Annotated in this window: 111 protein-coding genes and 1 riboswitch (1 of these 112 running past the window's edge); of the genes, 22 read left to right on the plus strand and 89 right to left on the minus strand. The window is 33.4% G+C overall.

The features are described 5' to 3' along the window. Window positions 1–163: 163 nt before the first annotated feature. The 6 genes from J2S15_RS00005 to serC all read right to left on the minus strand — a co-directional run bounded on the left by J2S15_RS00005 (window position 164) and on the right by serC (window position 7,873). Window positions 164–1,336, minus strand: a complete 1,173-nt coding sequence (locus J2S15_RS00005) for a SpoIIE family protein phosphatase (protein ID WP_307404245.1) — start codon at window positions 1,334–1,336, stop codon at window positions 164–166. Continuing rightward, window positions 1,329–2,984: a [Fe-Fe] hydrogenase large subunit C-terminal domain-containing protein gene (locus tag J2S15_RS00010; protein WP_307404248.1), complete on the minus strand. Its 1,656-nt coding sequence runs from the start codon at window positions 2,982–2,984 to the stop codon at window positions 1,329–1,331. Before J2S15_RS00010 ends, J2S15_RS00005 begins: the two co-directional genes overlap by 8 nt. Window positions 2,985–3,040: 56 nt before the next feature. Further along, window positions 3,041–4,231, minus strand: coding sequence for an iron-containing alcohol dehydrogenase (locus J2S15_RS00015; RefSeq protein WP_307404250.1), 1,191 nt, complete (start codon window positions 4,229–4,231; stop codon window positions 3,041–3,043). Between the two features lie 346 nt (window positions 4,232–4,577). Next, complete coding sequence (locus J2S15_RS00020) at window positions 4,578–5,507, minus strand: LysR family transcriptional regulator (protein WP_307404252.1); 930 nt, start codon at window positions 5,505–5,507, stop codon at window positions 4,578–4,580. Between the two features lie 132 nt (window positions 5,508–5,639). Next, window positions 5,640–6,797 carry a 3-phosphoglycerate dehydrogenase family protein gene (locus J2S15_RS00025; protein WP_307404254.1) on the minus strand — a complete coding sequence of 386 codons (1,158 nt, stop codon included), beginning with the start codon at window positions 6,795–6,797 and terminating at the stop codon, window positions 5,640–5,642. Then, complete coding sequence (gene serC / locus J2S15_RS00030) at window positions 6,797–7,873, minus strand: 3-phosphoserine/phosphohydroxythreonine transaminase (RefSeq protein ID WP_307404255.1); 1,077 nt, start codon at window positions 7,871–7,873, stop codon at window positions 6,797–6,799. Before serC ends, J2S15_RS00025 begins: the two co-directional genes overlap by 1 nt. A 415-nt stretch (window positions 7,874–8,288) precedes the next feature. Here serC and J2S15_RS00035 point away from each other — a divergent pair, with 415 nt between their 5' ends. Then, a complete protein-coding gene (locus tag J2S15_RS00035; RefSeq protein ID WP_307404257.1) occupies window positions 8,289–9,080 on the plus strand; it encodes a PHP domain-containing protein in 792 nt (263 codons plus the stop codon). A 74-nt stretch (window positions 9,081–9,154) separates the two neighbouring features. Here the strand turns inward: J2S15_RS00035 and J2S15_RS00040 are convergent, their stop codons facing one another. The 5 genes from J2S15_RS00040 to J2S15_RS00060 form a co-directional block, all read right to left on the minus strand. Continuing rightward, a complete protein-coding gene (locus tag J2S15_RS00040; protein ID WP_307404259.1) occupies window positions 9,155–10,855 on the minus strand; it encodes an ABC transporter ATP-binding protein in 1,701 nt (566 codons plus the stop codon). A 123-nt stretch (window positions 10,856–10,978) separates the two neighbouring features. Beyond that, window positions 10,979–11,506: a CDP-alcohol phosphatidyltransferase family protein gene (locus J2S15_RS00045; protein WP_307404261.1), complete on the minus strand. Its 528-nt coding sequence runs from the start codon at window positions 11,504–11,506 to the stop codon at window positions 10,979–10,981. 2 nt (window positions 11,507–11,508) lie between these two features. Beyond that, window positions 11,509–12,078 (minus strand): chromate transporter, encoded by a 570-nt coding sequence (locus J2S15_RS00050; RefSeq protein WP_307404263.1) that lies wholly within the window; start codon window positions 12,076–12,078, stop codon window positions 11,509–11,511. Next, window positions 12,075–12,635: a chromate transporter gene (locus J2S15_RS00055; protein WP_307404265.1), complete on the minus strand. Its 561-nt coding sequence runs from the start codon at window positions 12,633–12,635 to the stop codon at window positions 12,075–12,077. Before J2S15_RS00055 ends, J2S15_RS00050 begins: the two co-directional genes overlap by 4 nt. Window positions 12,636–12,660: 25 nt before the next feature. Next, window positions 12,661–13,359, minus strand: a complete 699-nt coding sequence (locus J2S15_RS00060) for a M48 family metallopeptidase (protein ID WP_307404267.1) — start codon at window positions 13,357–13,359, stop codon at window positions 12,661–12,663. Window positions 13,360–13,413: 54 nt separating this feature from the next. Here J2S15_RS00060 and mnmL point away from each other — a divergent pair, with 54 nt between their 5' ends. Next, window positions 13,414–14,355 (plus strand): tRNA modification radical SAM protein MnmL/YtqA, encoded by a 942-nt coding sequence (gene mnmL / locus J2S15_RS00065; RefSeq protein ID WP_307404269.1) that lies wholly within the window; start codon window positions 13,414–13,416, stop codon window positions 14,353–14,355. A gap of 22 nt (window positions 14,356–14,377) precedes the next feature. Here the strand turns inward: mnmL and J2S15_RS00070 are convergent, their stop codons facing one another. Together J2S15_RS00070 and J2S15_RS00075 are read right to left on the minus strand one after the other, a co-directional pair. Then, a complete protein-coding gene (locus J2S15_RS00070) occupies window positions 14,378–14,890 on the minus strand; it encodes an NUDIX domain-containing protein (protein WP_307404271.1) in 513 nt (170 codons plus the stop codon). Window positions 14,891–15,167: 277 nt separating this feature from the next. After that, a complete protein-coding gene (locus J2S15_RS00075; RefSeq protein ID WP_307404273.1) occupies window positions 15,168–15,929 on the minus strand; it encodes an HAD-IIA family hydrolase in 762 nt (253 codons plus the stop codon). Window positions 15,930–16,028: 99 nt separating this feature from the next. On the opposite strand from J2S15_RS00075, the gene J2S15_RS20285 reads away from it, so the two are divergent. Beyond that, on the plus strand, window positions 16,029–16,385 hold the full coding sequence (locus tag J2S15_RS20285; RefSeq protein ID WP_370872477.1) for a prepilin peptidase: 357 nt from the start codon (window positions 16,029–16,031) through the stop codon (window positions 16,383–16,385). On the opposite strand, the gene J2S15_RS00080 is transcribed toward J2S15_RS20285, so the two are convergent. Genes J2S15_RS00080 through sufC form a run of 6 tightly spaced genes read right to left on the minus strand, consistent with a single transcriptional unit; the run spans window position 16,382 to window position 21,591 of the window. Further along, window positions 16,382–16,912: a 5-formyltetrahydrofolate cyclo-ligase gene (locus J2S15_RS00080; RefSeq protein WP_307404276.1), complete on the minus strand. Its 531-nt coding sequence runs from the start codon at window positions 16,910–16,912 to the stop codon at window positions 16,382–16,384. The genes J2S15_RS20285 and J2S15_RS00080 overlap by 4 nt on opposite strands. A gap of 5 nt (window positions 16,913–16,917) precedes the next feature. Continuing rightward, window positions 16,918–18,318: a Fe-S cluster assembly protein SufB gene (gene sufB / locus J2S15_RS00085; RefSeq protein ID WP_307404280.1), complete on the minus strand. Its 1,401-nt coding sequence runs from the start codon at window positions 18,316–18,318 to the stop codon at window positions 16,918–16,920. A 1-nt stretch (window position 18,319) separates the two neighbouring features. After that, a complete protein-coding gene (gene sufU / locus J2S15_RS00090) occupies window positions 18,320–18,760 on the minus strand; it encodes a Fe-S cluster assembly sulfur transfer protein SufU (RefSeq protein ID WP_307404282.1) in 441 nt (146 codons plus the stop codon). Window positions 18,761–18,771: 11 nt separating this feature from the next. Then, on the minus strand, window positions 18,772–20,001 hold the full coding sequence (locus J2S15_RS00095; RefSeq protein ID WP_307404284.1) for an aminotransferase class V-fold PLP-dependent enzyme: 1,230 nt from the start codon (window positions 19,999–20,001) through the stop codon (window positions 18,772–18,774). Between the two features lies 1 nt (window position 20,002). Next, window positions 20,003–20,788 (minus strand): SufB/SufD family protein, encoded by a 786-nt coding sequence (locus J2S15_RS00100; RefSeq protein WP_307404286.1) that lies wholly within the window; start codon window positions 20,786–20,788, stop codon window positions 20,003–20,005. Beyond that, the gene (gene sufC, locus J2S15_RS00105; protein ID WP_307404288.1) at window positions 20,788–21,591 is read right to left on the minus strand and encodes a Fe-S cluster assembly ATPase SufC; all 804 of its coding nucleotides are present in this window, start codon (window positions 21,589–21,591) and stop codon (window positions 20,788–20,790) included. The genes J2S15_RS00100 and sufC overlap by 1 nt, the downstream gene beginning before the upstream one ends. A gap of 380 nt (window positions 21,592–21,971) precedes the next feature. On the opposite strand from sufC, the gene J2S15_RS00110 reads away from it, so the two are divergent. The 3 genes from J2S15_RS00110 to J2S15_RS00120 are packed head-to-tail and all read left to right on the plus strand — an operon-like array spanning window position 21,972 to window position 24,322. Continuing rightward, entirely contained in the window at window positions 21,972–22,997 is a 1,026-nt protein-coding gene (locus J2S15_RS00110; protein WP_307404291.1) for a peptidylprolyl isomerase, read from the plus strand. A 12-nt stretch (window positions 22,998–23,009) separates the two neighbouring features. Next, on the plus strand, window positions 23,010–23,921 hold the full coding sequence (locus J2S15_RS00115; protein ID WP_307404293.1) for a peptidyl-prolyl cis-trans isomerase: 912 nt from the start codon (window positions 23,010–23,012) through the stop codon (window positions 23,919–23,921). A 5-nt stretch (window positions 23,922–23,926) separates the two neighbouring features. Next, window positions 23,927–24,322 (plus strand): HIT family protein, encoded by a 396-nt coding sequence (locus tag J2S15_RS00120; RefSeq protein ID WP_307404296.1) that lies wholly within the window; start codon window positions 23,927–23,929, stop codon window positions 24,320–24,322. Between the two features lie 20 nt (window positions 24,323–24,342). Here J2S15_RS00120 and J2S15_RS00125 read toward each other — a convergent pair whose 3' ends face one another. The 14 genes from J2S15_RS00125 to J2S15_RS00190 form a co-directional block, all read right to left on the minus strand. Continuing rightward, window positions 24,343–25,062, minus strand: a complete 720-nt coding sequence (locus J2S15_RS00125) for a tyrosine-protein phosphatase (RefSeq protein WP_307404298.1) — start codon at window positions 25,060–25,062, stop codon at window positions 24,343–24,345. Next, window positions 25,055–26,212: a M20 metallopeptidase family protein gene (locus tag J2S15_RS00130; RefSeq protein WP_307404300.1), complete on the minus strand. Its 1,158-nt coding sequence runs from the start codon at window positions 26,210–26,212 to the stop codon at window positions 25,055–25,057. The genes J2S15_RS00125 and J2S15_RS00130 overlap by 8 nt, the downstream gene beginning before the upstream one ends. A 24-nt stretch (window positions 26,213–26,236) precedes the next feature. Next, window positions 26,237–26,701, minus strand: coding sequence for a GNAT family N-acetyltransferase (locus J2S15_RS00135; protein WP_307404302.1), 465 nt, complete (start codon window positions 26,699–26,701; stop codon window positions 26,237–26,239). A 102-nt stretch (window positions 26,702–26,803) separates the two neighbouring features. Further along, complete coding sequence (locus J2S15_RS00140; RefSeq protein ID WP_307404304.1) at window positions 26,804–27,745, minus strand: NmrA family NAD(P)-binding protein; 942 nt, start codon at window positions 27,743–27,745, stop codon at window positions 26,804–26,806. Between the two features lie 87 nt (window positions 27,746–27,832). Then, window positions 27,833–28,720, minus strand: coding sequence for a LysR family transcriptional regulator (locus J2S15_RS00145; protein WP_307404307.1), 888 nt, complete (start codon window positions 28,718–28,720; stop codon window positions 27,833–27,835). Between the two features lie 107 nt (window positions 28,721–28,827). Next, entirely contained in the window at window positions 28,828–29,502 is a 675-nt protein-coding gene (locus J2S15_RS00150; protein ID WP_307404308.1) for an AIM24 family protein, read from the minus strand. Window positions 29,503–29,620: 118 nt separating this feature from the next. Continuing rightward, window positions 29,621–30,154 carry a ribosome hibernation-promoting factor, HPF/YfiA family gene (hpf, locus tag J2S15_RS00155; RefSeq protein WP_307404310.1) on the minus strand — a complete coding sequence of 178 codons (534 nt, stop codon included), beginning with the start codon at window positions 30,152–30,154 and terminating at the stop codon, window positions 29,621–29,623. A 117-nt stretch (window positions 30,155–30,271) separates the two neighbouring features. Beyond that, the gene (locus J2S15_RS00160) at window positions 30,272–31,240 is read right to left on the minus strand and encodes a zinc dependent phospholipase C family protein (RefSeq protein WP_307404312.1); all 969 of its coding nucleotides are present in this window, start codon (window positions 31,238–31,240) and stop codon (window positions 30,272–30,274) included. Between the two features lie 58 nt (window positions 31,241–31,298). After that, window positions 31,299–32,738 carry a DUF2779 domain-containing protein gene (locus J2S15_RS00165; RefSeq protein ID WP_307404314.1) on the minus strand — a complete coding sequence of 480 codons (1,440 nt, stop codon included), beginning with the start codon at window positions 32,736–32,738 and terminating at the stop codon, window positions 31,299–31,301. A gap of 21 nt (window positions 32,739–32,759) precedes the next feature. Beyond that, the gene (locus J2S15_RS00170; RefSeq protein WP_307404316.1) at window positions 32,760–33,704 is read right to left on the minus strand and encodes a helix-turn-helix transcriptional regulator; all 945 of its coding nucleotides are present in this window, start codon (window positions 33,702–33,704) and stop codon (window positions 32,760–32,762) included. Between the two features lie 17 nt (window positions 33,705–33,721). Beyond that, a complete protein-coding gene (locus J2S15_RS00175) occupies window positions 33,722–34,072 on the minus strand; it encodes an ankyrin repeat domain-containing protein (protein ID WP_307404317.1) in 351 nt (116 codons plus the stop codon). Between the two features lie 102 nt (window positions 34,073–34,174). Further along, on the minus strand, window positions 34,175–34,654 hold the full coding sequence (gene coaD / locus J2S15_RS00180) for a pantetheine-phosphate adenylyltransferase (RefSeq protein WP_307404319.1): 480 nt from the start codon (window positions 34,652–34,654) through the stop codon (window positions 34,175–34,177). A gap of 4 nt (window positions 34,655–34,658) precedes the next feature. Next, window positions 34,659–35,204 carry a 16S rRNA (guanine(966)-N(2))-methyltransferase RsmD gene (rsmD, locus tag J2S15_RS00185; protein WP_307404321.1) on the minus strand — a complete coding sequence of 182 codons (546 nt, stop codon included), beginning with the start codon at window positions 35,202–35,204 and terminating at the stop codon, window positions 34,659–34,661. After that, window positions 35,204–36,448: an FtsW/RodA/SpoVE family cell cycle protein gene (locus tag J2S15_RS00190; protein ID WP_307404323.1), complete on the minus strand. Its 1,245-nt coding sequence runs from the start codon at window positions 36,446–36,448 to the stop codon at window positions 35,204–35,206. Before J2S15_RS00190 ends, rsmD begins: the two co-directional genes overlap by 1 nt. Window positions 36,449–36,561: 113 nt before the next feature. Between J2S15_RS00190 and def the strand changes: the two genes are divergently transcribed. Continuing rightward, entirely contained in the window at window positions 36,562–37,134 is a 573-nt protein-coding gene (gene def, locus J2S15_RS00195) for a peptide deformylase (protein ID WP_307404325.1), read from the plus strand. 90 nt (window positions 37,135–37,224) lie between these two features. Next, window positions 37,225–39,030: a ribonuclease J1 gene (gene rnjA, locus J2S15_RS00200; RefSeq protein ID WP_307404327.1), complete on the plus strand. Its 1,806-nt coding sequence runs from the start codon at window positions 37,225–37,227 to the stop codon at window positions 39,028–39,030. Window positions 39,031–39,053: 23 nt separating this feature from the next. Here the strand turns inward: rnjA and dapD are convergent, their stop codons facing one another. Genes dapD through lysA form a run of 5 tightly spaced genes read right to left on the minus strand, consistent with a single transcriptional unit; the run spans window position 39,054 to window position 43,414 of the window. Continuing rightward, on the minus strand, window positions 39,054–39,749 hold the full coding sequence (gene dapD / locus J2S15_RS00205; RefSeq protein WP_307404329.1) for a 2,3,4,5-tetrahydropyridine-2,6-dicarboxylate N-acetyltransferase: 696 nt from the start codon (window positions 39,747–39,749) through the stop codon (window positions 39,054–39,056). 11 nt (window positions 39,750–39,760) lie between these two features. After that, the gene (gene dapB, locus J2S15_RS00210; RefSeq protein WP_307404331.1) at window positions 39,761–40,474 is read right to left on the minus strand and encodes a 4-hydroxy-tetrahydrodipicolinate reductase; all 714 of its coding nucleotides are present in this window, start codon (window positions 40,472–40,474) and stop codon (window positions 39,761–39,763) included. Continuing rightward, window positions 40,471–41,352 carry a 4-hydroxy-tetrahydrodipicolinate synthase gene (gene dapA, locus J2S15_RS00215; protein WP_370872439.1) on the minus strand — a complete coding sequence of 294 codons (882 nt, stop codon included), beginning with the start codon at window positions 41,350–41,352 and terminating at the stop codon, window positions 40,471–40,473. The genes dapB and dapA overlap by 4 nt, the downstream gene beginning before the upstream one ends. Beyond that, window positions 41,346–42,155 (minus strand): diaminopimelate epimerase, encoded by an 810-nt coding sequence (dapF, locus tag J2S15_RS00220; RefSeq protein WP_307404333.1) that lies wholly within the window; start codon window positions 42,153–42,155, stop codon window positions 41,346–41,348. The genes dapA and dapF overlap by 7 nt, the downstream gene beginning before the upstream one ends. Then, window positions 42,152–43,414 (minus strand): diaminopimelate decarboxylase, encoded by a 1,263-nt coding sequence (gene lysA, locus J2S15_RS00225; protein WP_307404334.1) that lies wholly within the window; start codon window positions 43,412–43,414, stop codon window positions 42,152–42,154. The genes dapF and lysA overlap by 4 nt, the downstream gene beginning before the upstream one ends. A gap of 58 nt (window positions 43,415–43,472) precedes the next feature. Beyond that, window positions 43,473–43,641, minus strand: a riboswitch (Lysine riboswitch). 202 nt (window positions 43,642–43,843) lie between these two features. Between lysA and J2S15_RS00230 the strand changes: the two genes are divergently transcribed. Both J2S15_RS00230 and J2S15_RS00235 read left to right on the plus strand, forming a co-directional pair. Continuing rightward, window positions 43,844–44,011 carry an FmdB family zinc ribbon protein gene (locus tag J2S15_RS00230; protein ID WP_307404336.1) on the plus strand — a complete coding sequence of 56 codons (168 nt, stop codon included), beginning with the start codon at window positions 43,844–43,846 and terminating at the stop codon, window positions 44,009–44,011. Window positions 44,012–44,014: 3 nt separating this feature from the next. Further along, window positions 44,015–44,431: a secondary thiamine-phosphate synthase enzyme YjbQ gene (locus J2S15_RS00235; protein ID WP_307404337.1), complete on the plus strand. Its 417-nt coding sequence runs from the start codon at window positions 44,015–44,017 to the stop codon at window positions 44,429–44,431. Between the two features lie 15 nt (window positions 44,432–44,446). Here the strand turns inward: J2S15_RS00235 and J2S15_RS00240 are convergent, their stop codons facing one another. Beyond that, on the minus strand, window positions 44,447–45,772 hold the full coding sequence (locus J2S15_RS00240; RefSeq protein ID WP_307404339.1) for an MATE family efflux transporter: 1,326 nt from the start codon (window positions 45,770–45,772) through the stop codon (window positions 44,447–44,449). Window positions 45,773–45,855: 83 nt separating this feature from the next. On the opposite strand from J2S15_RS00240, the gene J2S15_RS00245 reads away from it, so the two are divergent. Next, entirely contained in the window at window positions 45,856–46,671 is an 816-nt protein-coding gene (locus J2S15_RS00245; RefSeq protein ID WP_307404341.1) for a MerR family transcriptional regulator, read from the plus strand. 3 nt (window positions 46,672–46,674) lie between these two features. Here the strand turns inward: J2S15_RS00245 and J2S15_RS00250 are convergent, their stop codons facing one another. From J2S15_RS00250 to J2S15_RS00295, 10 genes are all read right to left on the minus strand, one after another. Then, a complete protein-coding gene (locus J2S15_RS00250; protein ID WP_307404343.1) occupies window positions 46,675–49,320 on the minus strand; it encodes a DEAD/DEAH box helicase family protein in 2,646 nt (881 codons plus the stop codon). A 73-nt stretch (window positions 49,321–49,393) separates the two neighbouring features. Further along, window positions 49,394–50,650, minus strand: a complete 1,257-nt coding sequence (locus J2S15_RS00255; protein WP_307404345.1) for a zinc-binding dehydrogenase — start codon at window positions 50,648–50,650, stop codon at window positions 49,394–49,396. 10 nt (window positions 50,651–50,660) lie between these two features. Then, window positions 50,661–51,590, minus strand: coding sequence for a 1-phosphofructokinase (gene pfkB / locus J2S15_RS00260; RefSeq protein ID WP_307404347.1), 930 nt, complete (start codon window positions 51,588–51,590; stop codon window positions 50,661–50,663). A 1-nt stretch (window position 51,591) separates the two neighbouring features. After that, on the minus strand, window positions 51,592–52,308 hold the full coding sequence (locus J2S15_RS00265) for a PTS sugar transporter subunit IIA (RefSeq protein ID WP_307404349.1): 717 nt from the start codon (window positions 52,306–52,308) through the stop codon (window positions 51,592–51,594). Beyond that, window positions 52,305–54,398: a BglG family transcription antiterminator gene (locus J2S15_RS00270; protein WP_307404351.1), complete on the minus strand. Its 2,094-nt coding sequence runs from the start codon at window positions 54,396–54,398 to the stop codon at window positions 52,305–52,307. The genes J2S15_RS00265 and J2S15_RS00270 overlap by 4 nt, the downstream gene beginning before the upstream one ends. Window positions 54,399–54,416: 18 nt before the next feature. Then, a complete protein-coding gene (locus J2S15_RS00275; RefSeq protein WP_307404353.1) occupies window positions 54,417–55,802 on the minus strand; it encodes a PTS mannitol transporter subunit IIBC in 1,386 nt (461 codons plus the stop codon). 222 nt (window positions 55,803–56,024) lie between these two features. Continuing rightward, window positions 56,025–56,696, minus strand: a complete 672-nt coding sequence (locus J2S15_RS00280) for an ATP-binding cassette domain-containing protein (protein ID WP_307404355.1) — start codon at window positions 56,694–56,696, stop codon at window positions 56,025–56,027. Window positions 56,697–56,709: 13 nt separating this feature from the next. Beyond that, window positions 56,710–59,355, minus strand: a complete 2,646-nt coding sequence (locus J2S15_RS00285) for an ABC transporter permease family protein (RefSeq protein ID WP_307404357.1) — start codon at window positions 59,353–59,355, stop codon at window positions 56,710–56,712. Between the two features lie 37 nt (window positions 59,356–59,392). Further along, the gene (locus J2S15_RS00290) at window positions 59,393–60,463 is read right to left on the minus strand and encodes a sensor histidine kinase (protein ID WP_307404360.1); all 1,071 of its coding nucleotides are present in this window, start codon (window positions 60,461–60,463) and stop codon (window positions 59,393–59,395) included. Then, complete coding sequence (locus J2S15_RS00295; protein ID WP_307404362.1) at window positions 60,451–61,122, minus strand: response regulator transcription factor; 672 nt, start codon at window positions 61,120–61,122, stop codon at window positions 60,451–60,453. Before J2S15_RS00295 ends, J2S15_RS00290 begins: the two co-directional genes overlap by 13 nt. Before the next feature lie 151 nt (window positions 61,123–61,273). Between J2S15_RS00295 and J2S15_RS00300 the strand changes: the two genes are divergently transcribed. Further along, complete coding sequence (locus tag J2S15_RS00300) at window positions 61,274–62,530, plus strand: peptidoglycan bridge formation glycyltransferase FemA/FemB family protein (RefSeq protein WP_307404364.1); 1,257 nt, start codon at window positions 61,274–61,276, stop codon at window positions 62,528–62,530. A 31-nt stretch (window positions 62,531–62,561) separates the two neighbouring features. On the opposite strand, the gene J2S15_RS00305 is transcribed toward J2S15_RS00300, so the two are convergent. From J2S15_RS00305 to parE, 11 genes are all read right to left on the minus strand, one after another. Continuing rightward, a complete protein-coding gene (locus J2S15_RS00305; protein ID WP_307404365.1) occupies window positions 62,562–63,101 on the minus strand; it encodes a GNAT family N-acetyltransferase in 540 nt (179 codons plus the stop codon). 11 nt (window positions 63,102–63,112) lie between these two features. Continuing rightward, window positions 63,113–65,503, minus strand: a complete 2,391-nt coding sequence (gene pheT, locus J2S15_RS00310; protein WP_307404367.1) for a phenylalanine--tRNA ligase subunit beta — start codon at window positions 65,501–65,503, stop codon at window positions 63,113–63,115. A 10-nt stretch (window positions 65,504–65,513) separates the two neighbouring features. After that, window positions 65,514–66,548, minus strand: coding sequence for a phenylalanine--tRNA ligase subunit alpha (pheS, locus tag J2S15_RS00315; protein ID WP_307404369.1), 1,035 nt, complete (start codon window positions 66,546–66,548; stop codon window positions 65,514–65,516). 336 nt (window positions 66,549–66,884) lie between these two features. Beyond that, the gene (locus J2S15_RS00320) at window positions 66,885–67,754 is read right to left on the minus strand and encodes an AraC family transcriptional regulator (RefSeq protein WP_307404371.1); all 870 of its coding nucleotides are present in this window, start codon (window positions 67,752–67,754) and stop codon (window positions 66,885–66,887) included. Between the two features lie 90 nt (window positions 67,755–67,844). Further along, window positions 67,845–68,456 (minus strand): lactate utilization protein, encoded by a 612-nt coding sequence (locus tag J2S15_RS00325; protein ID WP_307404373.1) that lies wholly within the window; start codon window positions 68,454–68,456, stop codon window positions 67,845–67,847. Beyond that, window positions 68,457–68,885 (minus strand): pyridoxamine 5'-phosphate oxidase family protein, encoded by a 429-nt coding sequence (locus tag J2S15_RS00330; protein ID WP_307404375.1) that lies wholly within the window; start codon window positions 68,883–68,885, stop codon window positions 68,457–68,459. A gap of 24 nt (window positions 68,886–68,909) precedes the next feature. Continuing rightward, window positions 68,910–69,797: a CorA family divalent cation transporter gene (locus tag J2S15_RS00335; protein WP_307404377.1), complete on the minus strand. Its 888-nt coding sequence runs from the start codon at window positions 69,795–69,797 to the stop codon at window positions 68,910–68,912. A gap of 3 nt (window positions 69,798–69,800) precedes the next feature. Further along, the gene (locus tag J2S15_RS00340) at window positions 69,801–70,538 is read right to left on the minus strand and encodes a TrmH family RNA methyltransferase (RefSeq protein ID WP_307404378.1); all 738 of its coding nucleotides are present in this window, start codon (window positions 70,536–70,538) and stop codon (window positions 69,801–69,803) included. Between the two features lie 77 nt (window positions 70,539–70,615). Continuing rightward, window positions 70,616–71,137, minus strand: a complete 522-nt coding sequence (locus tag J2S15_RS00345) for a hypothetical protein (RefSeq protein ID WP_307404380.1) — start codon at window positions 71,135–71,137, stop codon at window positions 70,616–70,618. Window positions 71,138–71,149: 12 nt separating this feature from the next. Then, window positions 71,150–73,618 (minus strand): DNA topoisomerase IV subunit A, encoded by a 2,469-nt coding sequence (parC, locus tag J2S15_RS00350; protein ID WP_307404382.1) that lies wholly within the window; start codon window positions 73,616–73,618, stop codon window positions 71,150–71,152. Next, window positions 73,618–75,540: a DNA topoisomerase IV subunit B gene (gene parE, locus J2S15_RS00355; protein WP_307404383.1), complete on the minus strand. Its 1,923-nt coding sequence runs from the start codon at window positions 75,538–75,540 to the stop codon at window positions 73,618–73,620. The genes parC and parE overlap by 1 nt, the downstream gene beginning before the upstream one ends. Before the next feature lie 377 nt (window positions 75,541–75,917). On the opposite strand from parE, the gene plsY reads away from it, so the two are divergent. After that, on the plus strand, window positions 75,918–76,553 hold the full coding sequence (plsY, locus tag J2S15_RS00360) for a glycerol-3-phosphate 1-O-acyltransferase PlsY (protein ID WP_307404385.1): 636 nt from the start codon (window positions 75,918–75,920) through the stop codon (window positions 76,551–76,553). Window positions 76,554–76,615: 62 nt separating this feature from the next. After that, a complete protein-coding gene (locus tag J2S15_RS00365; protein WP_307404387.1) occupies window positions 76,616–77,113 on the plus strand; it encodes a GNAT family N-acetyltransferase in 498 nt (165 codons plus the stop codon). Window positions 77,114–77,122: 9 nt separating this feature from the next. Here J2S15_RS00365 and J2S15_RS00370 read toward each other — a convergent pair whose 3' ends face one another. The 6 genes from J2S15_RS00370 to J2S15_RS00395 all read right to left on the minus strand — a co-directional run bounded on the left by J2S15_RS00370 (window position 77,123) and on the right by J2S15_RS00395 (window position 84,312). Next, window positions 77,123–77,947, minus strand: a complete 825-nt coding sequence (locus J2S15_RS00370) for a VanW family protein (RefSeq protein ID WP_307404389.1) — start codon at window positions 77,945–77,947, stop codon at window positions 77,123–77,125. A gap of 88 nt (window positions 77,948–78,035) precedes the next feature. Next, window positions 78,036–79,820 carry an ABC transporter ATP-binding protein gene (locus J2S15_RS00375; RefSeq protein WP_307404391.1) on the minus strand — a complete coding sequence of 595 codons (1,785 nt, stop codon included), beginning with the start codon at window positions 79,818–79,820 and terminating at the stop codon, window positions 78,036–78,038. Further along, complete coding sequence (locus tag J2S15_RS00380) at window positions 79,820–81,562, minus strand: ABC transporter ATP-binding protein (protein WP_307404392.1); 1,743 nt, start codon at window positions 81,560–81,562, stop codon at window positions 79,820–79,822. The genes J2S15_RS00375 and J2S15_RS00380 overlap by 1 nt, the downstream gene beginning before the upstream one ends. A 442-nt stretch (window positions 81,563–82,004) precedes the next feature. Beyond that, window positions 82,005–82,679 carry a biosynthetic peptidoglycan transglycosylase gene (locus J2S15_RS00385; RefSeq protein ID WP_307404394.1) on the minus strand — a complete coding sequence of 225 codons (675 nt, stop codon included), beginning with the start codon at window positions 82,677–82,679 and terminating at the stop codon, window positions 82,005–82,007. Window positions 82,680–82,742: 63 nt separating this feature from the next. Further along, window positions 82,743–83,630 (minus strand): sensor histidine kinase, encoded by an 888-nt coding sequence (locus J2S15_RS00390; RefSeq protein WP_307404396.1) that lies wholly within the window; start codon window positions 83,628–83,630, stop codon window positions 82,743–82,745. Beyond that, on the minus strand, window positions 83,620–84,312 hold the full coding sequence (locus J2S15_RS00395) for a response regulator transcription factor (protein WP_307404397.1): 693 nt from the start codon (window positions 84,310–84,312) through the stop codon (window positions 83,620–83,622). The genes J2S15_RS00390 and J2S15_RS00395 overlap by 11 nt, the downstream gene beginning before the upstream one ends. 143 nt (window positions 84,313–84,455) lie before the next feature. On the opposite strand from J2S15_RS00395, the gene J2S15_RS00400 reads away from it, so the two are divergent. Further along, window positions 84,456–86,753, plus strand: coding sequence for an ABC transporter ATP-binding protein/permease (locus J2S15_RS00400; RefSeq protein ID WP_307404399.1), 2,298 nt, complete (start codon window positions 84,456–84,458; stop codon window positions 86,751–86,753). A gap of 70 nt (window positions 86,754–86,823) precedes the next feature. On the opposite strand, the gene J2S15_RS00405 is transcribed toward J2S15_RS00400, so the two are convergent. Next, entirely contained in the window at window positions 86,824–87,039 is a 216-nt protein-coding gene (locus J2S15_RS00405; protein ID WP_307404402.1) for a YneF family protein, read from the minus strand. Window positions 87,040–87,120: 81 nt separating this feature from the next. Then, on the minus strand, window positions 87,121–87,699 hold the full coding sequence (gmk, locus tag J2S15_RS00410) for a guanylate kinase (RefSeq protein ID WP_307404404.1): 579 nt from the start codon (window positions 87,697–87,699) through the stop codon (window positions 87,121–87,123). A gap of 101 nt (window positions 87,700–87,800) precedes the next feature. Between gmk and J2S15_RS00415 the strand changes: the two genes are divergently transcribed. Further along, a complete protein-coding gene (locus J2S15_RS00415) occupies window positions 87,801–89,456 on the plus strand; it encodes an Rqc2 family fibronectin-binding protein (protein WP_307404407.1) in 1,656 nt (551 codons plus the stop codon). Here J2S15_RS00415 and J2S15_RS00420 read toward each other — a convergent pair. From J2S15_RS00420 to J2S15_RS00435, 4 genes are all read right to left on the minus strand, one after another. Then, entirely contained in the window at window positions 89,453–90,865 is a 1,413-nt protein-coding gene (locus tag J2S15_RS00420) for a phospholipase D-like domain-containing protein (protein WP_307404408.1), read from the minus strand. The two genes, J2S15_RS00415 and J2S15_RS00420, sit on opposite strands and share 4 nt — an antisense overlap. A gap of 119 nt (window positions 90,866–90,984) precedes the next feature. Then, on the minus strand, window positions 90,985–92,598 hold the full coding sequence (locus tag J2S15_RS00425; RefSeq protein WP_307404410.1) for a putative manganese-dependent inorganic diphosphatase: 1,614 nt from the start codon (window positions 92,596–92,598) through the stop codon (window positions 90,985–90,987). A gap of 73 nt (window positions 92,599–92,671) precedes the next feature. Further along, on the minus strand, window positions 92,672–93,190 hold the full coding sequence (epsC, locus tag J2S15_RS00430; RefSeq protein ID WP_307404412.1) for a serine O-acetyltransferase EpsC: 519 nt from the start codon (window positions 93,188–93,190) through the stop codon (window positions 92,672–92,674). Window positions 93,191–93,277: 87 nt separating this feature from the next. Beyond that, on the minus strand, window positions 93,278–93,925 hold the full coding sequence (locus J2S15_RS00435; protein ID WP_307404414.1) for a lactate utilization protein: 648 nt from the start codon (window positions 93,923–93,925) through the stop codon (window positions 93,278–93,280). A 244-nt stretch (window positions 93,926–94,169) separates the two neighbouring features. Here J2S15_RS00435 and J2S15_RS00440 point away from each other — a divergent pair, with 244 nt between their 5' ends. Both J2S15_RS00440 and lepB read left to right on the plus strand, forming a co-directional pair. Continuing rightward, window positions 94,170–94,814 (plus strand): bactofilin family protein, encoded by a 645-nt coding sequence (locus J2S15_RS00440; RefSeq protein WP_307404415.1) that lies wholly within the window; start codon window positions 94,170–94,172, stop codon window positions 94,812–94,814. A gap of 163 nt (window positions 94,815–94,977) precedes the next feature. After that, window positions 94,978–95,538 carry a signal peptidase I gene (gene lepB, locus J2S15_RS00445; RefSeq protein WP_307404417.1) on the plus strand — a complete coding sequence of 187 codons (561 nt, stop codon included), beginning with the start codon at window positions 94,978–94,980 and terminating at the stop codon, window positions 95,536–95,538. Window positions 95,539–95,573: 35 nt separating this feature from the next. Here the strand turns inward: lepB and J2S15_RS00450 are convergent, their stop codons facing one another. After that, the gene (locus J2S15_RS00450) at window positions 95,574–98,147 is read right to left on the minus strand and encodes an ATP-dependent Clp protease ATP-binding subunit (protein ID WP_307404419.1); all 2,574 of its coding nucleotides are present in this window, start codon (window positions 98,145–98,147) and stop codon (window positions 95,574–95,576) included. Between the two features lie 144 nt (window positions 98,148–98,291). Between J2S15_RS00450 and J2S15_RS00455 the strand changes: the two genes are divergently transcribed. Both J2S15_RS00455 and yfcE read left to right on the plus strand, forming a co-directional pair. After that, window positions 98,292–99,668: a CCA tRNA nucleotidyltransferase gene (locus J2S15_RS00455; RefSeq protein ID WP_307404421.1), complete on the plus strand. Its 1,377-nt coding sequence runs from the start codon at window positions 98,292–98,294 to the stop codon at window positions 99,666–99,668. Then, a complete protein-coding gene (gene yfcE, locus J2S15_RS00460; protein ID WP_307404422.1) occupies window positions 99,646–100,200 on the plus strand; it encodes a phosphodiesterase in 555 nt (184 codons plus the stop codon). The genes J2S15_RS00455 and yfcE overlap by 23 nt, the downstream gene beginning before the upstream one ends. A gap of 58 nt (window positions 100,201–100,258) precedes the next feature. On the opposite strand, the gene nrdI is transcribed toward yfcE, so the two are convergent. From nrdI to hrcA, 11 genes are all read right to left on the minus strand, one after another. Then, window positions 100,259–100,615: a class Ib ribonucleoside-diphosphate reductase assembly flavoprotein NrdI gene (gene nrdI, locus J2S15_RS00465; RefSeq protein WP_307404424.1), complete on the minus strand. Its 357-nt coding sequence runs from the start codon at window positions 100,613–100,615 to the stop codon at window positions 100,259–100,261. An 84-nt stretch (window positions 100,616–100,699) separates the two neighbouring features. Then, on the minus strand, window positions 100,700–102,337 hold the full coding sequence (locus tag J2S15_RS00470) for an aryl-sulfate sulfotransferase (RefSeq protein WP_307404426.1): 1,638 nt from the start codon (window positions 102,335–102,337) through the stop codon (window positions 100,700–100,702). 113 nt (window positions 102,338–102,450) lie between these two features. Beyond that, a complete protein-coding gene (locus tag J2S15_RS00475) occupies window positions 102,451–102,648 on the minus strand; it encodes a hypothetical protein (RefSeq protein ID WP_307404428.1) in 198 nt (65 codons plus the stop codon). A gap of 57 nt (window positions 102,649–102,705) precedes the next feature. Continuing rightward, entirely contained in the window at window positions 102,706–102,966 is a 261-nt protein-coding gene (locus J2S15_RS00480) for a TfoX/Sxy family protein (RefSeq protein ID WP_307404431.1), read from the minus strand. A gap of 8 nt (window positions 102,967–102,974) precedes the next feature. Beyond that, window positions 102,975–103,295 carry a carboxymuconolactone decarboxylase family protein gene (locus J2S15_RS00485; protein WP_307404433.1) on the minus strand — a complete coding sequence of 107 codons (321 nt, stop codon included), beginning with the start codon at window positions 103,293–103,295 and terminating at the stop codon, window positions 102,975–102,977. Window positions 103,296–103,311: 16 nt separating this feature from the next. Next, window positions 103,312–103,554, minus strand: coding sequence for a zinc ribbon domain-containing protein (locus J2S15_RS00490; RefSeq protein WP_307404434.1), 243 nt, complete (start codon window positions 103,552–103,554; stop codon window positions 103,312–103,314). 12 nt (window positions 103,555–103,566) lie between these two features. Continuing rightward, window positions 103,567–104,133, minus strand: a complete 567-nt coding sequence (locus J2S15_RS00495; RefSeq protein WP_307404435.1) for a TetR/AcrR family transcriptional regulator — start codon at window positions 104,131–104,133, stop codon at window positions 103,567–103,569. 83 nt (window positions 104,134–104,216) lie between these two features. Beyond that, window positions 104,217–105,326 carry a molecular chaperone DnaJ gene (gene dnaJ / locus J2S15_RS00500; RefSeq protein WP_307404436.1) on the minus strand — a complete coding sequence of 370 codons (1,110 nt, stop codon included), beginning with the start codon at window positions 105,324–105,326 and terminating at the stop codon, window positions 104,217–104,219. 86 nt (window positions 105,327–105,412) lie between these two features. Next, window positions 105,413–107,215 carry a molecular chaperone DnaK gene (gene dnaK / locus J2S15_RS00505; RefSeq protein WP_307404437.1) on the minus strand — a complete coding sequence of 601 codons (1,803 nt, stop codon included), beginning with the start codon at window positions 107,213–107,215 and terminating at the stop codon, window positions 105,413–105,415. A 20-nt stretch (window positions 107,216–107,235) separates the two neighbouring features. After that, the gene (gene grpE, locus J2S15_RS00510) at window positions 107,236–107,850 is read right to left on the minus strand and encodes a nucleotide exchange factor GrpE (RefSeq protein WP_307404438.1); all 615 of its coding nucleotides are present in this window, start codon (window positions 107,848–107,850) and stop codon (window positions 107,236–107,238) included. Between the two features lie 9 nt (window positions 107,851–107,859). Then, window positions 107,860–108,873: a heat-inducible transcriptional repressor HrcA gene (gene hrcA, locus J2S15_RS00515; protein ID WP_307404439.1), complete on the minus strand. Its 1,014-nt coding sequence runs from the start codon at window positions 108,871–108,873 to the stop codon at window positions 107,860–107,862. Between the two features lie 216 nt (window positions 108,874–109,089). Between hrcA and J2S15_RS00520 the strand changes: the two genes are divergently transcribed. Both J2S15_RS00520 and pgeF read left to right on the plus strand, forming a co-directional pair. Continuing rightward, entirely contained in the window at window positions 109,090–110,016 is a 927-nt protein-coding gene (locus J2S15_RS00520; RefSeq protein ID WP_307404440.1) for a serine hydrolase, read from the plus strand. A gap of 19 nt (window positions 110,017–110,035) precedes the next feature. Next, on the plus strand, window positions 110,036–110,797 hold the full coding sequence (gene pgeF, locus J2S15_RS00525; RefSeq protein ID WP_307404441.1) for a peptidoglycan editing factor PgeF: 762 nt from the start codon (window positions 110,036–110,038) through the stop codon (window positions 110,795–110,797). Window positions 110,798–110,812: 15 nt separating this feature from the next. Here pgeF and J2S15_RS00530 read toward each other — a convergent pair whose 3' ends face one another. From J2S15_RS00530 to J2S15_RS00550, 5 genes are all read right to left on the minus strand, one after another. Beyond that, the gene (locus J2S15_RS00530; protein WP_307404442.1) at window positions 110,813–111,487 is read right to left on the minus strand and encodes a hypothetical protein; all 675 of its coding nucleotides are present in this window, start codon (window positions 111,485–111,487) and stop codon (window positions 110,813–110,815) included. 94 nt (window positions 111,488–111,581) lie between these two features. Continuing rightward, window positions 111,582–112,523, minus strand: coding sequence for a BsaA family SipW-dependent biofilm matrix protein (locus tag J2S15_RS00535; RefSeq protein WP_307404443.1), 942 nt, complete (start codon window positions 112,521–112,523; stop codon window positions 111,582–111,584). After that, window positions 112,498–113,037 (minus strand): signal peptidase I, encoded by a 540-nt coding sequence (locus J2S15_RS00540; RefSeq protein WP_307406392.1) that lies wholly within the window; start codon window positions 113,035–113,037, stop codon window positions 112,498–112,500. The genes J2S15_RS00535 and J2S15_RS00540 overlap by 26 nt, the downstream gene beginning before the upstream one ends. 26 nt (window positions 113,038–113,063) lie before the next feature. Beyond that, on the minus strand, window positions 113,064–113,729 hold the full coding sequence (locus J2S15_RS00545) for a BsaA family SipW-dependent biofilm matrix protein (protein WP_307404444.1): 666 nt from the start codon (window positions 113,727–113,729) through the stop codon (window positions 113,064–113,066). A gap of 17 nt (window positions 113,730–113,746) precedes the next feature. Then, on the minus strand, window positions 113,747–115,343 hold the 3' portion of the coding sequence (locus J2S15_RS00550) for a VWA domain-containing protein (protein ID WP_307404446.1). It continues 167 nt past the right edge of the window; only the last 1,597 of its 1,764 coding nucleotides appear in the window; its start codon lies off the right edge, out of view; it ends in the stop codon at window positions 113,747–113,749.

Here is a 115,343-nt window from a genome sequence, read left to right on the forward strand (position 1 = left end):
TGTCCAGCTTTTGCTTTTTTAGCGATAAATGGTGCATCTACTACTAATTTTGTTACAGTTGGATTCAATTCTTCTCTTGCTACTATATTAAACATACTATTCTCCTTTCATATGACAATATTTATTCTCTTTATTATAATACGAAGTTACAGAAAGTTAAACACTAAAAGTAATCAACTTTTACTTTTTTACCCATTATTTCCAACTGTTCCTTCAAATTTTCGATTAATTTCATTTTATGTTGAAAGGTAATCTTTTCATCGCTGTATCGATGAGCAGGATTTTCTGCTCTTCCTACAAACAATGTAATGTCACTTGCGTCCTCAAATAAGAGGCGTGCAATTTGTGATGCACCATCTTTTCTATAGGTCCATTCACTGTATAAACTATTCATTTCATTATAGTCTTTTGCATACTCCAGTACCTGCGCAATTGTAATTGTACCTTCACTTACTATATCCACACCTTCTAGTTTGGCAGTTGGTGGGATATTCTCTCCCATGTAAGTATTGTCCATCTGGATTGGTTTCCTTAAATACTCTGATGCTAATTTGGATGTCGTTCCACCACATACAATATGATAACCATCTCTAGAGAAAAAGAAACGCATCATCTTCTCTACATCATCTGGATTTTCAGGAGGTCCAATTAATAAATTTAAGCTTTTACGTTTTCGCATTTTTATTGTACACACGGTTACATCATCTCCAGGATGATTACCATAATGAGAAAGACTTTCATTTAATAGCATTGCACTAATTGTCTTAGCACTAAAATCAACATCCTGTGTTAACTCAAGAAAATGAATGACTTCATCACGATGCCAACCTAGATCCAGAATTTTTCCTTCACTTGCATAAAGTACACCATCACTCATTAACACCATGATATCATTCTCTTTTAATTGTATCTGTGATTTAAAGATTTTTCGATCTTTTATAATTTCAGTTATCTGATTATATTCTACATGTTTTCCATCACGTAATAGAATCAAGTGTGGATTATCATACTGAATAATATCTGCAACCTGATGATCATGTACATGAACAAGTGTAAATGTGGAATAAGCAATTTTTCTTACTTTACAGATTGGCAATGTTTCAATCATTGTATTGACACATTCTTCAATTGACAGATTATTTGCCATCATTGTGGATAAAATCTTTGATGTTAGAATAGATAAAATACTCGCTTTTACACCACTACCCATTCCATCAGCCAATACAATAATCTTAGATCCATCTTCAAGGTTCACTATCTCTACAAAGTCACCACAAAGCTGCTCTCCCTGTTTATTGGCACTACATACGCCAATGTCACAGAACATCTCATTCATTGTGTAATAGCTCCTTAAGCTTTGTCATTGCAACTTTGGTTTCTGCAGTTGTTTCACCTAACAGTGAAGCAATCTCCTGAACCGAACGCATTTGTTTTTCCACAATTTCATCCGTTATTTCAATCGTTGACTGACGAAGCTTATCTCTTTCTTTTCTCACTCTTGTTTCCTGTGTAATATCTCGCATAATACAAATTAAGATATGATAACTACGATCAGAAATTACACTCAGGTTAATATGTTTATCACATTCTGCAAGATATATTTTCTTATCATAGGTATTTTTACCATCCAGATAGGTATCCATAATAATTTTGGGATCCAACACTCGAATCACCTGTTCTCCTACTATTTCATAAGAATTATTTAGATTAAGGATATCACAGGCTGCATCATTCATCTGTTCAATTTCAAATTCTTCATTTAACACAATGATTCCATTTGGTGTGTTACGAATGATGTTATCTGAAAATGATTCTGCACGATCACGTAAGTATGGCATACACATTTCTAAGTTTGCTTTTCCCTGCAATACAGCAATTGCTTTTTCACGACAGGTATTATACCCACAACTCCCACAGTTTAGTTCGTGCTCTTTTGATGTTTTACCAATTTTCTTAAGCACTTCATCAATCATGGCATCACCAATATGAAGTTGTGGTTTTTGTTTTGATTCAAACACTGTATGCAAATCAAGTTGTGGTACATCTACAAGCGTACCAGTCTGCGCTTTATCAAATATTTCAATTGTCCCCTGAAGTCTTGAGAATCCACGTTTTCTCATCACTGGTCCACCAGCACAACTTCCAGTACACAAAGACATTTCAATAAAACAGTTCTTGATATTACCATTACGTATATCTTCTAATGTCTGCATACAGTTTTCCATCCCATCAATTGACAGATAAGTATAGTGATCATTCTTTTTCATTGTCGATAAGATACCACCAGTTGTTGGAAAACGTCTTGTTGGTATTCCTAAACCAATCTCTTTCTCTGATCCATTTGATGTAGTAATTAATTCATCCAGATCATCAAACGTCAATACAACATCAACATTTGATTCACAATCATCAATTTCAGCTTTCTTTGAAATGCAAGGTCCAATAAACACTACTTTCGCATTTGGACTGTTCTGCTTAATTACTCTCGCATGGGCTTCCATTGGTGTTACTACATCAATTAAATTCCTTAATACTTCCGGATAATACTTTTGAATTAACAAGTTTACACTATGACAACAAGATGTAATCATCACATCTTGAGTATTTTCATCACAAAGATGCTCATATTCTGTTTTTACCATTGCCGCGCCAACTGCAGTTTCTTCAACTGCAGAAAACCCTATCGACTTTAACTGTTTTGTCAGTTGTGCATAATTAGTATCCGATAGCGCATGAAAAGAAGGAGCAATACTGGCTACTACTTGTTGATCTTGCTGCAATAGTTGTTTTACTTTATCTACATCACTAACAATTGATTTTACATTCTGTGGGCAAATAAGATAACATTCACCACAGTAAACACAATCATCTTTTAGAATACTAGCTTGGTCATTAGAAAAACAGAGTGATTTTAATGCACAATGACGAATACACTTATAACAGTTTTTACAGTTTGTTCGTTTTGATTTTATATATGCATTCATACTTTCACCTCATTTACAAAATAAATAGTTACCAGTGGCAACTATTTATCTTACTATTAGAAATCTACTTCAGTGTCATAGTAACAACATTTTAATAATTGTTCCATTTGCTTTGGTGTAATACTTCTAGGATTTGATCCTGTACAAGCATCACCTACTGCAAGTTCTGCAACAGTTTCAAGTTTTTCTAAGAATTCATTTTCATCAATAATTCCACCTTCGTAATCTTTGATTGATGAAGGTATATCTAATTGTGCATTCATCTTTTTAATATGTGCAATTAATGCATCAACCAATTCTTCAGTTGTCGTACCTTCTAAACGTAAGAAGTCTGCAATTTGTGCATAACGTTTTGCTGCTTCAGGTTCTTTTGCATTGAATTTGATTACTTTTGGTAAGTACATTGCATTTGCACATCCATGAACAATATGTCCACCACTATATGCTGCACCAGTCTTGTGAGCCATTGAGTGAACGATTCCTAGTAATGCATTAGAGAATGCCATACCAGCAAGACATTGTGCGTTGTGCATTCTTTCTCTTGCTTCACTATCTCCAGCATATGAAGGAATTAAGTATTCGCTTACCATTTTAATTGCATGTAATGCTAATGGATCCGTGTAGTCACTGTTTAATGTAGATACATACGCTTCGATTGCATGCGTCATTGCATCCATTCCTGTGTGTGCTGTTAATTTTTTAGGCATTGTTTCAGCTAATGTTGGATCAATGATTGCGATATCAGGTGTGATATTGAAATCAGCCAATGGGTATTTAATTCCCTTTTCATAATCTGTAATTACTGAGAATGCTGTAACTTCTGTTGCCGTTCCTGATGTTGATGGAATTGCACAGAATTTAGCTTTTGTACGTAATGTTGGGAAATTGAATGGGATACATAAATCTTCAAATGTAGTATCTGGATATTCATAGAATGCCCACATTGCTTTAGCAGCATCAATTGGCGAACCTCCACCGATTGATACAATCCAATCTGGTTGGAACTTACGCATCGCCTGTGCCCCTTTCATTACTGTTTCTACTGATGGATCTGGTTCTACACCTTCGAATAGTTCCACTTCCATTCCTGCATCCTTTAAGTTATTTACTACGGTGTCAAGGAAACCAAAACGTTTCATACTTCCACCACCAACAACTACAATCGCTTTTTCTCCTTTAAGCTCCTTTAATGTTTCCAATGTTCCTTTACCATGGTAAACATCTCTAGGTATTGTAAATCTTGCCATATAATGACCTCCTTTATGTCTCTACCTGTATCATAACAAAGCACTCATATACTTTCTAATATGAAAAAAGGTATAACGTTATATCCAAAAATGAATAACATTACACCTAAAACTACTTGTTGCCACACACAAATATTCTATAGCAACATTTTTAGGTAGATCGCATATTACCTTTACCATTCTTATACTCATATAATTTGCATGCAGCGCTTGGATCGCATTAATTTTATTTGGTTTTTAAATTATTATGAATAAGATTTGTTGCTATGCAACTATGATATCAAAAAATTATACTGTTTAGTCATATGAAAAAAGTATATTGATATTTACATATCAATATACCAATTTACTGAAAATGTTGGAATGACACCTCATTTTTGGATTCATACAACTTATCCACAAACTTTCGATCCAATTCACTAAGATTGTAATCACAATGATAAATCAATACATCCTTATAGCGATTTGCACCTCCACTATAACTTCTTTGTACCAGATGAAAACGATCCAACATACTTTGTGGTATTGGTGACACTAACATATACGAACCTTGAATCATTTCCAAGATTTCAAACTGACTCGCTCTTTCATATACATATATCTTTTTATCATTCTCTTTATAATTAGGTTTCTTTTTATGATGAAGATAAGGAATACTTGTATCTCCATGAACCAACTCTACATACTCGTCTAAATCAGAAATATGTAAGTCTTCTTTTTGTGCCAATGGATGGTCTTTTGAGAAAATCACCAGATTTTCAAATTCCCAGATTGGTTCAAATACCAAATCTTTATCTTTTAAATAATCACGAAAGTAATTTTCAAAGGTAACATCATAACGAATGACTCCCAAATTAAATCGATGTTCTACAATATTTGTAATTGCTTGTACTGAATTTGTTTCCTGTACATTTACATCAATTCCTTTATGAAAATCTAATTGTTCCACAAATCTTACAACACTTGATGCAATGTAACTTCCTCTAGGAATTGAAACATTGAACTGCTGAACTTCACTTTGAAAGTTCTTGGATATACTTTCAATCTTATCTACCTGATTTAAAATGTTTCTTGCGTACGATAAAAACTCTGCTCCTTGCTTGGTTGGTATCGCACCTCTAGGTCCACGTTCAAAAATCGCAAATCCTAACGATTCTTCGAACTCCTTAATTGCTTTACTAAGGTTTGGTTGTGCCATAAACAGGTTCTCTGCAGCCTGTGTAATGGAACGTGTTTTTTCTATCTCTAATGCGTACTTCAAATGTAATGTATTCATGTCAAGTCTCCCCACTTATTATGCTTTTACGATACATAGCTATATTTGATAATATTCACCGCTATTATAGACATAAAATGAACACTAGTCAATGAAGGCGATAGAAAAGCACATGTTTCCATGTGCCTCATTTTATAATTGAGTAACTTTTAAAATATCATCAACTGCATCTAGTTTAGCAATAACAGCATCTAAAGACTTACTGTTTACATCAACCATTGTATATGCATATTCATCTTTTGACTTGTTGATAAGATTTTCAATATTGATTCCTTCTCCGGAAATTGTCTGTGAGATTTGAGCAATCATATTTGGTGTGTTCTTATGGAAACAAGTGATACGTGCTTCTCCACTACGATCAAGTGTTAGGTTTGGCAGGTTGATCGAATTAAGAATATTTCCATTTTCTAAGAAATCTGATAATTGATCCGCTGCCATAATAGCACAGTTATCTTCTGATTCAGGAGTTGAAGCCCCAAGGTGAGGAATACAAATAACACCTTTTTTATGCAGGATATTTCCATTTGGAAAATCACATACATAGTTTTTCATTCTTCCTTCATCCAATGCAGTACAAACAGCATCTTCATCAACTAGACCACCACGAGCAAAGTTTAAGATACATACGTTATCTTTCATTTTTGCGATTGCATCATCATTGATCATATTCTTTGTTTTACCATTCAATGGAACATGAATTGAAATATAATCACATTTCTCATAAAGTTCATCCAGTGTTTTCGCATAATGAACTTTTCTCGATAATTGCCATGCAGCATCGATTGAAATATATGGGTCATATCCATATACTTCCATACCAAAGTGTAATGCTAAGTTAGCAACTTTAATACCAATCGCACCTAAACCAATAATACCGATTTTCTTACCACGAATTTCATTACCAACAAACTTACTTTTTTCTTTTTCAACAAGTGTTGCTACATCTTCATCACCATTTAATGTTTCTACCCAAGACATTGCATCAAATACAGGTCTTGCAGATAATAGCATACCAGCAAATACTAACTCTTTTACAGCATTAGCATTTGCTCCTGGCGTATTGAATACTACAATACCAGCTTCACTGCAGCGATCAATTGGAATATTGTTTACTCCAGCTCCTGCTCTAACAATTGCCTTTAATTCTTTATTAAATTCTATATCATGAAGTTTTGCACTTCTTACTAAAATACCATCAGGATTTTCTACATCCTCACTACATGTGTAAAGACTTTTGTCTAAACGACTTAACCCCTTATTAGAAATCTTATTATATAGTTTTATATTCATTATTTGTTCCTTTCTTCAAAGTCTTTCATAAAACTTACAAGTTTTTCAACACCTTCTACACTCATTGCATTGTAGACAGATGCTCTCATTCCTCCAACACTACGGTGTCCCTTTAAGTTCACCATACCTTGTTCTTTTGCTTCTGCAATAAACTTTTCGTCTAACTCTTTACTAATTGTCACAAATGGAATATTCATTAAAGAACGATCTTCCTTCACAACTGTTCCACGATAAAATTCTGAGTTATCTAGCACATCATAAATCATGTTTGCTTTCTTTTGATTCACTTTCTCTAAGTTTTCTAAAGAACCAAATTCATCTTTAATCCATTCTAATACCAGTCCTAACATATAGATTGCATATGTTGGAGGTGTATTAAACATTGAATCGTTATCTGCTTGTACTTTATATGACAACATTGAAGGTAATGCATCATTTTCTTCAATTAAATCTTCACGAATAATTACAAGTGTAAGACCTGCCATCCCTAAGTTCTTTTGTGCACCAGCAAAGATAACACCATATTTTGATACATCAATTGGTTCACTTAAGATACAACTAGATAAATCCGCTACTAAAGGAATATCACCAGTATCAGGCAATTCATGGTATTTCGTACCATAAATTGTATTGTTTTCACAGATATAGAAATAATCAATATCTTCAGGAACTTTATAGTCTTTTGGAATGTATGAGAATGTATCCTCTTCACTGCTTGCAACTACCTCAGCATCACCAATTTTCTTTAGTTCCTTAATTGCTTTTTTACTCCAAGCACCAGTATTCACAACTGCTGCTTTCTTATTCTTCTTCAATAAATTCATTGGGATCATTGAAAACTGTAATGAAGCTCCACCTTGAAGGAATAACACCTTATAGTTTGATGGAATATTCATAAGTTCAATTAACTTCGAGCGACAGGATTCAAAAACCTCAAGGAATTCCTTGGAACGATGACTCATCTCCATAACTGATTGCCCAGTTCCTTTGTAATTCAATAATTCACTCGCTGCTTTTTCCAGTACCTTTTCACTCATTTGTGATGGTCCTGCACTAAAGTTATAAACTCTGTTCATTTTTCATCTCTCCTTATTTAATATTGTTTTCTATTATAGCACATTTTATGAAACAAACAATCAAAAAATGAAAATTAATGAAAGAATATGTAAACACATATGAAAAGAGTTCCCTTTATTATTGGGAACTCTTTATTTCTGAGTTATCTTTTTTATTTTTATCTTGTTTAACTCTTTTTCAAGATAGTTCTTTAACGAGCGACTCTTCTTTTTTGAGTCTCCCTCACTCCTATGGAGACTTTTTTGTAGGTATCTCTACCTTCACTTATAATATACATAATTTCAGGAGATTCGTAAATACGAGAATATCCAAATTTACAACCAATTTTTCCATTTCCCCTTTTTCAGCAGTCATATACACCTTGTAATGCGAAATGATTGTGCTATAATACTAAAAAATAAGGGGTGATGATATATGATTGATGGACATATGCATTTAGAATATGGACCTTTAGATAAAGAATATGTATTAGAGTTTATTGAAGAAGCCAAACGTAAAGGCTTAAGTGAAATACAAATTTTAGACCATACCCACAGGTTTGTAGAGTTTAAACCAATTTATGAAAACTTACGTAAATATGAAGTTCAGGATAAATGGTTGGATGGAAAATTAAAGTTTTGTAATAGTTTAGACAAGTTTATTTCATTAATGGAAGAGATCAAAAAAATGGATACAGGTATTAGTGTAAAATATGGTTTAGAAGTGTGTTATGTACCAGAGTATGAAAAGTTTCTAAGAGAAACCCTTTCTAAGTACTCATTTGATTTTCTGGTAGGTGCTATTCATTCTGTAGATGGTGTTTTATATGATATGGCATTCTCCAAAGAATTACTTTGGGATAAATATGATGTAAACCATATTTATAAGCGTTATTATGATCTTGTGTTTGATTTAGTGAAAAGTAATTTATTCACGCAACTGGCACATCCAGACACAATCAAGTTATTTAACTACTACCCTACTTACGATTTAAAACCAACCTATCATGAGTTAGCTGAATTATTGAATGAACATCATGTGAAAGCTGAAAACAATACTGGATGCTATTATCGTTATGACCACAAAGATATGGGATTATCTGATGAATTATTAGATATCTTATTAGAACATAAGGTTGAAATGATAACTGCAAGTGATGCTCATAAACCAGAGCATGTTGGTAGTTACATCAAGGAAGTATACAGTAAAACATTTCCAGCACAATAGATATTATTACAATAAGAGGTACATACAGATATAAACCTGTACTACCTCTTTTTATTATGATCATTATTATCTTTCTATACAGTAACAACATTGTATAGTGATTGAAGGTATCCTTTCTTATCCATCAACTCATTGAATGTGCCACTTTCTTTAATTTGACCATTATGGAAGACTAGTACACAGTCATATTGACGAAGTAAATCTTCATTCAATTTATGAGTAATAATTACTTTTGTCAAATCCTGAATTGAAAGAATCGATTGTTCAATCCGAAATGCTGTCTGATTATCTAATGATGAAGTTCCTTCATCCATCAATAAGATTGGTGTGTTTCGAATCAAACTTCTAGCAATAGAAATTCTTTGTTTTTCTCCACCAGATAGTTTCACTCCATTCTCACCACATTTATAATCCGTTCCACGTTCTTTGATTAGTTCATCTAATCCTGATTTTTTAATAGCTGCCTGCAATTCCTTTTCACTAAACTTTTGATACATTGTAATATTATTCATAATTGTATCATCGAAGATAAATACATTTTGCTGTATAATCGATAGATGTCCATACAGACTGTCAACATCAATATCTTTTAATTCCTGATTATCAAAATGAATATTTCCATTGTAGTTCTTATAGAACCCTTGTAGAAGCTGTAAGAATGTAGACTTACCAGACCCACTAGCACCTACAACAGCATAACTCTTTCCTTTTTCAAAGGTAAAATTAATAGAGTCTAATACATTTGTATCGGTATAACCAAATGATACATCTTCAAATGTTATTGTTTTATCAAATGATTCATATGGTACTAATTCAGTTTTATCTGTTGTTTCTTTCGATAATAAATCAGCACATTTCTCAATTAGTTTTTCTGCTGCCTTCTTGCTTGTACGCAATGGATTGATTTCCTGAATTGGTCCAACCAAGTAGTTCAATAACTGAACAAACGCAATAACAATACCTGGAGTAATCATTCCTTCAAAAACAAAGTATCCACCAATTCCAATGATTCCATAAAACGTGATATGACTAGAAACACCTGAAACCATACGAATTACTGTTGCAACATTTCTCTTTTTTCTTTTTATCTTTTCCAAGTTTACATTCTTTTCAGCATAATTATCATAAATTAAGGTTTCTGCCTTAAATCCTTTTACTACTGTAAATCCACTTAGAATATCTTTGAAGAATCCCATAAAACCACTGTTTTGTTTTGATTCTTCCAATTCCATATTAATTAACGTTTTCTTTAAGAAATTAGATGATAATACTAATAGTACACTAATTGCACAAACACATAGAAATAACTTCCAGTTTAATAACAACATTGATACAATTGCACAGATCATTAATAGGTATTGTTTATATAACTTAATTCCTCCCTGCAAATAGTTTAGATCAATTGAATTCACATCATTGGTTAATGCAGATAAGTAATCGCTTGTAAGTTCATTTTGAAATGATGCTATATCCTTTTTTAGAATTCTTTCACAAACAAAGTTCTTATACTGTTTCACTGCACGATAGCAAAACTTATTCATAAAGTAGTTTTCTATTCCTATTCCTGCAAGTATCAGGAATACACTCACAAAACACAACATAAATACATCATAAAATTTTGTAGCATCCTGCGTTAGTAATGCATCAAAGAAATCTTTGATGAAAAATGCAATACTGATGCTATAAGCTACTGTTAGTAGAGAACCAACAATCGCAAGACACAAATTAACTATATTTCCTTTATAAAACTGCTTCCTTAAATCTTTATATTTCATATGTAACATCTCCTTTTAACCACATTATAGGTAATAAAAAAGAGCAAGAAAACCGTATTTATGTAAGTGGTTTCTTTACTCTTTTAAGTGGTGAAAAACAGATTGTAAGATGTATATCACAATTTACTGTTTAATAAAAATAGACTTTCTGTCTTTGTTTAAATTTTCAGATGTGAAATTGATTAATAACTCTTCCACCCCTGAGATTGTAGCTATTTCTGCAATTATTGTAAATGTTATATTTAAGGATGTTAATTCGTAAAAAAATGGAAAACAAAAGATAATAAGTCCAGACAATTTATTTAGATATGTATGTAAGAACGATAATTGATGATAACGAATATAACCAATGATAATTGAAGCGAAGCGAATTACCATGATTCCTACCAACCAGATAATCATCCATGATGCAAAGTCAATAACTGGTAGAAATACAACTAACATAATACATATAAATACAAAGTCAGCAATGCTATCTAGTGTAGCACCTAGTTGAGATGTCATATTGAACTTCCTTGCGATAAAACCATCCAATATATCTGTAAGTCCACAAATACTGTAAACAATCATAAACCATAACTCAAATGGTTGTAGAAACAATAATACAAATGAAAGCAGTATTCTAGATACTGTAATTATATTGGCAATCATAGCTATAACACATAATACATGGCATAGCCAACAACACCAGCAAGTACAGTCAGAAAGATTGGATTAATTTTAAACTTAATATGAGCAATTGCACATACCAGAAATGTAATAATTGAAAAAACTGCAGCTGAATTAAATGTTAACTCTGCGATTTCTCTTAGCGAAGATATATTAAAGAATACTCCTAATGCCAATATAAAAGCAGCACTAGCTATTAAACCAACGGCTGAAGATTTCACAGACATTAAGAAATATTGCATCTTTTCATTATTCTTTAGTTTGTTTTCTACAAAATGATACAGTGATACCAAAATAAATGATGGTATACAAACAGCCACAGTTGCAATAGTGGCACCCGCTACTCCAGATACAATATAACCAACATAGGTAGCTGCATTAATTGCAACTGGCCCTGGAATTAACATATCTAGTGCATTTAAATCAGCAAACTGATGTAGAGTTAAGCCTAACTTTAATGATTCATCCAGAATCATCGTAAGCATTGCATACCCACCACCAAAACCTAAGATACCAATTTTAAAGAAAGCTATAAAAATATCTAATAAAATCATGATGATGCCCCCTTCTTCTTCAACATACTAAAGTAGAAGACACCAAAGATACCTGCACCAATAATTACATAAGGTGCCTGAATGTTTAGAATTGCAATCAACAAGAAACTCACAATCATCAAGATCCATGAATATGCTGATTTTAAATTATGTTGTCCCAGTGTAATTGCGGCTGCAAGAACAATTGCAACTGATGCAGCTCTCACTCCCATGAACGCCATTTGTAATGGCCCTTCTTGAGGAATGAATGCATATAGCATCGTAGCCAATAACATGAACACAAAAGCTGGCAGAACGCTTCCTAGGGCTGCACTAAGCATCCCCATAAACCCATTACACTTCTTCCCTACAAAGCATGCGCAGTTCAGTGCAATGATGCCTGGTAAGGTCTGTGACATAATCGCATCATCTAAAAACTCATCACGTTTCATTAATTTATATTTATCTACAATATCTTTTTCAAGCAGCGGCAACATCGCCAATCCACCAGCAAAGGTGAAGGTACCTGCAATCAGAAATACTTTAAATAAGATCCAATTTATTTTACTTTTACTCATATATCCTCCTATCTACACCACCTTATTATACACCTAATGATAATTTCATACGCTCTTTATAATCAGGCATGTAATAAGAAACAATCTTATAGAATTGTTTCGAATGATTTGGTTGGATGAAATGAACCAATTCATGTAGTACAACATATTCTAAAAATTCATAAGCATAATGAATCATATTAATATTTAAAGTAATCGTATTTTGATTAGTTGCACAACTTCCCCATCTTGATTTCATCTTGCGATATTTAACAATCGGCATTGGCAATTGATAATCACTTAGTAGTGCTACATAACGTTCTACGACTTCAATAAAACGCTGTTCACATAACTGACGCAAATATTTATTAATTGTTTTATTACATTCTTCACGGTCATGCTTATAGTACACAATCATCTCATTCTCATTGATTCGAAGTGAGTTCTGATTGGATTGCACGCATACAATCGATATCATCTGATCAAAGATATAAAACTCCTGTTGTTGCATACAATCAGTAAACACACGACTGTATCGCTTCATCTGTCTGCTTTGTTGTTTTAAAATCCAAGATAATTTTTCTTTAAGAAATGTATCTATTTTTGCTTGAGGTACATATGCATTTGCACTCACCAGAAGTGAGCCATCACTTTCTACCTTCAAGATAATATTTTTTATTTTTTTAATATGCAACTTATAGGCAAATACATACCCATCAATTGCTATTCTTTTTTCTTCTATCATTTTATCACTTACTATAGATTATCATATTCTTCGAAGTATGATAAGATATACAATATGAAAAATCCATTTATTTATAGTAATGACAACAAAAGATATCATACTTGGAACTATTATCTGAAACAGAAATATCATTCCAAGGTTTTTAAAGTACCATTAAATGCCAACTTCAGTTGTCCTAATCGTGATGGAACCTGTGGTGTAGGTGGTTGTACATTCTGTACCAGTTTAGGTAGTGGTGATCAGGTACAAGAAATGTTTGAACCATTAGATATTCAATATGATGCAAACTTAAAGGTGATGAAAAACAAATGGCCTCAAGGAAAAGGGTTTGCCTACTTTCAGGCATATACAAATACGTATTGCTCATTAGAGACATTAAAAGAAACAATTGAACCATTTTTCTATAAAGAAGATGTATTGGGTTTATGTATTGCAACACGTGCAGACTGTTTAGAAGATGAAAAAATTGAATACCTTAATAAACTTGCGCAAGAGAAAGAAATATGGATAGAATTGGGATTACAATCTATTTATGATGAAACAGCAGCACGAATCAATCGAGGCCATACCTATGCAACATTTGTTGATTGTGTAGAACGATTAAAAAACACAGATCTTAAAATCTGTGTTCATCTCATGAACTCACTACCCAATGAAACTAAAGATATGATGATTACTTCCGCTAAAACGATTGGTCAATTACCAATTCACGCAGTAAAGATTCACATGCTTTATTTAATGGAAAACACAGTATTAGCAAAAGAATATCTGGAACATCCATTCCCTTTGCTCAGTAAAGAAGATTATATTGATGTTGTTGTAAGACAACTTGAATATTTACCAAAAGAAATAATTATTCAGCGATTAACTGGAGATGGAGTCAAAGAACAACAGATTGAATCTTTTTGGATGTTGAATAAAACAGTAGTATTAAATGATATAGATAAAGAAATGGTAAAACGTAACACATACCAAGGAAGAATGTTAGAAAAATAAGAGCCAATGCGATTGCATTGGCTTATCTATTTTCAATATAAAATTTTAGTGCCATTAAATCTCTTCGCTGCACTAACTCATTTGCAGTGCGCTTACTGTAAGTATTCAGCTTTTCAATTGCTTCCTCTTCGCTGTAAGCTTCCGTCCCCTGCATCAATGTTTCTTCTTCAACACTGCGATTTTCTCCACCAACATAATCTTTCAATCGAATAACAAAATAAGTAGATATTGTTTCTCTATTTAATACATTATAGTGATCAACAATATATCCTAATTCCCTTTCAATTGTACAGCTATAACCAATTTCTTCACGAACTTCTCTGATAACTGCTTCTTCTAAACTTTCCTCATTCTCAACACCACCACCAATTGTCTCTAGATGATCTCTCATACCTAAAGCATCTGTACCCTTAATTCGCAGAAAAACTAATTCATTGTTTTCGTTATACGCTATGCAACGCACCGTCCAACGTTTTGTGTAAGGTTCTCTTGTTCTCTTCCTAAATACTCGATCCTCTAATATAGCAATTAGCATAAGTGTTTCTCCTTTTCTCGATTAAATTAAAATAAGAGACATTCGCATGCCTCTTAATCGATCTTTCGTAACTAATCTGGGGAGAAACTAATCATTTCTCTATGGGTGGGGAAGAAAAACGACTAGGCGACTAATCACGAGGCATCACTACCTAATAAAATGATACCAAATTTTAAAAATAAGTCAATAAAGCGCTTACATTTTGAGCCTAATTTATGAAATTTTCTTTATTTTTTGTCATTTTATTACGTTTTTTATACTATTTTTATTATATTTTTTATTTGATTTCTATATCATTTAATGACTGAACTGTCTTTGTAGGATGAACATTTAGACGTTCAATGTCTTTTTCAGTGTGTACTCCACTTGTTACAAATATGGTTTCTACACCAAAATCTACACCTAATTTGATTTCAGTTTCTAAGTTATCCCCTACTAGAATAGCATCATCTTTTGAGATATTTGCATATGCCAATACTTCATCCAAGATTGGTTTATGTGGTTTTCCTATCTGCGCACTCTTCTGTCCTGTAGCATATTCAAACAATGCAACAACACTTCCGTTCCCTACATTAAATCCATCATCTTTTGCCAACAAACGATCTCCATTGGTACCAATTAACTTTGCGCCATTTAATAGATGGGTTAACGCTTTGGAATACTTCTCATAAGTTCCTTCTTTATCCAATCCAACAAAGACAAAATCTACATCTTTATCCGTAATAGTAAATCCATTGTTTATAAGAGCTTCTTCTAACCCATCTACTCCGATATAATATGCATTTCGCTTATCACTAGTTTTGGCGATATACGAAGCTGCAGCCATACTAGAAGTGAAGAAATCTTCTTTCTTTAATCCTTTGAATCCAATATTCTCCATATGTTGAACATTTTGGATTCCCGTACGTGTTGCATTGTTCGTTAAAAAGATATAGTTATCACCATTCTTCTTTATACGCTCTAAAAATTCAATTGCACCTTCAATAATCGTGCTTCCTTTATACATTGTTCCATCTAAATCAATTAAATATGTTTTCATATAAGTCTCTCTTTCACTCCAAATAATCATAACATAAAAAGGATTTTCTGTTAACCAAGGTAATGTATAGATATGACAACTTTAAATATTTTAATTTTTATGATTTTACTTTGCGCATCGATACAAGACTTAATCTCCTATATGGTGTATGATTGTTTCTTTGTAGCACTTTATTTGTTACTTCTACTTCACAATGAAATTACATTTGAACTAGTAAGTATTACCTTATTATTTATTCTTTTATTTAGCCTGTTCTACATCAAAAATATGATTGGAGGTGCTGATATTAAACTTTATATCTTTATTCTTTTATTTTATGGTTTCACATTCTTTACGTATACACTAATCCTTTCAAATATTTTGGGCTGTATCTTCTGTATCTTTGCCAAGAAAAAAAGAATCCCATTTGTGCCATTTATAGCACTTGGGATTCTTCTAAGTTATTGTTTAATTTAGCGATGATAAACTTTCTTTTCGCTAATAATGTAATCCAAACGGATATCAAAATCTTCAACTGGAACTTCATCCAATTTCTGAACTTCAAAGGCAACCCCAATTTTAATTGCTTTGGTTTTTGCCAGGTAGCGATCAAAATATCCTCCACCTTGTCCGATTCGATTTAGTTTTTCATCAAACCCTACTAAAGGTACAATGATTACTTCCAAATTCTTTGGTTCTATATGATAATCTGAGGAAGGTTCTAGAATACCGTACTTTCCTTCTTGTACATCATTTAAAGATTCAATTTCATAGAACTCCATATCTTCTTTATTGACTACAACTGGCGCAAAAAAACTACGATCCATCGCTAACAGTGCGGTTACATCAACTTCACCAGACATTGGGATATAGATACCAATGTTCTCATACTTGGAAACTAGTGGAATCAATTTATCAACTACATCATGTGAATAATTCATTAACTCTAACGTTGTTAGATTTTCTCTGCGTTCTTTACATACCTTTCTCAGTTCATTTTTCATATTGTCTACCCTATCGATCCTTCCATATCCATCTTCAGCAACTGGTTTAATTCAACTGCATATTCCATTGGTAATTCTCGAGTAAATGGTTCAAGGAATCCCATAACGATCATTTCTTCAGCGTCTTCTTTGGTAAGTCCTCGACTCATTAAATAAAATAACTGTTCTTCACTGATTTTTGAAACAGTAGCTTCATGTTCAATTGTAGAACTATTATTTTCAACAATATTTGTAGGAATCGTATCTGATCTACTTAATTTGTCTAATATAAGTGTATCACATTCCACTTTACTTTTCGCGTTTTTTGCATTTTTTGTATGCCATACAGTTCCGCGGTAGTTTACTTCCCCACCTTTTTTAGATACTGATTTGGAAACAATACTACTAGAAGTGTTTGGTGCAAGATGAATCATCTTAGCTCCAGCATCCTGAATCTGATTGGAACTGGCAACAGCAATTGAAATTGTTGTTCCTTTTGCATATTCTTCCGCTAAGATACAAGCTGGATACTTCATGGTAATACCAGAACCAATGTTTCCATCAATCCATTCCATCGCACCATTATAAAGCACTTTCGCACGTTTGGTAACAAGATTCAAAATATTACTACTCCAGTTCTGCACTGTTGAGTAACGACATTTTGCATCTTTATGCACAATAATCTCTACAACTGCAGCATGGATACTCTCTTTTGAATAGATTGGTGCAGTACATCCTTCTACATAATGTACTTCAGCACCTTCATCAACAATAATCAAGGTTCTTTCAAACTGTCCCATACGTTCAGAGTTAATTCTGAAATATGATTGTAGTGGTTTATCCAACACTACTCCTTTTGGAATATAGATAAAACTACCACCACTCCAAACCGCACTATTTAATGCAGCAAATTTATTATCTGTATATGGCACAACAGTTCCAAAGAATTTCTTGAATAACTCAGGATGTTCTTTTAGCGCACTATCGGTGTCTAAGAAGATAACTCCTTTGTCTTCCACTTCCTTTAACATATTGTGATACACCGCTTCACTTTCATATTGCGTTGTAACACCTGCCAAGAATTCTTTCTCAGCATCTGGTATTCCTAAACGATCAAATGTATCCTTGATTGTATCAGGTACATCTTCCCAGTTGTTTTCCGTTTTTTCACTAGGACGAATATAATAGGTATAATCTTCAAAATGAAGTTGTTCGAGTGAAGGTCCCCAATTTTGAATTGGTGTCTTTTCAAAGTGTTCAAATGCTTTTAAGCGGTATTCTTTCATCCACTCAGGTTCATTCTTAATCTCTGAAATTTCTTCTACTATCTTTCTTGTAAGACCTTTGTTGGTTTTATATATACTAATATCTTCATCATGAAAACCATATTGATATTCATCATTTAATTCTAAGTCTTTATTATTCATGCTACTTCTCGCTTTCTTCCATTATCTGCTCAATAGCATCCCAGCCGATTGTAGCACAATGAATACGATTTGCCTGTCTTCCAACATTTTGAAAAGCAATTGCTTCTTCAAGTAAATCTTCATCATATGGTTTCTCATCAATCATATCACGATAGTTCTTAACGATTTCTTTTGCTTCGTCAATTGACTTATCATTCAGCAGTTCCGTCATAATTGATGTTGCAGCTGTTGATATTGTACATGCAACTCCATCAAAACGAATATCTTTTAATTTACCATCTTCTATAAGTGCCTGTACTTCAATATCATCAATACAAGAGTCACTTGCCATATGTTTACTCAGATAGCGATCATCTTTTACTAATTCACGATTCCGTGGATATTTGTCATGATCCATAATTATCTGACGTAATACCATTGGGTCTTTCATCATATCATTCATGAGTTTACCTCCTAAAAGAATACATCTAAGAAAGTCTCTGGTGTAATTTGTGAACATACTTCAATAAAGTAATCCACTTCTTCCTTAGTGTTATAAAAATACAAACTTGCACGTAATGTACTAGGTGTATCTAAAAAATCCATTAATAACTTTGCACAGTGTTGTCCACTGCGTAAAGAAATACCTTTATCACTGAAATAAGTTGCAGCATCTTGTGAAAATACATCTTTGATGTTAAATGTCACAATTCCACTGTCGCTCTTTTCATTATATATAATTACATTATCTAATTTCTTCATTTCCGAGATCATATATGCACGTAAATCACTTTCATATGATTGGATATTTTCAATTCCAATCGAAGTGATATATTCAATTGCTGCCTTCAAACCTAATGTAGCTTCAATTGCTGGAGTCCCAGATTCAAATTTATATGGTGGATTCTTCATTAATAAGTTTCCACACATATCATATCTGGCATTACTTCCTCCACCTAACATCAATGGATCCATCTCTTCCAGAAGTTCATATTTTCCATACAATACTCCAGAACCAGTTGGTCCACATAGCTTATGAGCAGAAAATGCAAAGAAATCACAATCCAAATCTCGCATATCTACTTTCATATGAGGTGCTGACTGTGCTCCATCAATCACAACGATAGCTCCATAAGAATGAGCAATCTTGCAGATTTCTTTTACATCAATTGTACATCCCATTACATTGGTAACATGTGCCAGTGATACAATCTTCACTCGATCATGCATAGCTTGCTTAAACTTTTCAATACTAACACAACCATGTTCATCTAGTTCAATAAATTCTAGCTTTGCTTTATTAGTTTCACATGCATGCATCCATGGAAGATAATTAGAAGCATGTTCTGCTTCATCGCTGATGACAACATCACCTTCTTTTAATATCTTCTGTGCATATCCATATGCAATCTGATTAAGTGCCAGACTAGTACCGGATGTAAATACTACTTCTTTACGATCACAATTAATGAAAGAAGCTACGGTATCTCTTACACTCTCATATAAAGTATCTACCTGGTAACTAAGTTCATAATCACCACGGTGGGCATTTACACTATATTTCGTATAGTAGTCAGTTACTGCCTGAATTACAGCATTTGGCTTGAATGTCGTTGCGGCATTATCAAAATAAACCAAGTCAAATCCTTTCTTGGATTTATTCTCAAACATCGGAAAATCTTTACGAATTGCCTCTACGTTCATATTATAACCCCGCTCTGCTACGAATCTTCTGTGTTAACATCTCTTTTGTTTCTTCTCTATCCAAGATTTCTGAAATAGGAAGTAAATAAGATAATGTAAGTAATTCTCTTGCTTGTTCTTCTTTAATCCCTCTACTTTTTAAGTAGTATAAGTAATCATCATCCATTTTCCCCATACTGTTGGCATGGCTTGCTGCAACATCATTCTCATCAATTAATAAGACTGGGATTGCTTCACTTCTCTGATGATCGCTTGTTGTGAGGATTCTGCTCATTTGGTGTGACTGACTTTGGTAAGCACCTTTTTCAATCGTTCCACATGCACGAATCTTATAATCTGCATTCTCATTACTGATTTCAAAATTCTTCATTTCACTATGCGTATGTGGTGCATGATGAATGCATTCAATATCATAACGCTTTTTTGCATTTGTAATTGAACTCTTCACAAGAGTTACACTTGCACCTTCTTCATCCAAATGAGATTGAATATTGATCATTGAAGTATTTTCATTCAATTCATAAAATCCAGCTTGTATATTTGAATCTCTTTTCTGATGAATTTCTAAATCCATTTGAAGATCATCACATTCGTTCATAAACAAAACATTACAACGACTTCCTTCATCTAGTGTAATCTGACCTTTTATCTTAAGGTTTCCTTTTTCATTAAGCAACAATTCAATCTGCTTATTCTTTTCAACCATAATATGAAAGTCAGAAGTTACCTCTAGTTCATGATAGCCATCCAGTTCAAATGTAACGTCATTCACTAGTTGTGTGCTCATTAACGTTTCGCTCCACAATTTTCCAGAGAAACAACTGGTTTCGCAGCTGGACGATCCACACCATATTTCTCATATACCCATTCATATCCTTCACTATCAATTTTCGATACTAAATCATATCCACCAGTTTCAACGATTTTACCATCCAATAATATATGAGCATGTGTTGGTTTTAACAAATCTAAGAAACGTTCATAGTGAGATACAATTAATAAGGACATCTCTTTATCTTCGTATAATTCAGATACTGCATCAGCAACTACTTTTAAAGCATCCACATCCAGTCCTGAATCAATTTCATCTAACATTGCAAGTTGTGGTTTCAATAACTTCATCTGAATAATTTCATTACGTTTCTTTTCACCACCTGAAAAACCTTCATTTAAGTTACGGTGTGCCATCTCACTCTTCATTCCAAGATCTTTGACCGCACCTTCCATCTCTTCAATGAACTTAAATAAAGCAATTGGTTTATCCAAACGTGCATTGATTGCAGCACGTAGGAAATCTGAATTGTTTACACCAGGAATCTCAGCAGGATATTGCATCCCCAAGAAAACACCAGCACGACTACGTTCATCAACTTCCATTGATAAAACATCTTTCCCATCTAAATATATTTCACCTGAATCAACATGAAACTTTGGATCTCCCATAATCGTTGATAACAGAGTACTTTTCCCCTGCCCGTTTGGACCCATTAATGCATGAATTTCATGAGCATTAATTTCCAAATTAATTCCTTTTAAAATTTGTACATCATTGATACTGACATATAAATCTTTTATAACAAGTTGTTTCATAATAAGTTTTTCATCCTCTCATTAGTTAATTTTATCTAAGGTTGCTAGTCTCTGCAATGCTTATGACTACATTTATCAAATACTACTCTTACAACACTAACAATAAAACCATTTCTTTATTATACAACAAAATAGAAAAAGTGTGTTATGAATATGCCATCATTTCACTATTTTCTTCAATAATATTCATAATATTATGTGAATATTTCCACCTTCACGTAAAATTCACATGGCTATTATAGCATAGTTATGGTTATTGAGAATTATCATAAATTGTTTCTGATTACGGTTTTTTCAAGAATACTAGCATTTATGAGCATTTTCAATTATAATATATAGGCGCATATTAAGTGCAGACAAAAGATATTTAGGAGGAAAACATGAGTTACAATATTAAAGATATCTTAAAGAAATTCTGGTTTGTAATATTGGTTGGGGCTATTTTTGTCAGCTTCGCAATCTTCTTTGCTTGGGATACAAACAAAGATACTATTGGAGCCAAGAGTTCAAAAGGAAAAGATGTTATCTTTACACTTGCTAACAAAAACTATACAGCAGACGCATACTATACTGACTTATTTGAGACGATGGCTAGCGATGGAACTGCAACAAGCGGTGTTCAGTTAGCATATACATTGCTGGAACGTAGTGTAGTTGATCAAAGTGTAAAAGCAACTGATGAGATGGAGAAAAGTGCAAAAGATACTTTCGAATCAGTAGAAGCATCTTACAAACAAGCATATGGTGATGAGTACGAAGCTACAATTACACCACAACTTCAACAATTAGGTTACGATGGAATCGATGACTTCGAACAATTTTTCTTAGATCAAGAAAAGAGTTCAAAATTAGTTAGTGATTACATTGAAGAACATAAAGAGTTATTTGATGAAGTTTATGAAGAAAAATCACCTAGAGTTATTTCTCACATCCTAGTGTCAATGAGTGATCCTGACAATCCTAGTGATACTGAAAAAGCTCGTATGGAAGAAATTGATAAAGCACTGAAAGATGAAAGTTTCGGTAAAGTAGCAAAACAATATTCTGATGATACTGGTTCAGCAGAAGAAAATGGTAGTTTAGGAATTCAATTAAAAGATGGAAGTCTTGTTGAAGAATTTGAAGATGCTGCCTGGAAATTAAAAGATGGTGAAGTTAGTGGTTGGGTAAAAACTAGTTATGGTTACCATTTAATTAAAGTAAATACTACTTCTAAAGAAAAAATGTTAGAAGATGAAAAATACAAAGATTCATTATCAACAGTAATTCAAAGTTACTATCCAAACTTAAAGAAACAAATCGTTTGGGGTAAAGCTGAAGAACTAGGTGTAAAAATTAAAGATGAAGATTTAAAAACAGATTTAATGAAATACATCGGTGTTGATGAAGAAAAGACAGAAGAATAGGAGGATACAAAAATGAAGAAGAAATTAATGGCAATATTTTGTGGATCCCTATTAGTCCTAAGTGGATGTAGTGATGCTACAACAACTGTTCAAAATGATGATAAAGTATTAATTACAGTTGGTGATGATGAAATTACCAAAGGTGATATGTATACAGGTTTGGTTGCTGCAGGTAATATTACTCCTGTATCTACTAAAATGAGTGAAATATTAGTAGATAAGGTTGTTCCAGTTACTGATGAAATTGAAGAAAGTGCAAAAGAAACTTTAGCAAGTTATAAAGAATCTTATGGTGATGACTGGGAAAAGACTTATCAAGGTTATGGATATGACACAGAAGAAGATTTCTATAATGATGTAATATTATTAAATGCAAGAGTTACAAAATTAACGGAAGCATATGTAAAAGATAACTTTACTGAATTAGCAAAACGTTTCAAACCACGTAAAGCTGAAATTATTGAAATCACTGATGCTGATAAAGCTGAAGAAGCTTTAAAAGAAGCGAAAAAAGATGATGCAGACTTCGCAAAGATTGCAGATACTTATGGTGATAAAACTACTTACAATGGTAGTGAAGCAGTTTATAATACACACAGTGGATTAGCTGATGTATTATGGAACAATATTTCTAGCGTAGAAAAGAATAACACTGTAGTTGATAAAGTATTACAAGATACTACAAGTGGAACTTACTATATCGTAAGAGTAACAAATGTAAGTCCTAAGAAATTTAAGGAAGAAGCAATTGAATCAATGAAAGATATTACTATTGATACTTCAACAACTGATGAAGATGGAAATACTGAATTATCTCTTGCTGATCAAGCATTCCAATACTACTTACAAAAGTATGATTATTCAATTCATGACATTAATGTTTATGAAGCGTTATTATCATCAAGTAAAAAATACGAGAGATAAGCACTATGTGTATATTCTGTAAAATTGTAAATAATGAGATTCCTTCTTATAAGATATATGAAGATGATCACGTTTTAGCTTTCCTGGATTTATCACAGGTTACAAAAGGTCATACCTTAGTAATTCCTAAAAAACATTATGGTAATTACTTGGAATGTGACAAAGAAGATTTATGCAGAGTAAATGAAGTTGCACAGAAAATCGGAAATGATTTAATGAAAAAATTAAATTGTTCTGGTATGAATATTCTAAGCAACATCAACGAGGTAGCAGGACAAAGTGTATTTCACTTTCACATGCATGTGATTCCCCGCTACTCTGAAACTGATGACTGCGTGATTGAATTCAAAGAAAGTCCAAAACAGGATTTAGATAAACTTCATGAATTATTGACAAAGTAAAAGCCGAAATTTCGGCTTTTTTATTTTTTTATTATTTTTTTAGGATTGATATTAATATAAAGGTCTGCTCTTTCTTTGCCATAATGTTTACTCACATAATCATACACATCGCTCAGAACAGGATTACGTGTTGGTGTAGCTCGATGAGCATCACTACCTATTATATCTACTAAATCATCCTCTAAGAGCTTTAACGCAAAGATGTTGGCTTGTTTCATCTTATCCAATTGAAGAATACTCGTACGATTCACCTGCATTAAACATCCCATCTTGCGCCATGTACGAATAATATCATAATCATCATGCACCCATTCATAACGCTCAGGATGAGCAACAACTGGTGTAATTCCTTTTGCGATTACTTGTCTAAGATATTCAGTAGGATTATCCATAGAATTTTTAGTCCAAGAAAATTCAACTAACATATACTTATTGGCATTGTTATAAGTTACAAACTGATTTTTTTCTAATAACTCAATTGTTCGATGGTTAAAGAAATTCTCTGCACCAATTACAACAGTAATTGGTAAATCATAATCTTTAATCAACTGATGTAACTTATCCAGTGCAATACTTAATGTCTCTAGTGTATTCGGATATAGCGGATGTTTGATATGACTAGTAGCAACAATTGTCTCTACTCCATCTTTCACTGCTGCTCTTAGCATATCCAAAGACTGTGAAGCAGTAGCAGAAGCATCATCAACTCCCCATAAGATATGACAGTGAGAATCAATCATGATAAGTACCCATTGTTTCAAGAATACGTAAGTTTGTTTCAATTACATTCAACAATACTTTTTCATCAAAATTATAAGTAGCGTTGTGAAGATGCTGATCAAATTTTTTGCTTCTTGTTCCAATAAAATAAAACAATCCTGGCACTTCTTTTTGGTAGAATGAAAAATCTTCTGCAGCCATTTTTGGATCTACTACATACAACTCTTCACCTACTGCTTTTTCCATTACATCAAATAAGTCATTATCATTTTCAACAACCAGATAATAATCAATTACCTCAATATCTGCTTTTACACCAAAGGAAACTTCCATTCCTTTTCCAATTTCATAAATCCGTTGTTTGATTAATTCATATGTTTCATCATCAAAAGAACGCATAGTTCCTTCCATCACTACCTCTTCAGCAATAATGTTTTCAGCAGTTCCTCCATTAAAGGAACCTATCGTAACAACACCACTCTTAAGTGGACTGACATTTCTCGCAACGATTGACTGCAGCTGTGTCACAAACCATGAACCTGCCACAATAGCATCATTTCCTAATTGAGGCGTAGCTCCATGGGTTCCTTTACCAGTAATGTGTACACGAATTTCTCCATTACGTGCCATTAGTGGGCCAGGACGAGTCGCAATAACCCCTTCATCTACTTCACCCATTACATGAGTTCCAAAGATTGCCCGCATTGGATACTTCTTAAACAGTCCATTCTTAATTAGTATTTCAGCTCCTCCAGGACCTTCCTCAGCTGGCTGAAATACAAAGGTAACTGTTTCACTAAGTTTCTCTTTATTCTTAGCCAAAACCTTTGCAAGCCCCAGTAACGCTGCCATATGGCCATCATGACCACATGCATGCATATATTCATTCTTTGACTTGAAATCAATGTCATTTAATTCAATAACTGACAATGCATCCATATCAGCACGAAACCCAACACTTGATGCACTATTTTCAACTCTTAATTGTGCAATTATTGCATTTTCCATTAACTCTACATCTAAATCTTCAAAACCAAAAGATGTTAACTGTTCCACAATATAGTCTCTTGTCATTGGAACTTCTAAACGAATTTCTGGATATTGATGCAGATGACGTCGATATCCCTTTACATCTTCTTCTAATGCTTTTACTTCCTCACGTATGTCCATTGTATTACCTCTTTTCTCTCTATCCTATATATTCAAATATTTAACTAATAATAAACATGGATTTGCTTCATCCCATAACGTAGGAAATGTTTCTAATGGAACAAACCCTACACCTTCATAAAACTTTCTGGTTTTCGCATAACTTTCATCTGATGAAATCTCTGATAATGTTTTTACCTGCAAATAGCAGATATGATGCTCTACACACCACTTCTCACATTCACTCACAAGCTTTCTGCCAATTCCATGACGATGATAATCACTCTTTACACCCATTACAGTTAGTTCAGCACTTTGCTTGTAGTGCTGTTTGATGGCAATAAACCCTACTGGAGTATCTTTATCAAAATAAGCAAACATAAACGTATCTTTACTTTGATCTACATACTCTTGTTTGGATTCTTCAATTCCAAACCATGCTGGTAATGCATCTAAAATCTGTTGTGTAATTGTTCTCTTTTCATCATTACTATCAATAAACCTTATCATATAAATCTCCATATTAACTCTATTAGTATAGCACAAATCCTGTACTTATATAAAGTTAGCCAACCAAAACTTTTACACAAAAGAAAAAAGGTGTTTCCACCCTTAATCATCTGTTGAATTTCTTTGTCCTACTTGGAAGTCATCACTATTGGCAAACATCTGTGCTAAGCTAATTGGTTTTGAACCAGTAAGTTTTTCAAAGTCGTTTGAATGTTCAGACATTTTATCTAAACGAATTGCTCTGGCAAAGGTTACCATTCCATCACTTGAATATGGCGCTGGTGAATCATCCTCAAAGTTTCCATCGGTTGTTCTAGGAACTCCAATTGCATCAAAAGCAGCATATACATCTTCTTCTGATACATCTTTTACTTGAATGTTAAGTCCTGTCTCTTTGTTTCCAATTGCTACAAATTCATGTAACGTAAGTGACTCCAATCCATTGATATTTAAAGTTGCTTTATGTAATGACTCATCAGCAAGTGCATACATAGCAGCCTTTGCACAATCTTTTCTGGAGATATAAGACATTTTACCATCACCTTGACAACTCATCATCATATTACCTGTATCAGTTGCACTGAAATAGCTGGTAATCATTGCTTCAGCATATTGTGAGTTTCTTAAGAATACATAATCAACACCTGTACTCTTTACATACTCTTCAGTAAATGCGTGGTCAATCTTTTCAATACTTGGGTTTTCTGGATCTGTAGCATTTACTAGAGAAGTATACACAACTTTTGATACTCCCGCTTTGATTGCTGCATCTACTGCATTCTTATGTGCATTCTGACGCTTTATACCAACAAATGGTGATGAGATAACTAAGATTACATCTCCACCCTTAAAAGCCTCTGCTAAGCTCTCTGGATGATTGAAGTTTGCAACTCTTGTATCAAATCCTAATTCTTTATATTTCTTTAATCCTGCTTCAAAAGGACATGTGTAAATTAAATCTTCTTTTTTCACTAGTTCTGTTATGTGATCAGCAACAAAACCACCAAAATTACCATCTACTCCTGTAACTATTATTTTAGCCATAAACTACCTCCTGTTTTATAATTTAATAATACCAGTTACAGATAAGAAAAAAAGAAGTCAACTTCTTATCAACACTATAAGTATTTCTTATAATGATGAGAAATAAGTAATAACTTCTTTTAATAGCATATTTACTTTATCATTTATATTTTCTTTATGAATTCCAACACAGAAATCGGCGTGATGATGACTATTCTTGATTGGTATTTTTACTAGTTCACTTGTCTCTATTACTTCTTCAGCCACAAACGCAATTCCTTCATTCAACTGAACTGCAAGTAACAGTTCATCTAATTCATCAAATTCTTTGATAATATTTGGTAATACTCCATCCAACTTAAAGGAATAAATAAAATCATCATAGAAATGATTCCCAATATTCTTTGACAACGATACAATTGGATAATCACTGATATCCTCCGGTGTAACTTCTTTAAGGTTTGCCAATGGATGATGTTTTGCGCAAACCATACATACATGCATTGGAATTAATTTGTGATAAGAAATATTATTTCTTCCTTTAAAATCATTCTCAATACCAAAGGCAATATCCAACTTCTTATCTTCTAATAAATCAATACAGGTAATAAAATTATATTTCTTAACATTTACATCAATACTCTCCAAAGACTTTTTAGCACGTTCGATAATCAAAGGTAAATGCTTTTTCTCATATGGTCCTGTAATTCCTATTTCTATTTGATTCTTAGAAATGGAAGCAATTTTCTTCGATTGTTGTTCAATGTTTTGATACAGCGATAGTAAGTTCTTGCAACTTTCATAATAGTATCTTCCAGCATCGGTTAATGTTGGTCGATAAGTTTTTCGATCAAATAAAAGAAATCCTAGTTCTTCTTCCAGTTTATCAATTTGTTGGGATACTGCTGACTGTGAAACATAATGTTTCTTTGCAGCACCAGTAAAACTTCCCTCTTCTACTACGGACATAAATATCATAATTGAATGTTGAACCATATGATCACCTCGCTATAATAATATCACAAATTAAACAACTCTATCTATGTTCACCAAATGAAAAGCTGGTCATCTCTAACCAACTTTCTAGTTATATTAATATAAAACTATTTCGCACTTGGCAAGAATGGTGCTAATGTAGCTGCTAATCCATTCATTGTCATTGTTTGAACCGTTACTTTACCTGGACCATATACCACTGTATCAAATAAACCTTCTCCACCAAGAACTTTATTCTTAAGTCCTTTTACGGATTCAATTTCCATTCGACATGTTTCATCCATCAATGCAACAACTCCTGTATCACATACTAGTTTTTCGTTATCTGCTAATTCATATTCTTTTGCATATCCATCAATTTCAACAAACGCCACTCCTGGACCTGTAATCTTCTGCATGATGAATCCTTCTCCACCAAACAAACCAGCTCCAAATTTCTTCTGAAAGAAAACCGATAGTTCAACACCTGCGCTAGCTGCTAAGAATCCTCGTTTTTGCACAACAATACTTTCACCAGCTCCTAGTTCTAAAGCACGAATGGAACCAGGAAATGATGCTGAAAAAGCAACCTGTGATGCTGTATTAGCTGTATAGTGACTTAAGAATAAGCTTTCTCCACTAAACATACGCCCAAGCATTTTACCTGCTCCTCCACCTTTGGTTTCGGTTGTGATATCACCTTTCACCCATGATCTTCCACCATTTTCACTAATCATCCCTTCACCAGCTTCTAAATCACATAAGACAACTGATAATGGTTCTCCTTCGATTGTATACTTCATATTTGCTCCTCCCAACTCTTTTTATATTGAGTTACTGGTTTCATCATATCATAAAATTATCTATTTTAATTCATATATTTTCCAAAAAAAAGACACTCAGTGAGTGCCTCTTAATCTGCTATTCTGTTTCGATACAACCGTATCCACCGTTGTCACGTTTGTAAACTACTGCAACATCTTTTGTTTCGTTATCTGTATAAATGAAGAATGAATGTCCTAACATTTCCATTCTCATAATTGCTTCATCTACATCCATAAAATCCGGAGCAATTGTTTTTGTACGAACTACTTCTTCATCATCTGCACTTTCATCTTCAGGAATATCTTCATCGATGAATGCCATTGCTAACTTGTCTTTACCTTTACGTGATAATCTTGTTTTTTGTCTTCTGATTTGGTCTTCTAATTTATCGATGACTAAGTCAATCGCAGCATATAAATCTTCATGCGTTACCTCTGCTCTCAATACTGCAAACTTAGTTGGAATTGTTACCTCAATCTTTTGCCCTAACGGATAAACTCGAACCACTACATGTGCTGTAACATCATCATCTATGATGAAGTACTTTTCAAGAAAATTAAGTTTTGTTTCAACTTTCTCAGCGATTGCTGGTGTTACTGTAATGTTCTTTCCATAAATTTGTACTTTCATAATAAGTACCTCCTTCTTCTTTGATTATATTATAACCAATCTACCCTGAAAGAATAGTCTTTATTTCATGGTAAATTATGGTATAATGTAGGTGCTAAGGGGCATTCACTGCCCTTTTTATTTTTCATAGATATCATCCATGTATAAACGCTTCATTTTCCCTTTTACTCCATTTGAATAAGAACGATCATCGATAAAATCCAATAGCGGTTTTATCGGTTTTTTTTCTAATGCATCAAAGAGTAATGGCAGTCCAATGCTTGCATTATGCATTGCCTTTTGAAACAGTTCATCTTCACTTTCGTTTGATACCTCTCCAGTACAAGGGTGTTTCCATTCCCTTTTCTCAATGTTCATTACATCGTATTGCGTATCAATATCAGGAGTTACAACATTTCCACTTAACCCTGGTTTTCTGGTAATAAACTCAACAACTTTTAATAAACGATATTTAATCTTTTTAGGATCATATAAATACTTTTGAGCTTTTTCCCAATCTTTTAATGCCTGTTTAATATCTTCTTTGCTTACATCAATATCCAAACAGTCCTTTACTGCATTTACATACACTTCACCAATTGCCTTTGAAGAATATCTACTTCTTCGGCAGATTCGAAATGTTTCATATGTTTTAATCGTTTCATTACGATAGTTTTTTAAATTAATTGTATCCATCATTGATTCAAAACGATGATGATGCATCTTACTGTTGGTTTCACCAAATCCAGTAAAATATACAACATAGGGATGCATAACACTGTCTAACTGCCAATGTAAGTAGTGGCCAATGATATAAGTTGCCATTGCATCTTTGTATGGTCCTGCTTTTTGTTTGTGATAGGTTTCTACTGCACTTTTATAAAATGCATTGATTTTCTTTCGGTGCAGTTCACTACCAATATCGGATATACGCATATCTTGTTTTTTATAAATAGGAAACGCTCCATGGAAAAAAAGAAAATCTGGGCCATTCGTTCCGATAAGATATTCCTTTTTGTGTTCATTGATTATTTCTCTATATTTTTCATCTTTTATATCTTTATAAACTTCTTCACAGAAGATTGCATGTGTAATAATATTTGGCATCTTTCACCTCACTGATATTATAGCATAGCTAATTTAAAATCACCTTAGAAAGGCATGACTAATACTGCTTTAAAATCCAATGATAAACCAGATACATAGCATAGGTATCCATGGCACAATACTTAAGTAAACTTTCAATAACTGCTGGATCTGCATCATTTTCTAAATTGATATAACTTCTTACTGCTTCCATCCCGTGTGAAATTTCTAAATCATCATAAGAATAGTCAGTAAAAATAGAAACTAACTTCTTAAGTGAATACATTCCTGCCATGCGATTATCATAGATCAAACCAGAACTGAATGGAATTGCTAAGTCTATCATTCTCTCCCATATCTGTTGGAGTTGTTCTTTGTATTGAGGAAACTGTTCTGCTAATTGCTTTAAACGCAGTTTCTCAGCACCTTCTACGTTATAGCACATCACACTTCCCTCTTTTGGTAAATGTTCTATCAGATGCTGTATAAATGTCTCACGACAATCATTCTTACCTAAAAATTCTTCATGGCGTAAATTACCATCTTTATCTTCTATATGAAGTGAGTATTGGAAGGTAAGTACATCATAAGGATGCATCAAATCATATGGAGGAAAAGCAAAGGTTTCCCATTCAAAGTCCAAATAAGAAATTGGATATTGAATATCCTTAAAAAAGCCTTCCACTGCCATCTTATCAAAGAACAACTTGCCACTCTTTGCCGCCATATACTGTGCAAACTGATGACGTGTTCCTTCAATTTCACTAAAGTCCAATTGATTAATCGTATGAATTCCCTGATCATATAAATCAAATTTCTTTGAGGAAGATACCAAATGATAAATACTTGTATCACCTTTTACTCCAAAACATGAATCAAAATAATCACATTTATTACGACGTGTACATATATTCGTACGTTCCTTTTCAATATGCTCCATCTGTAATGTTTCGTCCATCTTTTTTAGAATTGGCGAAAGATTACGTTTACGATGTTTAATCAAAGAACTGATTTTATTGTTTGGTCGATTACGGTCATTGTATAAGAAATCATCAATTTGAAGCAATTCATTTAAATCTAGTTCACCTTTACGACAATAATTTGCATTTAAATGCGATACTTTACGACCAACAACCTTAATACCTAACTTATTCAATACCCATTCATTATCTGCCATTGTCTGAGCTTCACTCTCTTTAGGAAAACAACTGGCATAAGTATAATACAAAAAGTAACCATCACTCTTTTTTACCATGATTGGTATTTTTACGCGTAAGTCTTCATATTCAAAACGAGTACTTACAAATACATCATACTTATCTTCGTTATCAAAGAATACATCATTGGTATTGTTTGGTTGACCTTTTAGGTAATTATCAATTCCTAAGCGCTTTAGTGTCAGTTCTAGAATATTTTCATTGAACGTCACATATGCTTGAAAAGGCTGAGGGGCTCTTTTTGTCCACCACAGCAGTTTTTCACAACGTTCAAATTTTTTTATGTCTGAAATATGTTTCATGTATAACCTCAACGAAGAATATTATACCATATATTGTTTTAAAGATTTCGATAAAATATCAATCACTTCATCTTTTAAGGAATCTGGACTTAATATTTTACAGGAATCACCTAAGGAAAGTACAAATTCTAAAATCTTCATTTTATTCTCCATCGTGAACTTTAAGTACAGTTGATTCCCTCTTTGTTTCTTCTCACAAAGGATACCAATTTCCTTCTCATACAACAAAGTTGCCTGCTGTCCACTGATTAGAAGCTCCACCTCATATGTTTCTTTTAAAATATTCTGTTTCCCTATATAATTATGAATATTAAAGTCCGTATCACGCGAAAACACTTGTGTCGTCTTTACTACATCTTTCATTCTTAGTGATGAAATCTTAAACGTTTTATACAAGTGTGATTTATTGGCAGTTATATCATAACCTAATACATAGTTTCCATCATCGCTGTATACAAGCTCATAAGGCTGTATACGGCGTGTTTCATAAATATTAGCTCCCAGTTTACGATAACTGAATTCAACACAGAGATTGTGCTCTTTCGCGTCCATAAACAGTTTTGAATATCCTTGTTCTTCGTGATTAAAGGAAGTATGAAATAAATAATGAATATCTTGTGAACCTTTAGGGTCTCTTAAGTTATTCTTTATCTTCATAAGTGCATGATCAAACTGCGCTACCTGATGAAAGTTAGCAGTATGTAGATATCTGGAAGCATCATTAAGTGCCATGATTTCCGCTTCATCCAAGGCAATTGTTGGAATCAGTGAATTTTCATCCAAACGATATCCACCATATTTTCCGCTCACACTCTCAATCATATATCCTGCGGTTTCCAATTCTTTTTTGAATTCAGAAACATTGCGAATATTAGTTTCAAGATATTCTGCTAATTCTTCTCTTGAAACCAGATCCTTTGCTTTCAGATAATTCAACATTTTAATCGTAAGTGCACTTCGATTCATTTCATACCTCCTATTGTTTAGTGTTGATAGGCTACAGAACTCGGTGCAAATCTTGAAGGAAATTCTCCAAATGTTTCATTTGGAACAAACTCCTTAGGAACTACTCCCTGAAATACTAATGGCCAAACCATGTTTCCTAGCCCATACTCAAGAGCAAATCCTAATGCTTCTGATTGTTGAGAAGCTCCATGTGATATTAATAAATCAACGATATCAAGATTTTGGTTATATACTGCATGAACCAGAATTGGATATCCATTAAAAATCCAGTTTGGATCCGCTCCATTGATAATGGCATTCTTTACCATACCAGTATCACCTTCCCATACACCATTTAATAAGTCCTTTGCTAATAATGTTTCTTTCATGTCGTCATCTCCTTTTGTATGACTACAGTATAAACACTATTGTTACATTATTCATGTTACAATCTGAAGTTATCTTTGTAAAGAAAAACAGTCCTAAGACTGTTACTTTTGATACTTTAATTTTAATTTTTCAATTACATATGCATCCGCAAACCCTGATACATCTTCACCAAAGGATGCGATTTCCTTTACCGTACTACTTGATAAAAATGAGTATTCCGGTTTCGCCATAAAGAAGCAAGTCTCAATATCATCATTGATCCACATATTCGCTGTTGCATTACGCAACTCATACTCATAATCCAGTACCGCACGAATTCCACGAATCATTACTTTTGCATCTTTCTCTTTTGCATAATGAATACTTAATCCTTCACCAATATCACATGTTACATTATCAAGTCCTTTACAGCACTCTTTTAACATATCCAAACGTTCTTCTTCACTAAACAGATAGTTTTTATCCGGATTGCGCATCAATACAACAATCACTTCATCAAATACACTGGCAGAACGTTTAATGATATCTAAATGTCCTTTGGTAACTGGATCAAAACTTCCAGGATAAATTGCTCGTTTCATAATCTTACTCTCCCTTGAAATAGGTAATCTTTGTTGACCTATAATCCTTTTCCTTCGTTTTCTTTAAACTTCCATACTGATCTTTCAACGCTAAATCACTCTTGCTTTCACAAATAAGAATACAGTTAACATTCAACATCTCTTCATTTACTAAAAACTCAATGATTTCATCATAGACATCCATCGCATATGGAGGATCTAAATAAACAAGATCAAACTTCATATCTGACAATCTTTTTAACACACTACTATAATGTCCCTTTATGACTTCGACATTCTTTTCTTCCTTTAATGCTGCTACATTTTTCTTGATCACTTGAATTGCTGCAAAGTTATTATCAATCACATAGGCTTTGTTCATTCCTCTTGAGATTGCCTCTAAGGCTATTGCCCCACTTCCACCAAATACATCCAGCATACTACCACCCTCAAAAAATGGTCCTATACTTGAAAATACAGCTTCTTTAATTTTATCGCTGGTAGGTCTTGTTACATCGCCATTCAGGCTTTCTAAGAAGCGTGAACGATGTTTACCTGCAGTAATCCTCATCAAAACGGACTCCGTTTCTCAACGGCTCGTTTGACCTGATTCTTAGTCATTGCAATAATGGACTGACAAACTCCAAGCATCATGGATATTGCAAGTAAGGAACTACCACCTGAAGAAATAAATAATAATGGTACTCCAGTCAATGGTAACAACGCACTAACTCCACCTACATTTAAGATAAAGTGCAGTGAGAGATATAAGGCACATCCAACCAAGATTAGCCGGTAACCATCACTCTTTGTCTTCTTGGCATAATAGAATAAGCGATATAAGATAAGGGCATATCCAAGTACAATAACTAACAATCCAAACAATCCTAGTTCTTCAATTGTAACTGACAATATAAAGTCAGTATCAGCTTCTGGTAAGTAACCATACTTCAGTTCACTACTACCAATACCTAATCCACTCATACCTCCATTGGCAATCGCATACAAACTATAAACCAAGTTATATCCAGTATCATAAATATCTTCAAATGGATTTGCGGCATTGATAAAACGTTTCACCTTATACCCATCACCTAAGACAGAAGTTAATATTTTCATCCCAAAATCTGTCATAACTAAAATCATTGCAATGATTACGATAAATAAACCAATCTTTACCAGTTTCTGAGCAGGTGCTAAGTTCCCATGAGAAGGAATAATAAAACAAGTAAAGAATAATAAGAATAAGATAATTGCAGTCCCCATATCGGGTTGAATAATAATAATCGCTAAGAACGCTAAAAAGAATAACGTTGGTCGCTTCATATACGTTATTAAGTCAACTTTTGCAGCACCAAAATGATTTACAGTTAATCCCATCAGGATAACTAAATACACTTTCGCAAACTCACTTGGCTGAATCGTTCCTAATCCCAATGGCAATTGAATCCACGCTTTCGCTCCATTAACCGCCGGGAATGCAAGTGTAGCTGCCAACAAAATAACTACAAATACACCGACCATAGTAAATAACTGATTAAAGTTCTTTTTTCGTTTCCACTTAAAAAAATTAACAGCCAGCTTTACCATCATGAAATATGACAAGATAACAAAGAGCAGCTGCTTAATTATTGTTCGAATTACCACATCCGATTGAATCACCTGTTCTCCACCAACCGTAATGACACTTTGTCCAACACTGGTAGAAACAACCATGATGCTTCCAAACAACATTAATAATATTACACAGGCATGAATTGCTTTGTCATATCCGCCTGGCATTTTTAATTGAAAAAATTGTATAATTCTCTTCACATAATCACCTAAGTAATATTTTACCTCATTTTTCATGTTTTTGAAATATTTATATTCTATTTACTTCCATTCTTGTAAAATTTTTTATAGAATAGTATCAAGTAGGTGAAAATATGAGATTATCAATGAATGATGTTATTAAGGACACAGATCCTTTAATAAGAGAAAAATCGGAAGAAGTAAAACTTCCACTAAGCAAAGAAGACGCTGAGTTACTGAGCGCAATGCACCAGTTTGTGGCAGACTCTACAGATGATGAAAAGGTTGAAAAGTATAACCTTCGTCCTGCAGTTGGTCTTGCAGCAGTTCAACTTGGTGTTTTAAAAAGAATGCTGGCAGTCGTAATCCGCGAGTATGATGAAGAAGATAATGAAATTGATGTACAGGAATATGCACTAGCTAACCCTAAAATCATTTCACATTCTGTTCAAAAGTCATACCTTGCCAATGGTGAAGGCTGTCTGTCAGTAGATGATGTGCATGAAGGTATTGTACCTCGGCATGCAAGAATTACAGTAAAAGGTTACGACCTTCTTACAAAAAAAGATGTTCAGATTCGTGCGAAAGGCTATATCGCAATTGTCTTGCAACACGAAATAGATCATCTGAATGGTGTCTTATACTATGATCATATTGATGAAATAACTGATCCAGCAGTATTAGAGGACGCAATTGTAATTGAATAGAAGACTCTTTATGCAAAGAGTTTTTTATTTGGATAATTTTTAAAGTATGATATAATACTTACAGTACATGGTGTTTGAAAGGAGAAATGAATGAAAGAAGTAAACAAAACACCGAAAACGCAATCTAAAAATTCAAACCAAACTCATAATAGGTTTAAAATCAGAAATGATGACACCTTGGTCTATGCCTTAGGTGGTTTAGGCGAGGTCGGTAAAAATATGTATTGTCTTGAACAAGGCAACGAAATTTTAATAGTCGACGCAGGGGTGCGTTTTCCGGATGATGAATTACTAGGAGTAGATGCGGTAATACCAGAATTTACTCATCTAGTACAAAACAACAAAAAGAAAAAAACATTAGTGATTACCCATGGTCATGAAGACCATATTGGAGGTATTCCCTATTTATTACAAACAGTGCAGATTGATGCGATTTACGCACCACAATTTGCATGTGCATTAATTATGAAGAAATTAGAGGAACGAAAAATAAAAGGTGTAAAGATTCGTCAGATTGACTGTAATTCAAAAGTTAAGATGAAGAACTTCACTTGTGGGTTCTTTGATACTACTCACTCAATTCCTGACACTTTAGGAATTATTATCAATACGCCAAATGGTAGAGTTGTACATACTGGAGACTTTAAGTTCGACTTAACACCAGTAGGAACAAACTCGGAATACCAAAAGATGGCTTATATTGGTCAAATCGGAGTAGATTTATTATTGAGTGATTCTACCAATGCAGGAGTTGAAGGATTCTCAATCAGCGAAAAGAAAGTAGCTGCATCTATTTTAGATGTATTTAAGAAAACTGATGGAAGAATTATTGTTGCAACGTTTGCATCAAATGTATATCGTCTGTCACAAATCTTAGACGCTGCAGTAAAATGTGGTAGAAAAGTTGCTGTCTTCGGACGTAGTATGGAAAATGTTTTAGATGTTGGTAGAAGACAAGGTAAAATCAAAATTAAAGATTCGAACTTGTTATCACCAGATCAGTTAAACAAGTATCCACCAGAAAAGACATGTATCGTATGTACGGGATCGCAAGGTGAGCCATTAGCTGCCCTATCAAGGATTGCTGCTGGAACTCACAGACAGATCAAATTAAAACCGAACGATACAATTGTATTCTCATCAAGTCCAATCCCTGGAAATGGTGATAGTGTAAACCAGGTTATTAACAAATTATATCGTGGTGGCGCAAATGTATTAACCAATTCTATTTTGAATAACTTGCATACAACAGGACATGCTTCACAAGATGAACAAAAACTGATGTTACAGTTAATGAAACCAAAATACTTTATGCCAATTCATGGTGAATATAAAATGTTGAAACAACATGCTGCCAGTGGTGAAGAAACTGGTGTTCCAAAAGATCACATCTTCACATTAGCAAATGGAGACTGTTTGGTAATGCGTAAAGGAAATATCTTCCTGAGCCCAGAACGGTTCCCTGCTGAAGATATTTATGTTGATGGAAATGATATCTCTGGTATCTCTACTGCTGTCTTAAAAGACCGTAAAGTACTTGCTGATAATGGATTGGTTTCTGTTATCATACCAATTGATTCTCGTAAGAGTCAGGTATTGAGCAAACCAGTTATTGTTACTAGAGGATTTGTATTTATTAAGGATTCACAATCATTAATAAAAGAAGCTGAGCAAGTTGTATTTGAAGCATTAAAAGAAAGAATGCAGACAAAAACAACATTTGGTGAAATTAAGAATACGGTTCGTAGCACATTAGAACCATTCTTATATAAGAAAACCCATCGAAATCCAATTGTTATTCCTGTAATCTTAAATTCAAAGGAAGCAATTGAAGAGATGCAGCAACGTAACAAAGCAAGAAAGAAACCAACAAAAAAAGCAACTGCCACTGCATAAGTGTGTAGTTGCTTTTCTTTTGCTTATAATTTTCTAAGTGCTTCTTCCAGGCCTGTTTTACTTGCTGTTTTGTCATCTACATTTTTGATGACACGTGCTGGACAACCCGCAACCATTACTCCTGGCTCTACATCAGATAAAACAATCGACCCAGCAGCTACTACACTTCCTGTGCCAATTTTTACACCTTCAATAACAACCGCATTCGCACCTATGACAACATCATCTTCAACGATTACTGGAGTTGCACTTGCTGGCTCTACAACCCCTGCAAGTACCGTTCCTGCACCGATATGACAATTCTTGCCAACGATTGCTCTTCCTCCAAGAACACATCCCATATCAATCATTGTGTTATCACCAATAACCGCACCGATATTAATGATAGCACCCATCATAATGACTGCATTATTACCAATTTCTACCTGATCACGAATAATTGCACCTGGTTCAATCCTTGCGTTGATTTCTTTGATATCCAGTAATGGAATTGCAGAATTTCTAGCATTATTCTCAACATAATAATCAGTAATTAAATCTTTATATTTAGTTAATTGTGGCTCAATCATCTCCCACTCACCAATCAGAATTGGACTTTTACTGCAACCAAATGATTGACAATCGCTAAACTCTAGTTTTTCTTTTGCTTTCACAAACACTTTTACTGGTGTTTGTTTTTTTGAATCTCTAATAAAATTTATAATATCTTGTGCTTCCATATAGTCTCCCCTTATTTTGAAAATAATACGTCATTCATTGTATAGACACCAGGTTCTTGACCCACCAAAAACTCTGCTGCTTTAATAGCTCCATTTGCAAAAATATTCTTTGAGTGTGCCTCATGCTTAATTTCAAGCACTTCATCTTCACCTGCAAAGATTACACTATGTTCACCAACAATTGTACCACCCCGTACTGCATGAACACCGATTTCTTTACCTCGTTTTGCTACACCTTCGCGACCAAATACTTCTTCAAACTCACCATCTTGATTCATTGCTGATACTAACATCTTTGCTGTGCCACTTGGTGCATCTATCTTTTTATTATGATGTTTTTCAATTACTTCAATATCAAATGTATCTTTTAATATTGGAGTTACCATTTTCAACACTTCCTCAAACACTGTAACCCCCAGAGAGAAGTTAGCAGTATATACAATAGGTGCTAATTTTGATGCATCATAAATCGACTTAATTTGATCTTCACTAAATCCAGTAGTTGCTATTACTAATGGTTTTTTATTTTTGGTTGCATAATCAAGCAACATTGATAAGTTAGCTGGATTAGAGAAATCAATCATTACATCAAAGTCGTCTTTCACTTCATTGATATCCTTTAATTGATCCAAACTTACAATCCCTGCAACAGTATGACCCTTTTCTAGTAGCCTTTGTTCAATGAACTTCCCCATTGCACCATATCCAATCAAAGCTACTTTCATACATTCTTTCCTAGTACTTTCATTTCTTTGATTAAGACATTACGGTTTACTTCACTCATATACGTTAATGGTAAACGATATCCTCCAACACCCATTCCAGCTAAATTCATTGCTTCTTTAACTGGGATTGGATTTGTTTCTATAAATAAAGCATTAATGAAATCCAAGTAATTCAATTGAATATCAAGCGCTTCTTTTGTCTTGCCATCTAAATAATATCGAACCATATTATGCATTTCTTCAGGGATAATGTTAGCTGCAACCGAAATCACTCCGCATCCCCCTAGTGATAATGCAGGAACAACCATATCATCATTACCAGAATAAATTTGGAAATCATCACTTGCCAGTTTAGCAATTGTTGCAAGATAAGAAATATTTCCACTTGCCTCTTTAATTGCAGCAACATTTGGATGTGTTGCCAAACGTTTTACTACTGAATAAGGAATTGAGCATCCTGTTCTTCCTGGTACATTATATAAAATTAATGGTGTTTTAATAACATCTGCAACCGTTTTAAAATGAAGATACATTCCTTCTTCATTTGCCTTGTTGTAGTATGGTGAGATAACTAGCAGCGCATCTGCCCCCATTTCTTCATACTTCTTACAATAGGTTACCTGTGTATCCGTATTATTTGATCCAGCTCCTACGTAAACTGGAATTCTCTTATTTACTTTTTCAATTGTATATTTCACTACCGAGTCATCTTCTTCATGTGATAATGTAGGTGTTTCACCTGTTGTTCCTAACACAAGTAGTGCATCCGTTTTCTTTTCAATATGAAATTCAATCAATTCTCCTAATTTGTTGAAGTTGATACTTCCATTATCATTAAACGGTGTAATCAGTGCAACAATACTTCCTTCTACTAACATAATCTTACCTCCTTTATGTCTAGTGTTCCCTCTGCAATAAAAGTTGCAGGGCCTTTCATCATAATATAATCATCTTGATAACGAATGTGCAGATCACCTAATTCCAGATGAACAATTACCTCATCATCAACCAATCCTTTTTTATTCGCATATACAAAACTTGCACAACATCCAGTACCACAAGCTTTGGTAATTCCAACTCCACGCTCATAAGTGATAACATTCATATTCTTTCGATCACTTATCTCAACAAAATTTACATTTGTCTTTTCTTTAAATGTATCATCATTACAGATTGCCATACCAACTACTTCCGCATCCATATCGCTGAATGAATCAACAAATAGTACCGTATGAACAGTTCCCATAAAGACACTACATAACTTAAATCCATGCAATTCAAACTCTTCAATATTAACATCACTTTCAATATGAAGTAATTCCTTATCAAACAATGGTTTTCCCATGTTTACTTCAAATAAATCATGTTCACAGTTTACTGATAAAATACCAGAACCAGTAATTACATCAAATATTGTTGTATCTACAAGTTTCTTATCCATTACATATTTAGAAAAACAACGAATTCCATTACCACACATTGGAGCCATTGTCCCATCCTGATTATAGAACAGCATCTCTAATGGTTTTTGTTTTACCACAATACAACCATCAGCACCAATACCAGTATCATTACTGCAGACATGAATCGCTAAATCACTTAATACATATTGTTTTACTTGCTCATAATCTACAATAACAAAACTATTTCCACATCCATGATATTTGGAAAAAGAAATCATAGTTGAAGCTCCTTCTCCTCATTTAATGCTAATTGATCTTCATAAGTTTCACGACGAACTACCTGTCTGGCTTTTCCATCTTTCACAAACACAACTGCTGGTTTATTCAAACAGTTATAATTACTTGCCATTGAATATCCATAAGCACCAGTTGTATAAACAACTAAAATATCATTTGTTTCTACTTTAGGTAATTTTGCATCATGAATAATAATATCTCCACTCTCGCAACATTTTCCTGCAACTTCATATGTATAGTCTTTTGCCTGATCCATTTTATTTGCTATATCACAAGCATATTTCGCATCATATAGTGCCGGACGAATATTATCAGCCATTCCTCCATCAATAAAGATAAACTCTTTATTTTGAGTTTTTTTAGTAAAACCAACTTCATATAATGTATAACCTGCTTCACCAACAATACTTCTACCAGGTTCCATACACACTTTATCCAGTTGAACATCATGTGTATGTAAACTTTGATTGATGGCTTCAATCAGTTTGATACATAAGTCTTTTGTTGGAATTGGTGTATCTTCATCCGTATATCTGACTCCAAATCCACCACCAATATTCAAGACTGATGTTGGTTCTCCCATCTCTTTTATAAAAGCAATCATTTTATCAATTGCTGCAACAAACGCATGTTCTTCAAATATCTGAGATCCTATATGTGAATGAAACCCATCAAACACAACATACTCACTATCATTTACTTTTGCGATCATTTCTTTGATATCATCTTTTTGATCAATACTGATACCAAATTTTGAATCACTTGTTGCTGTCATAATAAATTCATGTGTATGAGCCTCTACTTTAGGATTCACACGAATTAACACATGAACCTCTTTCTTTAGCTTTTCTGCCAAGTGAATTACCTGATCCACCTCATACATATTATCCATAATAATCGTTTTCACTCCATACTCAAGAGCCATGATTATTTCATCATTTAATTTGTTGTTCCCGTGAAAATAAATATTTTCAGAAGGAAAATTTGCTTTTTTAGCTATCGATAATTCTCCACCACTTACCACATCAATACTGCATCCATAAGCATTCAGCTTTTCTAATAAAGCTACACAAGTAAATGCTTTTGATGCATATACTATTTCGGTATCGAAATTTTCACTCTTAAAATATGTTTGGTAATCTTCTACCTTTTTTTCTATTTGTGTTTCATCATAAACATATAATGGACTACCACATGCTTTTAATAATTCATCACAACGAACTTTTCCAATTTGTAACATCGCTTTATCCTCCACAAAAAAAGTCAATAAGGTATACTCTTATTGACTAAAATTACATCACTAAGATAGCACACCTACTCACGTAGACAGTCTTACAGTTCTTCACCATAAGCCCATACAATACATCTGCCAATCTATTGTATTCGGCGATTGCCCCTCCCATTATATGTCAACTGAATGCCTTCATCCACATAATCGTCTTAGCTAACCGCGCCTCTATCATCTATTAAGATTTGTATATAGTATATCATAATTTTCTCATTCCACAACCCCTATTATTTTGATAACAGAAATACTGATCAATATTTTTCATCTATTCTCCTATTTCTTTTCCAATAGTTTTACATCATTAAATGGATAAAATCGTTCACTATTGAACAAGTTTATATGATTTATGGTATATTATAGTCAAGTCTAAAGGAGAAACTTATGGAAACAACAAACGACAAAGAACTTTTTGAAGCAAACACCAGTGTAAAAGAAGGACGTTATCGCTGTAGCGAGTGTGATCATATTGCACTTATCTTTCGCGATGGAGATGATTTGCCAATCTGTCCCCAGTGTGGATGTTTCTATTGGTATAAAATAGAGGAATAATATATGAAATCATATCGAAAAGAATTATCCTTTCATCTTCCTACAAGAAGAGGACTTGTGAATATCACAAATGATGTTCAACAGGCAATTGATGAAAGTGGTATAAAAGAAGGACTAGTGTTAATCAACGCAATGAATATTACTGCAAGTGTCTTTATCAATGATGATGAAGGTGGTTTGCATAATGACTATGAGAAGTGGTTAGAAGGATTGGCTCCCGAAAAACCATACAGTCAATATCAGCATAATGGATATGAAGATAACGCTGATGCACATTTAAAACGTACCATCATGGGGCGCGAAACAACGTGTGCAATCACAAACGGTGAGTTGGACTTTGGAACCTGGGAACAAATTTTCTATTTTGAATTCGATGGAAAACGCACAAAACGAGTATTAATAAAAATCATAGGCGAATAATATCACCTATGATTTTTAATACCCATATTTTTTTCGTTGTGTCAGCAAGAAGAACATTGAGACAAAGAATGCTAAGAACTCAGCAACGGGTATACTCAGCCACAATCCATCAATTCCCATATATTCTGGTAACAGCAATGCGAAGAATACAATAAAAACTAAATTCTTTAAAAATGAAATCGCTGCTGATATTGGTCCATTTGATAATGCAGTAAAAAATCCTGATGAAAATATATTAAATCCATTAAAGATAAATGAGAATGAAAATAAATATAACCCATGAACTGCTAACTCATATGCAGCTCCCTTCTCTCCCATAAATACTTCAATCAAGAAATCACCAAAAACCAAAGACAATATAAAGATAGCAATTGAAAATATCCAAATAAAGATATTGGCATATCGAAACAATCGTTTCAGTTGTGCTCTATTTTCACTACCATAGGAATACCCAATTACTGGAGCTACTCCATTGGAAAAACCAATAAATACAGCAAGTAATAAATATTGAATATAGAAAATGATAGAAATGGCTGCAACTCCATCTTCACCAGCAAAGCGCATCATCCCTAAGTTGAAGATAACCGTTGTAATCGCGAATGATAATTGTGATACCATTTCACTTGAACCGTTAATCATTGCTTCAATAATCATTGAGAATTTCTTCTTAATCTTTGTGAAGTGAATTGAACTCTCTGGATTAACAAAGAAACGAAGCGCAATTAGAACAGAAACGATTTGTCCTAAAACCGTAGCAATTGCAGCTCCAAACACTCCCATATGAAAAATAGCAATAAATATATAATCGAATACAATATTTACGACACCTCCAACAATTGAAGTTCTTAGTGCAAGTTTTGGATGACCTGCAGTAACTAACAATTGATCATAAACATTCTTTAGTACCAAAACAGGTGCAAACAAGATAAATAGGATTCCATAATCAATACAGTAATCCATTAATACATCACTTGCTCCCAACACTTGGAATAATGGTTCCATGAACAGATAACCAGCAACAAGGAAAACAACCCCTACCGCAAAGCAGAACACATTGATAAACGTAAAGTCTTCATGTGCTTCCCCTTCTTTACCTTCTCCAAGTTTTTTTGATATAACCGCATTCCCTCCAGTAGCAAACATAATACCTATACTACTTATTAAATTAAATACAGGCATGACAATATTAATTGCAGCTACTCCATTACTTCCCACAAAACGGGCAACGAAAATACCATCCACAATCGTATATAGTGACATAAACACTAACATCATGACTGTTGGAAAGGCAAATTTTAAAAGTGATTTAAAATCAAACTCTCTAGCTATAGAATTTTGCATATTGACCTCCTTTATTTATAGAAAAAAGTGTGAACAAATGATATCATAAACTATATGGTAACCATATAGTCAAGGAGAAATTTATGCATTCAAAAATATTTTTAACTACAGGCGAATTTGCGAAACTATGCAATACAACAAAAAATACATTATTTCACTACGATACAATTGATCTATTAAAACCAGTTCATATAAATGAAAATGGTTATCGATTTTATTCAATTGATCAATTTTCAACCTTTGATATGATTTCAGTGCTTCAGGATAGTGGAAGTTCTTTAAAAGAAATCAAAGAGTTTATTAAGCATCAGAATGCAGATAACTTCCTTACAATACTGGCAGATAAGAAAAAAACGATTAAGCAACAACAACAGCATCTAAAACAGTTAAATATGTCAATTGATTATATAATTCAAAACACCAAGAAAGCAATGGATGTTACCTACTTCGAGCCAATCATAGAATTAGTAGAGGAAGAACATATTGTCTGTACCCCTTTTCTTGAAGCACATCACAACGAACAGGATTACTATGAATCTATTAGTAGTCATATTGCATATTGTCAAAAATACGAAATCAATGATGATTTATCTTATGGAGTTATTTATAAGAAAGAGGATATCTTTAGAGGATATTATAGAGAATCTTACTATTATTCTTATCTTTCAAAAAAACGTAATATTCCGAACATGAAGACAAAAGAAAAAGGAACCTATGCATTTATTTATCACAAAGGTTCCTATGATGAGTTGAAAAATACGTATCAGATTCTTTTATCTTACATAACCAATAATAACTTAAAAGTAATCAGCGATTTTTATGAATATGAATTATTGAATCACTTACAAACGGATGACCCTAATAATTACAGTATTGAAATATCAGTAATGGTAAAATAATTATTACTCCAGATTCCCCAGTACTTGTTTCTTATCTTCTAACATTGCCTGGTTACGATAACCAAAACATTTCGCTCGTGCTTTTAAGAGTACTTTTCTGCCACTTCCATTCCTTGTATAAACAAGTTCATGTCTACCCATCAGTCGTTTTATATGCTCTTCAAACAGTTGAGCATCTTTTTTATTTTTAGAGAATATCTCTGGAACCGCAAAGTATTTATTAATGCTGTTCATTCTTCCCTTTCGCACTATCATATAACGTTGGTTTTCAATCATTGCAAAGAATTCTTTGAGACAAGTAGTAAATAGATTTTTATCCTTTGCCTCTCCTCCATCTAAATAAATAATTACACATTCAGCAAGCGGTGTTTTACGAATCCTTACTTTTAAGGTTCTTGATGATACATAACCAGCATCCTGTAATGCAGATAAGATTGCATCACCAATTCGTTGAAGATTACGTTGTGGTGATAACTTTATTGTAATAAAAGAAACCAGATACATGGAAATAAATGCAAAGATAATATAAATCAAGAAATAGAATGACATGGTCATACTAAGACTTCCTACAGATCCACGCATTGCATATACTGGGGCAAGAACAATCATACTTACAATCATCCCAATCCATAATGCCCAGGTATTCGCAAATGCATATATCTTTTCAAACTGCTCGTTATCAACGCTTACCACCTGTTCTACTGGTGACTTTTGATCAATTACTGCAAGTGCATGATCCCAACGTTTCTTTTGCTTATCTCGTTTTCTTGATTCTTGCAACATTTGGCTATTGATATCTTTTATATTCTTTTCTTTGTATGGAGGTGTTACATAAGTAATCCTGCCAAATCCGCTTTCAACTACATCTAATTCATAATGTAGTCCCAGAAAAGATTCAAATCTTCGTTTTAAGGTATCAAAGTCAGCTGATACATGTTCTTCTAAAGTGAACTCTTTATTCTTTGATACTGGGTCCATACAAACCAGATGCCAGATGTTACTCACTTTATTTGAATCTTTATCATACGATCTGATTGCTCTTCCGCGCATCTGATTACTTAATACAAATGAGCCAACATAAGATGCCAATATCAGCGTATTGATACAAGGTGAGTCCCAACCTTCTCCCAGAAGTGATTTCGTTCCTGTTAATACATGAATATGACCCTGTTCAAATAAATGAGTCACACAACGTACAAGAGTCCCATTATCAGCGTTCGTAGACACTTGTACATAATCATCTATTCCCAGTTTTGAATAACTTGCACTATAACCATGTTGGGATAACCCAGAACTTAACAAAGATTCACATTCTTTCGGTATCACAACAATACCACCACTTAAGATGGCTAATTTCAGTCCTTTTAGTTTTAATGAATAAATACAATCAAATATAGGCACAGCACCAAGCTCTGAAATTCCATGTTCCTGTCCCACTAACGATATCATTTCTTTTTTTATGTAATCACAAAGAATTAACATTCTTAAACTATCATTCATTTGACTATATTCTTCTTTTACAATTGTTTGAATACTGTTCAGCTTACCTTTACTATTTACCAATAGTTTTTCTACTTTATCATTCTTCACAAAACTCACTTTGTTTCGATGAATGCAACTATGTGTACGTAAAATCTTTTCAATTAATTTTCTGGTATCATTTGTATCTTGATAATGTTCAATATCATCATAAAGAACATTTTGAATAAGACACTGCAGATACTTTCCACTCATCATTGGAAGTTCGAAGGTTTTCATATCAAATACTTCATTAAATTCTTTAGGATATGCAATTCCTTTTCCTTTTAAGTAAATCATGAGAGAAACTAAATAAGTAGGATTTTCTAGAAAGTAATCAATATAAGGTGAAGGATCACGAAGTGCAGGATGGGTACAGATTAATGATTCTAGTGAATTTAAATCCAATAATTCTCGCATACAAGCAATAATATTATCTTTATGTTTATCAACCATTTCTTTTTCATCTTTGGTTGGCCAATTAAAATAAACATAGTCCTGATGAGCACAAAGACTTCCTTCTTTTACTAATTCAGGAGTAAACACTTCTTCATCAATAGGGCCACACATATCAATATAACGATTCCACTCTTGAAAACTGCTGTCATATGGTGGCGTTGCTGTTAGAGATAATAAAGTAACTCCTTTTCCGGAATCAACTAATTTTTCTAATGCTTTCCACCATTCGTTCTTTAAATGATGTGCTTCATCTAAACAAATCACTTTAATATTGTGTTTTTCAATTACTCCAAGAATGTCCAAATCGCTATAGTCTTCATCATCGTCTTTTACTTTAGAAATACTACTGTGCATCGCCTGATAAGTAATAGAAGTAATTAATTTTGGTGAACAAATCGTATTTGAAAGAACTTCATCACTGTTTGTTGATGAAGTTAAAAATCCTTCTTTCACTCGTGACAACCATTGTTCACGAATTGTAATATTTGGTGTTAGGATTAAACATGGTTGTCCTAATCGCTTTATTATTTCGATTCCTAATGTTGTTTTACCTGAACCTGGTGCTGCAACGATATGAATTTTATCATCTCGTAAATGTTTATCTAAATTATCCAACACTCGTTTCTGATAAATTCTCCATTCCCCTTTGAAATTTAAAATATCTGTATACATGGTTCCCTCCATAATTACTTATTAGTATAACATAAAAAGGACATACAATAAGATGCTGTATGTCCAAAATATATTAATTATTATAGTTTAATAAAATCTGTTCAGCCTGTGAATTCCACAATCCTTTATGTTCCTTACAAGAATCAGCAAGTAACTTAAACAACTCATTATCTTTACCTAGTTCTTCAAAGTCATCAATTGCTGTTAGTGGCATTTCGATTTGGGTATAGATTAGTTTTTTACCACCAGGAATCTCTGGTAAGTGAAGTGTTGTATCAGCTACACTATCTAATCCTCCTATATGTGTAACCATAAGAGAAGGATTTACTAATCCTTTGCTAGATAAATCAAGTGCTTCTAGTAAATCATCATTGTTTCCACCAGTAGTTCCCATAATATGAGTGCTTGTATAGTGAGCATCGTATAAATTAATCATTGCTGAGAAATTCTTATCAGTTGGCCCAGCAAAGATATTCATACAACCATCAAATGCCAACAAGCGATTTCCTTGTTCTGCTAGTGCCTGCACTGGTGCATAGATAAATACATCATCGTATCCATGTCCATCTGTTAAATCCATAAGTGCTTTTTCATCATCTTCATAATCATTTGGATTGAAATAAACTAATTCAACCCCTCTTTCTTTCATCGATTCTTCAGATAAGATTTGTTTTGCACGATTCAGACGATCATTACTAATATCCGTAACAACTACTTTCTTCGGTTTCTTTTCAATTGCTCCTGCATAATCAATAGCACCAAGTCCCATTGGACCAGTACCACCTAAAATCAGTAAATATCCATTTTCCTTTACACCCATTTCATGATTATAGTTTACTTTATTGGTATGATAGTTTGCATGATAGCCACCAATTACACATGACATTGGTTCTCCTAAACTTGCACTGTAGTAAGAATCTCCTTCATATACCATAAGACAACCTAATTCCATAACTTCCTGTGGAATAATACAGTACGTACAATCACCACCAAAGTATTTATATGAATATCCTGGTGAAGCTAAACTTCCTTTATAGTTCAATGCTGGTTGTTGTGCAAAGCGTTGTCCTGGCTTAAACTGATCCTGCCATTTCTTACCAACCTTTACAATATCACCTGAAAACTCATGTCCAAGAATAATTGGATTTTCTGCTACATCATTTGGTACTCGTTTATGATTTTTTCCTTGTTTCACGGTTTTGTATGTCGACATACAAATACTGTCAGTAATAATTTTCACCAGAATTTCATCATCTTTAATTTCTGGTAATTCAAATTCTTCTAATCTAATATCATCAACGCCATATAGGCGTACTGCTTTCGTCTTCATGTTTCCACCTCTATAAGTAGTTTATCTCTACTTCTTTCATTAACTCTTTTACCTGCTCTTTTGAAGCTGGTTGGGTTCCTTTGGTCATAACTGCACCTGCACTTGTAGCTACTGCCAACTTCACAAGCTCTTCAAATGATAGTTCCTGTTCAAGTCCATAGGCAATCGCTGCTACCATTGCATCTCCAGCACCTACACTGGAATGTGCATCCACTTTTAATCCTTTTACCATTGCAGTATGTTCACTATCAATAAATAACGCTCCTTCTTTCCCCATTGAAATTGCAATCAGCTGCATTCCTTTATCTAACAATGCTTTTCCTAATTTAACAATTTCATCATTTTTACAATCTTCACTTATTTCATAATATTTACATAACTCATATTTATTTGGTTTTATAACATTTGGTACTTCTTCTATTGCATGAGCAAATAAATCCCCATCTGCATCAAGAATTACTTTTATCTTATTTTGTTTTAGTTGTTTGATTAATTTGGCATAAATATCTTTTGGCACACTGCCAGGTACACTTCCTGATAATACTACATAGTCATTTTTGGAAGCGTGCTTCACAATCTTATCTACAAGTGCACGCAAAGCAACTTCATCAATGTATGGACCTTCTTCATTTAATTCTGTAAGATCCATATCTTTGTTTAATACTTTTAAATTTACTCTTGTATTACCAGCTACTTCCACCATATCATTATCAATTGATAACTGATCAAGTGATTCTTTAATAAATGCACCATTAGTACCAGCAATAAATCCTGTAGCCAAGCTCTCACCACCAAGCGCCTGGATTGTTTTTGATACATTGATACCTTTTCCACCTGCATTCATCATCGTCTGCTCAAGACGATTAAGACCGCCTACAACAAGTTCATCGACTACTGCTGTTTTATCAATTGCAGGATTCATTGTTACTGTAATAATCATCTTACTCTTCCTCCGTTAAAATCTGATATATATAATCAATATCATTGCTTGCCACTAAATTATCTACGGTTTCCATTTCACATAACTTAGAAGCAATATTTTGAAGAATTTGCATATGATCATTGTTGGTTGCTGCAATACCAATTACTACACGTACAAGATTTCCATCCCAATCAATACCATCAGGATAAATCATTACAGCTAATCCAGTCTTTTTTACATATTCCTTAACTTCATATTCACCATGAGGAATTGCAAGATCATTTCCAATATAGGTAGTCAAGGATGCATCACGATTCAGCATCCCTACAATATATGGCTCTTCAATATATCCAGCATCCAACAATAGATTTCCTACTGCTTTGATTGCTTCAACATTTGTAACACTTGGACATTCTACTCTAATTTGTTCTTTTGCTAATACTGCTTTTTTATTTGTCTCTTTCATAATTTCCTCTACAATCCTTTCGTATACATCTTCACCAGCAAAACCATCGACTTTTAATATTAGTTTATCTGGATAACGCTCTTTTAATTGTTTATAAAACATTTGATGTGATATCAAAATATCAATCGCTTCCGGAATCTCATTGAGTCCACAGTTATGTACTTTTTCACTAAGACCTGAGTTCCTTAGTTTTCGCTGAAGCATCGAAGCTCCCAAAGCACTGGAACCCATACCAGCATCACATACAAAATAGATGTTTAACTCTTTCATGATGAGCTCCTTTCTTCATGCAGATGTTGGAATAAGTAATCCTTCATCAGAAGTTCAATTGCTACATAGATATCATTGTAATCACCAGTTGCTAAGCTTTCATACAACTGATCATTTTCAATGATACTACGACTAATCATACTCATTAATTTCTTTTGATTTTTAGTATGCTTTTCTGGAATAAACATCGCTATTACAAACTTAATGTTTGATAATTCATCATGAATAAACTCACCATGGTTAGAGCGGAATACTTTTAGGATACAGGTGTCTTCTGAAGTAAGAAATCCATGAAACAAAGCAAACCCCATTTCATTAAATATTGTAGAATTCATGTTTTCACGATGAATCAGTACTTTGTATATTGCTTCTTCTTCCACCTTATCTTTACTAATATTCCTAGCTACTTCATTTATCAGTTGTAATTTATCCAAGCGATAATCACAGATACATAATTCTACACTATCCAATAACTGAAAGATATCACTAGCTAGCAAGTCAGTCTCACTCTTTGGTGATGTCATTGTCTTCGCTCGTTTAATCGTTCTTCTTTTACGTGCAATTGCATCCTGCAGTTTTTGAATATCATTATTTGGAAGTAACGGATTCACTAAAATAACTTCTTCATCTGTTTCAAACGTAAAGGTTGATACCAGTAAATCACATTCAAAGGTTTTCTTTCGTATATCCTCAATTGATAACGTTTCAAAAGATACAAATTCATCACATACCTTTTCTAATCGAGCCAGTAGCATTGCGGATACCCCAATTCCACTGGAACATACAATTCCAATGTGAATATCTCTGGATACAATTTCTTTTTTTTCTTCTCGTTCCATCGCTGCACCAAAGTGCATTGCAACATAACCTACTTCATCCTCTGGAACGTCATACCCATAGACATCGCTAATACACGCACAAGCAACAATTGCCTGTTCATATATATCTTTATGCAATTCCTTCAATTGAGCCAGTAAGGGGTTGTAAATCGGCATATGATGACTTAAACGCACAAGCGTTGGACGCAAATGTGCAATCATTCCCTGTAACAGTTCACGATCACTCTTCAGCATTACATTATGAGGAGTTGGCAGCGTATCAATCATCTTATGAATCAATACAAGTAATTCCTCTTCTTTGTACATTGCAATTTCAATTGGTTCATCATCTAATGAATTCTGTGTTAGTTTCGCACCTTTGATATGCATAGCAATAAATGATATTTCAACCTCTGGAATCTGAATTCCAAATTCTTCCTCCAGATACGTACACATATGTTGTGCCTGTTTATAACTGTAATCATCTTTCATCATACCTACGATATAATCATTATCTTCCAACTTTTCATTCTTTAAAATTCGATCAATTGCAATGGTAAGATGGATGATTAATCCAATATAAGAACTTTGTGCATATCGAATCAAATCTAATTCTTCTTCATACTGATGAAAAAGACGTAAGATACGTTGTAAAATATCCTGATTCAATAAACTTAAAATTCCATTTTTATCATCCATAAAGATTTGCTTCAATAATGAATTTGCATCATACGGATCAATTGTTTCATCCTGTTTGTCATAAATTGATTCTGCCAGAATAGATGTTAATGCTTTACGATAATTCTCTTCACTACCTAACAATTCAATTCCCAGTCCTGGTGTACGATTCACTTTTAAGTTATATTTTTGAAACCATGAATCCAGAATATCTAAATCATTGCTGATTGTAGCCTGTGATACCTGAAACATCTCCGCATAATAATACAATTTCTGAATTCTGTTTTCTTTTAATATTTCAAATATCAACAGTTTATGACGATCTTCCTTTTTTAAATAACCCATCTTTTCAGCTTGTAGAGCCTGATAGAGTACTTCCTTTTGATCTTCACTACCCTCAATATATAAACCTTTCTTCGGCTTTGATTGTAGGGTTAAATCAAATGGTTTTAATATATAAGCAGTATCTTGTACTTCACGAAATACGGTACGTTTACTAATCTGCAAAAGCGAAGAAAGCTCTTCAATGCTCACATAGTCATTACTCTCTAAACAAATCTGCAATATTTTGTTTAATCTTGGTGAACATATCATAGCTTTCTCCTTTCGTTTTTATAACGATTTAATCTTCTCTACTATTATATCGTATTCATTGCCTCCCATGAAGTTCGTAATTGGGAAAATTGTAGCATCTGGTCGCGTTGACTTTACTCTCTCCAATAACGAATTATGAGTTACAATTACCTGCGCCTCTTTTGGTATCTCTTCAATCGCGTAATGTTCTACCTTGATATCAATACCTGCATCTTTCAACTTCTTGGTTAATGTAGTTGCCCCCATCGCGCTAGATCCCATACCAGCATCACAAGCAAATACAATATTCGATACATTGATTGCAGTAATTCCTTTTGATTCATTTTTCATTCCAGATACAACAGACTGTGCTTCATCAATATCCATATCTTTTGATCCACCAGTTGCTTTTATAATTAAGGAACCAACAAAGAATGTAACTGCTGCTGATATAATAACACTTAATGCAACTCCTAGAATACTTCCTTTTTCTGCCATTCCCATAATAGCGATAATACTACCAGGTGATGCTGGTCCAGTCAGACCACTATTGAATAATACATTCACAAACACACCACTCATACCACCTGCAATCACAGCCACAATCGTTAATGGATTCATCATAACATATGGGAAATAGATTTCATGGATTCCACCAAAGAAATGAATAATCGCTGCTCCTGGTGCCGAAGCTTTTGCTGCTCCTTTACCAAAGAATGTATATGCCATCAGTAATCCTAATCCAGGACCAGGATTTGCTTCAATTAAGTAGAAGATTGATTTTCCTGTTTCCAGAACCTGTTCTGCTCCCATTGGAGTAAAGATACCATGGTTAATTGCATTGTTTAAGAACAACACTTTCGCTGGTTCGACAAAGATTGATGTTAATGGTAATAAGCCATTTTCTACCAAGATGTCTACACAAGCTCCAAGGAAATCGTTAATTCCTAAACTAATTGGACCGATTACAACGTTTCCAATTAGTGCAAGTCCAAATCCTAAGATTCCTGCTGAGAAGTTGTTGACAAGCATTTCGAATCCACCTGGAATATGTCCATCCAGTGCCTGATCCATTTTCTTTGTTAACCATCCAGCTAACGGAGCAATTGCCATAACTCCCAAGAACATTGTAACATCTTGTCCTTCTCCTAGAAGATTAAGACCTCCTGCAATAACCCCAAAGGAAGCAATCGCTGCAACGACTCCACCACGTTGCTTGTAAACCATGCTACCTCCTGTATACCCTATTAGAATCGGTAACAGGTATGTAAGCATTGGTCCAACTAACTTCGCAAAGTGCTCGTTAGGAAGCCAACCTGTTGCAATAAATAAAGCTGTAATAATCCCCCATGCAATAAATGCTGCAATGTTTGGCATTACCATTCCACTTAGGAAGCGACCAAACTTTTGAATTGATTCTTTCATAATTTCTACCTCTTTCTGTTTTGAGTCTCCTCTTTACAATTTCAGTATAAGTTTACTTTGATGCAATCACAATCAAATGAAATTGAACTTTGTCATCTGTGAAAGTGACAAAATTTAACATCTCAGAAAAAGGACTTCTCCTCTTGTATAACTACATTTTAACTAACTTCTTTCACTTTGGAAATATAAAAGAGAAATGCAACCACATTTCTCTTATAACTTCTATTTATCTTCTATCTTTTTAACAAACGTTAATCTTCCATCATGAAACCGCCAGATCTCATCAGCCAAAGTTACTGATTCACGTTCCTGAGTAAAGAAGATAACTGTAGTATTGTTCTTGCTACACAGTTCCTTTAGCCACTCAATGATTTTTTCACGTACCTTCAAATCATGAAATACATCATATACGATTATTAAATCCGGTTCATTTACAATCGCCAAAATGAAAAGCACATAACAGCGTTCCTCATCACTCAAAGACTTAACTTTCTTATTTAATATATTAGTATTAATTCCATACTGATTAAATAGCTTTACAACTCGTTCATTAATAGTCGTTTTGGCTAAACCAATATCTGATAAAATTAATTCATAGTTTATCATTACCGTTTCATTATTCAAAAGTGAATCATTTATAATAAGGGTACCTATAGAGCATTGAAAGTCATTAAAATCATTCTTATTTTTAAGTGTTTTTTCATTATAAATGATACTACCACTTGCTGGCATTTCTAATCCTATCAAAATAGAAAGCAGCAATGCATCTAGCTTTTTATCACTAATAATCAAATACAGTGTTCCACTATCAAAAGTAACATTGATATCTTTAAGTTTTCGATAAGAAATACGCTCATTGTAATATACAATGTTATCTAATGTTAAACGCTTCATACTTTACCTTTCTTTAATAATTTGGGTTCTGGTCAACTTTTTCTTTCAATTTACGATTATGAAATTTTGAGAAATCATTATCACTTTGATCATCTTCATAAAGTTGAGTATAACTGTAATAGCTGTATTCTCCTTCATAATAATCATAATAGATACTATAATTATCATAAAAATCATAATAACTATCATATAAATTATATCGTCTAAATCTAAAGCCTATATCATCTCTCATCTTTCTCATCTCATCATAAGAAACTTCATATTCAACTTCTTTTTGTAATTTTACTTCATAGTATTGTGGAAGTCCTTTTTTACTTAATTCTTCTTCATACAGATTAACAGTATTTGCATCTTTTAGATAAATACTTATTTCATTAACACCTCTTATTTCAAACATTGGTAAATTTTGAATAGTTTCATAACTTACATATATATCATTTGAACGTATATCTGTTCTAGGTCTAGGTGCATTCTCTGAATATAATAATAAATTATGATCTAAAACCTGATTTATAATATTCTGATTATTAGAATAGCGACGCCAATAAGGAGCATCATCTGGTGTAGAATCTGTATAAATCCCTGTAATTGTAAGAGTTTTATTATTTATACCATAAAATTCATCTGATATTTCCAATGTATCTCCAACTTTTAAACTATTCAACTCAGCATATTCATCACTTATAATGCATTCATCTACTCCTTTAAATACATCCCCTTCAACAATTTCTCTTATTCCATCATCAAACTCATCACTAATAGATGAAGTATCAGATGCATATACAGTGTTTCCCCGGCTATAATCCTCCGGATCTAGTTCATCAGGATCCATAATAGGATTATAGTCTTCTACAAATACTGGCATATACAAAAAGTAATTGTAAGACTCAACATATTCTGAATTGACAAAAGATTTATAATCTTTTGTTGTTACTTTTGGAAGTGTACCACTATACAAGTAATTCTCTAAGCCAAGTTCTTCCATCATCTTAGCATCTAAATCAATAGAAACTAGGTTATCCTTTATTATTTCTGTAGATATTGTATAGGGATGTTCATCTGTATTTTTTGTCTCCGCTTTTTTCACAACACCCGCAGCATCTAAATTAGTAAATATAGTGCTCATACCAACAATCAGCACAGAAACAACTAAAAGAATCATAAGTAGTGACTTCCCATTCTTCATCACTACTTCATCATTATTAGTATGCTTCTCATCACTTATTTTCGATGCAAGATATTGAGATGGTTTAAACCTAGTAATATAAACTATTCTAATTATCTCATACACAAATAGTTGAAATAATGCAATTCCAGAAAATAACAAACTGATTTGTCCCCATTGTAAATGAAACAGTCGATTACCAGTTAATACTAAAATACCAAAAGTGATAAATAATCCTAGAATAGTTACAATTAAGAAATCAATAATTCCTTGCTGAATCAATAATTTTCTTTGAGAACCATGATAAATTTTAATTTTAAGTGATTTTGATTCCATCATTACCGCAATTAGCGAAACAAATATTATAGCTATCAGACCTCCAACAATCGTATAAATTGAATTCGTCGAAATCGGAGATTTCACTTCTGAAGATATATTTAGTTCAGATTTTATATTATACTTTAAAAGATTAACATCATAATAATCACTTAATCCTTTTTGGTGGAAATCACTTTCTAAATCACTAATATTTTTATTATCACTAACGAAGAATAAAAGATTTTCCTTTAAAGGATATAAAATATAAGAGCTTTGTTCCTCACTTACCCTTTCAACGTCCACAAACTCACTTTCTTGATAAAGTCTCATATTATTCATAGTTTCCATATGAATAATAATGGTATTATCCACATCTATATTATCACCAATAGAATAATCTGTTTTCTTAGTCTGCTTAATTGAATTTAATTGATAGGCTTCATTTTCTTTCATCATTTTTGATGAATCAGAATAAATTCCACTAATTACCAATGAATGTGATACAGCATCTCCACGTCCACCTCGATTAATTATTACAGAGTCACCAATACTAAGGTTATTAAACTCTGCGTACCTTTGTGAGATGATACATTCGTTTAAATTTATTGGTTTCTCACCCTCTATAATTGTTCGATATCCAAATTCAAACTCTCTTGAGATGTCATCATTATTTGTTGCAAAAAGGTGTGCATTAGGATGGCGATTTTTTTCTATCGCCTCTCCATCTATAGTTTTTATTTCTATGTTCTTCATTGAGTCTTGCTCTTCTTTGTCACGACCAACCTCATACATATTTTCCACATTAACTGATATGTGTGCAGTCTTAACTGTTTTTTCAAGATATGATGAGGTTGCCATATTTTCAAGCAACTCTTCAGACAATTCGTTATAGTCAGCAGGATTGTTATCAAATAATTCACTATTATAGATATATCCATCACCGTCATATAAATCATTGTTTAATTTAACTTTATCCAGTTTAATATCAACTAAATTATAATCACTATTATTATCTTCGAATTCTTTTACTAATTCTACTTCCTTTTGATATTTATCATATGCTTTCACCTGCTTCTGATTCACTATAATTAAACTAGTAAATACAATAAACAGTACCAATATCAGTAACAAGTATTGAAAAAAGTTGTGTTTCATTCTATTTATAAAATTCTTCATCTTTGCCCTCCTCTTATTACTAGCATTCTACTTTTATTTAAGCTTTAGGAAACGAAAGATAAAAGCGTGTTCCTTTATCTATTTCACTTTCCACCCAGATACTTCCATTACATAAATCACAGACATGAGAAACAATACTTAAACCAATTCCATAACCATCATTTTTAAAATCATTTACTCGATAATAAGTATCAAATACTTTATCTACATATTCTTTGCTCATTCCGATTCCTTCATCTATAATTTCAATAATTACAAAATCATTTTGACTATAGGCCTTTAGTTTTATCGGATTGTTATTTCCATATTTAATTGCATTGTCAACTAAGTTTGAAATAGCACGATATAACCATCTCTCTTTTCCCATAATAATAGACTCTTCAGTTTCATCAAACTCAAAGGAAATGTCTGAATAGACTTTACGATACTGATCACAAACCGAAGCGACTACCAATGCTACATCTACTTCGATTAAATCATTATCAACCTTTGTATCACTAAGTGCTAATAAATTATCAATATTGGAAGATAAGTTATCAATCCATTCTAGTGTTTTTTTATTATCCATAAGTTCAGACTCTGCACGTAAAATGGATAATGTATTCTTTTGGTCATGAGACAAATAAGAGTGAAGCCGTTTATAGTCTTCCAGATTTTTTTCAAATTTATCTTTTACTTCTGTTAACGCTTCTTTTAATATTGGATCTCCATCATAGCTTAATTCTCCATCAGATACATTTTCTAACTGAGCAATAACTTTTCGAATTTCACGATAGTAGAAATATCTTGATACATACCAGAATAACAATACAGCAATTACAACAGTTGCAAATGTACTTATTACAATTAGTGGTAACCAAGAAATCATAAATGACTTTTGTGCATTTCTAACATCTTTCATCTGATGAAAACTTGAAACACCTGAGTATCTGCTGTTGACCAAATCTGTTCTATTAACTAAATAAGCATTTTCACTAATACTATTTTTATCTAATACCTGATCCATCGAATGTTCATAGAACTTGTAGGATACAAACAAGAAGCTTACGGTTATCACTATAGAAATCGTAATAATCGATAGAATCGCTTTAATATTTAATCTCCGCATAGTGTATAACCTTTTCCTCTGATAGTAACAAACATCTGTTCTCCACCAATACTAATTACTTTCTTTCTAAGTCGTGCGATATGCACTCTAAGTACTGAAGAAAATGGATCATAATTTTCGTCATAGACATGTTCAGCAATTTCTTCTGAGGAAACAACTGCTGGATATTTTTGGGCAAGATATTCAAGAATATCAAATTCTTTTGGTTTTAAAACTAACTCCTTGCCACTTATACTTGCAGTTCTATTTGTTGGATGAACACTAATCTTACCAATATTTATTACTGGATTAGTGCGACCATGAAAACGGCGTATAACTGCATGAATACGAGAATTCAGTTCTGTCAGTTCAAATGGTTTTACCATATAGTCATCAGCACCAATGTCTAATCCTTTGATTCGATCTTCCACTTCTTTACGTGCTGTAATAATAATGACTGGCAAATCAACACCATTGGTACGCATATTATCTAAAATAAGAAGCCCATCTTTATCAGGCAAGTTTAAATCAAGTAACATTACATCATACTGATTTATTAGAAGTTTTTCTTCACCTTCTTCTGCATCATCTGCAGTATCTATTTGAAAACCATACTTCTTTAATCCGGTTTTCATAAAAAAAGATAAGTCTTTATTATCTTCAATAATTAATATTTTCATAGCTCTCTCCTGCTCGCATTATAGCATATACAATGTTTACTAAATGTTTAAGTGAATGTTCACTTTCAGTAAACACTTCAAGGTATAGACTAATTATATAGCATTAGTTATGAAAGATAAATAATTACTATGTGATAGAAGGAGTGTACAAATGAAGTTAGAATTCGTGGAAGTAAAGGAAAATGAATATAAGGAATTTCATAAACATCATCAGTATCGTAATTTTATGAATTCCTGTGAAATGACGAAACTAAAAAGAAAAAGAGGTTCAGAGACTGAATATTTAGGAGTTAAAGATGGAAATGAATATGTGGCGATGTGTACAATTTGCTATCAGCCATTAATGAAGAAATATACATATGCATGTATTCAAAGAGGTATCTTAATTGATTATCAAGATAAAGAAGTCTTTGATTTCTTTATGAATGAATTAAAGAAACACTTACACAAAAAAGGTTGTATTTATTTACATATGGATCCTTACATCATTCGTAAAGAACGAGATATTAATGGTGATGAAATTGAAGAAGGTTTCAACAATGAAGGCGTTATTACAACATTACAAAACGCTGGTTTTCAACATCAGGGATTCAGTATCGGTAACAGTAGCAAATATCAGCCAAGATGGACTTTTGTATTACCACTAACAGGAAAATCAAAAGATGATATATTGGCAAATATGCATAAAAGAACCCGTTATAATATTCATAAGGCAATGCATGATGAAGTGTGTATCAGAGAATTAACATGTGATGACTTATCAATTTATTTGGATATTATGGAACACACAGGAGAACGGCGTCATTTTGATATTCGTGATCGTGCATTCTATATGGATTACTTGAATGCTTATGGGAAACATGCGAAATTACTTCTGGCATATTTGGATATTTCAAAGTATATTGAAAAACAGAAAGAATACCAAGAGGAATCAATTCATATAATTACAAAACATGAGGAACTTTTAGGTTCTCTTTCTGAAAAGAAATGTCAGAAATGCAGAAATATTATAAAAGCTGAACAAGATAAGATTCAGACGTATCAAAACAATATTGACGAAGTTCTTTCACTTAAAAGAAACTATGGAAATGAAGTGCCATTATCCGCATGTATCTTTGTAATTCAAGATGATGAAATTGTATATTTGTTTGGTGGTTCCTATAAAGACCTTTTAAAGTACAAAGCAAATTATGCACTACAGTGGCATATGATACAGTTGGCACTTAGGAAAGGTTGCACAAAGTATAACTTTTATGGTATCAGTGGTGATTTCAGTGAAGATGCTGATGACTATGGAATATTTAAATTCAAACAAGGTTTTGATGGTCATGTGGAAGAATTAATTGGTGACTTTATCTTACCAATCAAAAAAGGACATTATAAGTTGTATCATTTACTGAAAGGTTAAGAAAACCGAGAACATATCGTTCTCGGTTCTTTTATAAGATTTTCTGGTATAACTTAAACCAATCTAAGCCATATTCTCCATGACCTAAATCAACTGTATCAATATAGTCAAAACCATAACTTTCATATAACGTGATTGCTGGTATATTATGTTCATAAACATCTAAACGAATTGCTCTTATTGCTTTCGTTTTCGCATATTCAATAACCAGTTCCATCATTCGTTTACCTAATCCCATTCTCAAATAATTAGGATGAACTGCAAATGTACAGATTACAAATATATTCTTTAGCTCTGCTTCAACATCCCAATCAACCTCATAGTATGTAGGTTCCATATATTGGCGTAAGATAATACTTCCAGCAATTACTCCATCAATTCTAACAACATACAAAGTATCTTCTTTGATTCCAGTTGCTGCAGTTTCTCTTACAGGATAAATTCCTTTTCTCCATCCAGGATGATTCGTATGAGTTGCTAAGTAATCATTTAAAGAATTATAAAGATTCTCTAACTCATCAATATCCTTTTCTGTGCCTTTTTCCAGAATAACATTTACATTCATTGTCATATAAATGTAGCTTAAACACGAAGTTCAGCGTTTAATTTATCTTTCAGTACTTTTAAGATTTGATCATGAACTTCATTGATTTCTTCATCTTTTAAAGTGCGGTCATTTGCCTGGAATGTAGTTGATAAGGCGATTGACTTATATCCATCTTTTACATGTTCTCCCATGTATACATCAAATACTTCAACCTCTTTGATGATTTGTTTACCACATCCCTTAATTGCTTTAATAATTGACGCTACTTCTAAATCTTTTTCAACCACAAATGCTAAGTCACGTACAATTTGAGGATATTTTGAAACTGGTTCAAATCTAACTTTGCTAGTTTTATTACTTAAAATAACTTCTAGATTTAATTCAGCCATTACACATTCACCAACTTCATATTCTTTTGCCATTGTTGGATGAATGACTCCAATAATCCCTAATAAATCTCTTCCAATATACACTTCTGCACTTTGGTAAGGATGGAAATGTACAGTATCCATCTTATTTGCTTTCATCACTATACGAGTTCCTGTATACCCTAGTTTTTCCAGGATTGCTTCTACATATCCTTTAATTGTATAGAAAGTAGGTTTAATTTCATATTTTTGCCATCTGTTTTCCTGTAAGTTTCCATGCAGAACAATCGATAATCTCTCTTCTACTTTATCCTTTGCATATACATTACTAATTTCAAAGAATGGAATATTCTTTAAAGATCTTGCTTTATTATATGCAACACAACTTAATAAACTAGGAATAATACTTCCACGAATAATCTTACGGTCTTCACTCATTGGTGATGCCAACTCTACATATGAATCAAACGGCATAATTGCATCACTATGCATCTTTTCACTTACAAGGGTATAACTTGTTGCTTCATAAAATCCTTGATTTGTTAGAACATCACGAAGCGTTCTACGTAGTTGTTGTCGTTTGTTTAAACGACCTGGAGTATCTCCCATTACTGGCATTGTTGATTTTAAATCATCAAATCCAATAATACGAATGATTTCTTCTGCAATATCAGCTTCAATTGCTACATCCTGGCGATATGATGGAATAACAACATTAATCATGTCATTGTTCATCGTAGGGTTAAAATCTAAACGTTCTAATACATTAATTACTTGTTCATTTGTGAATGCTGTTCCCATAAGTTTGTTCATTCGCTCAAGAGATACATCAAATGTTACATCTTCAATTACTCGATCTGCTGAGTATACTGTTTCTTCAATATCTTTCGCATCAGCATATTCAACAAGCAGTTGAACCGCACGATCCATTGCTTTGTATGGAGCTCTTGGTTCAATTCCCTTTTGATAGCGAATACTTGAATCTGTATTTAAATTCAAACGACGTGCTGTATTACGAATTGACACATGATTGAAACTTGCCGCTTCAATTAAGATACCTTTTGTATCATCATCAATCTTAGAGTCATCACCACCCATAACTCCACCAATTGCAACTGGTTTGTCATTGATTGTAATCATAATATCATCTTCACAGATATCATACTCAATGCCATCCAATGCAGTATATTTTGTCTTCAATCCATCTTTTACAATAATTTCTTCTTTTTCTAATTTCGATAAATCAAAGAAGTGAAGTGGTTGTCCGGTTTCCAACATTACTAAGTTAGAAATATCAACAACATTATTAATTGATTTTACACCACTTGCCTGTAGTAAGTGTTTCATCCACATTGGTGATTCTTTGATTGTTAGTGAACGAATTACTTTCCCAGTATATAACGGACATTTTTTAGTTTCTGAACGTACAATAAGTTTTGTTGATTCTCCACCATCTGCTTTCCCTTCATAGTCAGGTAGTGTAACTTTCTTATCTAAAACAGCGCCTGCCTCTTTTGCCATTGAGAAAGCTGCAAGACAGTCATTGCGGTTTGGTGTTAATCCAATATCTAAAATTTCATCATCAAGTCCCAGATACCCAAGAACATCTGTATCACCTACTGGTGCGTCTTCTGGAAGTTCTTCAATACCAGCTTTCTGGTAATCCGTTAAACTTTTTCCATCTACACCTAGTTCCAATAAACTACAAATCATTCCATTGGATTCTACACCACGAATAATTCCTTTTTTTATTTCAATTTCAGGAAGAATTGCACCAGCTTTCGCTACAATTACTTTTAATCCTGCTTTACAGTTTGGAGCTCCACAAACAATTTGTAACACTTCATCTTTAACATTTACTTCACATACATTTAAATGATCTGAATCTGGATGTGGTTTACATGTAAGAATTTCTCCAATTACTAAGTTGGTACCTTTTGCAAGATACTCAACTCCTTCAACTTCTAAACCAGCAGCGGTAATCTTATCTGCTAATTCTTCAATTGTAAGTTCTCCTAAGTCCATATATTGACTTAGCCATTTTTTACTAATTAACATAAATTACCTCCTACTCAAAACGATTAAACGTTTTCAAGAAACGAATATCGTTTGTATATAAATGACGAATATCATCAATTCCATATTTTAATAATGCAACACGTTCCATACCAATACCAAACGCAAATCCACTACAAGTTAATGGATCATATCCAGCCATTGATAGTACATTTGGATGTACCATACCAGCACCTAGAATTTCAATCCATCCAGTACCTTTACAAGTTGGACATCCTTTTCCATTACAAATATGACAAGAAACATCAACCTCCACACTTGGCTCGGTAAACTGGAAGTAACTTGGACGAATACGAATTTCTCTAGATTCTCCAAACATTCTTCTAGCTACCAATTCTAACGTTCCTTTTAAGTCCGATAAGCGAATGTTTTCACCTACCACTAATCCTTCCAATTGACTAAACTGATGTGAATGAGTAGCATCATCATCATCACGACGATATACCTTCCCAGGACACACTACTTTAATTGGTAACTGTGGTGCGTTTTCTTCTAATACACGCATCTGTACAGCTGTAGTATGTGTTCTAAGCAATGTTTCATCATCAATATAGAACGTATCCTGCATATCACGAGCAGGATGATCCTTAGGAATATTTGCTCGCTCAAAATTATATAAATCTAGTTCCACTTCTGGGCCTTCTGCAACCTCATATCCTAAGCCAATAAATAAATCTTCCAACTCCTGTTGGATTACAGTTAAAGGATGAAGATTACCTAAATTAGGTTTTAACCCACTTAATGTAATATCAATCTTTTCATTCTTTAATTTCTCATTAATCTCTGAAGCTTCCAGTGTAACTTTCTTCTCTTCAATTGCCTTTTCAAATGTTTGTTTAATTTCATTTACCTGTTGACCAAAGACAGGACGTTCTTCCTGACTCAAATCTTTCATCATCTTCATAACTTCCTGAACTGGACCTTTTTTACCAAGATACAGTACACGGATATCTTGAAGTTCTTTGGTTGAAGTACAGGCTTCAATCTTTGCTAAACCTTCTTCTCTTAGTTGTTCTAACTTTTCCATATAATTCCTTTCTGCCAAAAAAAAAGCACAAGTATAGGAACGCTAATTTGCGCGGTACCATCCTAATTCATCTTGCGACACACTTAATTACATGATAACCGTTTGATACGGGAGATGATTAGTCTCACTCCAAGGTGAATTCATATGCTCTTCTTTGAGATGGCTTCCAGTCGATGACCATCATTCCCTAGAAAGAATGTACACATATTACTAGTCCTTTTCTTCGTTTTACTTCCATCATTATAGTATAAATAAAAAGTTATTTCAATTAGAAGATGAATTTTACCTGTAAACCTATAAAAATACCCTGTCTCTATTAAGAAACAGGATATATTCTTATAGAATTGGAACCCAAACCTCGATTTCACTTTTTCCATCTTCATTAGCAACTTCCGTATCTTTCACGAAATCATACATTGCTTTCTCATTATACTGACAGGTTGATTGGGGAAACCATTCATTGTAAATATATTCTACTACTGGTTGAATAGAATCCTTCTTATCACCATAAAAGTGAAAGATTACATACTTTGTAGCTGGTAGTTCTTTTAACACCATACCATCTGGAATATTATCTTTATCACTTACTTCTACTGCTGCATAATAATCAAATCCTGGTTGTTTATTCTCAAATGAAGGATTATTAGAATAATCATTAATTGCATACATAAATTCATGATCCACTCGATTTGTCACACGATTTACATTCTTAAGCAAGTTCTTCCAGCACTTTGGTATAACTCGAAATCCCCACTTTGTATTTGCCATATAACCTACAAATAACAGGTTATCTTTTTCTTCAAACCTTACTTTCATCATTTTATCTCCTCTCAATTTTTTCTTTCCATCTACGGTATACTTTAATTGCAGAGGTAAAAATTCTCGTTTCTTACGAAATGCATTAGGGGTACAGTGAAACATCTTTTTAAAACCACTAGTAAAGCTTTGTTGTGTTTCATAACCTGCAAACAATGCAATTTCCATAATCGAGTTGTTGGAGAACACAAGTAATCGTGCTGCTTCTGTCAATCGTCTTCGTTGAATGTAAGTATGAATACTAAATCCTACTACACTGGTAAAAATACGATGCAAATGAAACTTTGAATACCCCATCGTATCACAGATTATATCCAGACTAAGCTTTTGGTCCAGATGATGATCGATATACTCCACTACTTCTTGTATTAACTCTAAGTTTGTACTCATCTCTTCACCTCCTACACCCATTATAAGAAAAGATAAACATTCATTTTTCACATTTCTTGCTATGAATAGCAAAAAAGCGATTTCTCGCTTCTAATATCCAAAGTCACCATCAATTATAATAACTTTAATTCTTTCCTTTTGAAACTGACCTGCTATCATTACAAAGTCATTACAGATGCGTTGAGGACTATTACAGTCAATACACTGCTTCGTTACTGCACATGGTGTCTTCTTGCCCAGGCGTATGGTATCAAGTGGTGCAGCCACTTGTCTGACTCGCTGCTTTGCACTTTCCTCATCTTTTGTGATTTTGTTTGTACCTGTAATTAGAATTACTTGTTTAGGTCCATAAATGATTGGAGCTACTCTGCTTCCATTACCATCAATAAAGAAGAGTTTACCATCCTCGCTAATTGCATTTACTCCACTGAAGAATGTATCAGAGCGAAAATTATCTAAATAAATTTCTCTTTTATCATCACTTGTAAGTCCATCTTCATATTTATCTAAAAAATTATAATCATTTGTTCTTATATAATCAAACACGCCAAGTTCTTCCAGTGTTACGGAATCACCACACCCAATAGTTTCACCATATGAAAGAAAACTTTCCAGTAAATCGAAAAGTTCTTTTTTAGAAGTTACATGATAACCACCAATATTATGTTTATTTAAGTTCTTGATTGTGTTTGTTATATCCATCTATTCCTCACTCACTTCAAAATCATCTACTTTTTCATTACTGAAATATCTACCTTTATCAATTGTAAATTTCAAAACACAAAAATTAGGATCTTTTTTCCCGTTTACAAAATACCCTTCATTTTCTGGTTTCCAAAAATCTTCTTTTATTTCACTTGCGACTATCACTTCAACCGTCCCCTGAAACATAACACCTCTAAAAAACGTAGGATCATAAAAATAAATACATCCTTTTGGATTTTCTTGATATTCCTGCGTTCGTTTGGCATCACATGAAGTAGTGAAATAGAAAGTTCTAAGACCTACTCTCTTTTGTGGAGCTAACATTGCTTTCATTGTTGGAAACCCATTGCTGTCAACAGAACCAATAAAGGCCAGCTCCTGGTGATCAATCATATTTCCAATTGTCATTACTGGATCGTGTATCATATACTTCCCTTTCTTTCCATTTATCTAAAACCATTTATTCTTTTTAAAATAATATATACAGAAAACTACAATTAAAATACTAACAACAATTACAACAGGATATGAGTATTCCCAGTGTAATTCTGGCATTTGTAAGTTCATTCCATACCATCCTACTAATAAGGTTAATGGCAAAAAGATAGCACTAATAATTGTAAATAACTTCATAATATCATTCAGACGATTGTCCGTTGCTGATTGATAAGCCTCTCTGATTTCGGTTATGTATTCCATTAATGATCCAACATGATTGTAGTTACGATCCATTCGATTTTTTTCAATATCGAATTGCTTTAGTTCAATTTCTGAGAATAACTTATTCTCATTTTCAATCATCGAATCAATAATATCTAAAATACCATTAAAATCGCGTTTCATATGTAGTAATTCTTTTCGTATTTTCAATATTTCCTCACTTACATTTTTCGGCATGGATACCTTCATCACTCGGTTTTCTAACTCAAGAGCTTCATTTTCGGTATCTTCAATCTTTTTACCAACTGCTTCTGATATTTCTCTTAACAGTTTATGTAGTAGCTTACCTACCGTAATCTGTGTATCATCTACTGTTAGTTCTTTAATAAAAGAAGAAAAATGTTTTTTTCTGGCAACAAAAATACTTCGATTCTTTGATGCATAGATTAAACACCTATTTTTACTTTTACGATTATGAATTTCTGAAGGCAACATGATAATATCATAATGTAAGTGACTCTCGAAGCGAATATGGCGACTTTCTAACTCTTCTTTGATAATCGCATATTCGTCGATATCCTTAATTATATCCAAATCATGAGTATCAATAAAGTATAATCCATGACTTTTCATCTTCTCTATTTTCTTTAATTGATTTCCTTCAATCTGATATAACATAATTTATCCTTTCCTTAGTTCATACATACAGATACTTGCAGCAATCGCTACATTCAATGACTCAAAGTTTGCCATCTCTATTTTCATCACTTTATCTGCTTTCTTGATTAGTGATTCCTTCACACCACTGCCTTCATTTCCCATTATGAGAGCAATAGAAGCTTTTGGTGTGTAATCTCCAAGATAGACAGCTTCTTCATTTAATGCAGTAGCAACGACTTCTACACCACCCTTTTGGAGTTCCTCTACCTTCATTTGTAAATCACAGTTAATAATTGGCAAATGAAACAGTGCACCTTGTGTTGAGCGTATCACTTTCTCATTATAGATATCTACACAATCCTCACTGAGATAGATACCATCAAAGCCAAAGCTATGGGCACTACGTATAATCGTCCCCATGTTTCCAGGATCTTGAACTGCATCTAATAACAATAGTCTTGTGTTATCTTTTATTTCATATATTTGTTTTTTACATACAGCAATATAGTTCACAGAGGATACATTCTTTGAAAGTTTATCCATTACATGATCTTCTAGCACATAAATATCACCATGATATCCAAAGTTGTGTTCTTTTCCTTTACGCACTAATAATACATCTACCACATTCACTTTAAGTGCTTCTTCAATCAGATGCTCACCTTCAATCAGATACTTCTCATCTGTATCACGATATTTCTTCTGATGATATTTCATCCATGTTTTCACTTTGCTGTTTTGTACTGAGTTAATTTCCATATTCCTATTATACTAGAATTTCATAGCGATAACTAGGATAACGAAGCAAGAAAAAGAAAGTCATTGTGACTTTCTCATTATCTTTTGTATTCTTGAATGTATTGTAGTAACTGTTCGTCTTCTATAGCTTCTTCTAAACGCAGTGTATCTGCATCTGTACTTCGTCTTAAGATTCTTTGATACATAATAAATGTATTGGCAATCATAAGCAGAAGAACAATAATAATCACTGGAATTTCAAATGCACCTTTCATAAATAGAAAGGCAAAGAGACAAAACGCAAGAAACATAACTCCATTAATCAGAGATATCTGACGGATAATTCTTTGTTTAAACTCTTTTAGAAATATTAATTGTGTAGTTAAGAAATCTTTATCTTCCTGTGTAAATTCAGGTGATTTCTTAATTCGACCACTTAACTGCATCAGACAATATTGTAATTCGTTGGCTTTACGTTGCATCATATACTTTAGTACAAGTGCAAATAAAATCCATGTATCATCATTTTGCTTTGTTGAAAGTGCTCGATTTAATTCGTCTGCCACTTCCATTGTATACGTATATTTACTATTTCTAATTTCATCTCTTAGTTTATCCATAAGATTGGTCCTCTATACATTCAGTTTTAATTCTTCATATTCTTTATCATCATCACTCTCAACAAGTGGAACATCTGGCACAACCACCATATCCTTAATCATATAGTAATCATCTGATAATTTAATACTGTTTGAGAATGATGCTTCTCTACTCATAATTGAAATATCTTTCGCTTCCACCTTCAGTGTTTCTTCACCAATAAAGGTAACAATATCTGTACTAGAAACTAATTTAATATAACGCAAATAATTAGGGTTTGATTTTACCTGACGATGTAGCAATAACCCTTTTACTGGACGATTCATAAAATCTATTTCATCCAGCTTCAAGCGTTTCATTGCTCCTGATTCACAAACAATTAACAGATACTTGTTCGCATCCATAATCGTTTGCACACCAATAATCGTATCATCATTCAAATTCATTGCTTTTACTCCTTTAGATTTAGGAGCACTAGCAGGAATCTGATCTAATTTATAGTGAGCACCATATCCATTGCGTGTAGCTAACACAACTTCATTATGTGCATACGCTAAACTGGTAGATACAAGTACATCTTCTTTATGTAAGTTCATACAAGACATTGTTTTATTGTTTCGTGAAACTTCAAAATCAGCAATTCTAGTTTTCTTAATCATTCCATGTTTTGAAACACTAACGAAGTATCCATCTTGTTTAAAGTTACGAATAATAAATGCATTGATTAGTTTTTCTTCCCCACTCATCTTCATCTTTGTATTTAAGTGAGTTCCTAAATCTTTCCACTTATGTTCCCCTAACTCATATACAGGTAAGTATCCATAAGTACCTAGATTTGTAAAGAAAATCAGATAATCAAGATTATTTACTTCTTCAAATCCAATTAGATGATCGCCTTCTTTTGTACCAGTCATGGTATTTTCACTGGCACCAAACGAACGCATTGATACACGTTTTGCCCAACCATCTTTTGATACAGTTACAACATAACGATCATTAGAAATCATTGCAACCTTATCAATCTTAATTTCTTCAATCGTATCCTCTATTTTAGTTATACGATCACGACCATAAAGTTCCTTAACTTCTTTTAACTCTCTGATCATTAAGTTTTTTAAACTCTTTGGATTATCCAAGATATCTTGAAGCTCTTCCATTTCGTTTGTAAGTCTTGCGAACTCTTCACGTAATGCTGTTACATCCGTGTTTGATAAACGATACAATTGTAATGTTACAATTGCTTCAGCCTGAGGTTCCGTAAAGTCATATGCTTCCATTAACTTACGTTTTGAATCCCCTTTATCTTTAGAAGAACGTATAAGTGCAATTACTTCATCAAGAATTGAAATACATTTAATCAATCCTTCTAGGATATGACAACGTTTTTCTTTCTTATCCAAATCAAATCTGCTTCTACGTGTAATTACTTCATCACGATGATCAATAAACGCATCCAGCATTTCCGCCAAACCAAGTTGCATTGGTCGTTTATTAACGATTGCAACAACATTATAGTTGTATGAAATCTGTAAGTCTGTATTCTTATAGAAATAATTTAAAATTAGTTGTGCATCTGCATCTTTCTTTACATCTACACAAATACGCATCCCATTACGGTCACTTTCATCACGAACATCAATGATTCCATCAATATCTTTATTGATTCTAATTTCATCCATCTTTCTTACAAGGTTACATTTAATAACATCGTAAGGAATTTCATTGATGATAATTTGTTGGATTGTTTTGGTTTTAGTAATTTCTGCTTTTGCACGCATCATCACTTTTCCTTTACCAGTTGTAAAAGCATCTCTGATTCCATCTTTTCCCTGAACAATTCCACCAGTTGGAAAATCTGGACCTTGTACATAATCCATCAGTTCATCAAGTGAACATGATTTATGTTGAATACGATAGATTGCAGCATCCAATACTTCACTGATATTGTGTGGAGGAATGTTTGTAGCATACCCCGCTGCAATCCCACTAATTCCATTTACAAGCAGGTTTGGATAACGAGCTGGTAATACTGTAGGCTCTTGCTCGGTATCATCAAAGTTTGGTGCAAACTCTACTGTTTCTTTATTAATATCCTGAAGTAACATTTGAGCAATTGGTGCCAAACGAACTTCCGTATAACGCATTGCAGCTGCAGGGTCATCATCAATTGAACCATTGTTTCCCTGCATATCAATTAAAGGAATACGACTTTTCCAATCTTGTGAAAGACGAACCATCGCATCATAAATACTGCTGTCACCATGAGGATGGTAGTTCCCCATAATAATCCCAACGGACTTAGCACTCTTACGATATTTTTTATCATGCGTATTTCCATCTTCATTCATTGCGAACAAAATTCTTCTTTGTACTGGTTTCAAACCATCTCTAGCATCTGGAAGTGCACGTTCCTGAATAATATATTTTGAATATCTTCCAAAACGATCTCCCATAATATCTTCTAAAGGTGTAATAACTAAATTATGTTTTTGATCACTCATTATTTCACCTCTCTTGCAAATGAATCTTCCATAGTGAAAGAAACATTTTCTTCAATCCAATCACGACGAAGATCGGCTTTATCACCCATTAAAACACTTACGCGTTTATCAGCAACAATTGAATCTTCAATACTTACCTGAATCAACGTTCTGGTTTCAGGATTCATTGTTGTATCCCAAAGCTGATCAGCATTCATTTCTCCAAGTCCTTTATAACGTTGCAGACCATATCCTTTGTACTGTGAACGTTTTACTTCTAACTCTGCTTCATCCCAGATATAGATATGATCTTTACCTTTTTCTAATTTATATAATGGTGGAAGTGCAATATATACCATTCCATGTTCAATTAACTCTCTCATATAACGATAGAAGAATGTCAATAACAAGGTTTGAATATGTGCCCCATCCGTATCTGCATCGGTCATAATAATAACTTTTGTATAATTTACATCATCAATATTAAAGTTAGCTCCTACACCAGCACCAACAGCATGAATAATTGTATTTAACTCTTCATTCTTTTCGATACTAGTAATACTAGCTTTTTCAGTATTCAACACCTTCCCACGTAATGGAAGAATCGCCTGGTATTTTGAATCTCTACCTTGCTTAGCACTTCCTCCGGCTGAATCCCCTTCGACCAGATACAATTCTTTTTTCCTTGCATCCTTACTTTGCGCATTCGCTAGTTTACCTGATAAAATCTTTTCTGATTTTCCTTTGGATTTTCCATTTCTTGCATCATTACGAGCCTTACGAGCAGCTTCTCTTGCTTGTGACGCACGTTGCATCTTCTTTACAAGATTCATCGCTAATTCTTTATTTTCTTCTAAGAAGAACGTCAGTTTTTCACTAATAATATTATCAACAACCGTACGAGCTTCTGGTGTTCCTAATTTCCCTTTGGTTTGTCCTTCAAACTGCAATAAGTTTTCCGGAATACCAAGCGATAATATCACTGTTAATCCTTCACGTACATCACTACCTTCAAAGTTCTTATCGCGATCTTTTAATAATCCGTTACGGCGTGCATACTCATTAAATACTTTGGTAAATGCCCCTCTGGCACCTACTTCATGAGAACCACCATCCTTGGTGCGTACTAAGTTAACAAACGAGAACATATTCTCCTGATACTCATCAATGTATTGAAATGAACAGTCAACCGTAATTCCATTACTTCCTGCTCCATTAAAAGAAACTGGTTTATGAAATACTTGCTTGTCTTCATGTAAGTAATTCATGAAGTCTTCAAGACCATTTTCAAAACAATACAATTCTTGTTTGTCATTTCTTAAGTCAGTTACCTGTAATGCAATCCCTTGTAATAGGAATGCACTTTCTCTTGCTCTTTCGCAAATTTGAGTGAATGAAAAATCAACAGTTGAGAAAATCGTAGGGTCCGGCATAAAGGTAACTTTACTTCCATGCTTATTTGTTTTCCCTATTACTTCTAACTTACTTGTTTTTGATCCACCATCTTTGAAATGCATTGCATAGATTTTACCATCACGACAAACTTCTACATCAACATAAGTACTAAGTGCATTTACAACACTGGCACCAACTCCATGAAGTCCTCCACTGGTCTTATAACCACCTTCTTCACTGAACTTCCCTCCAGCATGAAGAATAGTGAAAATAACCTCTAACGATGATTTCCCATTTGTGTGTTTACCAACAGGCATTCCACGCCCCTCATCCTCAACACAAAGAGAACCATCTTTATTGATGGTTATATCTATTTTCTTTCCATATCCATTTAATGCCTCATCTATTGCATTATCCAGTACTTCCCATACCAGATGATGAAGCCCTCGTCCATCTGTAGATCCAATATACATCCCTGGGCGCTTTCGAACAGCATCTAACCCCTCTAATATCTGAATACTACTTGCATCATATTTTTTCTCTGCCATTACTACACTCCTTTGGCTAAGTATTACACCTTATTTTAGCAAAAAAACTGGTTTATTTCAATTTCTATAAGAAATTCAGTACAAACTTTAAATATTAACTCAAACGTATATTTCAATACTATTTAATCTATTAAAAATCAATAATGAATTTATTAATAAAAACTGCAATAATTTATTAGTTTCTTGCTAAGTCACAATTAGTATTATAACAAGTATTTGAATGAAAAGCATTGAAATTAAAGAAAGATTTCATAATTCGCAAATACTTCGAATTTCAAAGGAAATTTGTTTTATTTATTTGCTATTTTATTCATCATTTTTATTCACATTTTTATTAAATATATGATACAATATCTTTCTAAGTTGAGGTGTTTATTATGGGCATACATCCATTGTATTTAAATATTATAATTGCAAGTATCATTGGTTACTTATTAGGGTCGATTCCCTTTGCACTAGTAATTGGTAAACTTTTCTATAACACAGATGTAAGAGAATATGGTTCCGGTAATCTGGGAGGCAGTAATGCTGGACGGGTATTAGGGAAAAAAGCAGCAATCTCGGTCATTGCATTAGATGTATTAAAAGTAGTGTTAGCTGCTGGTATCGTCGCTTACTTCCTAGAACCAGCTGCATCAATCTGGGCAGGATTGTTTGCGGCAATTGGTCACTGTTATCCAATCTTTGCAGGATTTCGTGGTGGTAAAGCAGTTGCGACAATGTTTGGATTCTTATTATCAAGTGCAATCTTTACATTCCAAGATCCTTGGATGTTATTTGTACCACTTGGAGTATTCCTAGTTATCTTATTATTATTTAAGATGGTATCACTGGCATCAATATTTGCAGCTGTTACTCAAGCGATATATATATCATTTATCACAGAGTATACTTCAGCAATTGTTGCAAGTATTTTACTAGCTGTACTTGTAATCTTCCGTCATATACCTAACATTAAGCGTATAGCGAATGGAACTGAAGCAAAAGTTGGTTGGTTAACAAAAAATAAATAATATTAAATAAGTGTCAGCGATGGCACTTTTATTATGTTTTATTTTCATGTAGAATAAAGACTATGAAAAAGCAATCAACGATTCAACTTGTTAAAGTTGCTTCAAAAAACAAATCATTATTATTTAATCTTATGCAGTTATATCTATATGATCTATCTGTTTATTTTAATTTCAAAACAAATAATAATGGAATTTATGAATATGATCATTTTGAAGATTACTTCACTGACACTAATTATATTTCCTATTTTATATACAATGACAATGAACTTATTGGCTTCGTACTATTAAATGATTATTCACCTATTACAAATAAACATGAAAATATCATCAATGTTTCTGAGTTCTTTATCTTAAAACTTTATCGTAAACAAGGTTTGGGTGAAATAACCTTTCAAACACTTTTAGACATGCACAAAGGAGTTTGGACAATTAAGCCTGCTGCATTCAGTAAAGAAGCAAATGCATTCTGGAAAACAATAATCAATAAACATATTGGAAGTAAAATAACTATAGAGTTTATCAACAACAATCCAATCTACACATTTTCAAATAAATAACGAAGGTACCTAACCTTCGTTATTTTCATCTATAAATGGACTGTACATCATAATTGCTGAGTTTGATACGACAAATTCTTCATCAATCATTGTTCCTTTGGAATCAAATACCTGACGAAACAATTCGTTATGTCGTGTATAGCCACCCCAGTATTCTGGTCGCATTAAATGGTTTTTCTCTATAATCTGATAGTGAATATTAAGTGGTTCACTACTCCTCCACTCTCCCTCTAAGTTATGTTCTCCTACTGTAATTTTTAACTGATATGGAACATTGGTTGTATTTTGAATCATTAAATCGCCATGTGGATAAAAACAGGTTGCTCCACTTCCAAATGGTTGCGTGCGATTTGCATCAGGAAATACATCAAAGCCATGACGATGCCGTTCTATTATTTTTAGTGGTGTATGAATAGTCATCCAATAAATAAGATTTGACATCTGACAAATGCCTCCACCAATCCCAGGCCCAAAACCACCATTATTTAACACCATGCCATCAACATACCCTTTTCGCTTTGTGGTTTTACCAATCAAATACCAATAACTAAATACTTCACCTGGTTTAAGAATAATACCATTCAATTGCTTGCTGGCTATTTTCAAATTAACAATCTTATTGTATTGATACTGCATATCTACATCTTTCAGTTTTCGCAACAGTGGTGTCTGATGAGAAAATATTTGATGTTTCAAATCCGCTCCCATATTGGTGGCGAATACTTTTTTCATTTTTATCCACTGAAGTTTGCGTTTGTATTCATAATATTTCATTCCTAAAAGTAACCGAAAATCACCACGATGAATTGGTTTCTCAACTTTTTCTCTATCCATATGTTATTCTCCATCCCGTTTTTTTCAGTGTATCATTTCTTTTTAGGACAAACAAGAGAAAAGACAGATCTAATGACCTGTCTCTATATTAAGCATATTGTTCGCTTTGTTGTAACTGATACATTGCAAAGTAATTTCCTTTTAATGCAATCAGTTCATCATGAGTTCCCTGCTCTACAATTCTACCTTTGTCTAATACTAATATTTTGTTTGCATCCTTAATCGTTGATAATCGGTGTGCAATCGCAATACTGGTACGACCTCGACGAATTCTTTCCAGACCTTCTTGAATCAGCGACTCAGTCTCTGTATCAATATTGGCTGTTGCTTCATCCAAAATCAGAATTTTAGGATTCGTTACAATTGTTCTAGCAAAAGCCAGAAGTTGTTTTTGTCCTGTTGAGAACGAAGAACCACGTTCAATTACTCGATGTTCATAACCATCTGTTAACTGATTAACAAATGTATCTGCTTGAACAAACTCACAAGCATCTTGTATTTCTCTATCTGTAATACTTTTATTCTTTAAACGAACATTATCAGCAATTGTTCCATAGAACATAAATGGATCTTGTAGTACCAACCCTGTTTTTGCTCTCAACTCATCCATTGGATAATCCTTGATTGATTTGCCATCAATCAATACTTCACCTTCATAGAATTCATAAAAACGCATCATAACATTAATAATACTACTCTTCCCACTTCCAGTATGTCCAACCAAGGCAATTGTTTCACCAGGGTTTACAGTAAAGGAAATGTTCTTTAATACATTGTTCTTTCCATCGTATGAGAAAGTAACATCCTTAAACTCGATTTTTGCATCTTCAATCACTGCATTTGCTCCAGGATTTTGTGAAGGTGCCACTTCTTCATGGTCCAATACCATAAAGACACGATAAGCAGATACTACTGCCTGTTGGAAAATTGCTAAACGATCCATAATTTGAAACATTGGATCGAAATAACGATAAATATACTCAATAAATGCAGTAACTGTACCAACTGAAACCACGGTAGTCAAAGCACGTAATCCTGTATTCAATATCAGGATAGCTAATGCTAATGAAGTCAACAAGTGAATTGTTGGTGCTAGCAGAATACCATCTAAACGAGTATTTCGCATACTTGCTTCATAATATTCTCTATTTGTATCTTCAAATTCTTTTGATATACGTTTTTGTTGAACAAACAATTGAATAATATTCATACCTGAAATTGATTCAGCCAGCCTTGTATTCAACTGTGATAAACGCTCACGTGCAATCAAATAGTATCTCGTACTAAATTTTTGATACAAATAAATAATCAGAATCGCTACTGGTAAAAACAACAGACATATAAGTGCCATTGTTGCATCCAAAATAAACATGGTTACTAAAATACATATAATAATAATTACACTCGATACAATTACAGAAACAACATCATTCAACATCTCCATAACTGATTCGGTATCATTGGTTACTCTTGATACAATACTACCAGAAGGTGTCTGATCAAAGTAACGCATTCCCATTGATTGCAGTTTTTCATATACTGCGACTCTTAAATCCTGAGTTACCTTGTTACCAATCTTTTTAAACTGATATACATATAAATATCGAAACACTGAATAAACCAGAATTACTCCAGCATAAATCGTAATGTTTTTATAGATTAAATCCATATTTACATGATCCTTGCCAAAAGCAGTATCAACGATATTTTTAATTACAATTGGTCCTAGCAAACTAAATACAGTCGCAGCAAGTAATGTCAGAATAGCAATTAACAATGCTCCACGATATGGATTCAAATAGCCCATCAATCGCTTTAACACTTGCATCTGTTCACGACCAGTTATTACTTCAATGTCATCATAGTTATCCATTACTCATCACCTCCCTGATATAGTTCTTGTTGGGAGTTAATATAAGCATACCAACCATCTTGCTTGATTAATTCATTGTGTGTTCCTCGTTCTTTTACCTTACCTTCATCTAATACAAGGATAAGATTTGCATGCTTGATCGCACTAAAACGGTGAGCCACAATAATCGTTGTCTTGTTTTCACGATTCACTCTTAAAGCTTCTAAAATTCGCTCTTCTGTCTTTGCATCAACGGCAGATAAAGAATCATCTAGAATCAACACTTCTGGATTCAACAATAACGCTCTAGCAATTGCTATACGTTGCTTTTGTCCTCCAGACAATGAAACTCCACGTTCTCCAACTACAGTTTCATAACCTTGGGCAAATCCTTCGATATCTTCGTGTACAGACGCCATCTTTGCTGCCGCAATTACTTCATCCATACTTGCTTCCATACATCCAAAACGAATGTTGTCAGCTACCGTTGCTGAAAACAAGAACTGATCTTGAGGTACATATCCAAACGCTTTATGATATTTGTCTACATCATATTTATAGATTTCACTATCACCAAAACGAATCGTTCCTTTATAGTGATCATATTCACGTAACATCAGCTTTACTAGCGTTGTTTTACCTGAACCTGTTTTACCTGCAATACCAAGCGTCTGACGCTGTTTTAACTCAAATTTAATATCTTCCAGTACTGGTACATCTTTTTGTCCATACGCAAACGAATGAACATCAAAAAAGATATCTCCTGTAGGAACCTTATCAATCGGGTTATCAATATTTTGAATATCCGATTTTATACTTAATAACTCCTCAATTCTTTCATAAGATACATTTCCTCTTTCAATGTTGTTGTAAAGAAATCCAAACGCCAACATTGGCCAAATCAACATATTCATATAATTTACCATTGCTACAAGATTTCCAAGGGTTACATCACCACTTTGAATCATTCCTGCACCAAAGATAAATAACAACACATAACAGGCAATGATAATGATTTCAATCATTGGATCAAACGCTGCATCATACATTACTGTACGCATATTCTTTTTATAAACATCGTTTGTTTCTTCACGAAAGCTTTCAATCTCTTCTTGTTCCTGTCCAAATGTTTTTGTCACTTTAATCCCCGATACACTTTCATGTGTACGGTTGTTCATACTTGAAAAAGCTTGTTGTGCTGCAGTAAACGTTGTATGAAGACGTTTCCCTATCACTTGTGAGCCAATAATCATAAATGGCATTGGAATAAGTGTGATAAGTGTCAGCTTTAAATCAACAAATACAATCATGGCAAATAATACCGAACTACCTGTAATCAATGCATCTGCTAACTGCAAGACTCCTAAACCTGCAAGTCGCTGGATTGATCGAAGATCATTTGTCGCATGTGCCATTAAATCCCCTACACGATATCTCTGAAAGAAGTTTGACGACATCTTAGTGAAATGTTCAAAAAGACGAAAACGTAAAATCCTTTCTAATCGGAAGGCTGAACCAAAAATACAAATACGCCACAAGTAGCGCATAAAGAACATAATTAATGCATTAACAACTAAAACCACTGCAGACACAATAACTGTTTCATAAGTTAATTCATTAAATTCTATTTGGTCGATAATTCCTCCTGTAATCATAGGAGGAAATAAGTTTAAAACCGCAATTACTGCAAGGGCGAAAATCCCTCCAAAATACGATTTCTTTTCCTGCTTAAAAAACCAGGAAAGCTTTTTAAATATCTGCATACTTCCCTCCTTTAACACTGATATTCAAATATTTTCAGTGTTGCAATCATACTTCTTATAGCGATCCTTTATGCAAATAACGAATTTACAATAATTGTTGGAATCTGCATTCCAACAATACACTTACATATGATTGTAATTGAACTGTACCAATCTTCTTTGTTCTGTATTTGATAACTACCATTATATCCAGCAGCTACACCCTAATAGTACATATCATTCTTAGTAAAAGATAAATTAGTCAGTTCCCTTGTTTTTTCATTCAAGGTGAGTACCACTAGATTATACCTCACAAAGAGATAGAAGAAAATAGTCAAATATCATAATTCTTATTAAATTACTAGTAATTAATGCTTTTTATTTAGTTTTCAGATATTTTCATAAGAAAACGAAGTCATTGTACTATCGTACGTTTTGACTTCGTCATTCAATATTCATATTTTTAGAAAAATACAAACTGACTTGCTGTATTATATTCTTCTTGAGTAATCATTTCCAATTCCAGCATTGAATTTAGCACTTGCATCTGACGCTCTTTGGTTTGCTCATTCTTGTTACTTAACGCATAAACCGAAGGTGCCTGTGGTAAACCAGCCAATACACTTGCTTCACTAACGCTTAGTTCAGCTGGTGTCTTTTGAAAATACCCCATCGCTGCATCATAGATTCCATAATGCCCATCTCCATAATAAGCAACGTTCAGATATAACTCTAAAATCTTTTCCTTATCATATTTATCTTCAAGTTCTTTCGCTACAAATGCTTCAGCAATCTTCTTTGTTCCACCGTTGTCATCCATAAAATACATATTCTTTGCAAGTTGTTGAGTAAGTGTACTCCCACCTTGCACCCCTTGATTAGATAGCGTTACAACAATTCCTCGAACAAGTGCATAATAATCAACACCATTATGATCATAAAAACGACGGTCCTCAATTGCGACAATCGCATCTTTCATATCTGAAGATATATCGTTTATTGGTGTATAATGCTCAATATTCTCTATTTCGCTTACTTTCTCTTCAACACTTACTTTATCAACTTCACTTTTATAATCTAGATACCCAATACCTGCAACAATACAGATAAGTAAAAAAGCAAGTACAATAAGAATCAAGAGAATTCTTTTTATAATTTTAAACATATATAAATTATAGCATATCAAAATTAATTTCAATACCTATTTCGGTATCGTAACAACAATCTCTGTTCCGATAGTTTCTTTACTTTGAATTTCAATCGTTCCATTATGATTACTTACAATATCTTTTGCGATTGCAAGACCCAATCCAGAGCCTTCTATCTCACTGTTACGAGCTTTATCAACACGATAAAAGCGTTCAAACACGTGTACTAATTCATCTTCTGGAATCCCAATTCCTGTATCTTTTACAAGAATTACTACAGAATGGTTATTCTCTGCTAATGATAAAGTAACATTACCATTTTCCTTGGTATACTTTACTGCATTATCAAGCAGAATCAATAGTAACTGTTTCATTTGGCTTTCAATTGCATTTATCTGGATTACATCAGTATCTATTAATTTTATATTAATCTTCTTTTGTTTCGCAACCAGTGAGTACTGCGACACAACTTGTCGTACCTGATCATTTAGCTGAAATTCTTTTTTATCTAACTTCAGTTTATGTTCATCACTTCGTGATAACCAAAGTAAATCTTCAGTTAATCTGCTCATACGCTCTGTTTCTGCATATATATTCTCTAACCATCGCATCTGTGATTCTACACTTTCTTCAGGATTATCCATAACAATCTCTAAACTAGTTTTTATAACCGCAAGTGGGGTTCTTAGTTCATGAGAAGCACTGGAAGTAAAGTCCAGTTGCTTTTGCCAACTTTCTTCAATTGGTGCAATTGCTCGCTTAGCAATTACATTACTGGCAATATACACAACAACGATACTTATAACTCCTGTAATTAACCAACGACTTAAGGTTACTTCACTTCGTTGTCCTAACAGTAGAATTAACATAAGCAACAAAAGAACTACAGATATAACAAGTACATTAAATCTAACAAAGTGCTTCTTCAATTTAATCTTCATAGGAAACCTCCAATAGTGTATAGCCTACACCACGTATTGTCTTAATTTCAATTCCTGCTTTATCCATATCAATCTTTTTCCTAAGATAATGAATATACAGTTCAACTATTCCAATTTCCACATCCTTTTCAAATCCCCATATTTTATCAAGAATTTGTTCTTTACTTAATACCTGATTTTTATTAGTAATTAGATATTCTAAGAGTTGGGTTTCCTGTAAAGTTAAACGTTCTGCATATCCCATACTATAACTGTACTCACAACGTCTTACATCAAGTACAATATTTCCTATCTTAATTAGTTGATGTTCAACAATCTCAGTAGTTACTCTACGACTTAATGCACGAATACGAGCCAACAACTCATTTTTCGAAAATGGTTTAATCAGATAATCATCCGCTCCACCATCTAAACCCATCACTCGATCTTCAATTGTATCTTTTGCAGTCAGAAAGATAATATAGGAATGAATCTTATTATCTCTAATTGATTTCAAAATATCAATGCCATCCTGTTTTGGTAACATCCAGTCTAAAACAATTACATCATAAATTCCACTTAATGCTTTACTCTCACCAACTTCTCCATCATAGGCACTATCTACAACATAATTCTCTTTTTCCAATATATATACGAGTGCATCATGCAAACGTCTTTCATCTTCTACTAATAGTATACGCATAAGGTAATCCTCCTACTCAACATTATAATATAGATTTCTTTGAATTAACTTTGAAATTTTTCAAAGGTAGTTCAAAGGTTGTTGCTGCATAATCTGTTTGTAAGAAAAAACTTACAGATTTATCACATTCGGAGGATATGAAAATGTTAAAACTAACAAGTATAAGAAAAAGTTATAAGACGGGTGATTTTATACAACATGCCTTGCATGATGTATCATTATCATTTTCTAAAAATGAATTTGTTGCAGTTCTAGGAGAAAGTGGTTCAGGAAAAACAACATTACTAAATATCATTGGAGGTCTGAATCGTTATGATGATGGAGACTTAATTATCAATAATAAGAGTACAAAGAAATTCAAAGATAAGGATTGGGATGCTTATCGTAATAACTGTATTGGATTTGTGTTTCAGAACTACAACCTGATCCCCCACATTTCAGTTCTTTCCAACATTGAAATGGGAATGACATTAAGTGGTGTATCACCGTCAATTCGCAAACAAAGAGCACTAGATGCATTAGAACAAGTTGGATTAAAGAAACACGCACATAAAAAACCAAATCAGCTCTCAGGTGGTCAGATGCAACGAGTTACAATTGCCAGAGCACTAGCCAATGATCCAGATATCATTCTTGCTGATGAACCTACTGGTGCACTTGATAGTGAAACCAGTGTTCAAATTATGGAGCTGATTCAACAAATCGCAAAAGATAAGCTAGTAATTATGGTTACTCATAATCCACAATTGGCAACTACATATGCAAATCGAATCATTCATTTGAAAGATGGAAATGTGATAAAAGACTCTGGAAGTAAGAGCCAAAGTGAATCTAGTAAAACTACACTAGAAATTAAGAAAACAGCTATGAGTTACTTGAGCGCTTTAAAACTTTCATTCCATAATTTATGCACAAAGAAAGGACGGACGTTCCTTACTTCTTTTGCTTCAAGTATTGGGATTATTGGAATTGCATTGATTCTTGCACTCTCAAATGGATTTCAAAGGGAAATAGAAGTATTTGAAAAAGATTCTCTTTCACAAATGCCAATTACAATCACTAGCCAGGCAATGCAGTTGGATTTTTCATCTCTTGGTGGAAGTGAAAATGACAATGAAACTTACCCAGAAAATGAACGTATTATTGCATCACAGAATAGTCATGAGTCGATGTTTCATACCAACAACATTACTTCAGAATATTTAGAGTATATTGAAAACATTAATCAGAAAGATTTAAATGCAATCTCTTATCAATATTCAGCAGTATTTAATATTTTAGTAAAAACTACTGATAACACAATTGAAAAAGTTGATAATACTCAACGTCACGGAACATGGGATGTCTTACCAAATTCTATAAATGATACAAATATAATTGAGGACACTTATGATGTATTAAGTGGAACAATAAAAGAAGATGAACCAGGAATCATTGTAGTTGTAGGTTCATCAAATGATCTCTCAGACATTACTTTACAGCAGTTAGGAATCCATAGTGAAGAAGGAGCCTCTTATACCTTTGATGATATCTTAAACAGTGAACTTAAACTAATTACAAATGATAATTATTATATTGAATACAATGGTAACTTTGTTCCTGATAATCAGTTAGAATCCTTATTTAATAATCAAAACTCTATTTCTTTACCAGTACAGGCGATTATCCGTGCAAAAGAAGGAAAAGAATTATTAAGTAGCAGTAATTCAATTTATTATACAGAAGCAGTAAGTACATTATTGATTGAAACAAATAAAGATTCTAAGATTGTGATAGCTCAAAAAGAAAGCAGCTATAATGTATTAACAGGAGAAATCTTTAATGAAAATAGCAGCAGTACAAAAGATGATGTAATTGGATATCTGGGAGGAGATGCAACTCCAAGTTCTATTTCCATCTATCCTAAAGACTTCGATTCAAAAACTCGTGTTACTGAGTATTTGGACGCTTATAATGAAGGAAAAGAAACTGTTGATCAAATCGTTTATACTGATATGGCGGCATTAATTACTTCTCTGTCTGGAGATATCATGAATGCCATTACTTACGTATTAATCGCTTTCTCTGCAATTTCCTTGATTGTATCAAGTTTTATGATTGGTATCATCATTTATATCTCAGTGTTAGAGCGAACAAAAGAAATTGGAATCTTACGTGCATTAGGTGCAAGAAAAAAAGACATTCGTCGTGTCTTCAATGCGGAAACATTAATTGTAGGATTATTCTCAGGATGTTTAGGTATTGGTATTACCCAACTACTCATCCTGCCAATCAATATGATTATTGAACGTGTGTCTGGATTAGGTAATGTAGCTAACCTCCATCCGTTACACGCACTTATTTTAGTAATGATATCATTAGTGCTAACTGTCATTGGTGGGTATATCCCTTCTCGTATGGCAGCTAAGAAAGACCCAGTAGACGCATTGCGTAGCGAATAGAAAAAAACAACTGTACAATTTTGTATAGTTGTTTTCTTTTGACATAATAAAACACAGCTCAGCTGTGTTATTATCTATTCGCATTCACAGATTTCATAATTTGTCTAATTTGAGCTTCGGAAGGTTTTCTTCCCATCTGTAGAAACATAGCTCGAATCATCTTTTCATTAATTGGTGGATTCTCTCTCAATTCCTTTTCAAATTTTCTTTTGGTGAAATAGAAACCTAAAAATCCTCCAATTGCTAAACCTGCGATCAAACTACCCAATGAATACCAAAAATCCATAGTTATGCCTCCTAAGTCACTAATAATATTATACTCATAAATAAATCAATTTACAACTTTTTTAAGTGTTCAAACCACATTTTATTCATCTTTTGCAAGATTCATATGTCTTTTCACAATTAATCCAATATATTGTGCTGCTAATTCCGGATCATCATTGCACACAACATACTTATAATCTTTAATTAATTTCATTTCTTTTTCGGCTTTTGCCAAACGTTCTTGAATCACTTCCTCAGCTTCACTTTTGCGTCCACGAATGCGATTCTCTAATTCATCCATTGTTGGTGGAATCATAAAAATTGTAATTGCGTCAGGAACTTTTTCACTTACCTGTTGAGCTCCTTGTACTTCAATCTCCAGTAAAACATTTTTCCCTTCATTTCGAAGTCGTTCCACCTGACATAACGGGGTTCCATAATAATTACCAACAAACTCTGCCCATTCTAGAAGTTCTCCATTTTCAATGGCTTTTTCAAACGCTTCTTTACTGACAAATAAATAGTCTACTCCGTCCACTTCGTTTTCACGTGGTTTTCTTGTTGTCATCGAAATCGAATAAGTTAAGTTCAAAGAATTATCTTTCATAAAGAAATCACGAACTGTCCCCTTACCAACACCACTAGGACCACTAATAATAATTAATAAACCTTTTTTCATAAGACCCCCATTTATAATAGAATTATTATATCATTGAATAAATTAGAAGTGAACAGCAATTGTTCAATATATGCTATAATATCTAAAGAAAAGAGGTATTTATGGCATTAGATGGTTTAGTATTGTATCGAATCAGTGAAAAACTGAAGTTATTGCAACCTGCAAAGATTAATAAAATCCAACAAATTTCAAATGATGAAATTATTTTTATATTACGTACACAAGGAAAAAATCATAAATTAATGATTTCGTGTCACAGTGTTTATAATCGTATTCACCTTACTGATAAAGAATATCAGACAATGGAAATACCAAATAACTTTTTAATGGTACTAAGAAAACATATTGATCGTTCAATCGTCACAAACATTGATCAGTTAGGTCTTGATCGTATCTTAAAGATTACCATTGAAGTGAAAGATGAATTAAGCGATTATCATAATTATTATTTATATGTAGAGTTAATGGGAAAATATGCCAATCTGATTTTGGTGAATGATGAAGATCGAATTGTGGATGCGTTAAAACGAATCCCTGCATTTGAGAACAATTCAAGAACGATTCATCCAGGTGCAGCTTATACATTACCAAAACCACACATGGATAAAACTGATCCATTTCTGGCAACTGAATTCAATCCAGAAGAATCTCTGGTAAAACAATTCCATGGATTCTCGCCTTTGCTGAGTGATGAAGTAATGTATCGGATTAAACATGGTGAACAGTTCACTGAAATTATGAAAGAGATTAAAAATAGTGATGTATTATATCTTCATCATAAGCAAAATGATATTTTATATCATCTGATTGAACTGAAACATCTAGAGCTTCCCTATGCAACCTATGAATTAATGGAAGCAATGGATCAGTTATATTATCAGAAAGAAGAAAAAGTTAGAATTAAACAACAAAGTGGTGATATCTACAAAGTTGTAAGATATGAGTTAAAGAAGAATCGTAAGAAATTAGGTAAATTAATTCAAACCTTAGAGGATGCAAATGAATTGGATAAGTATCGCATGTATGGAGATTTACTATATGCGTATGGTCAGTATCACAATCAACATTTAAAAGTATTGGAGCTTCCTAGTTTTGAAGATGAATCACTTGTTAAAATACCCCTTGATGATAAGATTGTGGTAAAACAAAACGCAAAGAAGTATTATCAAAAATACAATAAAAGTAAAACTGCACAGATTGAGGTTGCAAAGCAAATTGAAAAAACTGAAAGAATGATTCAATACTTTGAAAACATTGAAGTTCAACTTGATAGTATTTCATTAGAAGATGCAATTGAAATTAAAGAAGAACTATCAAATCAGGGGTTTATGAAGAAAACAGGTTATAAAATACGTAAAAAGAAAAAAGATGCAAAGCCTCACTTTCTTACATTACAGATTGATGGTATTAATCTCTATGTTGGAAAAAATAATATTCAGAATGAATACATTACATTCAAACAAGCGAAAAAAGACGATACTTGGTTCCATGTGAAAGACATGCATGGATCACATGTTGTCATTACAACTAGTGATCCTAGTGAGAAAGTGCTACGTATCGCAGCAATGCTTGCAGCATACTACTCGCAAGGAAAGGACTCTAGTAGTGTTCCAGTTAACTACTGTCTGATAAAGCAGTTAAAACGCCCGAATAAGGCTGCTATGGGATTTGTGACACTTACTAACTATAAAACTATTTATATTGATCCGGATCGTGAAAAAGTAAGCAAGATTATTGATGAATATAAAGTGAATTAAATTAAATACTGAAAAATTCTCGTGAAGATGGAAACAACATAAATCACGAGTTTTTTTATCGGAGAAACTCTAAGTGCTTTGTTTTCTTCTTTACCATACGTACTATCATTTTCTAAATACAAACACTCGCTTTTAATACGATTTAATTTTGTTTTAAACATTTGGGTAAATGCCTCACTTTTAATAACTACCATCGTTTCTGTATCTAAGTGAATACTTCGATCATCAAGATTAAATGATCCGATAATACTTGTATCATCATCTAATATAACGGATTTTCCATGGATTGATGATAAACTTTGATACTCATAAATATCTGCTTCTGTATTTGCAAATCTTTTACGATAAGAATAGTAATTAGAAAAAGCAAGAATATTAGGTGTAGATGCCAATGAGTTTGTAATTATTTCGTAAGAGATATTCTTAGGCTTATTCTTCAACAATTCTAATAAAAAGGCATTCCCACTCATATATGGTGTTTGAATAATCACTTTTTTCTTTGCTGTATGAATCAATTTCCTCAACTGATATGCAAGCCATGGTTCTTTCTTTTCATGAGTTGAAATTGGATTATGCAATAATATAATCTGGTCTACTGGATAAGCATTTTTTTCATAAGATGCTAAAGTTGCAGTAAATACATTTTGATTATAGTTATAAAAATGTTTTACTTCCTCTTTCCATTCCTGTTCAAAACGAATATAACGTTTTCTTTCCATCTTACTTTTTACTATTTTACTATCTTTATGATACCAAAGAGAATTCATATAGAGATTGATATCATTAAATATCTTGATTCCCTTTCGCTTATGGTAAATCATCACATCTCGATCATACGTTATCTTTCCTTTATATTCATTATTCGCAAAATACTTATCACCAATATTTCTTCCACCAATAATAAGATAATGATCATCAGCATTCATAAACTTATCATGTAGGAGCATATTCCATCCCCATGGTTTTAATAAAGAAAGTTTGTTATAGCGACAATATTCGATATTTTTATGAGTCAGTAAATAATTCATTATTTTTTTTGCTTTATGATTAATTAAACCAACTTTCCCATCTAAAAGAATTCGTACACGAACACCACGATTTGCAGCATTTAGAACTTCCATCAGAAATACTTTTAGTGTTTCACCATACTGAAAGGAATGATAGACAATATCAAGCTTTTTAGTTGCTGATTTAATCAAAGCTATTCTGGCATCAAAACTACCTTGTGGTTCTTCCAACAGAACAACTTTGGCTCCTTTATTACTTGTCTGTGATTTTGGTATATGTAATGAGGCTTTGCTCTTTTTACTTACACGTTTAGGAAATGCAAGTGAAAACGTATTCACAAGAATTGTAAATGAAAGATAAATAATAAAGATTAACTTAAAAAATCGCTTGTATAAATTCATTACACTCCCTCCTATTCTTGGATAAACAGTCCTCTCTCTAATATAATTATATAATATAAATATATTATTTCAAATAGGCAAACAAAAACTTGAACCAATTGATTCAAGTTTCATAATTATTATTTAAGAAGTGATGCAATTTTAGGAATAATTTGTTTCTTTCTGGAAACCAGACCTTCCATATAATTATCACCTGTTTCTTCATTCATAAATGAAGAACAGATTGCATTAGATAACTTACCTGAGTAGATAAATTTACTTCCTTTTCCTTCCACATTCGAAAATGCCATCATTAATAAATCATACTTTAAGATTTCATTTTCCTGTTCAAGGAATTGTTTAAATTCTTCCTCTATACTGGCGATGGTATCCATATCATAGATATAAGCCTGACCAATTGCCAACTGTTTACCTGCAATATCATACTCCTTAAAGTCAGTATATAGGATATCGCGGTTTGATTTTCCTTCAATTTTCGCACTTGCTTTGAACATTTCTGTTGCCAGTTCATCTAAGTCAATATCATATAACTTTGCAAATCCCTGTGCAATATCTTTATCCACTTCGGTACAAGTTGGTGAATGGAAATTCATTGTATCTGATATAATTGCACAACAGATAGCACCAGCAATTTCTCTAGGTGGCACAATATTGTGATCATTGTACATCATTCCAATAATGGTACATGTACTTCCAACATTCTGATTACGGAAGATAATAGGCTGACTCGTTTCAATATCACCAATTCGGTGATGGTCAATAATCTCCATAATATTTCCATATTCAATATCATCAATACTTTGACTACGCTCATTGTGATCTAATAAAATAAGCTTTTTCTTTGAATATTTAAGAACATGGAATCTACCCATTGAACCAATCAGACGATCATTCATAAATACGGGATAGTTACGATATCTTGTCTTCAACATTTCTTTCGCTACATCTTCCACATATTCATTCCCATTGAATCGCTGAATCCCATTAATATCTGTCATAATCATCCCTACTGGAATACTACGATAAATCATTTGCAGGATTTTCATAATATTGTATTGTGTACGAATTAAGGTAACACCCATTTCCATTGCACGATCAATTACTTTATCACTTGGTATATAGCTTTCAGCAAGTGCTATAACCGCACAGCCTTTTTCCATACATGTAAGCATAATATCTTCATTGTCACTAAGAACCATAATGTTACCAACAATATCTCGTTCCATCAGTTTCTTATCTGCAATACGAACATACCCACTTCTTGGTAAAGTTCCTTCATAAATAAAGTCACCTTTTAGTGAATGTACCAAATTAATCAGTGGTGTTTCTTTTAGTAAATCTTTTGTAATATTTAAATCCTGCATCTGGATTTTTGAAATATCCGATAATGTCGTAAGTCCAATTAACTCTTTATTGTCATTTACCACATATACTGTATGTGTATTATACTCTAAGCACAAATCCCATACACGACGTAATGTTGTGTTTGTGTCCACCTGAACAGCAGTATCTAAATCAATATCTCTTAATGCTGCTTTTGCACTTGTAATCAAATCTGGTTCTTCTAATTGGAATTTATCCAATACAAACCTTGATTCATTATTTATCTTTCCTAATCTACATGCCTTGGCCTGAATACCTAACTCATTTATTAAATAAGCATAAGCGATAGCAGAACTGATAGAATCCGTATCTGGGTTCTTATGTCCTGTTATATAGATAATATCTTTCATAGATTTTCTCCTTTATCTAATCATACTACAAAAAAATTACAGTACCAAATGAAAACCATAAACTCGCAAGTCCTTATTTGCGTTTTTTCACTTCTGTTGCAGGGATCCCTACAACACTTGTATTTGGTGGAACATCGTGGGTTACTACTGCATTTGCGCCAACTTTACTATTATCGCCCAAGGTAATATTTCCCAGTACTTTGGCACCCGCACCAACCATGACATTATTCCCTAATGTCGGATGACGCTTACAGCATTCCTTCCCTGTTCCTCCTAGCGTTACTCCATGATAGATTGTACAATCATCACCAATAACTGCAGTTTCTCCTATTACTACACCCATACCATGATCAATTAGTAATCCTTTTCCAATCGTTGCACCTGGATGAATTTCAATCCCTACCCAGAATCGTGCAATATTGGTTACAAAGCGTGCTAAAAAGTACAAATGTAATTTGTAGAGAAAATGAGCAATCCGATAGAAAAACAACGCTTTCATATGTGGATATAAAAGGATGATTTCAAAAGCTGAACGCGCAGCTGGATCACTTTGTTTTGTATGCCTAATATTTCTTCTAATCCCATTAAACATAAATTACTCCTAACGTATGTAATATTATGCCACAAATTCACAAAAAAGAACAGTAAAATAAAGTTCAAAATTATTGTTCATCAATATTTAATATCCTAGATTTTCTTTCACAAGTAAGACAGTAATTCTTCCTTTGTTCGGTGTCGTCTGTCTTTTTGTAACTGTATAAGTACTACAAATACGTTCTTCACTATAACATTCACTACATGTTCCAGTTATGGTACATGGCGTTTTGCGCTCTAAACGTTGTGCATTCATTGGTGCAGCTGTTGTCTCCAAACGTTTCATTGCATCCGGCAAAGAAACTACCAACTTGTTTTCACCAACTACGACAATTACCTTTTTAGGCCCATATGCCATTGCAGCTACACGATTCCCTGTTCCATCAATATTATATAATTCACCACTCTCGCTCACTGCATTGCTACTTGTTACATAATAATCACAAGTAAATGCCTTACGAAATATTTCATGTTGCTGCTCGCGGGTTATTCCCTCCTCATAACGATCCTCAAAGTAGATTGGCATCTCTCTAAACAAATCAATTAAACCAGCCTCAAATAGCGTCTGTGAGCCTCCTACACTCAATCTGCTATCAGCTTCAACTGTGTTTTTAAAATAGGAAACGACCTCATCAACATTATTTAGAATTATAGCATTCATATTATTTTTTTCTAACGCCTTTTTCGTACGTTCTAACTTAATATCCATAATTTTTCTTACATTTTCATCCATGACAATCACCTCATCACTATTATACCTTTTCTAAATCAAGATAAATAGATACCTCAGAAAAACTTTTCTATATTCTATTTTTAGTAAGAATGTTATAATAACATATAGAAGTAATAGGAATTAACATATTCAATCAATAGAATTTCATTATTCCTACTAGTGTTACTTCATAAAATACTATCAAAATGATAATAGTATTGAAAACGAATCGAGGGCAAATAACAATAAGGAGGAAGACAAGGTTATGGGGTTCAATAGATTTAATCAAGATGATGATTACAACAATGAATTAGAAAACAATGAACAAGGGCAAAACTCAGTCAGAGAAAGTTTCAGGGAAGAAGTTTCAATTTTTAGTGAAGGACTGATTATTGAAGGAAATGTAAGTGTGGAATCACCTTTAGTTATGAAAGGTAAAATCAACGGAAATCTTTTCTGTAAGCAATCAGTAGAATTAAAGGACAATGCTACAATCAGTGGAGATGTACATGCTGATTCATTAAATCTGGAAAGTGGCGAGATTTATGGAGATGTTACCATTTCCAATCAGATGACATTACGTAATGATACTTACATCAAAGGTAATATCAAAGCTGATACATTGGATATCAATGGTAATGTTGAAGGAAATATTTATGCACAATCAGAGATTAGTTTCTCCAGTGATGCAAAAGTACAAGGTGATGTTAGTGCTTTGTATATCAGTATTGAAAAAGGTGCTAAAATTTCAGGAGCTATGAATATTGGTGAAATGGCAAAAACACAAGAACCTGTAGTGGAAACACCTGTATATGAAGAACCTGTTGTCAGCGAAGAACCAGCTGTTGAGGAAACAGTTGAAGAAACGCAGGAACAAGAGATGGAAGAACAAAACGATTCTTTATTTTAAAATTAATTTAAGCAGAAACACGAATACTCCCTATAATCTGGGGAGTATTTTTTACAATATATTTATGTTAATGCTATAATATGAAAATAGTGTATAGTTCCCCTTTACTATATATGACAATAAAGAAGTAATTAGATTATAATAAAAAATAGGTGGAGACATAATGAGCCAAACATCAAAAAAGCTACATCAGCAAATAGATAGAAGTAAATTTTATATTGTACTATTAAATCTCTTGCGAATTGCATTAATTGGAGTAATTATTATTTTTACTATGCTTCATTATGTTGTTAAACCACTACATATAAAAGGTAATAGTATGTACCCTGCGATTGAAAGTGGAGATACTGGAATTACTAGTATTATTAATGTTTCTATGGGAGATATTAAACGCTTTGATATTGTTACTGTTTATAGTCCTAATGAAGATCGAAATTTAACCAAACGCATAATTGGATTACCAAATGAAACAATCGAATATAAAAACGACAGTTTGTATATTAATGGGGAGTATGTAAGTGAAGACTTTCTTGATCAGGACTATGTCTCCACTCAGACAAATGATGGGAAAACATACTTCACCAAGGACTTTGGACCAATCAAATTAAAAGAAGATGAATACTTTATCTGTGGAGACAACAGAATTATTTCTGTTGATTCAAGAATACTTGGCCCATTTAAAGAGGAAGATATTCTAAGCATATATTTCTACAAAATCTATTAAAAAGGATATCAAATTGATATCCTTTATTTACCTTATTAACTAATTACAGATGCTCCACGAATCTCTGCAACATATTCATCTTTATCTTTATCATAATCAAGATAGATTACATCATCACTGTTGAATCCTTGTCCAATCATTTGTTTCGCAATTAATGTTTCAATATTACGTTGAATGTAACGACGCATTGGACGTGCTCCAAATACTGGATCTACTCCTTGCTCTACAATCATATCGTAAACCTTCTTGCTGACATCTAAATGAATATCTTTCTTTTCCAGACGAATCCGTAGTTCGTTCATGAATTTTCTTGCTACTTTCGCAAGCATTTCATTATCTAAAGCATTGAATACTACAATTTCATCAATACGGTTCACAAATTCTGGTTTGAAGTAACGTTTTACTTCATTCATATAATTTGCTTTCATTTCAGATTTATCTGGATCAAATGCATATTGACTTCCTAGATTACTTGTCATAATTAAGATTGTATTCTTGAAATCAACCGTAACACCTTTTGAGTCAGTAATTCGTCCATCATCCAATATTTGCAATAACACATTGAATACATCCGGATGTGCTTTTTCTACTTCATCAAACAATACAATTGAATATGGGTTTCTTCTTACTGCTTCGGTAAGTTGACCACCTTCATCGTATCCTACATATCCTGGAGGAGCACCAATTAAACGTGATACTGCATGTTTTTCCATGTACTCACTCATATCAATACGAATGATATGATCTTCCGAATCAAAGAGTTGTTCAGCTAATGCCTTTGCAACTTCCGTTTTACCAACCCCTGTAGGTCCTAAGAATAAGAAACTACCAATTGGTCTGTTTTCATCCTGAATCTGTGCTTTACTTCTTAAGATTGCATCACTTACTAATGTTAATGCTTCATCTTGTCCAACTACACGTTGTTCAAGTGTGTTCTTAAGTTCTAATAGTTTTTGTCGTTCACTTTCTACCAAACGACTAACTTCAACTCCACTCCACTTAGATACGATATCAGCAATCTCTTCTTCCGTAACAGTTTCCGAAATTAAAGCACCATCTTTGTTTTTCTTTTCATCTTCTTTAATTGTTTTTTCCAAATTAGGAATTGTTTCATATTGAAGACGAGCCGCTTCTTCATAACGTCCGTCATTTTGAGCAGTTTCTAAATCTAATTTTGCTTTTTCTAATAATACTCTGGCTTTTTTAGATTCTTCCAACTCTGCTTTTTCATCATTCCATTTTGTGTATAATATATCTTTCTTACCCTTTAATTCTTTTAATTCATCACGAATTACGCTAAGACGGTCTTTTGATTTTACATCTTTTTCATTTTTAAGTGCAGTTTCTTCAATTTCTAACTGCATAATTTTACGCATTAATTCATCAATTTCTTGTGGCATTGAATCCATTTCAACACGTAAGTGTGCACAAGCCTCATCAATTAAGTCAATCGCTTTATCTGGTAAGAAACGATCTGTAATATAACGATTTGATAATACTGCACTTGAGATAATTGCCTCATCCAAAATCTTTACTCCATGGTAAGATTCAAAACGATCTTTTAGACCACGAAGAATTGCAATTGTATCTTCTACTGTAGGTTCTTCTACCTGTACCCTTTGAAAACGACGTTCTAAGGCAGCATCTTTTTCGATATACTTACGGTATTCGTTAAATGTAGTTGCCCCAATACAACGTAATTCTCCACGTGCCAAGAGCGGTTTCAACAAGTTAGCTGCATCCATACTACCTTCTGTTTTACCTGCACCTACCAAGTTGTGAATTTCATCAATAAACAGAATAATATTACCTTCTGCATTCTTTACTTCATCCAGTATTGCTTTCAGACGTTCTTCAAATTCTCCACGATACTTTGCACCTGCAATCAAAGAACCCATATCTAATTCTATTAATTTCTTTTCTTTCAAACCAAAAGGAACATCACCTTTCATGATTCGCCATGCAATCCCTTCAACGATTGCGGTTTTACCAACACCTGGCTCCCCAATCAATACTGGATTGTTTTTTGTTTTTCTTGAAAGAATCTGAATTACGCGACGAATTTCATCATCACGACCAATAACTGGATCAATCTTTCCATTCTTTACATCTTCAACCAAGTCACGTCCATATTTACTTAACGCTTCCAAGTTATTTTCTGCATTTGGTGTATCCATCTCTTTACCACCTCTTCTCTCTAATTCTTGTTCGTATGCTTCTTTTTCTTTTAATTTAAATTGTTTTACCAATAACTTAGAGATATAAGAATTATTAAACATCAAAGCAATCCACAGAGATGCACAACCCAAATAAGACTCATTGTGTTCTTCACTCCATTTCACTGCTTTCTCATAACTCTTGGCAACCTCATTTGATAATACTGGATCACCACTACTCTTTGCTATTTTTTCAAGCTCATCATCAATTAATACCAGAGCTTCTTGCTTATTAATATGTAGTCTACGATATAGCCCATCTAATACATCACTTTCAAATAATTCCTTTAATAAGTGAATGGTATCCACACTTGCATGTGAAAGACTTTTCGCTAATTCTACGGATTTCATAAATACTTCTTGTAGACTAGATGACATTTTTTCAAAGTTCATAATTTCACCCCACATCTTTTTTATTTATCGATTGGCACTCTAACTCATTAAGTGCTAATATTATTATACTATCTTTATTAGCACTGTCAAGTGATAAGTGCTAATATTTCTATTTTTTTCCATCAATGCTATAATGTTAATGCTATGAAACTAAATCAACAATTTATTATACCTACCTATGTACAATTTGTATTAGACTTTCTTCATAATCATAATTATGAAGCTTTTTTAGTCGGTGGATGTGTACGTGATTTATTACTTGATCGTAGTGTTCATGATTTTGATATCACAACTAATTGTTTACCTGATGAACTATTAACTATAGCTAAGCAGGATAATATAACTGTAGTTCCTACTGGTCTTCAGCATGGTACCGTTACTTTTATTATTGACAAAGAACCTGTAGAAGTCACAACCTATCGAATCGAAGAAGACTATCTGAATCATCGTAAACCTAGTCATGTTGAATTTACCCCCAGTCTTAAAGAAGATTTAAAGCGAAGAGACTTTACCATCAATGCTTTGTGTATAGATAACCATAAAATACTTGATTACTTTGATGGACTTCAAGATTTAAATAACAGTATTATTCGTTGTATTGGTGATGCCAGTGAACGTTTCAATGAAGATGCATTACGAATATTACGAGCACTACGATTTAAGTGTGTTCTTAACTTTACGATTGAACCACAGACGTATAAGGCAATTCAAACAAATGCACATCTTCTTTCCTCGATATCAAAAGAACGGATACGAGATGAATTTATTAAACTTTTGGAATCTGATGAGGATGACTTATTATTGTTGCTTAGAGACTCTTATACGTTGTTAGAGATCATCCCTGAATACGAACTCGCTTTTGATGTACCGCAGGAATCACGTTATCATATCTATGATGTATTTGATCATATGAATGCTGCACTTAACGCTAGTAAAGGAGCACCACTAACCCTTCGTTTAGCAATCTTGCTTCATGATTTAGAAAAAAAGAATTTTAAGACAATGGATACTAATAATCATGCACACTTTAAGGGACATGCACATGCCAGTGCCAAGTTGTCCAGAGTTATCTTAAATCGGCTTCGTTTTCCAAAAGCAATCATTAAAGATGTATATACTTTAATTGAATATCATGACTATTACTTGCAACCAAAGAAAAAAACAATTAGAAAATTTCTTTACAAGTTACAAGGAAACTTTACTCTTGCCTATCAAATTCTTGAAGTGCAGAAGTTTGATAACATGGGAAAAAATCCTGATATTATAGAAGAAAAGAATCAGGTGATTGATGAAGTAATTGCACTTATTCAAGAAATGGAAAACAATCAGGAAGTCTATACAATTTATGGACTTAATGTAGATGGAAATGATATGATACAGCTAGGTTATCAAAGAGAAGAGATTAGTATTATTTTACAATATCTTCTAAAATATATTATTCATCATCAAGATAAAAATACCCATGAACATTTATTAAAAATTGCAGGAGGAAAATTTCATGAAATATCTAATCGCCAGTGATATACACGGCAGTGCATATTACGCAAAAAAAGTCACAGATGCATTCAAAGAATACGAGTGTGACTACTTACTACTCTTAGGAGATATCTTGTACCATGGACCTAGAAATCCATTGCCTAAAGATTATAATCCAAAGATAGTAATTGAATTGCTAAATGAAATGAAAGACAAAATTATTGCTTGTCGAGGAAATTGTGACAGTGAAGTAGACCAGATGGTTTTACAATTCCCAATAACAAATACCTCACAGACACTTATTGAAGAAGACTATCGTATCTTCTTGTCTCATGGTCATGTGTATCATCCAGATCATTTACCTGAAGGTATCAGACCTGGTGATGTATTTATGTTTGGACACATTCACATTCCAGTAATGGAAGAGAAAACTGGTGTTCACATTATTAATCCAGGTAGTGTATCCCTTCCGAAAGAAAATAACCCTCATACGTTTGGTGTATTGGAACACGATACATTCTCATTAATTGATGTAGAAGGTAATGTAATTAAAGATTATTTCATAAATAGAGATTAGCGAATAAATTATACATGTCAAAAAAAATCACTTCAACATTTTGTGAAGTGATTTTTTGTTATGCTTCTAATAATTCTTTTACTGTTTTAACATCTTCATCATCGCCATCGTTTTCGAATTTGTACATGCAAGGAACTCCATAGGTTTCTGCAACCACATCCCCTGCTTTCGCAAATACTTCTTCACCATGACTTCGATCTCCACTGGAAATAACACCTTTTAGATGATCCTTATTATTTGTTAAAAAGGCATCTACTTCATATGGAACTTCTCCATACCCATCAGTATATGTAACGACCACAAAGTCTTCATTTACCTTTTCATCTCCACTTTCAATCTTTTCAAGATTTTCTAAATCTAATTTATCCAGAAACAATTCAATATTCCCAGTTCTTGATGCATAAACTACTTTCATATCATTTCCTCCTATTGTTAACTATGACTAACATATTTAGATGATATCATCATTATTTATGAATTGCTTTTAGATTGACCAAGATTATTCAAAATAGAAGTTACTAAAATCATATTTAAATGCACGGTAAGCATATTTTTCTGACGTGTATGTATACTCTCTTATCAGATTTCCTTCACTGTCATATTCATTAAAACAGTTAGACATACCTGAACTTGTTACTAAATGATCTTCATAGTTTTCAATGCTACTTACAATACTAGAATAAGGCAAAGCTACTTTCTTAGTAAGTGTATAAGTATTGTTTTCTTCATCAACTAAATATTGATAGTAATAGGATGCTTCTCCTTCTTGATAAGTTCCTGCTCCTTCAAAATTGCTCCAATCCAAATCCGGTCTTGTTCGTGCAGCTGTATAGTTATTGTTGTACATTGAAACATAATAAGTACCATCTTCATTGCTTCCTTCATAAACTAAAGAATGCTGACCTGCCTGTGATACAAAGTCTCCCACTTTATCCAACAATAGAGATGTGTATTCAGTCCCTTCATATAGCGTTTCATCTGCAATTAGATAATCCAGTTCTGGATCCGTATTATAATTATCAATTTTAATAATTGTACTCACTTCTCGTGAACTTAATAATAAATCATCACCAATAATTTCCAGACTATTTAAATGAATCCAATCCAGTTCATCTCCACCATACGTATTTCCATCTTCTGGTGCAACAGCAAGATCATAAAGTTCTGGGAAGAAATCTTTCATATCCAACAGTTCTCTTACCTCTCCTGTATCTAAATCAAGAGCTACTACAATATCTTCGATTGTATCTGCATCATTTTCATTTGCCAATATTAATAACTGATTATTATCTTCATCATAAATGAAATCATGGTGTTGTTCATAACCATCTATTTCATAAAATTTTACCATTTTACCCAGACCATTCACTTGAACAAAACCATCAGCTTTATAAGAATAAAGCATCGTATTATCAATAAACAAAATCCGATCACTTCGATATCCATTTAAAGGTAATTCATTTCTTAAGGTACCATTATTATCATAAAGATAAATATTAGAGTTAAAACTCTTATCGTGCCCTAACAAAGCAAACAAACCGCTACTTAATTCTTCACTACTTGTGCCATCAGTTGTTTCAAGTTGAGTCTCAATGGTATCACTACATTCTGGCATTGTCACATCAAACGTATATGTTTGATCATTTTTACCATCGGATAATTCTGCAGTGATTACATTTTTTTCGCCTAATACACTACCAATAATTTGAAATACACTATTTCCATTTGATAACTCATATTTTTTAGCACTTTCACTATAGTCACTATATCCATCGGTTTGAATAGTATAATCTAATGACTTAATCTCATTATTACTAGTAAGTAAAACAAATGATGAATTTCCACTTCCATATGGATTGTATACCAAGACTGGTTCTTCAATTTTTTCTGATAATTCTTCAAGTTTCTCATCAATTACTTGCTGATAGTTATCACTGTAGATATCACCTTCTTCTGGTATTTCCACTTCATAAATATCATCACCCATAGATTCACTTTCCACTAAATCAATATTTTCTCGATACCAGTCCAGACTACCTTCTTTCGCTGATAAAGATCTGCTTCCTACCACAAAACACCCTACTGCAACAACAATAACCAAAATGCAGCCAACAACTATTTTATATTTTTTTCTCATAGACTTCCTCACTTCACTTACATTAAAGATAAAGAAGAAATGTGATGGTTTTGTGTATGTTTCCAATAAATTAAATGAAAAAAATGCGTAACATAAATACGCATTTTCCTTACTCAGTTTGTTTTTTCGTTTCTTTTCGCTCTTATACCTATAACAATAAAAGCGATACCTGCAACATCAAGGATTAGTCGTAAAACTCCTAAATCTCTTAACTCTGATGCTGTGTCTGGTGATGTTGCAACTACTTGCAGGATAACTCCAAGAAGTAACAAAGCAATTCCTATACCAATTGTTTTTGTATGTTTATTCATAGACCCTCCGTTAAACTACATAATTATAACATAGGTTTGAATAAAACCAACAAGGAGTTAGTTCCCATCTAGTGAATGATAGAAAGCTCTTAATTCTAATTTTGTTATGTCAGATAGTTTTGTATAAGATATTCCTTCAATTGCTCCCTGAATGCCATACAACATGCTTAGGCAAGCTCCAGAATCCACTTGTTCTCTTATTTTTATAAATACATTCATACTACCTTCTTTGTATAGTTCTTCAGGTGTATGAATTCCAATTTCATTAAGGTTAGATACAAGTACTTTTCCTACATTTGGTAAATCTGTTAGTTCCACAATAAACTCTACGACACACAATCATATGCATCAAGTGCTGGAACTAAACAGTTGGTAACACCTGTAATACCGCAGACTGCTAGCGTCATTAAGATTGTATCTTTGATTTCACCTCTTGTGGCTCCTGCCATCTTTGCCATTGGTACATGCGCCACTACTGCTTGTGGTTGCATTTGTGAAGCTCTAATTCCAATATAAATTAATTGCCTTGTTTTATCATCCAAACTACCTTCTGTAGATAATGCATTGATTAACCCACCAAATGCCTGTGCCACTTCCGGCGACTCTTCTAAAAAGAGTTGATAACCACTTTTCTTTTCATTACTCATATTCTAATCCTTCTTTCTAATGAACATCTTTCCATGCAGGTAGCTTACTCATCATATCTTTTGCGACACTTTGCGCTACTTCATGATCCAACCCCTGTGTTTTTATAATAAATGAAGTCATTCCATCTAATCGCTCATCATATGTTTGTAATGTACCATCTGCATTTGCGCAATGTACACAATAATCTTTACTTTCATCTTCTAATGGATAATCTTTCTTTTCTCTAAGTGGCATTCCACAAGATATACATGTTTTCATAATGATTTCCTCCTATTTTTTAATCATTTTGATAAAGGTGTCAACTAATTCATTCTTGTATTTTTTTATTACTGAAGTGTTTGGTGCAAATAAGTCACGATTCAACAAATAATAATGTAATAGTCCAACCCAACTGTTAAATGCAAAGTTTAAAGGAATATCTACAATCTTTTCTCTTTCTAACACTTTTTCCAAATGATGCGATGCAGCAGACTGGATTGAAATATAACTTACTGTCGCCTCTTTAGGAAGCCTATGACGTTCATTAATAAAGTTTATATAGAAATCCTCATATTCTTCGATTGCTTCAATATGCGCATATAACGCATCTTCTAACGGCATTGATGATACAGATATTTCGTGTAGTCGAGTTGTTAGTTTATTTCCAAACTCTCCAATCACAAAAATTAACAGATCTTCTTTGGTTGGAAAATGAGAAAAGATAGAGCCGTGGGCTACCTCTGATTGCTTAGCAATCTCACTGGTGGATACTTGAAATCCTTCCTGTGCATAAAGCATATATGCATTCTCTACAATCTTTTCCTTTGTTTTTTCTTTCTGTAATTGACGTTTATTCATATTGACACCTCACTCATTGAGTATATACTCATTATAATTGTGAACAAAAATTTTGTCAACAAAAAAAGTAAGCAACAAATTGCTTACTTAAATGCTTTCTTGAATTTATCAAACGGTGATTCATACTTTCCAGTATCACGCAGTTTTGCATAAAGTTCCTTTTCTTGTTTTGAAAGTTTCTTAGGAATTTCAACTTTTACTTCAACATATTGATCACCTTGGTAACCTCTTGTTGATTTCACTCCCTTACCTTTCAAACGGAATTTAGTTCCACTTTGCGTTCCTGCTGGAATCTTCAAAGAAACATCACCATATACAGTTGGAATATCTAACTCTGTACCCAACACTGCATCAATGTTACTGATTGGAACTGAAATACGAATATCATTTCCATCACGTACAAATGATTTATGTGGAGCAACTAATATCTCAATGTATAAGTCTCCATTTGGTCCACCATTGACTCCTTTTTCTCCTTTATTGGAAATACGAATCTGTTGACCACTTTGAATTCCTGCTGGAATTTTAATATCTAACTTTACACGTTTGTGTTCATGTCCACTACCATGACATTTTGGACATTTATTCTTAATTGTCTTTCCTGTTCCATGACAAGTTGGACATACACTTTCACTTTGGAACACTCCAAAAGCAGTTCTTTGTTGAGTTACAACACGACCACTACCATGACATGTCTCACAGGTTTCAATGTCATCTTTACTTTTAGCACCGCTACCTAGACACTCACTACATTGCTCATCAACTTCCAAAGATATTTCTTCTGTTTTACCAAAGACAGCATCCATAAAGTCAACACGCATCTGCATAAAGCGATCATTTCCTTTTTGGGGACCTGTAGATGCTCTTGATTGACCACCACCAAATCCTCCACCAAAGAAAGAACCAAATATATCTTCAAATCCACCGAAGTCAGAGAATCCCTGACCACCACCGAAGCCTTGACCTTGTCCATCTAAACCAGCATGACCAAATTGATCATAAGTTGCTTTTTTCTGCGAGTCACTCAATACTTCGTAAGCTTCATTTACTTCTTTAAATTTTTCTTCTGCGCCTTCGTCACTATTTACATCAGGATGATATTTCTTCGCCATCTTTCGATAGGCTTTCTTAATATCCTGATCACTCGCTCCCTTAGCCAGTCCTAACACTTCGTAATAATCTCTTTTTGCCATCGCAAAACCTCCTAATCCCTACAAACTATGATATCACATAGAGAGAAGTCCTAGTCAAAAACTAGAACTTCAAATCTACAACTATCTTATTTTTCTTCGAATTCAGCATCTACTACATCGTCGTCGTTAGATCCACCATCAGCACTACCAGTTGGTTGTCCTTGTTGGTCATACATCGATGCACTAGCTGCTTGAGCTGCAGCTTCCAATGCTTCTAGTTTTGTACGAATTGTGTCAATGTCGTTTTCATCAAGAGCTTTTTGTAATTCATCACGCAATTTTTGAGTTTCTTCTTTTTGAGCAGGATCCATCTTATCTCCTGAATCAGTCATCGCTTGGTCAATTTGGTTAATAAATTGTTCTGCTTTATTTTTAAGTTCAACTTCTTCTTTACGTTTGTCATCTTCAGCTTTATGTTCTTCAGCTTCTTTTACCATTTTTTCAATTTCATCATCATTCAATCCACTAGAGTTTTGAATTACGATTGATTGTTCTTTACCAGTTCCTTTATCTGTAGCTGATACGTTAACAATACCGTTTACGTCAATATCAAATTTAACTTCGATTTGAGGAACTCCACGTCTTGCTGGTGCAATACCATCAAGTTTAAACATACCTAAAGTTTTATTGTCAGCCGCCATTGGACGTTCTCCTTGAAGAACGTGAATGTCTACTGCTGGTTGGTTATCAGCTGCAGTTGAGAACACTTGTGATTTACTAGTTGGGATTGTAGTATTTCTGTCAATTAATACAGTCATAACTCCACCCATTGTTTCAATACCAAGACTTAATGGTGTAACATCTAGTAATAATACATCTTTAACATCACCAGTAATAACTCCACCTTGGATAGCAGCACCCATTGCTACTACTTCATCAGGGTTTACACTACGGTTTGGTTCTTTACCTAATTCTCTTTTTACTGCTTCTTGAACCGCTAAGATTCTTGTAGATCCACCAACCAATAATACTTGATGAATATCATTCTTAGTTAATCCGGCATCTTTTAATGCCTGACGAACTGGTCCAACTGTACGTTCTACTAAACCTTTTGTCATATCATCAAATTTAGCTCTTGATAATGTAGCTTCAAAGTTCAAAGGTCCACCAGCTGAAGTTGAGATATATGGCAATAAGATTTGTGATTGTGCCATACTACTTAAATCTTTTTTCGCTTTTTCTGCAGCATCTCTTAAACGTTGCATCGCTAATTGATCTTTTGATAAATCAACATTGTTTGTTTTCTTAAATTCCTCTAGCATCCATTTTACGATAATTTCATCAAAGTCATCTCCACCTAGTTTATTGTCACCAGCTGTTGATAATACTTCAAATGTACCATCTGCAAGTTCAAGGATAGAGACATCAAATGTTCCTCCTCCTAAGTCATATACAAGAACTTTTTGTTCTTTATCTGTTTTATCAATACCATAAGCAAGCGCTGCTGCTGTTGGTTCATTAATAATTCTTTCTACTTCAAGTCCAGCAATCTTACCAGCATCTTTTGTTGCTTGTCTTTGTGCATCATTGAAGTAAGCAGGAACTGTAATAACTGCTTTTGTTACTTTTTCACCTAAGTAATCTTCTGCATATGATTTTAAGTATTGTAATACCATCGCTGAAATTTCTTGTGGTGTATAATCTTTTCCATTTACATGAACTTTTTCATTTGTACCAATTTTTCTTTTGATACTCATTACTGTATCTTTATTTGTTACTACCTGACGCTTTGCAGCATCACCAACAACTTTTTCTCCATCTTTAAATGCTACTACTGATGGTGTTGTACGATTTCCTTCTGGATTTGTGATTACTTTAACATCACTACCATCCATTACGGCAACACATGAATTTGTTGTACCTAAGTCAATACCGATTATTTTACTCATAATTTCCTTACCTCCTGAGTTTATTCACTAACTTTAACTAAGCTCGCTCTTAAGATGCGATCTTTCAATAAATATCCTTTTTGAATTTCTTCTACTACGATTCCTGGTTCAACACCTTCTACTTTTTCGCTAACCAGTGCCTGATGCAGGTTTGGATCGAATGGTTGGTCCAGCGCTTCAATCACTGTAACCCCTTCTGCTTCCAAGGCTGTTTTTAACTGTTGATAAATCATATTGATTCCTTCAACATAATTCTTCATTTCCTCATCTTTGCCTTCAAATGCAATTGCTCTCTCCATATTATCGATTGCTGGAAGAATTTCTTGTGCAAATGATTGAATACGATACTTACGTAAAGTATCGGCATCATTCTGCAAACGTTTCTTCAAGTTTTCTGTATCAGCATACGCTTTATAATACATATTCTGCGTCTTTGCCAATTCTTCTCTTAACTCGATGATTTCATCTTCTAGAATTTCTTCTTTTTTCTTTTTCTTCTTAAAAAATTTCTTTTCACTTTTATCTGTTGAAGATTCTTCTTCGACTTCCTCTTCTTCCACAACTTGTGGTTCTAGTTCAGGCTCATCAATATCTACCTCTTCAAAGATATCTTTTTCTTTATTTACATCACTCATTTTAATCTCCTAACCATCATCACGATATAAATCCTCAATCACTTTTGCCATATATTCCATCAAAGCGACGATTTTGTTATACGGCATTCTTGTTGGTCCTACCACCATCAGTTGGCCTTCTTCTTCATTGCTCAACTTGATTTTACTAGTAATAACTGAAACATTTTCCATTGGAATCACCTGATTATCAGTACCGATTCGAATTGAAATATCTTCATTACTACTACCAAGTTGGCGCCACACTGATGAATCCTCCAAAAACTTCATCAATTGCTTCAATTTTTCAATATCCGCGAATTCTGGTTGATAAAGCATGTTAGAAGCTCCTGAAGTATAAACATTATCAGATGCGAATTTCACAAAAGCACTTGTAAATGCTTGAAATAAGATCTCATGTCTTGAAACCTGACTTGATAACATTGGTCGAATTTCATCCATCTTGTTTACTACTTCACTAATTGGTGTACCTGCTAAATGATCATTAAGAATATTGCAACATGTCTGTATATCCTTTAATGAAACATTTTCATCAAAGTGGAATGTTTTATTCTCTGTATGACCATGGCTGGTAATAAATACGCAGACAGCACTTCTTTCATTGATTGGAAAGATCTGTATGTGCTGGAGTGTTTGTGAACTTGTTTCAGGACCAAGAACTACTGATGTAAGGTTGGTCATCTGCGATAAGATATCACAGCTTTTCACAACGATTTCTTCCATCGTATAATGTCGTTCCTTGAACACTTCACTAAGCGCATTCTGTACTCCACTATCCAGTTGGGTATCCATTAAATTCTCTACATAATAACGATAACCTTTACTTGATGGAATTCTTCCTGATGAAGTATGAGTTTTTTCAAGCAAACCATAATCTTCAAGGATAGCCATTTCATTTCGTAAAGTCGCACTAGAAACACTGATTTCTAATAAAGTCATAAGACGTTTAGATCCAACTGGTTCCGCAGTTTTTGTAAACTCATCTATAATAGTTTTTAAGATGAGTGTCTGTCTTGGTGTTAACATTTTTTCACCTCTTTCTAGCACTCGAATTCAACGTCTGCTAACAGTATATAACAGAAGTTTAGCACTGTCAACTCATTAGTGCTAATTTCTGTTAATTTTTCATATTTCCCATATTCTATGGGCTTTTATCACGAAATTTATAACTAGTCATCACATGAAATACACAAACAAGCGATTATAATACAGTATCAGCAATGATACAAATGCGGGGGCTGTATGAAACATATAAACAACATAGGTTTATCACTAATCTGTCTTTTCTTATGCCTATCACTATGTGCATGTCAAAGTGAAGAAGATGAAGCGATAAATGTAATCAATGAAATTGAAGGTGAAGATTCATGTGAGATTGTATCTTCAAGTTCTTATGAATATGATTTTACGAGTGAAAGTGTAGAAGATATTGTTACTACTGTCATTTTGACATACACTGATGACGCTTCACAGGTATCCTACTTTTATGAGTGGACTGGGGATCATGATGTAATCCTCTATAACGAAGAAAGTGAAGTACTTGCAGCAAGCACTTATAAAGTTCCACTCAATATGTTGTATTACGATATGATTAATAACGGTGAACTATCAGATACTTCATTGCTTTATTATTCAAGTGAATCTTATTCTGCTTATGATTATATAAGTAGTAATTATGCAATAGGATCTTCTATTGAACTCTCTACCCTGCAATATAGTAGTATCGTATATAGTGATAATACTGCTTCCCTGATTTTATTAAATAATTATGGAGTTCTTGAAGCCTATGATGAAATGTATCAGAAATATGCACAAATGTCGTTTGATGATGACTTTTACTATAATAATGAAACAACTGCATTAGCTGGATACCATATTATTCAGTATTTATACGAACACGAAAATGACTATACACAATTAATAGAGAATATGAAACTTGCAACCGAAGGTGAATTCTTACAGGCAACAACAGATGACTATGAAATTGCACACAAATATGGTGATTATGGTGGATATACTCATGATTATGGTATAGTATATACAGATGAACCCTACCTTGTTGGTATCTATACAAACCAGGTAGCGAATAGCAGTGAACTTATTTCCGAAATAAATAATGTGTTCTTAAATTACACTCTATGGAAACAGGAAAACAGTTCTTGCAGTTAATCACTAAGGAGAGCGTACAATGGCATATATGAATTGGTATAGCATAGAAGAACTTTATGCTGGAACAACCCTAAAGGATACAGAAAAACCACTTGATAATAGTATGGCGTTACATACAACTGACCAAGTGGATGCAGTAATTGCAAATCGAAAAGAGTTAATGAAGGAACTAAACTTCGAATTAGAGAATTGTGTATTCGCAAATCAAACCCATTCTTCTAATATTCATAAAGTAACAAAGAAAGATATTGGTGCTGGTGCATTCAGCACCAAAGACGCAATCGATAATTGTGATGCTCTTTATACAAGAGAAAAGAACATTCTGTTAGGAGTGTTCACAGCAGATTGTGTGCCTGTACTTATATATGATAAGGAACAGAATATTATTGCGGCTATCCACGCTGGATGGAAAGGTACAACTAAGCAAATCACCAAGAAAATGATTGATACCTTACTTTATGATGAGGATAGTAACGCAAGTGAGTTATACGCTTATATTGGACCCGCAATTGAATTTTTAAATTTTGAAGTTGGTCAAGAAGTAGTAGATGAAATAAAAGCATTACCATTTGAAACAGATTGTTTTATCATCCCTAAAGAAAACGGAAAATTCTTAGTTGATTTAAAAGGAATTAACTATCAAATGTTAATCAATGCTGGAATTCCTGATACTCATATCTTCCAACATCATGGTGATACATATGAAGATGAAGAAAATTATTTCTCTTATCGTAAACGCAAGGAAGATGGAAGAAATTTAACCTTTATATTACAAAAATAAAAAGAGAAGCGAGTGTTAATGTTCGCTCCTCTTTTTTGTCACATATAGGACTAGAGCTCCTGACAAACATAAGAATAATAAATATTGTTCTATGTTTGTAATATCTCCTGTATCCTGAGGTTCTGGTTTTGGTGAAACTGGTGGTACTGGAGCATTTGGATCACTAGGTTTCGGTTCATTTGGTTCTTCTATTCGTTTGGTTACATGCAATATCCAGTCAAAAGACCCTTCAGCTTCTTGATACTTGTTTGTTAATAAATCACCTACAAAGTGATAATCTACTTGTAGAACTGCTTCTTTATACGCTTGGATTTCACCAAGCTTTATTCCACTCTCGTATGTTGTACCAATAGACTTCTGTTTTGATTGCAGTGGGCCTTTGTATACCTCTTTTCCTTCATAGGTCAATGTAATCTCTATCTGCTCCATAAAATCACCAGAAACTTTTTTATTGTTTTCATAGTGATAACTAAGAAGATTGTCATGATATAATACTAAATCAAATGACTCATCATGGTTATTCTGTATTCGAAATGATCGTGTTATCTTATCACCAGGCATGATATCATCCTGTTTTGCGAAATGCCCTGTTTCATCATCTATTATTTCAAATCCTTCATCATCACCATTCACCAACATGTCAGGGAGTTCTATTGTGGCACTTTGTATGCTATCTACTTGTAACAGCAATAAAGCTGCAACGAAAACTAATAAGATTTTCTTTTTAATAAACTCCCCTCCCTTCCATTAAATGATAACTGCTTTATTATTTACTATATACATGTTATGGAACAAGAGTTACATTGCCATTTCCATCTAGTGTAACTGGCCATCCAGCAGTTGCTACTGCTCCATTTTCGGCTTGAATTGCCTCCATGTGAACAGTGATTTTAAATGTCGCTCCTTTATATGTATTATCTAATGTATCTGCAAATGAAACATGATCTAACAGTAATGGAGTAACACCTTTTCCAGGTAATTCTTTACTGTAATAATACCAGCCTGTTTCCGGATCAACTGGCCAATTTGTAGCTTTGTCATTATCAAATACCAAATCAATTCCTGTATGTGTGAAATCATCCATTGCTTCTGGAGGAGTATTTACTTTTTCGTTATATCCCTTCTTCACTCCACCTGTTGTATCTTGCTTGTAATAAGCATACGTAACAGCTTTAGTATCTGGATCATATTTTATCAAACGATTATTTGATTCAACATATCCAAAATATTCTACGAGTTCTCCTGAGTTATCCGGTTTGTTTTGCACCCTTTTATATACCTTTACACCTGTAGGTAAACCTGAAAGGTTACCAGTGTCTTCCACGAAGCCTGAAGCTATATAATCTTCAATTTGACGAGCACTAATCTTTACCATAATATCTCCATCAGCTATCGTTTGATCTGTTTTATAAAAAATCTCTATGTTTTCATCACCATCCATTGTCATTAGAATGAGTTCTTTTTCTAATCGTACTCTAACAACTGCATCCGATTCACCTTTATTAGTAACTCCTACCTTCTTATCTACATCAAGCCCAGGAGTAACTGGTGTTTTTGGATTGAATTTTTCGGTTACTTCCACATCAAATGTATCCATATTGAATATGTTAGGCACTGTATCTTTCGCAGTAAACCACAGCAATGTAGATGAAATCAATAATACAAGTACAACCAAGGATGTAACGAGGGTCACTTTCTTTTTATTTAATTTCTTCTTTTCTTTCATTTCTACTTTCCTTCTTTCTTTTTAACAACATCTGCACAAGTTTAATTGAAATCACAAATAAAACAATACATAAAATAAACAAGAATGTGTGTTCCTTTATCCACATACTGATATATCCAATATATGGAAGAGTAAATCTTACTGTACCAATCACCTGATTTTCACTGACTAATGGATCGCTAATTTCATTAGCATCCCCTTGTGTCTCGAAAAAAAGTATATTCGTTTCTTCATCCTTAAACTTAGATATAACTCTATGAGTTACAGTAACAGATCCATCTGCAGTTGTTGCATATGTAATCGCTTCTCCTTCCTTAATTGTCCTTGGTTCCACTAATTCTACTATAATTAAATCACCTTTCTTGATTGATGGTTGCATACTATCGGACATTGCTTCATACCAACGATATCCAAATATCGACTTTTCCTTACCATCACTAAAATGAAACACGAGTGCAAGTACAAGTACTGCTACAATACCCATATAAAATAATATATTTCCAACAATCTTCAGTTTCTTTTTATCCTCAAAACATCACATCACCACCTTACCAAATCATCACTTTCAATTACTGGGCGTTTGCCCCAGTAACTGTATGCACTATCCGCATCAACATATACTGCTTCAATTTTAAAATTAAGTTGATATTCTTTTTGCGAATATGCTGATGGTGCCAGTTCATTTAATGTTAGATTATTCAAAACTGGATCTGTTACTTCTCCTGCTTTTAATACTTTCATATAGTAGAAGTAACCATCACCACCATCCATCCATTGTGCTTCTTTATCAGCTCCGCTGTAGAGCGGCCAATAACGGCTCCATCCTTTATCAACTACATCTATCTCACTTGTGGCTGGGTCACCATCATGATCAAATGTGTTTGATAAAATCGCTTCATTCACTTGACCCCACCGCTCAAGATAACTACAGCGAAGCAATATGTCCATGTTGCCGGTATTATGAAAATTTACTTTCTTGGTTACTGTCGTGTTGGGAGTCCACGATTGTATTGGTGGGAAATCTTCATTGATTGTGACATAGACATATGGAAGCTCAAGAATATTCGTCTGCTTGTCCTTTGCTATATAAGACAGATAACTCGAATTTGTTGATAATGCGAAAATGAATAGTAAAAGCGTACATATTGTTATTACAACAACTCCTTTTCCTACTTTTCGAGTATCTGTTATTTTTCTTTTTCGCATAACATCACTTCCTTTTATTAACGTTGAGTTACTGTAACTTGTTTTGTAATTGAAGTATCCAACTCAACAATTTCATTACCAACTTTCATTTCTGTATAAACTCTTCCATCAGGTGGAATTGGATTATTTTCATCTTCTGCCTTTAACACTATACCTGCGTCATTGAAGTAACTACCGGTACCTATATCCAGTGGTCCCCACTCTATATAACGTTCACCACCAACTTCTTTGTAAACCCCTTTACCAGTCGCTTCAACTGTATATCCATCATCAATATAATATCTAAGATATACATTTTGATAGTTACCCGAGATTACACCTGAAAACAAATCGAATGCCAGATATAACTCATCTTCTTTCGTAATCTTTCGATAATAATCCTCAAAAGGTTGAGATGAAACACGTTCCATAAAATCCTCAATAATTGCACCTTTCGTAGCTGAATAATTCTTTGTGTCAAAAATTCCGATAGAATATATTTTTGCTCCTAAAGCTTTTCCTGTTCGATTATAATTTCCTGCTTTTGCAGTTGCAAACGTATCTGGTGGAATAGTAATTGTTGGATTATTAGCTAACCATGGAATATAAGTAGAATCATAGACAGACTTTCCTCTTTGTCCATGATAATCTAAGTCCCAACTATATTGAGATGCAAGTGTTACTCCATAATAATTAACTTTTGGATTTGAAGCACTGTTTCCATATCCAGTGAAATAATTATTAACACTTACTTGCTGTCCTTTATTTTCTGCCTTCAATACATCTGCTTGATTTAAAGATTCCGCCATTACCCGAAATGAGTTAAGGGGATAACTGTATCCTCTATCTTTATAGAAACTATAATTATTAGACGCCGCAGAGTCCGGAATAATAACTGCACCTGGCATACCATCAGTAAAAAATAAAACAGCTCTTTCATTCTGACTATTAGGATATTTTTCAAATTGTCGTCTCGCTTCCTTTAAACCCCAATCAGACATTGTAGCACCTTCAATACCAATTGAATTGATTTTACTATTTATTGCATTCAAATTAATACCATCAAGATTTATCCAATCTTGAATAATTTTTGTATCATTACTAAACGTAACAATAGAAATTCTACTATTTGGATGTGCATCTTGAGCTAATACAGACACAAATTCTTTTGATGCTTTCTTCAACATTCCAAGCCTAGTGTATTGTTCTTCAACTGGTTCGCCATTATATTCGATATCATATGCCATCGTTCCTGATACATCTAGTACCATCACAATATCAAGTGGCTGTGACTCAGAAGGATGAGGAATCGCTGATATCTTCACATCATAAATCTTATCTCTTGTCCAAGTGGAAGAAAGAATCTTATTTATTATATCGTTGGCAGATGAGAATGGTTTTGCATCTTTACCACTAAAGTAAAAATCAATACTATTTGGTGATCCTTTGTCATATACTGAGAAATCAAACTTTGTCTTTACTTCTGATGACATGGCATCTATTTCAAGATCTGAAAGTCTTAAGTCAGCAGGTACAATAACTTCACAAGTGTAGTTACCAAGAGGCAAACCACTTAAAGTAATATTATTATCATAAGGAATTTCGACTTGTGTAGAAACCGGCCCTGTTATTTTT

Origin of the sequence: Breznakia pachnodae (assembly GCF_030814225.1) — a bacterium.
GTDB lineage: Bacteria > Bacillota_I > Bacilli_A > Erysipelotrichales > Erysipelotrichaceae > Breznakia > Breznakia pachnodae.

Excerpts from the sequence above, each read along its gene's own strand:
- hpf (WP_307404310.1), bottom strand. The coding sequence starts at position 30,154 with ATGAAAGTACAAATTTATGGAAAGAACATTACAGTAACACCAGCAATC.
- J2S15_RS00025 (WP_307404254.1), bottom strand. The coding sequence starts at position 6,797 with ATGAATATAAAACTATATAATAAGATTTCTAATAAGGGGTTAAGTCGT.
- J2S15_RS00020 (WP_307404252.1), bottom strand. The coding sequence starts at position 5,507 with ATGAATACATTACATTTGAAGTACGCATTAGAGATAGAAAAAACACGT.
- J2S15_RS00100 (WP_307404286.1), bottom strand. The coding sequence starts at position 20,788 with ATGAGCACACAACTAGTGAATGACGTTACATTTGAACTGGATGGCTAT.
- dapA (WP_370872439.1), bottom strand. The coding sequence starts at position 41,352 with ATGTTAGTAGAAGGAAGTATTGTTGCACTGATTACACCGTTTAATGAT.
- J2S15_RS00345 (WP_307404380.1), bottom strand. The coding sequence starts at position 71,137 with ATGGATAAACTAAGAGATGAAATTAGAAATAGTAAATATACGTATACA.
- sufC (WP_307404288.1), bottom strand. The coding sequence starts at position 21,591 with ATGAAACAACTTGTTATAAAAGATTTATATGTCAGTATCAATGATGTA.
- serC (WP_307404255.1), bottom strand. The coding sequence starts at position 7,873 with ATGAACAGAGTTTATAACTTTAGTGCAGGACCATCACAAATGAGTGAA.
- J2S15_RS00420 (WP_307404408.1), bottom strand. The coding sequence starts at position 90,865 with ATGAATTTATACAAGCGATTTTTTAAGTTAATCTTTATTATTTATCTT.
- J2S15_RS00250 (WP_307404343.1), bottom strand. The coding sequence starts at position 49,320 with ATGTATACAGATATTTTAAATTTCAAAGGGGAATGGAGAATTTATCAG.
- dapB (WP_307404331.1), bottom strand. The coding sequence starts at position 40,474 with ATGAAAGTAGCTTTGATTGGATATGGTGCAATGGGGAAGTTCATTGAA.
- rsmD (WP_307404321.1), bottom strand. The coding sequence starts at position 35,204 with ATGAGGATTACTGCAGGTAAACATCGTTCACGCTTCTTAGAAAGCCTG.
- J2S15_RS00165 (WP_307404314.1), bottom strand. The coding sequence starts at position 32,738 with ATGAAACATATTTCAGACATAAAAAAATTTGAACGTTGTGAAAAACTG.
- J2S15_RS00390 (WP_307404396.1), bottom strand. The coding sequence starts at position 83,630 with ATGAAGATTAAATTGAAGAAGCACTTTGTTAGATTTAATGTACTTGTT.
- lepB (WP_307404417.1), top strand. The coding sequence starts at position 94,978 with ATGAGCCAAACATCAAAAAAGCTACATCAGCAAATAGATAGAAGTAAA.
- J2S15_RS00245 (WP_307404341.1), top strand. The coding sequence starts at position 45,856 with ATGCATTCAAAAATATTTTTAACTACAGGCGAATTTGCGAAACTATGC.
- pgeF (WP_307404441.1), top strand. The coding sequence starts at position 110,036 with ATGGCATATATGAATTGGTATAGCATAGAAGAACTTTATGCTGGAACA.
- grpE (WP_307404438.1), bottom strand. The coding sequence starts at position 107,850 with ATGAGTGATGTAAATAAAGAAAAAGATATCTTTGAAGAGGTAGATATT.
- J2S15_RS00015 (WP_307404250.1), bottom strand. The coding sequence starts at position 4,231 with ATGGCAAGATTTACAATACCTAGAGATGTTTACCATGGTAAAGGAACA.
- rnjA (WP_307404327.1), top strand. The coding sequence starts at position 37,225 with ATGAAAGAAGTAAACAAAACACCGAAAACGCAATCTAAAAATTCAAAC.
- J2S15_RS00425 (WP_307404410.1), bottom strand. The coding sequence starts at position 92,598 with ATGAAAGATATTATCTATATAACAGGACATAAGAACCCAGATACGGAT.
- pheT (WP_307404367.1), bottom strand. The coding sequence starts at position 65,503 with ATGTTAATTAGTAAAAAATGGCTAAGTCAATATATGGACTTAGGAGAA.
- J2S15_RS00010 (WP_307404248.1), bottom strand. The coding sequence starts at position 2,984 with ATGAATGCATATATAAAATCAAAACGAACAAACTGTAAAAACTGTTAT.
- J2S15_RS00330 (WP_307404375.1), bottom strand. The coding sequence starts at position 68,885 with ATGATACACGATCCAGTAATGACAATTGGAAATATGATTGATCACCAG.
- J2S15_RS00545 (WP_307404444.1), bottom strand. The coding sequence starts at position 113,729 with ATGCGAAAAAGAAAAATAACAGATACTCGAAAAGTAGGAAAAGGAGTT.
- J2S15_RS00040 (WP_307404259.1), bottom strand. The coding sequence starts at position 10,855 with ATGAAATATAAAGATTTAAGGAAGCAGTTTTATAAAGGAAATATAGTT.
- nrdI (WP_307404424.1), bottom strand. The coding sequence starts at position 100,615 with ATGAAAGTAGTTTATGCATCAAGAACTGGGAATATTGAATTGTTTCTG.
- dapD (WP_307404329.1), bottom strand. The coding sequence starts at position 39,749 with ATGGAAGCACAAGATATTATAAATTTTATTAGAGATTCAAAAAAACAA.
- dapF (WP_307404333.1), bottom strand. The coding sequence starts at position 42,155 with ATGATTTCTTTTTCCAAATATCATGGATGTGGAAATAGTTTTGTTATT.
- J2S15_RS00045 (WP_307404261.1), bottom strand. The coding sequence starts at position 11,506 with ATGATTGCCAATATAATTACAGTATCTAGAATACTGCTTTCATTTGTA.
- J2S15_RS00290 (WP_307404360.1), bottom strand. The coding sequence starts at position 60,463 with ATGCGGAGATTAAATATTAAAGCGATTCTATCGATTATTACGATTTCT.
- sufB (WP_307404280.1), bottom strand. The coding sequence starts at position 18,318 with ATGAATAATAAAGACTTAGAATTAAATGATGAATATCAATATGGTTTT.
- J2S15_RS00320 (WP_307404371.1), bottom strand. The coding sequence starts at position 67,754 with ATGAGTACAAACTTAGAGTTAATACAAGAAGTAGTGGAGTATATCGAT.
- J2S15_RS00095 (WP_307404284.1), bottom strand. The coding sequence starts at position 20,001 with ATGAACGTAGAGGCAATTCGTAAAGATTTTCCGATGTTTGAGAATAAA.
- J2S15_RS00280 (WP_307404355.1), bottom strand. The coding sequence starts at position 56,696 with ATGAAGCGTTTAACATTAGATAACATTGTATATTACAATGAGCGTATT.
- J2S15_RS00060 (WP_307404267.1), bottom strand. The coding sequence starts at position 13,359 with ATGATAGAAGAAAAAAGAATAGCAATTGATGGGTATGTATTTGCCTAT.
- parE (WP_307404383.1), bottom strand. The coding sequence starts at position 75,540 with ATGGCAGAGAAAAAATATGATGCAAGTAGTATTCAGATATTAGAGGGG.
- J2S15_RS00240 (WP_307404339.1), bottom strand. The coding sequence starts at position 45,772 with ATGCAAAATTCTATAGCTAGAGAGTTTGATTTTAAATCACTTTTAAAA.
- J2S15_RS00140 (WP_307404304.1), bottom strand. The coding sequence starts at position 27,745 with ATGGCTAAAATAATAGTTACAGGAGTAGATGGTAATTTTGGTGGTTTT.
- J2S15_RS00070 (WP_307404271.1), bottom strand. The coding sequence starts at position 14,890 with ATGCTAATTGCTATATTAGAGGATCGAGTATTTAGGAAGAGAACAAGA.
- J2S15_RS00285 (WP_307404357.1), bottom strand. The coding sequence starts at position 59,355 with ATGAAGAATTTTATAAATAGAATGAAACACAACTTTTTTCAATACTTG.
- yfcE (WP_307404422.1), top strand. The coding sequence starts at position 99,646 with ATGAAATATCTAATCGCCAGTGATATACACGGCAGTGCATATTACGCA.
- pfkB (WP_307404347.1), bottom strand. The coding sequence starts at position 51,590 with ATGATTATTACAGTAACAATGAATCCTGCAATTGATAAAACAGCAGTA.
- J2S15_RS00455 (WP_307404421.1), top strand. The coding sequence starts at position 98,292 with ATGAAACTAAATCAACAATTTATTATACCTACCTATGTACAATTTGTA.
- J2S15_RS00270 (WP_307404351.1), bottom strand. The coding sequence starts at position 54,398 with ATGATATGTTCACCAAGATTAAACAAAATATTGCAGATTTGTTTAGAG.
- J2S15_RS00080 (WP_307404276.1), bottom strand. The coding sequence starts at position 16,912 with ATGAAAAATGAACTGAGAAAGGTATGTAAAGAACGCAGAGAAAATCTA.
- J2S15_RS00115 (WP_307404293.1), top strand. The coding sequence starts at position 23,010 with ATGAAGAAGAAATTAATGGCAATATTTTGTGGATCCCTATTAGTCCTA.
- hrcA (WP_307404439.1), bottom strand. The coding sequence starts at position 108,873 with ATGTTAACACCAAGACAGACACTCATCTTAAAAACTATTATAGATGAG.
- J2S15_RS00535 (WP_307404443.1), bottom strand. The coding sequence starts at position 112,523 with ATGAAAGAAAAGAAGAAATTAAATAAAAAGAAAGTGACCCTCGTTACA.
- J2S15_RS00520 (WP_307404440.1), top strand. The coding sequence starts at position 109,090 with ATGAAACATATAAACAACATAGGTTTATCACTAATCTGTCTTTTCTTA.
- J2S15_RS00370 (WP_307404389.1), bottom strand. The coding sequence starts at position 77,947 with ATGGATAGAGAAAAAGTTGAGAAACCAATTCATCGTGGTGATTTTCGG.
- J2S15_RS00305 (WP_307404365.1), bottom strand. The coding sequence starts at position 63,101 with ATGACAATGAATGTAAATGTTATTCTGGAAAAAGGCACAGAAAAGGAT.
- J2S15_RS00440 (WP_307404415.1), top strand. The coding sequence starts at position 94,170 with ATGGGGTTCAATAGATTTAATCAAGATGATGATTACAACAATGAATTA.
- J2S15_RS20285 (WP_370872477.1), top strand. The coding sequence starts at position 16,029 with ATGATTTTACTTTGCGCATCGATACAAGACTTAATCTCCTATATGGTG.
- parC (WP_307404382.1), bottom strand. The coding sequence starts at position 73,618 with ATGAGTGATCAAAAACATAATTTAGTTATTACACCTTTAGAAGATATT.
- def (WP_307404325.1), top strand. The coding sequence starts at position 36,562 with ATGAGATTATCAATGAATGATGTTATTAAGGACACAGATCCTTTAATA.
- J2S15_RS00275 (WP_307404353.1), bottom strand. The coding sequence starts at position 55,802 with ATGAAAGAATCAATTCAAAAGTTTGGTCGCTTCCTAAGTGGAATGGTA.
- J2S15_RS00230 (WP_307404336.1), top strand. The coding sequence starts at position 43,844 with ATGGAAACAACAAACGACAAAGAACTTTTTGAAGCAAACACCAGTGTA.
- J2S15_RS00405 (WP_307404402.1), bottom strand. The coding sequence starts at position 87,039 with ATGGATTTTTGGTATTCATTGGGTAGTTTGATCGCAGGTTTAGCAATT.
- J2S15_RS00035 (WP_307404257.1), top strand. The coding sequence starts at position 8,289 with ATGATTGATGGACATATGCATTTAGAATATGGACCTTTAGATAAAGAA.
- dnaK (WP_307404437.1), bottom strand. The coding sequence starts at position 107,215 with ATGAGTAAAATAATCGGTATTGACTTAGGTACAACAAATTCATGTGTT.
- pheS (WP_307404369.1), bottom strand. The coding sequence starts at position 66,548 with ATGGAAAAGTTAGAACAACTAAGAGAAGAAGGTTTAGCAAAGATTGAA.
- J2S15_RS00490 (WP_307404434.1), bottom strand. The coding sequence starts at position 103,554 with ATGAAAACATGTATATCTTGTGGAATGCCACTTAGAGAAAAGAAAGAT.
- J2S15_RS00295 (WP_307404362.1), bottom strand. The coding sequence starts at position 61,122 with ATGAAAATATTAATTATTGAAGATAATAAAGACTTATCTTTTTTTATG.
- J2S15_RS00075 (WP_307404273.1), bottom strand. The coding sequence starts at position 15,929 with ATGAAAACATATTTAATTGATTTAGATGGAACAATGTATAAAGGAAGC.
- gmk (WP_307404404.1), bottom strand. The coding sequence starts at position 87,699 with ATGAAAAAAGGTTTATTAATTATTATTAGTGGTCCTAGTGGTGTTGGT.
- J2S15_RS00415 (WP_307404407.1), top strand. The coding sequence starts at position 87,801 with ATGGCATTAGATGGTTTAGTATTGTATCGAATCAGTGAAAAACTGAAG.
- J2S15_RS00435 (WP_307404414.1), bottom strand. The coding sequence starts at position 93,925 with ATGGATGAAAATGTAAGAAAAATTATGGATATTAAGTTAGAACGTACG.
- J2S15_RS00400 (WP_307404399.1), top strand. The coding sequence starts at position 84,456 with ATGTTAAAACTAACAAGTATAAGAAAAAGTTATAAGACGGGTGATTTT.
- J2S15_RS00485 (WP_307404433.1), bottom strand. The coding sequence starts at position 103,295 with ATGAGTAATGAAAAGAAAAGTGGTTATCAACTCTTTTTAGAAGAGTCG.
- J2S15_RS00130 (WP_307404300.1), bottom strand. The coding sequence starts at position 26,212 with ATGGACATACGTGAGGAAGTAAAAGCATTAGAAGAAGATGTAAAGGGA.
- J2S15_RS00300 (WP_307404364.1), top strand. The coding sequence starts at position 61,274 with ATGAAGTTAGAATTCGTGGAAGTAAAGGAAAATGAATATAAGGAATTT.
- J2S15_RS00495 (WP_307404435.1), bottom strand. The coding sequence starts at position 104,133 with ATGAATAAACGTCAATTACAGAAAGAAAAAACAAAGGAAAAGATTGTA.
- J2S15_RS00055 (WP_307404265.1), bottom strand. The coding sequence starts at position 12,635 with ATGAGTAAAAGTAAAATAAATTGGATCTTATTTAAAGTATTTCTGATT.
- J2S15_RS00145 (WP_307404307.1), bottom strand. The coding sequence starts at position 28,720 with ATGGTTCAACATTCAATTATGATATTTATGTCCGTAGTAGAAGAGGGA.
- J2S15_RS00160 (WP_307404312.1), bottom strand. The coding sequence starts at position 31,240 with ATGCCAAATATTATTACACATGCAATCTTCTGTGAAGAAGTTTATAAA.
- J2S15_RS00395 (WP_307404397.1), bottom strand. The coding sequence starts at position 84,312 with ATGCGTATACTATTAGTAGAAGATGAAAGACGTTTGCATGATGCACTC.
- J2S15_RS00365 (WP_307404387.1), top strand. The coding sequence starts at position 76,616 with ATGAAAAAGCAATCAACGATTCAACTTGTTAAAGTTGCTTCAAAAAAC.
- J2S15_RS00255 (WP_307404345.1), bottom strand. The coding sequence starts at position 50,650 with ATGAAGACGAAAGCAGTACGCCTATATGGCGTTGATGATATTAGATTA.
- J2S15_RS00375 (WP_307404391.1), bottom strand. The coding sequence starts at position 79,820 with ATGGATAACTATGATGACATTGAAGTAATAACTGGTCGTGAACAGATG.
- J2S15_RS00005 (WP_307404245.1), bottom strand. The coding sequence starts at position 1,336 with ATGAATGAGATGTTCTGTGACATTGGCGTATGTAGTGCCAATAAACAG.
- J2S15_RS00475 (WP_307404428.1), bottom strand. The coding sequence starts at position 102,648 with ATGAATAAACATACAAAAACAATTGGTATAGGAATTGCTTTGTTACTT.
- epsC (WP_307404412.1), bottom strand. The coding sequence starts at position 93,190 with ATGTTTAATGGGATTAGAAGAAATATTAGGCATACAAAACAAAGTGAT.
- J2S15_RS00175 (WP_307404317.1), bottom strand. The coding sequence starts at position 34,072 with ATGAAAGAAACATTATTAGCAAAGGACTTATTAAATGGTGTATGGGAA.
- J2S15_RS00110 (WP_307404291.1), top strand. The coding sequence starts at position 21,972 with ATGAGTTACAATATTAAAGATATCTTAAAGAAATTCTGGTTTGTAATA.
- J2S15_RS00380 (WP_307404392.1), bottom strand. The coding sequence starts at position 81,562 with ATGCAGATATTTAAAAAGCTTTCCTGGTTTTTTAAGCAGGAAAAGAAA.
- J2S15_RS00265 (WP_307404349.1), bottom strand. The coding sequence starts at position 52,308 with ATGAAAGAGTTAAACATCTATTTTGTATGTGATGCTGGTATGGGTTCC.
- J2S15_RS00125 (WP_307404298.1), bottom strand. The coding sequence starts at position 25,062 with ATGATTGATTCTCACTGTCATATCTTATGGGGAGTTGATGATGCTTCT.
- J2S15_RS00235 (WP_307404337.1), top strand. The coding sequence starts at position 44,015 with ATGAAATCATATCGAAAAGAATTATCCTTTCATCTTCCTACAAGAAGA.
- dnaJ (WP_307404436.1), bottom strand. The coding sequence starts at position 105,326 with ATGGCAAAAAGAGATTATTACGAAGTGTTAGGACTGGCTAAGGGAGCG.
- J2S15_RS00150 (WP_307404308.1), bottom strand. The coding sequence starts at position 29,502 with ATGAAGTATACAATCGAAGGAGAACCATTATCAGTTGTCTTATGTGAT.
- J2S15_RS00135 (WP_307404302.1), bottom strand. The coding sequence starts at position 26,701 with ATGATAAGGTTTATTGATAGTAATGATGAAAAGAGAACAATTACACAA.
- sufU (WP_307404282.1), bottom strand. The coding sequence starts at position 18,760 with ATGAATGATATGATGAAAGACCCAATGGTATTACGTCAGATAATTATG.
- plsY (WP_307404385.1), top strand. The coding sequence starts at position 75,918 with ATGGGCATACATCCATTGTATTTAAATATTATAATTGCAAGTATCATT.
- J2S15_RS00470 (WP_307404426.1), bottom strand. The coding sequence starts at position 102,337 with ATGAGAAAAAAATATAAAATAGTTGTTGGCTGCATTTTGGTTATTGTT.
- J2S15_RS00050 (WP_307404263.1), bottom strand. The coding sequence starts at position 12,078 with ATGATTTTATTAGATATTTTTATAGCTTTCTTTAAAATTGGTATCTTA.
- J2S15_RS00450 (WP_307404419.1), bottom strand. The coding sequence starts at position 98,147 with ATGAACTTTGAAAAAATGTCATCTAGTCTACAAGAAGTATTTATGAAA.
- mnmL (WP_307404269.1), top strand. The coding sequence starts at position 13,414 with ATGAAAAATCCATTTATTTATAGTAATGACAACAAAAGATATCATACT.
- J2S15_RS00340 (WP_307404378.1), bottom strand. The coding sequence starts at position 70,538 with ATGGAAATTAACTCAGTACAAAACAGCAAAGTGAAAACATGGATGAAA.
- lysA (WP_307404334.1), bottom strand. The coding sequence starts at position 43,414 with ATGTTACAAATTGGAAAAGTTCGTTGTGATGAATTATTAAAAGCATGT.
- J2S15_RS00120 (WP_307404296.1), top strand. The coding sequence starts at position 23,927 with ATGTGTATATTCTGTAAAATTGTAAATAATGAGATTCCTTCTTATAAG.
- J2S15_RS00170 (WP_307404316.1), bottom strand. The coding sequence starts at position 33,704 with ATGAATCGAAGTGCACTTACGATTAAAATGTTGAATTATCTGAAAGCA.
- J2S15_RS00335 (WP_307404377.1), bottom strand. The coding sequence starts at position 69,797 with ATGTTATATCAGATTGAAGGAAATCAATTAAAGAAAATAGAGAAGATG.
- J2S15_RS00325 (WP_307404373.1), bottom strand. The coding sequence starts at position 68,456 with ATGGATATAACAAACACAATCAAGAACTTAAATAAACATAATATTGGT.
- coaD (WP_307404319.1), bottom strand. The coding sequence starts at position 34,654 with ATGAAACGAGCAATTTATCCTGGAAGTTTTGATCCAGTTACCAAAGGA.